This is a genomic window from Streptomyces sp. NPDC102360 (genome assembly GCF_044766085.1).
Lineage (GTDB): Bacteria > Actinomycetota > Actinomycetes > Streptomycetales > Streptomycetaceae > Streptomyces.
Window position 1 is genome coordinate 286,347 of the sequence record NZ_JBIWLG010000007.1, and the last position, 113,986, is coordinate 400,332.

A 113,986-nucleotide genomic window follows, 5' to 3' on the forward strand; every position below is an offset into this window, starting at 1 on the left:
AAGTACAGGCCGGGGTCGATGATGCTCGCGGCGACGAGCGCCATCACGGCCACGGCCGACTCCATCAGCATGGAGCCGTAGCCGATCATCCGGACCTGCGTCTCCTTCTGGATCATCTTCGGCGTCGTGCCGGAGGAGATCAGCGCGTGGAAGCCGGAGAGCGCGCCGCACGCGATGGTGATGAAGACGAAGGGGAACAGCGAGCCCGCGAAGACCGGTCCGTCGCCGCGCGAGGCGAAGTCCGTGACCGCGTCCATCTTCAACGTCGGCAGCGCGACCACGACGCCGATGGCGAGCAGTCCGATGGTGCCGAGCTTCATGAACGTCGACAGATAGTCGCGCGGCGCGAGCAGCATCCACACCGGCAGGACCGAGGCGACGAACCCGTAGATCACCATCCAGATCACGAGCGTCGAGGGCGCGAGCGTGAAGGCGCCCGCCCAGGAGGACTCGGCGACCCAGCGGCCCGCGATGAGCGCGAGCAGCAGCAGCGCGACGCCGATGAGCGAGACCTCGGAGACCCGTCCGGGCCGCAGCACCCGCAGATAGAAGCCCATGAGCAGCGCGATCGGGATGGTCATCGCGATGGAGAAGGTGCCCCACGGCGACTCGGCGAGCGCGTTCACCACGACCAGAGCGAGCACCCCGAGCAGGATGATCATGATGGCGAAGGCGGCGACCAGGGCGGCGGCCCCGCCGAACGGGCCGATCTCCTCGCGCGCCATCTGCCCGAGCGAACGCCCGTCGCGCCGCGTCGAGAAGAACAGCACGACCATGTCCTGCACGGCGCCCGCGAAGATCACGCCGACGATGATCCAGATGGTGCCCGGCAGATACCCCATCTGCGCCGCGAGCACGGGCCCGACCAGCGGGCCCGCCCCGGCGATGGCCGCGAAGTGATGGCCGAGCAGCACGCGCCGGTCGGTGGGATGGAAGTCCATCCCGTTGTTCAGCCGCTCGGCGGGCGTGGCCCGTTTCCCGTCGACCTTCAGCACCTTGTTCGCGATGAACTTCGCGTAGAAGCGGTAGGCGATGGCGTACGACCCGAGGGCGGCGGCGACCATCCACGCGGCGGAGACCTCCTCGCCGCGGGAGAGTGCGAGTACGGACCAGCCGGCCGCGCCCACGAGGGCGACGACGGTCCACAGGATCACGGTTCTTGGAGAAGTGGTACGCACCGGTGGGTCCTCCCCGTCCATGCGACGACGGGAGGACCGTAAGCCAGAGGGTGTGAGCTGCGCTACACCGCGTGCGGGAAAGCGTCTACTCCGTTACCGCGCAGGGGAGTTGGGGCGGTCAGTCGGTCGGCCGCTTCAGCCGCGCCACGAACTTGTACCGGTCGCCGCGGTAGACAGAGCGCACCCACTCCACCGGCTGTCCCGAGCCGTCGATCGAGTGGCGGGAGAGCATCAGCATCGGCAGGCCGACGTCCGTGCCGAGCAGGCCCGCCTCGCGCGGCGTGGCGAGGGAGGTCTCGATGGTCTCCTCGGCCTCGGCGAGGCGCACGTCGTAGACCTCGGCGAGCGCCGTGTAGAGGGAGGTGTACTTGGCGAGGCTGCGGCGCAGCGCCGGGAATCGCTTGGCCGACAGGTGCGTGGTCTCGATCGCCATCGGTTCGCCGCTCGCGAGGCGCAGCCGCTCGATGCGCAGGACGCGGCCGCCGGCGGAGATGTCGAGGAGGTGCGCGAGCGAGTCGTCGGCGGTGACGTAGCCGATGTCGAGCAGCTGCGAGGTCGGCTCCAGGCCCTGCGCCCGCATGTCCTCGGTGTACGAGGTGAGTTGGAGCGCCTGGGAGACCTTGGGCTTGGCGACGAAGGTGCCCTTGCCCTGGATCCGCTCGAGCCGCCCTTCGACGACGAGCTCCTGAAGCGCCTGCCGGACGGTCGTGCGGGAGGTGTCGAACTCGGAGGCGAGCGTGCGCTCGGGCGGGACCGGGGTGCCGGGCGGCAGTGTCTCCGTCATGTCGAGCAGATGCTTCTTCAGGCGGTAGTACTTGGGCACGCGTGCGGTGCGGACGGGCGCCCCGCTCTCGTTCTCCGCACTGCTGACGTCGGTGCTCATGCTCCGCCTTCCCGGCTCCGGTGCCGATGCGACTGACGTCCCCGTCGGCCGCGGCTCACATCGTGGCACGGCTCGCTCGGAGGAACTCGGGTTGAGGCTTCTCGCACGCACCGTGATCCCTTCTTATACCGCCCGGTGACCGCCTGGTCTAGTCCACCCGCCGTACTCGGTCGAGGGGGCCAACGGCCTTGCCCTGTCTGGCGGGTGTCGTTCCGATAACGGACGCGGGGACCTCTCTCGGCCACCCTTGACAGCCCTATTGGTCTGGGCCAAGCTCCCCGTACTGGTCTACACCATTAAAGATCAGGTCCCAGTCCCGCGTGCACTACTCGTCGTATGCGCCGCTGTGGGTGGGGGGTTGCTGGCATCCCTGAGGAGGGTGACGTGAAGCGCAAGCTCATAGCGGCTATCGGAGTTGCGGGCATGCTGGTCTCGATCGCGGCCTGTGGCGGCGACAGCGAGGACGACGGGAAGAAGGCGGGTCCCGAGAGCTTCAAGGGGCAGACGCTGACGGTCTGGGCCATGGACGGCTCTACGCCGGCGAAGTGGACCAAGGACCTGCAGGCGGCCTTCGAGAAGAAGACCGGCGCGAAGCTGAAGTTCGAGACCCAGAAGTGGGACGGCATCCAGCAGAAGATCACTACCGCGCTCTCCGAGTCCACCCCGCCGGATGTCATCGAGGTCGGCAACACCCAGACCCCGGCCTACGCGGCCACCGGCGGCCTCGCCGATCTGAGCGACCTCAAGAAGGAGATCGGCTCGGAGTGGACCGAGTCCGTCTCCAAGTCCTCCGTCTACGAGGGCAAGCAGTACGCCGCGCCGTGGTACTTCGCCAACCGCGTCGTCCTCTACAACAAGAAGATCTGGGCCGACGCGGGCATCAAGGGCACCCCGAAGACCCGCGACGAGTTCCTCAAGGACCTCGCCACGATCGACAAGAAGACCGACGCCGAGCCGATCTACCTGCCCGGCCAGAACTGGTACTTCTTCGACGGCCTGACCATCGGCCAGGGCGCCGACCTGGTGAAGAAGGAAGGCGACAAGTACGTCTCCAACCTCGCCGACCCCAAGGTCTCCGCCGCCATGGAGATCTACAAGAAGTACGCCGCCCACTCCAAGGCCCCCAAGGACAAGGACGAGGCCACCCCGCAGCAGGCCGAGGTCTTCGCCAAGGGCAAGACCGGCGCCTTCATCGGCATGGGCTGGGAGGCCGGTACGGCCGTCGCCGCCAACAAGAAGATCGAGAAGGACATCGGCTACTTCACGATCCCGGGCGAGACGGCGGACAAGCCCGAGGGCGTCTTCCTCGGCGGCTCCAACTTCGCGGTCGCCGCGGGCAGCAAGAAGCAGGAGCTCGCCAAGGAGTTCCTGAAGCTGGCCCTGGGCGACAAGTTCGAGGGCGCCCTCGCCAAGGAGAACGGCGTCATCCCGAACAAGAAGTCCCTGGAGACCAACCTCAAGGGCAACGAGGTCGCCGAGGCCGCCGCCCCGGCCGCCGAGTTCGGCGGCACCACGCCGCTGATCCCCGAGTGGGCCGCGGTGGAGAACACCCCGAACCCGATCAAGAACTACATGACCTCCGTGCTGAACGGGAAGTCGCCCGCCGCTGCCGCCAAGGCGGTCGAGGCCGAGATCAACAAGCGCCTCGCGCAGAAGAACTGACCCGCTCTGCGTCGGGGAACGCGCGGACGCGTCCCCGGCGCAGGCACGCTCGACCGTACGGCCACGGAGGAAATGGCGAGTCATGTCAGTGCAGACCGAAGGCGCGGACACGGTCGGGGCGACCGGTGTCCGTAAGTCCGAGGCGCCGCCCCCGCACGAGCCGGTGAAGCCGGCGAGGAAGCGCGGCACCGCCCCCTACCTCCTGCTGCTTCCGGCGCTCGCGGCCACGCTGATCCTGCTCGGCTGGCCGCTGGTGAAGAACGGCATGCTGTCGTTCCAGAACCTCAACCCGCGTCAGCTCATCCTTCACCTCACCGAGTGGAACGGCTTCGACAACTACGCCGAGGTCCTCGGCGGTTCGGAGTTCTGGCGGGTCGTCCTGCGCTCGGTGATCTTCACCGCGGCCAACGTCGTACTGATCATGCTGTTCGGCACCCTCGTCGGGCTGCTGCTCGCACGGCTCGGCAAGCGGATGCGGCTGCTGCTCCTGTTCGGCCTGGTCCTGGCGTGGGCGATGCCGCTGCTCGCGGGCACCACCGTCTTCCAGTGGCTGTTCGCCCAACGCTTCGGCGTCGTCAACGGCTTCCTGAACCAGCTCGGCTGGCACTCGATGGCCGACCACAACTGGCTCGACACCCAGTTCTCCACTTTCGTGGTGATCACCCTGCTGATCGTCTGGGGCTCGATCCCGTTCGTGGCCATCAACCTCTACGCGGCGACCACCACCATCCCGAAGGAGCTGTACGAGGCCGCCTCCCTGGACGGCGCCGGCGGCTGGACCTCCTGGACCTCGGTGACCTGGCCGTTCCTCAAGCCCTTCCTGCTGGCCACGACGTTCCTCGAAGTCATCTGGGTGTTCAAGGCGTTCCCGCAGGTCTTCGCGATGAACGAGGGCGGCCCCGACCGGCTCACCGAGACCCTGCCGATCTACGCGTTCGTCGAGGGCATGGGCAACCAGCACTTCGGCATGGGCGCGGCCATCTCGTTCCTGACCATCCTGGTGCTGCTCGTCATGACCTCGTACTACCTGCGCATGGTGCTCAAGCAAGACGACCAGGAAGGGGCCGAGCTGTGAGGCGCTCACTCTTGGGACGCCTGTGGCCCGGCGCGACGGCCACCGTCCTCTTCGTGATCTTCGCGTTCCCCGTCTACTGGATGTTCGCCACGGCCTTCAAGCCGACCAACGACATCCTCACGGACAACCCGGTCTGGTTCCCCACGGACATCACGCTCGAACACTTCGACCGGGCCGTGCACGCCGACCACTTCTGGACGCTGGTGGGCAACTCGTTCACCGTCACGCTGCTTTCGGTGTCCATGTCTCTGGTCATCGCCCTGGTCGCGTCCTTCGCGCTCGCCCGGATGCGGTTCAAGGGGCGACGCGGCTTCCTGGTGGTCTTCATGCTCGCGCAGATGGCCCCGTGGGAGGTCATGGTCATCTCGATCTACATGATCGTGCGCGATGCCGACATGCTCGACAGCCTGGTCCCGCTGACCGTCTTCTACACGATGATGGTGCTGCCCTTCACGATCCTGACGCTGCGCGGCTATGTCGCCGCGGTGCCCAAGGAGCTGGAGGAGTCCGCGATGGTCGACGGCTGCACCCGCACGCAGGCCTTCATCAAGGTGATCTTCCCGCTCCTCGCACCGGGTCTGATGGCCACCTCGCTCTTCGGCTTCATCACCGCGTGGAACGAATTCCCGCTCGTGCTGATCCTCAACAAGAGCGTCGAGAAGCAGACGCTGCCGCTGTGGATCTCGCAGTTCCGCACCGCATTCGGCGACGACTGGGGTGCGACGATGGCGGCGTCCTCGCTGTTCGCCCTCCCCATCCTCGTCCTCTTCGTCTACCTCCAGCGCAAAGCCGTCAGCGGCCTCACCGCCGGCGCCGTGAAGGGATAACGCACCCCGATGACAAACCGGTCGACATTGACACGTGGTACCGACACTCTGACGCGCGATGCCCTGACCGTCCTCCAGCCCGGATTCACCGGCACATCGGCGCCCGACTGGCTGCTGCGCCGGCTCGGCGAGGGGCTGGCGTCGGTCGGACTGTTCGGGCGCAACATCGCGACGCCGGAGCAACTGGCCGCCCTCACCGCCCAGCTACGGGCCGAGCGCGGTGACGTCCTGGTCGCCATCGACGAGGAGGGCGGTGACGTCACCCGCCTTGAGGTCCGCACCGGCTCCTCCTTCCCCGGCAACCACGCGCTCGGCGCGGTCGACGATGCGGCGCTGACCCGCTCGGTCGCCGCCGAGCTGGGCCGCCGCCTCGCTGAATGCGGGGTCAACCTCAACTGGGCGCCGTCCGCGGACGTCAACGCCAACCCGGACAACCCGGTGATCGGCGTACGTTCCTTCGGCGCCGACACCACGCTGGTGGCCCGGCACACCGCCGCGTACGTCGAGGGCCTGCAGTCCGCCGGCGTCGCCGCCTGCACGAAGCACTTCCCCGGCCACGGCGACACGGCGGTCGACTCGCACCACGACGTGCCGCGCATCGACGTCGACCTCGACGTGCTGCACGCCCGTGACCTCGCGCCGTTCCGGGCGGCGATCGCGGCGGGCTCGCGGGCCGTGATGAGCGCGCACATCCTGGTGCCCGCGCTCGACCCGGAGTACCCGGCAACGTTGTCGCGTCGCATCCTCACGGGCCTGCTGCGCGAGGAGTTCGGCTACGAGGGTCTGATCGTCACGGACGGCATGGAGATGAAGGCGATCTCCGGTACGTACGGCATCGAGCGCGGCAGCGTTCTCGCCATCGCGGCCGGCGCCGACGCCATCTGCGTGGGCGGCGGGCTCGCCGACGACGACACGGTGCTGCGGCTCCGCGACGCCCTCGTGGGGGCCGTGCGCTCCGGCGAACTTCCGGAGGAGCGGCTGGCGGACGCGGCCGAGCGGGTGCGCGCGCTGTCGAAGTGGACGGCGGCGTCGGGCCGGGGCGGCGCGGGCGCGGTCGAGCGCGACCCGGAGGTCGGCCTGGTGGCGGCGCGCCGCGCGGTCACGGTGACGCGCGGGGAGCAGGCGGCCCCGGTGACGGGCCCCGTGCACGTGGCCGCCTTCTCGCCGGTCGCCAACATCGCGGTCGGCGACGAGACGCCCTGGGGTGTGGCCGCCGAGCTCGAACGTCTGCTGCCCGGCACCACCACCGGTTCGTACACCGGCCCGGACGCGGGCCCCGCCGTACTGGCCGCCGCGGGGGAGCGGCGAGTGGTGGCGGTGGTCCGCGACGAGCACCGGCATCCGTGGATGGGCCGGGCCCTGGACGACCTGCTGGGCGCCCGGCCGGACACGGTGGTCGTGGAGATGGGGGTGCCGCGGGCCGCTCCGCGCGGGGCGCTGCACATCGCTACGTATGGGGCGGCGCGGGTGTGTGGGGTTGCTGCGGCGGAGGCGATCACGCGGGGTTGAGCCCAGCCGGGGCTTCGGGGCTCTGCCCCGGACCCCGCTGCTCAATCGCCGCAGGGGCTTAAAAGGCCTGCTCAATCGCCGCAGGGGCTTAAAAGGCCTGCTCAATCGCCGCAGGGGCTTAAAAGGCCTGCTCAATCGCCGCAGGGGCTTGATGGATGGTGCCGTGCCGCCTTGGGCAATCTGCCGCCAGGGGCGGCAGGGTGGGCAAGGCGGCACCCCGGCGCGGGGCGAGCGCTCCTCAGGGCCCAGCCCCGCCCGGCCTACAGCCCCTGCCACTCCGGCTTGTTGGCGTACGTGTGCCGGAAGTACTGCGCGAGCTTCAGCTTCGACGCGGCGCCCTCGTCGACCACGACGGTCGCGTGCGGGTGCAGTTGCAGCGCGGAGGCCGGCACCACGGAGGCGACGGGGCCCTCGACGGTCGCCGCCACGGCGTCCGCCTTGCCCTCGCCGGTGGCGAGCAGCACCAGGTGCCGCGCCTCCAGGATCGTCCCGATGCCCTGCGTGATCACGTGCCGCGGGACCTGGCTCAGATCGCCGTCGAAGAACCGCGCGTTGTCCGCGATGGTCTGCTCGGTCAGCGTCTTGATCCGGGTCCGCGAGGCGATCGAGGAGCACGGCTCGTTGAACCCGATGTGCCCGTCCGTCCCGATCCCGAGCAGCTGCAGATCCACGCCCCCGGCCTCGACCAGCGCGCTGTCGTACGCCTCGCACGCGGCCTGCACGTCCGCGGCGCTGCCGTCCGGGCCCATGAACGCCGCCTCGCCGAGGCCGAGCGGCTCGACGACCTGCCGGAGCACCGTCGCCCGGTACGACTCGGGGTGCCCGGTCGGCAGCCCCACGTACTCGTCGAGCTGGGCGATCCGCGCCTTCGACGCGTCGACCGCACCGGCGCGCACCTGGGCCGCCAGCGCCTCGTAGATGGGCAGCGGAGTCGATCCGGTGGCCACACCGAGCAGCGCGTCGGGCTTGCGCCGCAGCAACTGGGCCATGGCCTCGGCGATCAGCTCGCCGCCTGCCTTGGCGTCCGGGACGATCACAACTTCCACGCTGGGCCTGCCGTTCTGGTCAGAGGGGACGGGAAAACGTGCCGTGTGGTTTAGACCAATCTAGCAAAGCGAACCCCGGTCGGTCAGGCCCTTCAGGGCTCCTCCCTTCCATGCTCGGCGCTGCACCGGGGCTCGGCACGTCGAGGCGTCCGTCCCGGCCCGGCCAGGCCGGCCGGTGGGCGGCGCGGGCCGGGGGCGGCCACAGTGGAAGGTGCCCGGGGCCCGACCGTCCCCGGCACCGTGCCGACCCACCGGAGGTGCCCGCATGAACGCCACCGAGCCCGAGCCGGAGCGCCCCGGCCGGATCATGACGCGGGAGATGCACGAGCAGCCCGACGTACTCCGGCGTCTCCTCGCCACCGGCGCCCCGCGCATCCAGGAGGTCGCCCGCCGGGTCGCCGACCGCGCCCCACGCTTCGTCCTGCTCACCGCCCGCGGCACCTCCGACAACGCCGCGCTCTACGCCAAGTACCTGCTCGAAATCCGGCTGGGCCTGCCCTGCGGCCTCGCCTCGATGTCCACCACGACGGCCTACGGCGCCCGCCCCGATCTGCGCGACGTCCTGGTCGTCACGGTCAGCCAGTCCGGCGGCTCGCCCGACCTGGTCGCCTCGACGAAGGCGGCCCGCGAGGCCGGCGCGATCACCCTCGCCGTGACCAACAACCCGGACTCCCCGCTGGCCGCCGTCTCCGAGCACCACATCGACATCATGGCCGGACCCGAGAAGGCGCTGCCCGCGACGAAGACGTACACCGCCTCGCTGCTCGCCCTGTATCTCTTCGTGGAGGGCCTGCGGGGCGGCGACGGGGCGGCGGCCGCCGTGCTGCCCGACCACGCCGACCGGGTCCTCGCCCGCCGGGACGAGATCCGTGCCCTGGCCGCCCGCTACCGCTTCGCCGGACGCATGGTGATCACCTCTCGCGGCTACGGCTATCCGACCGCCAAGGAAGCGGCCCTCAAGCTGATGGAGACCAGCTACATCGCGGCCCTCGCGTACTCCGGCGCCGATCTGCTGCACGGCCCGCTCGCCATGGTCGACAACATCTCCCCGGTGATCGCCGTGGTCACCGACGGCCGGGGCGGGCAGGCCCTGCAACCCGTCCTCGACCGGCTCCGCGGGCGCGGGGCCGATCTGATGGTGGTCGGCCCCGAGGCCCAGGTGGCCCGCGCCTCCGCCGGCTTCGTCCTGCCGACGGCGGGGGTCGCCGAGGAGATGCAGCCGGTCCTGGAGATCCTCCCGCTCCAACTCCTCGCGTACGAGGTGACCATCGCCCGTGGCCAGGACCCCGACGCCCCGCGCGCCCTCGCGAAGGTGACGGAGACCCGGTAGCCGCGAAATGAACCGGCCCGCTCCGGCACTCGTGCAGAGGTACGTACGTTGAAGTGGACGTGGACGCAGATGCGGACGTGATCGTCGGAGGAACGGACGAGAACTAACCTCTGCAGACACATAGACATGGGAGAATGGTCTAGTCCACAATGCGTAACTGTGGCTTCCGCCCTCCCCGCACAGGAGGACGGACAGAGGAACCGACGCTCTCTGCCCTGACCGCGTCGGATCCTCGATCGGCAGCCGGGACCGCACACCTGGAAGCCGGTGCACCTGAAGGGCTGCGGTGCCAGGGAAAGGGCTGAGGGTCCCGACCCCCGGCGCCGCGGCCCGTCGGTCTTTCGGGGACCCGCGGCTCCTCGCTCCTTTCGGAGCCCCGCCGCCCGGCGGTTAAGCTCGGCTCGTGCCCTCCATGAACGATCTCGTCCGCCAGCACACCGGCCTCGGTGCCTCCGATCTCGAGTGGCTCCACCTGCTGGTCTCGGAGTGGCAGTTGCTCTCCGACCTCTCCTTCGCCGACCTCGTCCTGTGGGTCCCCACCCATGACGGCACGCGATACGTCTCCGTGGCCCAGATGCGGCCCAACACCGGACCGACGTCCTACCAGGACGACATGGTCGGCCATCTCGTCCCGCGTGGCCGCCGCCCCATGCTGGACGTCGCGCTCGACGAGGGCCGCATCGTGCGCGAGGGCGACCCCGAGTGGCGCGAGGAGGTCCCGGTGCGGGTGGAGTCCATCCCCGTACGCAGGGAGGGCCGGGTCCTCGGCGTCATCGCGCGCAACACCAACCTGCTGACCGTCCGGACGCCCTCGCGCCTGGAGCTGACCTATCTGCAGTCGGCCTCCGACCTCGCGCAGATGATCGCGGCCGGCACCTTCCCGTTCCCGGACCAGCAGGTCGACATGGACGCCTCCCCGCGCGCGGGCGACGGCCTGATCAGGCTCGACGCGGACGGCGTGGTCCAGTACGCCTCGCCCAACGCCCTGTCCGCGTACCACCGGTTGGGTTTCCAGGCCGATCTGGTCGGCCACCACCTCGGTACGACGACGGCCGAACTCGCCCCGTCCCGCGGCCCGGTGGACGAGGCGCTCGCCAAGGTGGCCAGCGGCTGGGCGCCGCGCGAGTTCGATGTCGAGGGGGAGGAGGGCTCGATCCAGCTGCGCGCGATCCCGCTCAGCCCCAAGGGCACCCGCATCGGTTCGCTGGTCCTGCTGCGCGACGTCACCGAACTGCGCCGCCGCGAACGCGAGTTGATCACCAAGGACGCGACCATCCGGGAGATCCACCACCGGGTGAAGAACAACCTCCAGACGGTCGCCGCCCTGCTCCGCCTCCAGGCCCGCCGCATCGGGTCCGACCGGGGGCGCGAGGCCCTGGAGGAGGCGGTCCGCCGGGTCGGTTCCATCGCGATCGTGCACGAGACGCTCTCCCAGAACCTGGACGAGCGCGTGGAGTTCGACGAGATCGCGGACCGGGTGCTCGCCATGGTGGCGGAGATCTCACCGGGTCAGGTGGTGGGCCGGCGCACCGGCCGCTTCGGCATCCTGGACGCCGAGGTGGCGACCCCGCTGTCCATGGTCCTCACCGAGGTGCTGCAGAACGCGCTTGAGCACGGCTTCCGGCAGGGCGACACCGGCACCGTCGAGGTCTCGGCCGTGCGCGGCGGCACCAGCAAGGAGGCCCGACTCCTGGTCACGGTCCAGGACGACGGCGTCGGTCTGCCCGAGGGCTTCGACCCGAAGCGCGCGGGGAACCTGGGCCTGCAGATCGTACGCACGTTGGTGGAGGGCGAGTTGGGCGGAACGTTCGACATGGTGCCCGCACCGGAGCGCGGTACGCAGGTCATCCTCGACATCCCCGTACGCAGCAGCAAATAGCCGTACGAGGCGCGAACGGCAGTGCCCGAACAGGAGCGCCCGGACAGCAGAGAGCCCCGGACCGTTGAACGGTCCGGGGCTCTCTGTTCGTCTCGTTGCCCGGGCTGTGTCCCGGGCTGAGCCTGGGGAGCATCGGGGGTACTGCGCGCTGCGGCTCGGGGGCGGGAGATGCGTACGTGGTGTACGCGCCGCCGGGCTCAGGCTCGAACGGGGTGGGGGATCAGGCGGAGGCCTGACGGGCCCGGTTGCGAGCGGCGCGGCGCTTCATTGCGCGGCGCTCGTCCTCGCTGAGGCCACCCCAGACGCCGGAGTCCTGGCCGGACTCGAGCGCCCACTGCAGGCACTGCTCCATGACGGGGCAGCGACGGCAGACGGCCTTGGCTTCCTCGATCTGCAGCAGCGCGGGACCAGTGTTGCCGATGGGGAAGAAGAGCTCGGGGTCTTCTTCGCGGCAAATGGCGTTGTGACGCCAGTCCATGGCTGCTACCTCTCCTTGGTGTTACATGCGGGCTGCTTGTGAATGTGAACGCTTTCACGAATCCCCCAACAAGTGAAGGGCCGAACGTCACATATGCGACGATGGTCCGTTGCTTTGAGGAGGGGATTCGGGCTCTCTGTGGGGCCGATGTTTCGGGCCGTCCCGAGCGCCATGTAGAGATTCGCAAACCTCGGCGACGGATACAACCCCTTCCGGAAAGTTTTTTTTGATTCCTCGGTGTCGGCTAGGTCACAGCCGTACTTCCATGGGGTGGATGCTGGCCCAAACGTTCGAGATGAAGGACTTTAGTCTCTTCCACTCACACAATCACACGCAGTGCACGGCGTACGCCTGTGAACGTCACGCTGGTTCGCAGTCCCAGGTGGTCACCGTCCATCTGAAGGGGCAGGGGCGCCTTCGAATGCAAGGTGAAGTCGGTCAGGTCGTGGAGCGTGACCGCGTTCTTGCCGTGCGGGCCGCGCTCGGGCGACGAGGCGAGCAGCTGGGTGCCGTAGCGGGCCACCGCGGGAGTGGAGAGTTTCTTGAGTCCCAGCACGTCAAGGCCGGTGTCGAAGGACGCCTGGGGCGTCGGATACAGCGGCCTGTTGCCCAGGAAGGACCACGGCGAGGTGTTGCTGACTATGGAGACGACGAGATCGGTGACCGGATCCTCGCCCGGCCGTTCGAGCGTGATCGTGCCGTGCCGGCGGTCGGCCTCGCCGAGGAACTGACGCACCACCTGTCGCACGTACAGGGCATGCGTCGAACGCTTGCCGCGCTCCCGCTGCTGCTCCACCCGGCCCACCACGCCCGCGTCGAAGCCGAGGCCCGAGGCGAACGTGAACCAGCGGGAGGGCACCCCCTCGTCCTCCGTGCCCGCGGTGCCCGAGGCGAGGCCGAGGCCCACCGTGCGCCGCCGGCCCTCGCGCAGGGCGTCCAGAAGCTGCCCTGTGGCCTCCACGGGGTGGTTCGGCAGGCCGAGGGCGCGGGCGAAGACGTTCGTGGAGCCGCCCGGGACGACGGCGAGGCCGGGCAGCCGGTCGAGGTCGGGGCCGTGGTGCAGCAGGCCGTTCACGACCTCGTTGACCGTGCCGTCGCCACCGAGGGCGACGACCAGCTCGATGTCCTTGCTCTCCGCGGCCTGCCGGCCGAGGTCGCGCGCGTGCCCCCGGTACTCGGTGGTGACGGCCTCGAGCTTCATCTCGCTCGCCAGGGCGTGGATCAGCACATCACGCGTGCGCGCGCTGGTGGTGGTTGCCGCCGGATTGACCACGAGAAGTGCACGCATGCAAGGCAGCGTACCCAGCGCCCTTGATCGGGCCCAGACCGAGGTAGGTTGCAAAGGTGACCTCAGAGCAGAACCCCGCCCCCGAATCCGCCGAAGAGTACGGCCCGCGTCCCGGTCGGCTGACCGCCGCCGCGGCCCTGGCCGGGCTCGAAGGGCTCGCGCTCGTCGTGGGCGGTGCCTACATGCTGGTCGCCGGCCTGGCCGGGCACCCCGACAACCCGGAGCAGGCCGCCACCGGCGGCGTCACGCTCATCGTCCTCGCGCTGCTGCCGCTGTTCGCCGCGCGCGGACTGCTCGCCCGCAAGCGCTGGAGCCGCGGCCCCGCGATCATCACGCAGATCATGGCGCTGCCGGTCGCCTACACGCTGCTGCAGGCCGACAGCATGGCCATCGGGGGCGGCATCGCGCTCGCCGCCGTGTCGATCGCCTCACTGGTGCTGCTCGTCAATCCCGAGACCACGCGCGCGTTGGGCATCCGTACGCCGGGTTCCTCCCAGTAGCTCGCACGTTCGCAGGCCCGCAATGAGAAGGCGCCCGACGCGGATCCGCGTCGGGCGCCTTCTCGTGTGCGTACGTGGGTCACTCCTCGACGAGGAGCCTGTCCCGGAGCTGGGCCAGCGTGCGGGCCAGCAGGCGGGAGACGTGCATCTGGGAGATGCCGACCTCCTGGGCGATCTGCGACTGCGTCATGTTCCCGAAGAACCGCAGCAGCAGGATGCGCTTCTCGCGCGGCGGCAGGTCCTCCAGGAGCGGCTTGAGGGATTCGCGGTACTCGACGCCCTCCAGCGCCTCGTCCTCGGAGCCCAGCGTGTCCGCGACCGCCGGGGACTCGTCGTCCGTGTCCGGGACGTCCAGGGACAGCGTGGAGTACGCGTTGGCCGACTCCAGGCCCTCCAGGACCTCCTCCTCGGAGATGGCCAGCTTCTCGGCCAGCTCGTGGACCGTGGGGGAGCGGCCGTTGAGCTGGGACAGCTCGGCGGTCGCCGTCGTCAGGGCCAGGCGCAGCTCCTGGAGGCGGCGCGGCACGCGCACGGCCCAGCCCTTGTCGCGGAAGTGCCGCTTGATCTCGCCGACGACCGTCGGCGTCGCGTACGTGGAGAACTCCACTCCCCGCTCGGGGTCGAAACGGTCGACCGACTTGATCAGGCCGATCGTCGCGACCTGGGTGAGGTCGTCCAGGGGCTCGCCGCGATTGCGGAAGCGGCGCGCCAGGTGCTCGACCAGCGGCAGATGCATGCGCACGAGCTGATTGCGCAGCTCGGCGTACTCCGGGCTGTCGGCCTTCATGGTGCGCAGCTCGATGAACATCGCCCGTGCACCGCTGCGGTCCCGCGGATCGTGTCGGTCGTGCCGCTCGCCGTGTCGCTCGTGGTCGCTCATCAATCCCGCCCGTCGCGCGTCCGATCCCCCTGAGCCCCCGCGAAGTACGGCCCCCGGGGTCGGCGCTGCCTCTTGTGCCGCGCCGGCCGTCGGGTCCGCCGTGTCCACGGCGTCCTCCGGATGCGGCAGGGCCTGCTGCTCGGGAATGGCGGTGGTCGGCCGCCGCATCCCGCCCGTGCCGTCGGCCGGGAGATCCCGTGTGCCGCGCTTGTCGTCCCGCACCGGACCGTCCCCGTTCCTCACGTCGGGCCGGGGCCCGCGCCGCGCTTCTTGTAGAGGCTGATGGAGACGGTCCTGTCCTCGGCCACTGTGGAGTCGACCTGGCCCGCGAGGGCCGACAACACCGTCCACGCGAAGGTGTCGCGCTCAGGGGCCCGGCCGTCGGTCGTCGGCGCGGAGACCGTCACCTCCAAGGAGTCGTCGACCAGCCGGAACACGCAGCTGAGTACGGAGCCGGCGACGGCCTGCTGAAGCAGGATCGCGCAGGCCTCGTCGACAGCGATGCGAAGGTCCTCGATCTCGTCGAGGGTGAAGTCCAAACGCGCTGCGAGGCCGGCCGTCGCCGTACGCAGCACCGACAGGTAGGCACCCGCAGCCGGCAGCCGGACTTCCACGAAGTCCTGATTCCCGGGCTCGCCTGCGATCTGGGACACCCTCACCTCCAAGGTGGTACAAGCACTTTCGGGCTCCGGAGGTGTCGTCCCCCGGGTGATGCGCCACATATATCTGCGGTGACGCTACCGCGCGCCCGACTTTCCTGTCCCGGGGACCCCCGGCCCAGTGCTGTCACTCATAGTAAGCCTACGGGTACGGACAGTGGCTAGAGGGTGTGCGGGCTCAATTGGAAAGAGCGGGCGCCGGTTTGACGTACCCAGGCGTCAGTGGATCGAACCCCGGAGGGGCCCGGGATCCGCCGGGTCAGACGAGAATCGAGTCGACAAAGCACCAACGCCAGCTCTCACCAGGCTCGAAGGTGCGCATCACCGGATGTCCCGTCTCGGCGTGGTGAGCCGTCGCATGCCTGTACGGGGACGAGTCGCAGCACCCGACGTGACCGCAGACCAGACACAGCCGTAGTTGCACAGGGTGACTGCCGACGGCCAGGCACTCCAAGCAGGTCTCGCTCAGAGGTGCGGGCTCGGGGTGCGGCAACGCGGCGACGTGCGAGCACTCGTTCATGATGGCCAGGTTACGACGGGTGGGGCGGAGCAGGGCGGTGGAAGGCGGGTCATGGACGTATTGCCTCTGGTGGGTCTGATCGCCGCGAGTGCGGCTGTGGCGGGGGCGGCGCGCAGGACGCCCGTGCCCGCGCCGCTTCTCCTGGTCGCCTTCGGCCTGATCGCGTCCTACGTGCCGTGGGTCCCGGAGTACGTGCTCGACCCGCACGTCGTGCTGCCGCTGATCCTGCCCCCGCTGCTGCACACGGCCGCCCTGGAGAGCTCCTACCTCGACCTGAGGGCGAACATCAGGCCCGTCGCGCTGCTCTCCGTGGGCTACGTCCTGTTCGCCACGCTCGCGGTGGGCTGGCTCGCGTACGAGCTGATCCCGGACCTGCCGCTGACGGCCGCGCTCGTCCTCGGAGCGGTGATCGCGCCGCCGGACGCGGTGGCTGCCACGGCGATCGCCCGGCGGGTGGGGCTGCCCTCCCGGATCACCACGATCCTGCAGGGCGAGTCCCTGGTGAACGACGCGACCGCGATCACCGCCTACAAGGTGGCGCTCGCCGCGGCCGTGGGTGAGGGTGCGAGCTGGGCGGGCGGGATCCAGGAGTTCCTGGTGGCGGCCGTCGGCGGGGTCGGCGTGGGGCTGCTGCTGATGGTGCCGCTGCACTGGTTGCGCACGCACCTCAAGGAAGCGCTGCTGCAGAACACGCTCTCCCTGCTGATCCCGTTCGTCGCGTACGCGGTCGCGGAGCAAGTGGGCGCCTCCGGGGTGCTCGCCGTCGTGACCGTGGCCCTCTACCTGGGGCACCGCTCCTGGCAGGTCGATTTCGAGACACGGCTTCAGGAGACCGCGGTGTGGAAGGTCGTCGCGTTCATCCTGGAGTCGGCGGTCTTCGCGCTCATCGGCCTCCAGCTGCGCTTCGTCCTCGAAGGGCTCGGCGAGTACAGCGTGTGGCAGGCCGTCTGGTACGCGGTCGGGGTGTTCGTCTTCGTGGTCGTCATCCGCTTCGTGTGGTCGTATCCGGCCACCTATCTGCCGTGGTGCATGTCGTCCCGCATCCGCGCGCGGGAGAGCGACACGGACTGGAAGCGGCCGCTGGTCGTGAGCTGGGCCGGCATGCGGGGCGTGGTGTCGCTGGCCATCGCGTTCTCCATCCCGCTGGTCACGGAGGACGGGGAGCCGTTCCCCTCGCGCAACCTGGTGCTCTTCCTGACCTTCACGACGGTCATCGGGACACTCGTCGTCCAGGGGCTCACGCTGCCGCCGCTCATCAAGCTCCTCAAGCTGCCCGGCCGGGACACGCAGGCCGAGACGCTCGCCGAGGCCCAGGCGCAGAACGCCGCCTCCGTGGCCGCGGAGGAGCGCGTGGAGGAGTTGATGCGCGACGAGCGCAATTGCCTTCCCACCCCTCTCCAGGACCGTCTGCGCACCGTTCTGGAGCGCCGCCGCAACTCGGTGTGGGAGCGGCTCGGGCAGGCCAACCCGGTGACCGGGGAGTCCGCCGACGACACGTACCGCCGGCTCGCGCGGGAGGCGATCGCGGCCGAGCGCGAGGTCTTCGTACGGATGCGGGACGAGCGGCGGATCGACGACGAGATGCTGCGGACCCTGCTGCGCAAGCTGGACCTGGAGGAGGCCGCCGCCTATCGGGAGGTCGACGACTGAGCGCCTTCGAAGGGGGTGCCCGTGATCACCGCCGCGAGCGTCGTGCCGCGCGGGAACGCGCCCTCCTGCGTGAGGGCGACAAGTGCGTACAGCGCTTTGGCGACATACAGCCGCTCGACGGGCACGCCGTGGCGGGCCTCGAAGTCCTCGGCGAACGCCACGAGTTCCTCGGGCACGCGCGCGTAGCCGCCGAAATGGAAACGGTCCTCCACCCGCCACGCGCCCCGCGGGCCGCCGAAAGCCGCCTCCTGGAGGGCGCGGACCTCTGCCTCAAGGAACCCGCCCTTGAGGACGGAGACGCCCACGGCGCGCTGGCCGGGGGTGAGTCCGGCGGCAAGCCCCGCGAGAGTGCCGCCCGTGCCGCAGGCGAGCGCGACGACATCCGCGTGGCCGCGCAGCTCCCGGCCGAGATCCGTACAGCCTTGGACCGCAAGGGAGTTGCTGCCGCCCTCGGGCACCACGTACGCGTCCCCGGCGTCGGCGGCGTCGAGGAGCCCGGCCAGTACGTCGGGATCGCTCTTGCGCCGGTACGTGGACCTGTCGACGAAGTGCAGGCGCATCCCGTCTGCCGCACAGCGGGACAGGGACGGATTGAGCGGGCGGTCGGCGAGTTCCTGGCCGCGGACGACACCGATGGTGGGCAGGCCGAGGAGCCGGCCCGCCGCGGCCGTGGCGCGCAGGTGGTTCGAGTACGCGCCTCCGAAGGTGACGATCGCGCGGCCCTTGGCCGCCGCCGCGTCGAGGTTCGGGGCGAGCTTGCGCCACTTGTTGCCGATCAGATCCGGGTGGATCAGGTCGTCCCGCTTGAGCAGCAGCCGCACGCCGTGGCGCGCGAAGCGCTCGTCCTCGGCCTCCACGAGGGGAGACGGGAGGCGCGGGTGCGGGCCGGGGCCGGTGGGACGGGACACCCGGCCATTGTCGGACACCTGGCCGGGGGCCCGCCCGCGCGGCGGCAGGCGGCTACTTGAGCCGGTCCCCGATGCGCTTGCGCATCGACGCCATCGTGAACCCCTTGGGGTCGACCTTCCCCGGCTGCCACTCCAGGTGACCGATGACCGAGCGCTCGGTCCAGTCGTGGTGGCGGCAGATCGCCGCCGCAGCCCTCTCGATGGCCTCCAACTGGGCGGCGGGCCAGGGGTCGTCCCCGTTGCCGAGGTTCTCGCACTCGAAGCCGTAGAAGCGGCTGTTGCCGTCCGTGTTCGCTTCGTTGTCGTGCGGCAGGGCCTTCTCCGCGATCACCGCGCGCAGCACGTCGTCGTCGCCCAGGCCCGCGTGGTTCGCCCGGCCGTAGCCGACCAGGTGGACGCGGCCGTCCTTCGTGATGACCCCGTGGCACAGCGGCCCCGGCAGGTTCGCATGGCCGTCGCGGCAGACGCGCACGGTGGCGGCGCTGCCGGAGGTGGCGGTGTGGTGGATCATCACCCCGTTCAACGGGCCCCAGTCGCCGATGTGATTGCGGTTGTGATGCCGCCAGTCGCCGACCTCGACCACCGTCAGACCCTCGTCCTTGAGAGCCTTGATGAAGCTGCTTGCGGACATGGGTGGGGCCACGGCCGCCTCCTTCGCGGGAGCGACGGCCGCCGACTGCGTACCGTCTCGTACGGTTCGCTTTTACCCGGAACTGCCGTTCAGCGACCTAAGGTTCGCATAACGTGCACAAGGTTCGGTGTCGGCGGCCACGGAGCTCAGCCGCGCAGGACCCCGTCGCCGTTCGCCGCGATGTGCGACTCGAGGGCCTGCAGCGCCTGCTGCGTGGCCTGCGGGCTGCCGGTGCCCTTGCGCTCCGCGTAGTACGCCGCGCCCAGTCGCTTGAGCAGATCGCCGCCCGCACGCTGCGCCTGCACGTCGTCCAGCTTCTGCTTGCCCTGCGTCAGGCCGCGCTGTGCCTGCTCCTTGGCCCGGTCCATGAATCCCGCCATGCTGATCACCCTTCTCGTCTTTACCGTTTCCTGACCAACGTGCGCCGGGATCTTCGAGTTCCGGCCGTCGGCGGAACCTGGGCCGGGAGAGTGCGAAAGTGCCCGCCCAATGCCCCGCCCGCCCGTCATCCATTCCCCCTCATTTGTGTAATGGTGGGATCGCTCTCCGTGCTGAAGGCTTGTCCGTGCAGGTCAGTTCATGATCGGGAGGGCATTGCACATGTCGGTAGGCGAAGAGGTCCGCGAGCAGACCCCCGGGCCGCAGAAGAGTCTGGGTACGTCCGCGGCGCGGAACCTGGCCACGACCACCAAATCCGCACCGCAGATGCAGGAGATCAGCTCCCGCTGGCTGCTGCGGACGCTGCCCTGGGTGGATGTGAAGGGCGGTACGTACCGGGTCAACCGACGGCTGAGCTATTCGGTCGGAGACGGACGCGTCACGTTCGTGAAGACGGGGGGCGACGTCAGGGTCATCCCCGCCGAACTGGGGGAGCTCCCCGCGCTGCGGGGCTACGACGACGAGGACGTCCTTGCCGAGCTCGCCCGGCGCTGCACCCAGCGGGAGTTCGCGGCCGGCGAGCTGCTCGCCTCGTTCGGCAGCCGGGCCGACGAAGTGTTCCTGCTCGCACACGGCCGCGTCGAGAAGGTCGGCACGGGGCCCTACGGGGACGACGCGGTGCTCGGAACGCTGGCCGACGGCGCGTACTTCGGCGACCAGGCGCTGCTCGACCCGGAGGGCATCTGGGAGTACACGGCGCGAGCGGCCACCGCCTGTACCGTCCTCACGCTGCCGCGCGGCGACTTCGAGCAGGTCGCCGAGCGCGCCGAATCGCTGCGCGACCACCTCCAGCAGCTGCGCTCCCTCCCTGAGCAGCGGGCCAACACGTACGGCGAGAAGCAGATCGACCTCGCGGCCGGCCACGTCGGGGAAGAGGTCCTGCCCGGAACCTTCGTCGACTACGAATCCGCGCCGCGCGAGTACGAGCTGAGCGTCGCCCAGACCGTGCTGCGCATCCACTCGCGCGTAGCCGATCTCTACAACCAGCCCATGAACCAGACCGAGCACCAACTCCGGCTCACCGTAGAGGCGCTGAAGGAGCGCCAGGAGCACGAACTCGTCAACAACCGGGAGTTCGGCCTGCTCAACAACTGCGAGTACGAGCAGCGCCTGCAGCCGCACGACGGCGCGCCGAGCCCCGACGACATGGACGAACTGCTCAGCAGGAGGCGCGGATCCAAGCTGTTCCTCGCCCATCCGAAGGCGATCTCCGCGTTCGGCCGCGAGCTCAACAAGCGGGGCCTGGTCCCCGAGAGCATCGACGTCGCCGGGAACCGCATCCCGACCTGGCGCGGTGTGCCGATCTATCCGTGCAACAAGATCCCGGTCTCCGACGCGCGGACCACATCCATCATCTGCATGCGTACGGGAGAGGAGGACCAGGGCGTCATCGGGCTGCGCCAGTCCGGCATCCCTGACGAGATCGAGCCGAGCCTGTCCGTGCGGTTCATGGGCATCAGCGAGCAGGCGATCATCTCGTACCTGGTGACGACGTACTACTCGGCGGCGGTCCTGGTGCCCGATGCGCTCGGAGTGCTGGAGAACGTCGAGGTCGGCAGGTGGCGGTGACGAGCCGCGCCCCGCTCGCCGTGTCCCCGCCCGACCGGGCGGGTACACCGAGGAGGTACGCGCCCACCCACAGCGGAACCGCCACCGTCCGCACCCTTTCAGGGGTGAGTCCATGACACAGCCGGCCGTGAGAGAGCAGACGCGCGTGGCAGCAGAGGCGACCGGGGCGGCCGCGGCACAGGGGTACGAGGCGCAAGAGGCGCCGGCGATCCTGGCGCAGGCCAGAGCCGCGGTCGACCCCGAGCTGCGGCGGGCGGTGGAGGCCCTGCCGGGATCGATGCGCCGCGTCGCCCGCTACCACTTCGGTTGGGAGCACGCCGACGGCACGCCCGCCACGGGGAGCGCGGGGAAGGCCGTGCGGCCCGCCCTCGTGCTCGCCGCGGCGCGGGCCCTCGGCGGGCGGCCCGAGCGGGCGGTGCGGGCGGCGGCCGCCGTGGAGCTGACCCACAACTTCACGCTGCTGCACGACGACGTGATGGACCGGGACGCCACCCGCAGGCACCGGGCCACCGCGTGGACGGTGTTCGGGGACGCCGGCGCGATCCTCACGGGCGACGCGATACAGGCCCAGGCACAGCGCATGCTCGCCGAGGAGGGCAACCCGGCGGCCTCGGCAGCGGCCGCCAGGCTCGCGGCCTGTGTGGTGGAGCTGTGCGAGGGCCAGGCCGTCGACGTCGCGTTGGAGGGGCGGGACCCGGCGGACGTGTCCCTGCCGGAGACCCTGGCCATGGCGGAGGCCAAGACCGGTGCGCTGCTCGGCTGCGCCTGCGCGGTGGGTGGGCTGTACGCGGGGGCCGGTGCGGAGGAGGTCGAGGCGCTCGACGCGTTCGGACGCTGTGCGGGCCTCGCGTTCCAGCTCATCGACGACGTGATCGGGATCTGGGGCGACCCGGCCCGCACCGGCAAGCCGGCCTGTGCGGACCTGGCCGTACGCAAGAAGTCCCTGCCGGTGGTCGCCGCGCTCGCCTCCGGCGGTGCGGCGGCGCAGGAGCTGGCGGCGCTGTACGGGCCACCGGGACCGAAGAAGGAAGAAGCGGCGGAACTGGAGGCGATCGCGTCGGCCGTGGAGCGGGCCGGTGGCAGGGACTGGGCGCAGACGCAGGCCGCGGACCACATGTCCCGCGCGGTGGACCGGCTGTCGCAGGCTGTCCCGGTGCCGGAGGCGGCGGACGGCCTGCTGTCCCTGGCGGAGTTCGTCACGCGCCGCGGGTACTGACGCCGGCCGGCCGGGGTGCCGGGATCGGTTGCGGTGCCCCGGCTTGAGGGCGGCGGGGTGTGGGCGGGGGAGGGTGCTGCCCACACCGGGGTGCCGCCTTGCCCACCCTGCCGCCCGATGGGGTCTCCCCTGCTCGAGCTTGTTCGAGAGCTTGGGGAAGGCAGATTGCCCAAGGCGGGCGGATGGGGGGGGTGGTTGATCGCTTAGAGTTCAACGGCTGTGCAGGGCAGGCTGGTTGAGCGAAGGGCGAGACGGATGGGCGTGGGCATCAGGCGCGCGGGGGAGGCGGACCGCGATCTCGTGGTGCGGCTGCTCGACGAGGCGTTCATGGACGACCCGGTCAGCGGCTGGGTGTTTCCCGGTGAGGAGCACCGACGGGAGCGGCACGCCGGGCTGATGGGGGTGTTCGCGGACGCGACGTTCGCGGACGGATATGTGGATCTGACCGAGGACGGTTCGGCCGTCGCGCTGTGGGTCGACATGCCGGCCGGGCCGGAGGACGAGGGCGGCGAGGACGCGCCCGCGCAGGTGCGGGAGACCGTCGACCCGGACAACGTACGGGTGGAGCAGATAGCCCGGTGGACGACGCGGGCGCATCCCGTGGGCCGGGCACACGCCTATCTATGGATGATCGGCGTCGTGCCCGAGCGGCAGGGCCAGGGTCTGGGGACCGCGCTGATGGCGCCGGTGCTGGAGCGCTGCGACCGCGAGGGGCTGCCCGCCTACCTGGAGGCGAGCAACCCGCGCAGCCGGGAGCTGTACGAGCGCCTCGGGTTCGTCTTCACCGGAACGGCGATCGACCTGCCGGGCGGGCCGACGATCTGGCCCATGTGGCGGGAGCCGGACGCCGGCTGACGCCGCCGCGCGGGGGACGCCGGTCAGTCGGCCTTCTCGCCCGAGGCCTCCGGGAAGCTCGCGAAGTAGGTCGCGGCCATGTCCTCGGCCCCGTGTCCCTGCTCGGACGCGCGCTGGAAGCGGTCGCGGGCGGCCGCCATCGCGTCCACGCGGATGCCCGCGCGCTCGGCCGCGGCGAGCACCAGGCCCGCGTCCTTCGCCGCGTTGTCCACGGAGAAGCTGGGGGTGAGATCGCCGCTGCGGATCGCCGCAGTCTTGTTCTGGAAGTACGCGTTGTCCAGCGGGCCGCCGGTGATGGCCTCCACCAGGTCGTTCGCGTCCACGCCGAGCCCGCGGGCCAGCGCGAGGGCCTCGCCGACGCCCGTGGTCAGCGCGAGCACCCAGGAGTTGAGGGCGAGCTTGAGGCGGCTGGCGGCGCCCGGTGTGCCGTCGCCGACCCACAGCGTGCGGGAGCCGATGGCGTCGAAGAGCGGCTGGACGCTGTCGCGCGTGGTCCCGGCGCCGGCCGCGAGCACGGTCAACGTGCCTTGCTCGGCGGGCTGCCGGGTGCCCAGGACGGGCGCGTCGACGAGAAGGAGGCCGGCGCGGACCGCGTACTCGGCGAGCTCGTCGATGCCCTCGCCCACGGTCCCGGACTGCACCCATACGGTGCCGGGCTTCGGCGTGGCCTCCCGGACGACGTCCAGGGTGCGCGGCCCGTCGGGCAGGACGGTCACGACGACATCGGCGTCCCGTACCGCGTCGGCCGCGCTGTCCGCGACCGTCACGCCGTCGGCGGCCAGCGGCTCGGCCTTCGTACGGGTCCGGTTCCAGGCCCGCACGGTGAACCCGGCGCGGGCCAGATTGCGGGCCATCGGCGCGCCGATCGTGCCGGTGCCGAGCACGGCGACGACGGGGCGGGCGGCGGACGGGTCGGTGCTGCTCATGAGCGAACTCCCTCGGTGCGGCGGTGTCCTCCGTGCGGTGCTTCCACCTCAGACGCTAGCCCGGACCGAGGCCTCCATCGCGGACACGAACGCCTCCCGCGTCGCCTCGTCCACCAGGTCGAGCGAGAGGTACGGATTGAGGTCCTCCAGCTCCACGAGGAGCAGCCCGCCGTCCGGGGCGCGGCAGGCGTCGACGCGCTGGATGCCGTACGGGAGCGTGTTCCACTCGATGAAGGAGCGGGCGAACTCCCGGTCCGCGGGGGTCGGTTCGTACGGGCGCAGCTCCCAGCGGCGCGCCGGATCGGGCGCGTACAGGGCGTACAGCAGCTGGTCGTCGACGAAGTAGAACGACACCTCGTACTGGAAGTCGACGCGCGGCTGCACCAGCAGGCCGTCCCCGTACGGCAGTTCGGCGAGCTCGGCGGCGGGGACGACTCGCAGGCCCACCGAGTCCGCGCCCAGCTTCGGCTTCGCGATGTACGCGTCGGCCTCCGGCAGTCGGCCCAGGTCCGCCGCCCGGTCGACCGTCGGGATGACCGGATGTCCGGCCGCGGACAGGTCGAGGAGGTACTGCTTGCCGGCCATGTCGGCGCGCCCGGTCAGCGGGTTGTAGACGTTCGTGCCGCGCTCCAGGGCCAGCGCGCGGAACTCGTCGTACGCCTCCTGGTAGCCGAGCACCGGGCCGCTGTTGCGGACCACGACGGCGTCGAAGCCGTCCATGAGCGCGGCCGCGTCCAGGGGGTGGCACAGGGCCAGGTCGAACGCGGAGCGCAGCCGGGAGGTGAGCCGGATGTCCTCGTCGCAGTAGCGGCGCCCCTTGGCGGGATACGCGAGATCGGTGACGTAGAGGACGCGGGGACGCGAGGAGGACAAGAAGGGACTCCCGATGGTGCCAAAGAGTGATGCGAGCGGTGACGACGAAGGGGCCCGGCCGAGCGGCAGCGCCGCTCGGCCGGGCCCCTTCAGTGGTTCACGGACCCGCGGGGGTGCACCGCCCGCCGGTCGCTGGTGTGAACAGGGCCTGGGTCAGGCCTTCTTGGTCTCCCAGAAGATCTTGTCGATCTGGGCGATGTAGTCCAGAGCCTTCTGGCCCGTGGCCGGGTCCGACGAGCCCTTGGCGGCCGAGAGGGCCTTGAGGGTGTCGTTCACCAGCTGGTGCAGCTCCGGGTACTTCTCGAAGTGCGGCGGCTTGAAGTAGTCGCTCCAGAGCACCGAGACGTGGTGCTTGGCGAGCTCGGCGCGCTGCTCCTTGATGCCGATGGCACGCGTCTGGAACTGCGCGTCGTCGTTGCCGGCCATCTTTTCCTGGACGGCCTTGACCGACTCGGCCTCGATGCGGGCCTGGGCGGGGTCGTACACGCCGCAGGGGAGGTCGCAGTGGGCGCTGGCCTTCACCTTGGGGGCGAACAGGCGGGAAAGCATGTAGCTGTTCCTTCCTCGTGATCGTCTTCTCGGGTGCGACATTACTCCGTGCGGAACGGGTTTTCTCGGGTGCCCCCGGCGGCTTAGGACAAAAGTCCGGGGTAGAACCGGGACTGGTGGAGGATGGAACCGTAAGGGCACCGGGCCGACGGGCCGACGGGAGCAGTGGTGGGAACCGGGGAGGTTTTCTGATGCCCGAGGCGATCGAGGAGATGCGCGAGGCGAAGGTGCCGTTTCAGATCATCGAGGTGGAGGGGCCGTCCATGGTCCCGACGCTGTACCCCGGTGACTGGATGCTGGTACAGCACGGGGCGCGGGTGCGGGCGGGCGATGTGATCGTGCTGCGCCATCCCTTCCAGCAGGATCTGCTGGTGGTGAAGCGGATCGCCGAGCGGCGTGAGGGCGGCTGGTGGGTGCGCGGCGACAATCTGGGCGCCGGGGGCGACAGCACGGTGTACGGGGTCGTGCCGGACGAGCTGGTGCTCGCGAAGGTGCGCGGCCGGCTGCGGCGCCGCAGGCCGTGGGCCGAGGGCGAGGGTCAGCGCTCGGTGACGGCGGTGCTGTCCTGGGTGTTCTCCGCGGTACGTCCCGTGCTCTCCGACCGGACGGCCTCCAAGCGCTTGCGGGCCCGGTAGGCGGCGACGTTCGCGCGGGTCGCGCAGCGGTCCGAGCAGTAGCGCCGGGAGCGGTTGGTGGAGGTGTCCAGGTAGGCGTTGCGGCAGGGCGTCGCCTCGCACAGGCCGAGGCGGTCGACGCCGTACTCGGTGAGGTGGAAGGCGAGGCCCATCGCGGCGATGGCGGCGTAACCGGCGGTCGCGTTCGACGGGTGGTCGGACAGGTGCAGGTGCCACAGCGGGCGGCCGTCGTCGTCGCGATGGTTGTGTCCGGAGATCTGCGGGCTCACAGGGAACTCCAGGAGCAGTGAGTTCAGCAGGTTCACCGCGAGTTCCTCGTCGCCCCCGTCGGCCGCCTCGAACACCGCGCGCAGCCGTCCTCGTACGCCCCTGAAGCGGGTCACGTCGGCGTCGGTGGCGCGGCGGGCCGCGTCCTTGCTGGCGCCGAAGAGGGCGCGCACCGTCTCCACCGACGTCAGGGAGTCCTTGCCGCGATTGGGCTCCTCGGTGTTGACGAGGCGCACGGCGTAGTCCGAGTAATAGGCCAGTTCCACTTGTAGTCCTTACCGGTGCGCTCTATCGTCGTGTCGAGCGAGGGTAATGCTCGCTTACGGGTTCAGGGTATTACAGGGGATCACGGGAGGGTTCATGTCCGAGACCGTCGCCAACACTCGTACCACCGACTGGCGGGCCTGGCAGGAGAGCTGGGACCGGCAGCAGGAGTACTTCATGCCGGACCGCGAGGAGCGGTTCCGCGTGATGCTCGACATGGTCGAGGCGTTCGTCGGGTCCGCGCCCCGGGTGCTCGACCTCGCGTGCGGTACGGGGAGCATCACGGACCGGCTGCTCACGCGGTTCCCCGAAGCCACCAGCGTGGGCGTCGACCTCGATCCCGCGCTGCTCGCCATCGCGCGCGGAACCTTCGAGGGGGACGAGCGGGTCACGTTCGTGACCGCGGATCTGAAGGACCCGCGGTGGACGGAGGGGCTGCCGCACGACTCGTACGACGCCGTGCTCACGGCCACCGCCCTGCACTGGCTGCACTCCGAACCCCTCGCGACGCTCTACGGTCAGGTCGCCGGGCTCGTCCGCGACGGCGGCGTCTTCATGAACGCGGACCACATGATCGACCAGACGACGCCGCGGATCAACGCCGCGGAGCGGGCGCTGCGGCACGCGCGGATGGACTCCGCCAAGGTCGGTGGGGCGGTGGGCTGGGCGGAGTGGTGGGCGCTTGCCGCGGCGGATCCGGTGTTGGCGGGGCCGACTGCCGAGCGGTTCGAGATCTATGGGGAGCATGCGGATGGGGATACGCCGTCGGCGGCGTGGCATGCGGAGGCGCTTCGCGGGGGTGGGTTCGGGGAGGCGAGGGTCGTGTGGGGTTCGCCGTCCGATGCGATGGTGTTGGGCGTGAAGTAAGCCCCTGCGGCGACGGCGTTGAGGTCGCGGGGCGCTGCCCCGGACCCCGCTGCTCAATCGCCGCAGGGGCTTGAAAAACCTGCTCAATCGTCGCAGGGGCTTGAAGGGCCTGCTCAATCGCCGCAGGGGCTGAAGGGCCTGCTCAGTCGCCGCAGGGGCTCTGAATGCCTACAGCACCTTCGACAGGAAGGACTGGGTGCGTTCCTGTTGGGGGTTGGTGAGGACCTCGCGGGGGTCGCCGGATTCGACGACGATGCCGTCGTCCATGAAGACGAGGCTGTCGCCGACCTCGCGGGCGAAGCCCATCTCGTGCGTGACGACGACCATCGTCATGCCGGACTCCGCGAGGTCGCGCATGACGTCGAGGACCTCGCCGACCAGCTCGGGGTCGAGCGCGGACGTCGGCTCGTCGAACAGCATCAGCTTCGGTTCCATCGCGAGCGCACGGGCGATCGCGACGCGCTGCTGCTGGCCGCCGGAGAGCTGCGAGGGGTAGCTGGCGGACTTGTCGGAGAGACCGACGCGGTCGAGCAGTTCCTGGGCGCGTGTACGGGCCTCGGACCTCGACTGCTTCTTGACCTGGACCGGCGCCTCCATGACGTTCTCGAGGGCCGTCATGTGCGGGAACAGGTTGAAGCGCTGGAACACCATGCCGATGTCGCGGCGCTGCAGTGCGACCTCCCGGTCCCGCAGCTCGTACAGCTTGTCGCCCTGCTGCCGGTAGCCGACCAGGTGGCCGTCTACGTAGAGCCGGCCGGCGTTGACCTTCTCCAGGTGGTTGATGCAGCGCAGGAACGTCGACTTGCCGGAGCCGGACGGGCCGATGAGGCAGAACACCTCACCCTGCTTGACCTCCAGGTCGATGCCCTTGAGGACATTCACGTGCCCGAAGGACTTGTGGACCTGTTCGGCCTTGACCATGGCGTGCTGCTCGGTCATGCCGTGCCTCCGTTCGGACGGCCCAGGGAGAACAGGCTCCCGCGCACCTTCTGCCAGGGCGTGGCCGACAGTTGGCGGCTGGTGCCGCGGGCGTAGTGCCGCTCGATGTAGAACTGGCCGACGCTGAGGATCGACGTCATGACCAGGTACCAGGCGGCGGCCAGGAAGTACATCTCGACCGGCGAGCCGGACTGCTGGCCGATGTCCTGCGCGGCCCGGAACAGATCGGGGAACTGCACGGCGGACACCAGGGAGGTCGTCTTCAGCATGTTGATGACCTCGTTGCCCGTGGGCGGCACGATCACGCGCATCGCCTGCGGGATGATCACCCGGCGCAGCGTCTTCGCGTGGCTCATGCCGAGCGCGTGCGAGGCCTCCGTCTGCCCCTCGTCGACCGACTGCAGGCCGGCGCGGCAGATCTCCGCCATGTACGCGGCCTCGTTGAGGCCGAAGCCGAGCAGCGCCGTCAGGAACGGCGTCATGAAGGACGACCAGTAGTCCTTGTAGATCGGCCCGAGGTTGATGTACTCGAAGACCAGGCCCAGGTTGAACCAGACGAACAGCTGGACCAGGACCGGGGTGCCGCGGAAGAACCAGATGTAGAACCAGGCGATGGAGCTGGTCACCGGGTTCTTCGACAGGCGCATGACGGCGAGCACGATGCCGCCGACGATGCCGATCACCATCGAGATGACCGTCAGGAGCAGGGTCTTCCCGGCGCCGGTGATGATCCGGTCGTCGAAGAAGTAGTCCGGGATGGCGCCCCAGTTGATCTTGCCCTGTGCGAACGCGTAGACGATCAGGGCCAGCAGGGCGATGGCGATGAACGCCGAGAGATACCGCCCGTAGTGCCGCACCGGGATCGCCTTGATGGCTGCCGGTGGGGCCGCGGGCGGCGGCGTGTCCTCGGGGCCGCCGCCCGTCTTGTCTATGTCAACAGACACGGATGTTGCCTTTCAACGACTTCAACAGTGCGCGTCGCGCGGTCACTTGCCGCCGTTGAGGGTCGCCGACTTCATGGCACCCGCCTCGACGCCCCACTTGGCGATGACCTTGTCGTACTCGCCGTTCTTGATGATCGCGTCAAGGGCGGCCTTGATCGCGTCGCGCAGCTGCTTCTGGTCCTTGGAGACCGCGATGCCGTACGGGGCGGCCTCGACCTGGTCGCCGACGAGCTGGAAGTCCTTGCCGCCGCCCGAGGTCTTCACCGCGTACGCGGCGACCGGGAAGTCGGATGAACCGGCGTCGGCCCCGCCGGAGCGCAGCCGGGTCTGGGCCTGCTGGTCGTCGTCGAAGGCCTGGATGCCGAGCTTCTTGCCGGAGGGGCACTTCTTGGCCTGCGACTTGGCGAGGTCGTGCGAGACCGTGCCGCGCTGCACGACGATCTTCTTGCCGCACAGGTCGTCCCAGGTCTTGATCCCCTGGGTCTTGCCCTTGGGCGTGTAGATCGAGACGCCCGCGTTGAAGTAGTCGACGAAGTCGACACCGTCGCCGACCTTCTTGCCGGTGTCGGAGTCGACGCCGTTCTGCCGGTCCTTGGTGTCGGTCATGGCCGACATGGCGAGGTCGTAGCGGTTCGACTTCAGGCCGGTGACCAGGGTGTCGAACGTGGCGTTCTGGAACTCGAACGTCACGCCGAGCTGCTTGCCCATGGCCTTCGCGAGGTCGGGGTCGATACCGATCGCCTTGCCGGACTTGTCCTTGAACTCGACGGGCGCGTACGCGATGTCGGAGCCGACCCGGATGACGCCCTTGTCCTGGATCTCCTTCGGCAGCTTGTCCGCGAGCGGCGCCGCCGTGCCGCCGGACTTGGTGCCGTCGTCGGACTTCGTCTGGTCACCGCAGCCGGTCAGCAGCAGAGTGCCGGCGACCGCGATCGCGCCGACCGCGGCTATCCGGGACTTCGCGGACTTCGCGGTCGTGCGCTGGGTGGTGCTTGCGGTCATGGTTGGTTCCTCCGGCTGGGTGTGGGAGTTGCCGTGCTGGTCGCCTGGCACACACCTTCGGGTGTCGCGACCTCGTGTGATGAGGCATCTTGCCATTCGGACTTGCCGATTCAGGAGGTCAGCCATGTCAAAATCGGATAACGGGTGACCTAAGAGTGCCAACGACCCCCGGTTTCAGGGTGCATGGGGGGTGCAGCATCTGCGGAACTTTCGCCCCGCGACCGGAGATCCTCCGGTGAGCCGCCCGCTGTCTCACCATTCGGGCGGACTTCCCTCGTTTTGTGCGATCGACTTGTGGACTTGTCCATATATTCGGCTATGAGTCATGTCACCGAGGCGTGATCGATCACGGGCGGGCTCGTCGCCGACACCGCCCGTCGGGTAAGAAGGTTCTTTACACCCCTCATCCGGGGCTCAGGGCGCGCGTGCGGCGCGTCCGTCGCGCAGGTGCCCACAGGGCGGCCCACGACAGGACCGTCCGGCGCGTGCGCGGTGCCCGCCCGTCCCTCAATCAGGGACGGAACCACCCTCAACCTGTGCAAAATGACTTAAGGGGTCAGAAAAGTGGCAGCGGAGATCGTCAACCCTCGCAGCGACGCGAGTACCGGCAACGAGGGCTCCGACGAGCCCTTCGATCCGGCTTTCGCGCTGCACCGTGGCGGCAAGATGGCTGTGCAGGCCACCGTGCCGGTCCGCGACAAGGACGACCTGTCCCTGGCGTACACGCCCGGCGTCGCGAAGGTGTGCAGCGCGATCGCCGAGCAGCCGGAGCTCGTCCACGACTACACGTGGAAGTCGAGCGTCGTGGCCGTCGTGACGGACGGCTCGGCCGTCCTCGGGCTCGGTGACATCGGCCCCGAGGCGTCCCTCCCGGTGATGGAGGGCAAGGCCATTCTCTTCAAGCAGTTCGGCGGCGTGGACGCGGTGCCGCTCGCGCTCTCGACGAACGACGTGGACGAGATCATCGACACCGTCGTGCGCCTCGCCCCGTCCTTCGGCGGCGTGAACCTCGAGGACATCTCCGCCCCGCGCTGCTTCGAGATCGAGAAGAAGCTCCAGGAGCGCCTCGACATCCCGGTCTTCCACGACGACCAGCACGGCACCGCCGTCGTGACGCTGGCCGCCCTGAAGAACGCGGCCCGGCTCAGCGGCCGCACGCTCGGCGAGCTGCGCGCCGTGATCTCCGGCGCCGGTGCGGCGGGCGTCGCGATCGCGAAGTTCCTCCTCGAGGCGGGCCTCGGCGACGTCGCGGTCACGGACCGCAAGGGCATCGTCAGCCGGGACCGCGAGGACCTCACGGAGGTCAAGCGCGAGCTGGCCGAGATCACCAACAAGGCGGGCCTGTCCGGCTCCCTCGAGGACGCCCTGGCGGGCGCCGACGTCTACATCGGTGTCTCGGGCGGTACGGTCCCCGAGCCCGCGGTCGCCTCCATGGCGAAGGGCGCCTTCGTGTTCGCGATGGCCAACCCGAACCCCGAGGTGCACCCCGACATCGCCCACAAGTACGCGGCTGTCGTGGCGACCGGGCGTTCGGACTTCCCGAACCAGATCAACAACGTGCTCGCGTTCCCCGGCATCTTCGCCGGCGCGCTCCAGGTCCGGGCCTCCCGGATCACCGAGACGATGAAGATCGCGGCGGCCGAGGCGCTGGCCGCGGTGGTCGGCGACGAGCTGTCCGCCGAGTACGTGATCCCGTCGCCGTTCGACGAGCGGGTGGCGCCGGCCGTCACCGCGGCGGTTGCCGCTGCCGCTCGGGCGGAGGGTGTGGCGCGCCGGTAGTCATCGGCTCGCTTCGTTTGGCTCGGCTTGTTCGGGAAAGGCCCCGCCCTCTGGCGGGGCCTTTCCCGTATCCGTGGCTACGGGACGTGTGTCACAGGTGGCGGAGGTTCCCCGGCCAGGGAGCGGCGCCTATCGTCAAGGTCATGTTCGCCGCCTACGCAGCCCGAATCGACCGTGATCAGCCGCTGAACGGCCTGGAGTTGGGGGAGCGGCCCGCCCCCGAGAACCGGCCCGGCTGGACCACCGTGAACGTCAAGGCCGCCTCCCTCAACCACCACGACCTGTGGTCGCTGCGCGGTGTCGGCCTCGGGGAGGAGTCCCTGCCGATGATCCTCGGCTGCGACGCCGCCGGGATCGACAGCGAGGGCAACGAGGTCGTCCTGCACTCCGTCATCGGCCAGACCGGATACGGGGTCGGGCCGCGCGAGAAGCGCTCCATCCTCACCGAGAAGTACCAGGGCACCTTCGCCGAGCAGGTGACCGTGCCCGAGTGGAACGTGCTGCGCAAGCCGAAGGAGCTCTCCTTCGAGGAGGCCGCCTGCCTGCCGACCGCGTGGCTCACCGCGTACCGCATGCTCTTCACCAACGCGGGCGTACGTCCCGGTGACTCGGTCCTCGTGCAGGGCGCGGGCGGCGGGGTCGCGACGGCAGCGATCGTGCTCGGCAAGGCGGCGGGGCTGCGGGTCTTCGCGACCAGCCGCGACGAGGCGAAGCGCAAGCGGGCCCTGGAGCTCGGCGCCGTGGAGGCCGTGGAGACGGGTGCGCGGCTTTCGCAGCGGGTGGACGCCGTGATCGAGACGGTGGGTGCCGCGACCTGGTCGCACTCGGTCAAGTCGCTGAAGCCGGGCGGGACGGTGGTCATCTCGGGCGCGACGAGCGGGCCGAACCCGCCGGCGGCCGAGCTGAACCGGATCTTCTTCCTGGAGCTCAAGGTCGTCGGCTCGACCATGGGGTCCAAGGACGAGCTGGAGGACCTGCTCTCCTTCTGTGCCGCCACGGGTGTCCGGCCGGTGATCGACGAGGTGCTGCCACTGGACCGGGCCCGTGAGGGCTTCCAGAAGATGGCCGGTGGCGAGCTCTTCGGGAAGGTCGTGCTGAGCGTCTGACGCGGCGCGGGGAGGGGCGTACCGGCGGCCTGCCGGGCGCCCCTTTTTCGTGCCCGCATTGTCAACTGTGGTTGACGTCGATCGTGCGTCAACCTACATTGACACCATGACTGATGCGACGGATCTCGCCGAGCAGGCGGGAGCCCGCGATCCGCGGGTCGGGCTGCGGGCGGTCGCCGCGCTGCGGCGGCTGCTTGAGCAGCTGGAAGCGGTACAGGTGCGCAGTGCGCGCAATCAGGGCTGGTCGTGGCAGGAGATCGCGGCCGAACTCGGAGTCAGCCGGCAGGCCGTGCACAAGAAGTACGGGAGGCGATGAGTGATGTTCGAAAGGTTCACCCAGGGCGCCCGGGACGTGGTGCAGGGGGCTCTCGCCCATGCCGAGCGGGAGCGGGCGGAGCGCGTCGACGAGGGGCACATGCTGCTCGCGCTCCTCGACGGCAGCGGAACGCGCGGCGCGTTCGCGCTCGGCGCGCTCGGTGCGGACACGCAGGAGCGGCGGGCGTCGATCGGGCGGGCGCTTGCGGGGGTGCGGCGCAGGGCGGGGCTCACGAGGGCCGACACGGAGGCGCTCGCCGGGATCGGTATCGACGTGGAGGAGGTCGTCGCGCGGGTCGAACGGGCCCATGGCGAGGGTGTGTTGACCGGGGGACGCCGAGTCGGCGGGCGGCGGCCGCTCACCCGTGAGGCCAAGGGCGTGCTCGAATCCTCGCTGCGCATCGCCCTCGCCCACCACGACCGGGCGATCGGCGACGAGCACCTCCTCCTCGCCCTCACCTCCCGCCCGGGCATCGCCTCCGAGGTCTTGGCAGAACACGGAGTGAGTGTGGCGGGGGTGGAGCGGGTGCTGTACGGGGGCGGGGAGGCGGCGGCGGGGTGAGCCGTGCCGGGGTCGGCGCCTGTGGTGATGGGCGCGCGGCGCCGGGGTGCCGCCTTGCCCACCCTGCCGCCCAAGGCGGCAGATTGCCCAGGGCGGCGCGGCACCATCAAGCCCAGGCCGGCAAAATCAAGCCCCTGCGGCGATTGAGCAGCGGGGTCCGGGGTGGAGCCCCGATCTTTTCAGCCCCGCCGGCGATTGAGGCGCGGTGCGGCCGAGGTCACTCGCCCGGTGAACGGAGACTCGCTCCGATGTGGGCCGCCGCCTGCGCCAAGTGACGCCTCGCGTCGCCGAGTTGGTCCTCCGTGACCCCCCGATCGCGGGCGACATCGCGGATGTCGTCCCGGAAGCGGTCCAGGAGGCGGTCCAGGTCGCGCGCCGGGTCACCGCTGGAGCCCTCCGAGGCCCAGGAAGGAACGTACTCGGCGGGAACCTCGTCGCTCGGCGGACGGTACTGGGGCTCGGTCGACGCGCCGGGCCCGGCGTCCTTGCTCCAGGACTTGCCGAACTCGCCGAACTCCTTGGCCAGTTCGGTCAGCCCCTCGCGCACCCCCGTCGGCCAGTCGCCGCGCGTGAAGTGGTCCTGCACCTGCTCCTGGACACGCTTGGCCATGCGCTGGAAGTCCTCCGCCGCCTGTGCGCGCACCTGCTCCTGCGACTCCTTGGCCTGACGGCGCGCCCGCTGGGCCTCCTCGCGGGCCCGGCGGCTCTCGTCCTTCGCGCGCCGCGCCTGCTCCTTCCACTCGTGCTTGGCGCGCCGCACCTCTTCCTTGGTGGCGCGCCAGGCGTCCTTGTCCGTGAAGTCACCGGGACCGGTTCCCGCACGGGTCTGGGACGCGGCGGCACGTACCTCGCGGCGCAGATCGCCCGCCGCACCCCGCACGTCGTCCCTGATCTCCGCCGCCAGCTCGGCCACGGACTCCCGGATCTCCAGCTCGAGGTCGGCCAGCTCACCGCTGCGGTCGGCCAGTTCGGCCCGGCCGGCCTCGGTGATCGCGTAGACCTTCCGGCCGCCCTCCGTGGTGTGGGTGACCAGGCCCTCGGACTCCAGCTTGGAGAGGCGCGGGTAGACCGTGCCGGCGGAGGGCGCGTACAGGCCCTGGAAGCGCTCTTCGAGGAGGCGGATCACCTCGTACCCGTGTCGCGGCGCCTCGTCGAGCAGCTTGAGCAGGTAGAGGCGCAGGCGGCCATGGGCGAAGACGGGGGGCATGTCAGAGCACCTTCTTGTCGGCGGGGTCGGTGTCCTGCGGTTCCGGGGAGCCTTGCGGCTCGGCGGCGCCCTGCGATTCTGGAGCGTCCCGGGGTTCCGAAGCGTCCTGGGGATCCGCGGCATCCGTGGCATCCGCGGCATCCGCGGCGTCCTGCGGTTCCGGAGTGCTCTGGGGGGCCGGAATGTCTCGTGGCTCCGGTGGCCGTGTCGCGTCCTCCGACGGGGGCCTGCGCAGGAGGGCGATCGATCCGGAGACCGTCGTCGCCTTCAGTTTGCCGGTGCCCGCGCCCAGGCGGCCGGTGATCTTGTGCGCGCCCCAGGCGCCCGACACCCGCAGATCCTCGAAGGCGTTCGACACCGCTCCGCTCGCCGTGTTCGCCTCGACCTCCGTGTCCGCCGGGTGCGGGATGCGGATGGCGATCTCGCCGGAGACGCTCGTCAGGCTCACGTCCGTCGGCCCCGCGGGGTCCAGGTCCACGATCATCGACCCGCTCACCGTGTCCGCCTTCACGAAGGAGCCCGAGCCGTCGACGACCGTCAGGTCCCCGGACACCGAGTTGAACCGGAGGTCGCCCGTGACCGCCTGCGCCTCGACGCCACCGGACACCGTGCTGGTGCGCACCGGGCCCGTGACGCCGACGAGCGTCGTGTCGCCGGTGACGCCCTTCACCTCCGTGGGCCCTTCGGTGCCCGAGACCACGGCGCCTGCGCCGACCACGCCGACCTCGACCCGCGTGTCCGCCGGCACCGCGAGCGAGACGACCGCGCTGCGGTTCCAGCCCTTGCGGTCGAGCCACTTGAGGAAGCCCTTCCAGGGCAGGTCGTCGTAGGCGACGGTGAGGGTGCCGTCCGACTGCGTCACGCGCAGGGGCGGTCCGTCGATCTCCGAGACCTCCAGGCGGGCCCGGCCCTCGGCCGTCCCCACCACATTCACCGCACCACTCACGATGCGTACGTGCAGGGCCGACACCGGCTCGTCGAAGACGAGCTTCTGCGGCTCCGTGACGGACCACTCGGGCATGGTGCGACCTCCTCGACGGCCGGGAGTGAACGCGCCATATCGCGTTCTCTGTCAAACACGATATATCGCGGATGGGGAAAGTCAAGACTGTCGCGGAAGTCCGTGCCCCGACGCCCGATGGGCCGTCCAATTGCTGCGGAAATCCACCGACTTGCCCTAGCGTGGTGCCATGTCGTCCCTCGAACCCGCCGGTGCGCTGCTGCTCTGCCGCGCCGAACCGTCCGTCGTCGGGCCCGCCGCCCAGCTGCTGCGCGAGCGGATGCTGCTCACCCGCGCCGGACGTGAGTGGAGCGTCCTCGTACCCGAGGCGAAGCCGTGGCTGTCCATGGAGGACGGCGGCGGCGAACCCGTCGACCGCGTGCTCGGCGGCTGGGCGGGCGCGCTCGCCGTCGGCGCGACCTGGCCGGTGCTCGCGCTGTGGTGGGACGCCGACCGCAGCGGGTTCACACTGGCCTCCGGGTTCCGCCGCCCTGTCGGCTACGAATGGCTGGCGAACGGCACCCCGGTCGGCGAGGCCGAGGCGCTGCGCACCTTCGCGGCGCGCCTGGGCCTGGATCCCGTACTCGACCTGCAGGCCCTCGAAGCGCTCGCGAAACCCGACACGGGCGACAGTGCGGCCGACGCGCGCGCCCGCATGCTGGGCCTGCTCGCGGTCCTCACCCGCACCGGACTCACCCTCCCCGCGGGACTGACCCCCGGCGAACCCGCCGACCGGCTGCGCGAGGTCGCGCGGGTCCAGCCGGACGCGCAGCAGGTCAGCTGGTCGGGCTGGCGGGACGCCGTGCACGCCGAGCTCGACGTCGTGGAAGCCACGAGCGTCGGACCCTGGCTGCGTGGCCCCAGGGCGAGGCTGATCGCTGCCGCCCAGCTCGCGGCCGGGCTGCCGCTCACCGTGCACGGCCTGCGGCGGCGCAGCGGCGGCTGGACCGCCGCCGGGGCGCTGCTCCTGCTGCACGGGGCGCTGGGGTTCGCCTACGCGAGGTTGCGCGCGGGCCGTGACTGATTGCGCGGGGCCGGATGGTGCACGCCGTCGGCCCCACGCCTCGGGGCTCCGCCCCGGACCCCGCTGCTCAATCGCCGCAGGGGCTTGAAGGGCTGCTCCAACGCCGCAGGCGCTTGTAGGCGCGCCTACTCCTCCTCGTCCTCCTCGTCGTCGAGCCGCGCCAGCCACGTGGCGAGCCGCTCCACCGGGACCTCGAAGTCCGGATTGAGGTCGACGAACGTCCGCAGCTGCTCGGCGAGCCACTCGAAGGTGACCTCCTCCTCGCCGCGCCGCTTCTCCAGCTCTTCGATGCCGCGGTCCGTGAAGTACATGGGGCTGTTTCTCCTGCGTGCGGGGCCCGCGCGGGCGCGCGGGCGTGGTGTCGACTGCCCACCAAGCCTATGGGGACGGGTGACCATGAAGCCTGCCCGAGGGGTAGCTCCCGCTCATCCTGGGAAGGACCCTTGTCCCGCAAGGGAGGTCGCGGGGAACGGGAAACGGGGGAGCGGTATGGGGCAGGAAGCGACAAGGGTCGCGCGGATCGCGCTGCCGGACGGGACACCGGTGTGGGCCCGGATATCCGGAGAGGTCGATGAACTGGGTGCGGCCGAAGGGGAGTTGTCGTACTCCGACACCGGGTTCACGGACCGGGTGGAGGCGAGCGTCGAGAGTCTGAACGCTCTCGTGACGGGGGTCGCGCGCTCCCTCGCGCGGCCGCTGCGCGCCGTGCGCCCCGACGAGGTGAGCGTCGAGTTCGGCGTCGAGCTGATGGCAAAGGCGGGCAAGGTCGTAGGACTGCTCGCGGACGGTGAGGCGAAGGCGGGCATCAAGGTCACGCTGACCTGGCACGAAGGGCCACCCGACCTGGAGAACCCGCAGGATCCGGCCGCCCGCGCGGCTGCCGCCACGCCACCCGCACCCCGCGCGGCCACGGGCGCATCACCCGGCGCCCCGGCGCACGGGGGAGCCGACCCGACGGTCGCCGGGGCCGGGGCATGACACTCGGGCGCGACGGGGGCGCACCGGGCAACAGGGATGCCGCCCTGCTTGCGCTGCGTGAACTCGTCATGGCGTCCACCGTGCGCATTCATCGCATGCGGGCCGGGTATGCAGCGGACGGGCCCGAAAGCTTCGTCGGAAGCGGCTTCTTTGTCGCCCCGAACTGGGTTCTGACCTGCGCGCACGTGGCTCTCGGCGGGGAAGGGGGCGAGCTGACGGTGGCCTACGAGACCGGTCCGGGACGCGGCGCGTCCCGCGTACCCGCGGAAGTCGTCGCCACGCTCCCCGAGCGCGTCGAGCAGGCGGTGCCCGGCAAGTGGCCCGCCCCCGACCTCGCCCTCGTGCGGCTGCGCGAACCCGTGGACCACGAGTGCGCCTACGTAGCCGAGCGACCTGCCGCGTACTACAACGAAGGGGAGGTCTTCTACGCGGGCTGGACCGTGCTGGACGGACAGGTGTGCCGCCTCGACGGGCCGATCGCCGTCAAGGGCACCATCGGCGACTGGTCGTCCGGCGTGCAGCTGCGCCTCGGGGAGAACGACCTGCCGTACGGGATCTCGGGCGGCCCCGTCGTCGACCCGGTGCGCGGCGAGGTCATCGGCGTACTGAAGTCGCGGGCCGACCACGGGCGGGGCGGTACGTCCATCGGGATCGAGCAGCTGCGCACGCTGCCGGTGCCGGGGCAGGCGGTGCGGGCCGAGTACGACGACCTCTACCAGGCGGTGTTCCACGCGCACGACCGCTACCACCGGGACCGCCAGCGGCAGTCGGACGGTGGCAGGAAGACCTGGGCCGACGTGCAGAGCAGGCTCGGCGCGCGGCCCGGACGGACCCTCACACCGGGCGAGCGTGCCCAGTTGCTCGGCCGGCTCGCGGATCTGCCGCCGCCGGTGAGCACGCGCGGTCTGCTCGACATCCTGGTGTCGCTCCCGGAGTACGAACCGGGTACGTCGCTGCCCGCGCCGCGCGGTTGGCGTGACGGTCTCGGAGCCCTCTACGAAGGCGCGCACGACGACGGTGTGCGCGGGCTCGTGCTCGACTACGCGATGCGGGCCCTGTCGGCCGAGCGCCCCTTCGTCACGCCGGGCACCCAGGACGCCGAGGCGGCCCTGTGGGAGTGGGTGCGGCAGGCCGGCGAGGGGTGTCTGGACGTCGGGCGCAGGCGCCGCATCGAGGTCCAGCGGATCGAGCGCTTGCAGCGGCGCGGCTCGTCGGATGTCACGGCGGCGGACCCGATCGCCGACCGTGCGCCCCGGCCGTCCGCGCTGCTCGAACTCGTGGAGCGGGGCTGGGAGAGGGAGTACTGGGACTGGCAGGTGTACGTAGCCCGCCCGGACGGCTCGCGCGACTGCGTGCGGCAGGACGAGCGCACCCCTACGGAGGCGCTGCCCGACCTGCTCGCCGCGCCGCTGGCCGAGGCGTTCCGGCAGTGCGACGAGCCGGGGTGGCCCGCGGTCCTCCAGGTGGCGCTTCCGCACAACCGCCTGGACCTGCCGGTGGACGCCTGGCGGCTGGGGCCCGGAGGGCCGCCGCTCGGCGCGCGCGGCCCCGTCGTGCTGCGCTGCGGCGACCGGGACCGGCTCCCCGGGGACAGCGGCTTCGCGGAGTCCGACCGGGCGTTCCCCGAATCGGGCGCGGACCGGGTGGACCGCTGGCGATGGCTGCACGCGCACGCCGCGAGGGCCGAGATCCTCGACTGCGACGGCGGGGTGCCCAGGCCGGTCCCGGAGAGCGGCGAGTTGCGCAATCTGTCGCCCGCGTCCGTACCGGTGATGTGTCGCTATGGAGAGCATCGCTACGAGGACGACACCGAGGCGCTCGCGCGGGTACTGCTCGGCGGTTTCGGAGTGGCCCTGTGGCGCCGCGGCCGGGCGCGGACCGCGGCGGTGTGCGGTGAGTTCCACCGCGGCGCCGCCGTCATGGTCGCCGACGCGCGCGGTGCGAGACAACTCCCGGAGCGCGTACACGAGTTGCGCAGAAAACTCCTGGCGAGCCGCACAGAGGCGTACTGGGCCGACGGCATCGCCCTCTATTACGACGACCCGCACCAAGATCCGCCAGGCGCCGATGATCTTCTGGAGGCCCCGTGACATCAGTGCCCCGGCGACCACCCCTCTTACGCGGCCCACGATCCATCGATACCGTGAGACACGTCCCTTCGACTGCCCCGCTGGACGAGCGACGACGAGGACCGGATCATGACCGAATCCAGTGAGTGGCTCATCTACCGTGGCGCCGGCGAACCCCACGACGGGCTCGAGCGGTTGCCCGCGCCGCCACCCTGGCGCGACTTCTCGGGCCGGGACGCCGAGGGCACGTCGGGCGGCTCCGAGGACCGAAGGCTCGGCGCGCACCGGCACCTCGCGGAGTTGCACAGGCCCGGGGCCGAAGAGCTCGAAATGATCAATGCCGCGCTCTATCTGCGCCGCCCGCTGCTCGTCACGGGGAGTCCGGGCGCGGGCAAGAGCACGCTCGCGCACTCGGTGGCGTACGAGCTGGGTCTGGGCAACGTACTGCGGTGGTCCATCGTCAGCCGCTCCACGCTCCAGGACGGGCTCTACCACTACGACGCGATCGCCCGCCTCCAGGACGTGCAGATCGCGGCGCAGGGCGGGTACGGGTCCGCGGCCGGATCGCCGGGAGCCGTCGAGGGCATCGGGAGCTATATCCGGCTCGGCCCGCTGGGCACCGCCCTGCTGCCGTCGCCGACGCCGCGCGTGCTGCTGATCGACGAGCTCGACAAGAGCGATATCGACTTGCCGAACGACCTGCTGAACGTGCTGGAGGAGGGCGAGTTCGCGATCCCCGAACTGGAGCGGGTCGCCGACCGGTTGCCGGACGGCGAGGCGGAGGTGCTCACCGACGACGGCGTGAAGGTGCGCGTCCGCGACGGCCGGGTGCGGTGCAACGCGTTCCCGTTCGTGGTGCTCACCAGCAACGGGGAGCGCGACTTCCCCGCCCCGCTGATGCGCCGCTGCATCCACCTCGAACTCGGCAGGCCCGACCACAACCGGCTCGCCACGTTCGTACGGGCCCACCTCGGTGACGCGCTGGCACGCGAGGGCGACGACCTGATCAACCGCTTCCTGGAGCGCTCCCGCAGTGAACTGCTCGCGACGGACCAGCTGTTGAACGCGATCCACCTCACCGCCGCCACCGGCACCCTCAGCCGCGAACGCCTCGCCGACCAGCTCATCCAGCGACTCGACCGCCCGAGGTGAAGCGGTGAAACCCGACGCGACGGCGCGTCAGGGTGTCGGCGAGCCCGCGGAGCCCGGACGCCCCGCGGGCGACCCCTTCGCCGATCTCATCGCCAGGCTGCGCCGGATCGGGCTCGACCCGGCCGCGGAGGACCTGTGCGACGCGCTCTGGCTGGCCCGCCACGCCCGCCCCGCGCGCGCCGCGGCCCCGGCGGACACCGGGCCCGGCGAACGGCCCGACCGCGAAGGCGCCCGGCCGGCCCCGCTCCCGGCGACCCCGAACCCCGCGCCCGCGGAGCGTGCGCCGGAGCCGCAGGCGCCCCAGGTGTACGACGAGAGCGGCGACCGGCGCGTCGCCCTCTACCCCGTGCCCCGCTCCACGGCGGGACCGGGGCGCGGCGGCCGCGCCGCGCCGCTGCCGGTCGGCGTCCCGGCGGCGCCCGCGTTCCCCGCGCCGCTCGAACTCCAGCGCGCCCTCAGGCCGTTGCAGGGTTATCGCAGCGCCGCGCCGCCGCGGCGCGCGGTGCTCGACGAGACCGCGACCGCCGAGCGGACCGCGCGGGCCGGCGGCCTGGTGCTCCCCGTGTACCGCGCGGTCACCCGCGCCGACGCGCGCCTGCGGCTCGTGATGGACGCCTCCTCGTCGATGCGCGTGTGGGACCGGATGTTCATCGAACTGGAGCAGGTCTTCGGCCGGTTGGGTGCCTTCTGGGACATCCAGGTCAGCTATCTGCACGAGGGCCCCGACGCCCAGGCCGCCGTCAGCCACAGCCCGGAGCCGTACGCGGCGCCCCTGCACTCCACCGACCGGCTCAGCGACCCCTCGGGCCGCCAGATCACCGTCCTCGTCAGCGACTGCGCGGGCCCGCTGTGGCGCAGCGGCCGGGCCCACCGTCTCCTGCATCAACTGGCCAGGCAGGCCCCCGTCGCCGTACTGCAGCCCCTGCCGCAGCGGATGTGGAACCGGACCCGACTGCCCGTCTCGTACGGGGAGTTGAGCCGCGGCGAGGCCCTGGGCGGCGCCGCCGCGCTGCGTGTGCGGACGGCGACGGGGCCTTCGGCGCGGGACCGTGCGGGGGCGCTCCCTGTGCCCGTGCTGCCGCCCGAACCGGCGGCGCTCGGAGCCTGGGCGCGGCTGCTCTCCGGGGCGGGCGCGGGGCCGGTCGCGGGGGCCGTCGGCTGGGTCAGGGCGGACCAGCGGCCGTCCACGGCGGGGCGGCAGGCGCCGCGTCCTTCGGTACTCGAACTCGTCAGCCGGTTCCGTTCCACCGCGTCCCCGGACGCGGGCCGGCTCGCCGGATTCCTGGCGGCGGCCCCGCTGTGCCTGCCCGTGATGCAGCTCGTGCAGCGGACGATGCTGCCCGGCTCAGGCCCCTCCGAGCTGGCCGAGGTGCTGCTCAGCGGGTTGCTCACGCGGGCCAAGGGGGAGCACGGCACGGACGACGTCCAGTGGTACGAGTTCGCGCCCGGCGTGCAGGAGGCGCTGCTCGGGCCGCTCGGCAGGGACGAGGCGATGCTGGTCCTCAAGCACTGCTCGGAGTACATCGAGGCCCGCTTCGGCAAGGGCGGGCCCAACTTCCCGGCCCTCGCCCTGGCCCAGCTCGGCGACGGCCGCGACGGCTCCGAACGCCCCACCAATACCGGATACGGTCCGCCGCGCGCCGTCGACGGTGACAACGGCGACGGCGGGGCGAGCGGCGCCGACCTCGTCCCGCAGCCCTTCGCCGAGGTCGCCGCGCGGGTCCTGGAGCGCTTCATGCCGCTGCCGGACCAGTTCGCGCTGTACGGGACCGGGAGTCCCGGCGGCCGGCCGGAGGTGTCGCACAGCCACCCCGCCGTCACCCGCGCCCACGCGCTCGCCGAGCGTTTCGCCGACGAGGGCATGGTGCAGGACCTCATCGACGCCGTGCAGTTGCTGCGGGGCGCCACCGAGCACGCGGCGGCCACCGACCGGGACTTCGAGCTGTGGTCCGAGTACGCCCACTGTGTGCTGCGCCTGTGGGAGGTGCAGGGCGGCACGGACCTGTTGCGCGAGGCGGAGCGGGCGGCCGAGCGCGCGGCGGCCCACCCGCACGCGCTGCGCGAACGCGCCGTCCTCGCGCGCGTGCTCTGCACAGCGGCCACCGACCGCAGGCGCAGGGGCGACCGCCACGGCGCCCTCGAACTGCTGAGGAGGGCCGACCGGGAGTACGCGATGGCGTGCTCGGCTCCCGGGCTGCCGGAGCCGGAGGCGCTCGCCCTCACACTGGAGCGGGTGGGCGCACTGGAGGCGCAGTGGCGGCTCGGCGGCGACAGCGCGCTGCTCCAGGGCGCGGTCGGCATGCTGGAGGCCTTCGTCGACGCCTGGTCGGGCCGCCGCCCGCCGCCCGAACTTCCGCTCACGCACGGCCGGATCCTGCTCCGGCTCGCCGGCGTGACCACCGACCGCGAACAGGCGCGCCGGTACGCGGAGCAGAGCGCGCAGTCCCTGCGCGACGGGCTCGCGAGCGACCCCGAAGGAGCCCTCGGTGTCCCGCGCGCCCGCGTGGTCCTCGATCTGGTGGACGCGCTGCTCGCGGCGGGCGGCGCCCTGGACGAGGCACAGGCCCGGATCGACGAGGCGCTGCGGCTCGGCCCCGAACAGAGCCTGCACGTCGCTCTGTTGCGGCGCGCGGGACGTGTCCAGGTGGCGCGCCACGACGATTCGGGCGACCCGCGGCCACTCCAGGAAGCGGCACGGTGTTTCGAACAGGCGTCCCGGCGCATGTCTCGGGAGTCCTCGGCCCACGCCGACGTACTGGCGGAGTGGGGAGAGGTCCTGCTGCGCCGGGCGGCGCTGGAGACCGGGCCACGCGCGCAGAGCGCCCTCTCGCACGCCATCCTCGTCCTGCGGGACTGCCGCTCGGAGACGCCCACGGGCAGCTCCCGGCTGGCCGACCGCCTCCTGCTCCTCGGTCGCGCGCTGATGCTCCGCTATCGCGCGCGTGCCGACCGCGTCGACCTGCGGGAGGCCGAACACCTCCTCGGCCTCGCCGCGGCGGAGTCCGGCGACCCCCTGCTCGCGGCGCGGTGCCGCCTGGAGCTGGGCGAGGTGCAGTACGAGGCGTACCGGAGCCTCGGCCGTCCCGCCCGCCTCGACGAGGCCGTGGAGGCGTTCCGCCTGGCGGCGGAGTGCGCCCGGGAGGCGGAGGAGGCCGCGGAGACCGGCCGGCGCCGCCAGGAAGCCGTCGTACTGGGCGCGCAGGCGCAGCACTTGCGGGGTATGTCCTATGAGGCGGCGGCCCGCCCGAGGGCCGCCCGGGAGTCCTACCGGGCGGCGCGCGCGGCATGGTCGAAGCTGCGGCAGGGCAGCTTCAACACGGGCACGCCTACGGCCCGGGACACGGCCGAGCGACTGGCGGCGCTGGAGTGACGGGACGACGACGCGGACGCGAGGGGGACGGTGTGAACGGGGACGAGGAATCACAGGACGCCGCTGGATTACCGGGGCCGCGGGAACCGCTGCCCGACCTGACGCGGCTCGCTCTCAAGGACTTGGCGGACATTCAGCACCCGGTGCTCCAAGAGGTGTTGGCGGAGCTCCGTGGGCGCGCGGAGCAGCCCGGCGAGACGCTCTGGGGGTTCAACAATTCCTTCACCTGACCCACCGGGACGGCGGTGGCGGGCCGGGCCGCACATTTCGGTCGCGGTGTTCAACTAATCGGACAGTTCGAAAGGGCCGCGTTTGCGGATTCCGCCGCGACGGTAGGCGGTTTTCTGCGAGCGCGGTCGTCGACGGGCGTGCGACATGGGGGTGCGGGTGTGTCCGGACAGGCCGCTCCCCAGTCGGTGCCCGAACCGCCGTATCCCTTCCGGCAGTTCATCGTCAAAGTGCACGGCCGCTGCAACCTCGCCTGCCGGTACTGCTATCTGTACGAGGGGCAGGACCACGGCTGGCGCACCCGGCCGGCCGTCGCGTCCGACGAGGTCCTCGACCGCACCGCCACCCGCATCGCCGAGCACGCCCGCACCCATCGGCCGGCGGCGCTCTCCCTGGTGCTGCACGGCGGCGAACCACTCCTGGCGGGCGTCGACACCCTCGCCCGGTTCACCGACCTGGTGCGCGCCCGGACACCGGCCGACTGCGCGGTCCGCGCCACCGTCCAGACCAATGCCACCCTGCTGACGGCGCCCGGTGCCGCCACCCTGGCCCGGCACGACATCAGCGTCGGTGTCAGCCTCGACGGCGGCACCGCCGCCGACAACGCCCGGCGCGTCGATCATGCGGGGCGCCCGTCCTGGCCCGCCGCCACCCGCGGGGCGCGCCTGCTCGCCGAGCGCTTCCCCCGCTCGTACGCCGGGATCCTCGCGGTCGTCGACCCCGCACGGGACCCCACGGCCACGTACGAGTCCCTGCTGACGCTCCGCCCGCCGGCCGTCGACCTGCTGCTGCCGCACGGCAACTGGACCAGCCCGCCGCCCCACTGGGATCCGGCAGGGAAGGCCTACGGGGACTGGCTGTGTGCCGTCTTCGACCGCTGGTGGGACGCGGGCCGCCGGGAGACGCGGGTCCGGCTCTTCGAGGAGTGCCTCGCCCTGCTCCTCGGCCTGCCCGCGGCCACCGAGTCGCTGGGGCTCGCCCCGTTCGACGCCGTGGTCGTCGAGACGGACGGCTCGATCGAGCAGGTGGACTCCCTGAAGTCGGCCTACGAGGGGGCGGCCGCCACCGGACTCGACGTCTTCCGGCACGCCTTCGACGTGGCCCTGCGGCACCCGGGGGTGGCCGCCCGGCAGTCGGCCGCGACGGCGCCCGCCGCGCACTGCCGGGCCTGTCCCCTGCTGAAGGTCTGCGGAGGCGGCCACTACGCCCACCGCTACCGGGCGGGGAGCGGGTTCCGCAACGCTTCCGTGTACTGCGCCGACCTGGAGCGGTTCATCCGCCACGCGGCCGTACGGCTCGCGGGTGAGCCCGCTGCCGCCGCCCCGGCGGCCGGCGAAAGGAGCACTCCGTGACGCTCACGGTGGTCCCGGACCGGGCCCTCGACGAACTCGGCCGGACCGAAGGCGGCCCGGACACGCTCGCGCTCCTGGTACGTGACCAGGACACGCGGCGCCTGCTGTTGCTGCGCGCCCTCCTCGACGCGGCGGACGCGGCCGACCCGCGGGTGTGCACCGCGGGGCAGAAGGCGCGCCTGCGGGACGACTGGGCGCTGCTGACCGAGGCCGAGAACGGGGAGCCCGACGGCCGGGACCACGCGCGGGACCGGATCCGCTACCCCCTCACCGGACCGTGGGCGCTGCGCTGTCTGCGCGGCCTCGACCGGCCGCCCGGTCCCGCCCGCGAACCGGACGAGGCCCGCGCGCTGCGGCTCGACCTGGACCACTTCAGCGCGCTCGCCGCGGCGGTCGCCGCAGGCGCGGGGGTTCCCTTCACGGCGCGGCTCACCGCCCACCACGGCACGCTGACCCTGCCGTCCCTCGGGCGGCTGCGCACGACCGTGCACCGCGACGTCGCGGTCGAAGTCGCCTTCAAGGACGGGAAGATGACGCTGTGTCAGGACGACGGCCCCCAAGTCGTCGTCTTCCCGGAGCGCGGATTCGGGGCATGGTCCGGCACGCGCGCGTGGACGCCCGCACACGCGCTGCCCGGGCTGATCCCGGGGGCGCCGCCCCTGCCGCTGGACGACCTCGACCCGTACCGGACGGACCCCGGGCCCCGGCATCGCAGGCAGAGCGGGCCGACGACCCTGGACGACGCGGAGCGCAAACGCTGGCTGGCCGCCTGGTCGGGCACCGCCGCGGCGCTGCGCGCGGGCGGCGAGCACCGGCTGACGGAGGCCCTGACACTGTTGCGCTGCCTCGTGCCCCTCGAAACACCGCCGGGCGCCGAGGGGCGCGGCGGCTGCAGCGCGACCCGGCGAGAGGCCTTCGGCGCCCTGCTCAGCAGCACACCACCCTCCTCGGCCGCCTTCGCGGCGACCGTCGTCCACGAGCTGCAGCACGCCAAACTCGCCGCGCTCGGCGACGCGCTGACACTCCACCAGGACGACGGACAGCCACGCCACTTCGCGCCCTGGCGCCCCGACCCGCGACCGTACGACGGCCTGCTCCAGGGCGCCTACGCCCACCTCGCCCTCGCCGACTTCTTCCAGCGCCGCGCGCTCACCGGGGCCGCCCGCAAGGAGTCGGCGTGGACCCAGCACAGCCGCTACCGGGCCCAGGTGGGGGCGGTGCTGCCGGTGCTCGTCGGCTCGCCGCGGCTGACCGCGCGGGGTCGCCGCTTCGTCGACCAGATGGTCGTCGCCTACGAACGGATGTCCGCCCACCCGGCGCCGCGCGGCCACACGGCCCGCGCCGAGGCGTATGTGAATGCCGTGCGCACCCTGTGGCGGCAACGGCTGTCATCGGCCACCCGGCCGAACGAGTGAAGCCGGCCGGTGGCCGGTGTGCCGCTGCGCGAAGATCCTTGAACCGAGGCGTAGTTCACGTGTGGCACTGTCCAGGGTCGCGCCGAGGTTCTAGGATTTTTTTACTAACGCGCAGGAGGCCGCTGCATGTCTGCAACTCGTACGTCGGTCGGGGCGACCGCGGGGGAAACGGCGAAACAGACCGTCACGATCAGCTTCGCCGGGTTCAACCGCGCCTGGGCTGCCTGGATCGGCGACCGGTTGGAGCGGCGCGGCCTGCGGGTGGTGTATCAGCGCTGGGAGGGTCCGGCCGAGACCCCGCTCGTGGATCTGCTGCGGGACCTGAGCCTCGCGGAGGGCCGGATCCTCGTCATCGTCAGTGAGTGGTATTTCCAGCTCGGCCCGCGCACCCACGAGGAGTGGAACGCGGCGCTGCGCGAGGTCGTGGCACCCGACCCGGCCCGCTTCGCGGCCGTCTCCCTGACCACGTCCTCGGTGCCCCAGGCGACGGCCGTGCTGGGCGCCGTGGGCCTGATCAACCTGGGTGCGGAGGAGGCCGAGCGGCGGCTGCTCGAACGGCTCGACCTGCCCACGGACCCGCTGCCCGAGCCCGCGGGCAGCGCCCGGCGCGGCCCCCGCTTCCCGGCCACGATGCCCGAGGTGTGGGGCGGAGTACCGCGCCGCAACACCCGGTTCACGGGCCGCGAGACGATCCTCAACGAGGCGTACCACCGGCTCACGTCGGCCGAGCCGGGCGCGAGTGTCCTGACGTTCCACGGCATGTCCGGCGTGGGCAAGACCCAGCTCGCGGCGGAGTACGTCTACCGCTTCGGCTCCGAGTACGACGTCGTGTGGTGGGTGAACGCCGAGAAGCGTGTCACCTACCGGCGCGGCCTCGCCGAACTCGCCCCGAAACTCGGCCTCCAGACCGGACAGGAGTACGGCGAACGGCTGAGGACGGTCCGCGACTCGCTGCGTCGCGGCGATCCGTACGGGCGCTGGCTGCTCATCCTCGACGGCGCGGACGAGCCCGACCAGATCTGGGACCTGGTGCCGACCGGGCCGGGACAGGTGATCATCACCTCCCGCAACCCGGAGTGGAGCGAGCACAACAGCATGCTGCTCGAGGTCCCCGTCTACCGGCGCGACGAGTCGGTGGCCTTCCTCAGGCGCCGGGCCCCGCGCCTTACGGAGACGGACGCCGACCTGCTGGCGGATGCCCTGGAGGACCTGCCCCTGCTGCTCGACCAGACGGCGGGCTGGCTGAACGACTCGGACCTGTCGGTCGAGGAGTACATCGGCCTCCTGGACGGCGGCATCGACCAGGACGTGGTCAAGGTGTCGGCGGACTTCCCCGTGGCCTTCCAGACCGCCTGGTCGATACTGCTGAACAAGCTCCGCGACACCGTCCCGGAATCCGTCGACCTGCTGCGCCTGTGCACGTTCTTCGCGCCCGGCTTCATCCCCGTACGCCTGCTGAAGGAAATGCCCAGCGACGACCTGCCCGAACAGGTCGCGGGGCTGCTGAACGATCCGCTGCTGTGGAACAAGGCGGTCAACCAGCTGCGCCAGTACTCCGTGGTGCGCCTGGAGTCCCACGAGGCGGGGACGGACGATGTGACCGCCTCGGGGGAGGCCCTCTACCTGCACCGCATGGTCCACCAGATCGTGCACGTCGACATGCCGGAGACGGACCGGCGCGAGTTCGTCGGCGTCGTGCAGGCGGCACTGGCCGCCGCCGACCCGCGCAGGCCCACCGACACCCGGCTGTGGCCCGGCTACGCCGAGATCGTGCCGCACCTGAAGTACGCGGACGTGTTGCAGAGCACGGACCCGAACGTCCAGGGGCTCGTGCTCAACTGCCTGCGCTACATGTACCTCTCCGGAGAGTTCACGGCAGGCATCAAGCTGGGCGAGCGCGCCATGAAGGCGTGGCGGGAACTCCTCGGCGAGAACCATCCGCGGATCTGGGAGCTGTCCTTCCACTACGTCAACGTGCTGCGCGCCGCCGGTGAGTACGCCCGCACCGAAACCCTCAACCGAGCCGCGGTGGCGCACCTGCGCGAGACGCGGGGGCCGGACGACCTGGAGCATCTGCGGGCCTCCAGCGGACTCGCCGCCGACCTGCGCGGCCTCGGCCGGTACGAGGAGGCGCTCGAACTGTGCCGCTGGACCCTGACGGCCTATCAGGACCTCCTGGGCGAGCAGGACTCGCGCACGATGAACGCGCAGAACAACGTGGCCGTGACGCTCCGGCTGCTCGGGCGCTACGCCGAGGCCCTCGACATCGACCGGCAGGTCATGGAGTCCCGGAGGTCCCTGCTGAAGGGGCGGCACCCCTGGACCCTCGACTCCCAGATCTCGTACGCCATCGACCTGCGGCTGAACGGCCGCTACGACGACGCCGAGTCGAACCAGGCGCTGAGCCTGCGGGAGAACCGGCTCGTCATGGGTGAGAGCAACCCGCAGACCCTCAAGGCCGAGTACAACCTCGCGCTCTGCCACTACCGCAGAGGCGAACGCGTGAAAGCCGGCAAGGCACTCGCCCGCGTGCTGGAGCGCGGTGAGCGGGTCATGGGCGAGACGCACCCCTGGACCCTCATGTTCGCCTGCGCCCAGAGCTGCTTCGCCCGCGAGGACGGGGACATCGACGAGTCGCGCGAGCTCAGTGAGGCCATCGTCGCCCGGTACGAGGTCCAGCTCGCCGACACCCACCCCTTCGTCGCGGGCGCCCGCGCGAACCAGGCGCTCATCCTGCGCAACGTGGGGGAGCGGGAGCACGCGCACGACCTCATCGAGCGGGCCCTCGCCGACATGACCGCCGCGGTGGGCGAGAACCACCCCTGGACGCTGGGCTGCGCCGTCAACGCCTCGGCGCTGCGCAACCTCGTCGGTGACACCGAATCCGCGGCGGAGCTCAGCAGCGCGACGGTCACCCGCGCCATCGAGGCGCTGGGCCGCACCCACCCCCTCAGCCTGTCCGCGCGCATCGCGTACGCGGCGGACCTCCGCGGGCTGCGGGAGCGCCGTCAGGCGGAGAAGACCGAGCAGGAGGCGCTCTCGGACCTCGAGACGACGCTCGGCAAGCAGCACGTGCACACCATCTCCGCCCGCGCCCGCAACCGCCCCCACTGGGACTTCGAACCCCAGACGACCTGAGCGGCGCGTCCCCGTGACAGGCCGAAGGCCCGGCCCCTCGAAAGGGGCCGGGCCTTCGGCCTTGTCCGGTGTGCTGTGTCGAGACCTACGCCTCGAACACCTCACGCACCAGCTGCTCCTGCTCGGCCTGGTGGCGCTTGGCCGAGCCGACCGCCGGGGACGAGCCGTGCGGCCGCGAGATGCGGCGCAGGCGCTCGGCACCCGGGATGTCGGCGCCGACGGCCAGGTCCAGGTGGTCGATCAGGTTGAGCGCGATGAACGGCCAGGCACCCTGGTTCGCCGGCTCCTCCTGCGCCCAGAGGTACTTCTCGGCGTTCGGGAACTTGGCGATCTCGGCCTGGAGCTCGGCACCCGGCAGCGGGAACAGGCGCTCCACGCGGATGATCGCGGTGTCGGTGACGCCGCTCTTCTTCCGCTCGGCCTCGAGGTCGTAGTACAGCTTGCCCGCCACGAAGACGACCTTCTTGATGGCCTTCGGGTCCGTCGCACCCGAGTCGACCTCGGTGTCGCCGATGACCGGACGGAAGCCGCCCGTCGTGAACTCGTCCACCTTCGACGCGGCGGCCTTGAGGCGCAGCATCGACTTCGGGGTGAAGACCACCAGCGGCTTGTGGTGCGGGTTGTGCACCTGCCACCGCAGGAGGTGGAAGTAGTTCGACGGGAGCGTGGGCATCGCGACCGTCATGTTGTTCTGGGCGCAGAGCTGGAGGAAGCGCTCCACACGCGCGGACGAGTGGTCCGGGCCCTGGCCCTCGTAGCCGTGGGGGAGGAGCAGCGTGACACCGCTCGTCTGGCCCCACTTCTGCTCGGCGGCCGAGATGTACTCGTCGACGATGGTCTGCGCGCCGTTGACGAAGTCACCGAACTGGGCTTCCCACAGGACGAGGGACTCCGGGCGGGCAAGGGAGTAGCCGTACTCGAAGCCCATGACCGCGTACTCGGAGAGCAGCGAGTCGTAGACGTTGTAGCGGGCCTGGTCGGGCGACAGGTAGAGGAGCGGGGTGAAGTCCTCGCCCGTCTTGTTGTCGATGAGGACCGCGTGGCGCTGGCCGAAGGTGCCGCGGCGCGAGTCCTGTCCGGACAGCCGGACCGGCGTGCCCTCCAGGAGCAGCGAGCCGAGGGCGAGGGTCTCGCCCATGCCCCAGTCGATCGTCCCGTCCTCGATCATCGCCGCGCGGCGCTGCAGCTGCGGCAGCAGACGCGGGTGCACCGTGACGTGGTCCGGGATGTTCACCTGGGACTCGGCGATGCGCTTGACGACCTCCTGGGAGATCGCCGTCTGCACGGCCACCGGGAACTCGGCCTGCGGGTCGGGCACCTCGGCCGCGGCCGGGTGCGAGACGGCCTCGCGGACCTCCGTGAAGACCTTCTCCAGCTGGCCCTGGAAGTCCTGGAGCGCCTGCTCGGCCTCTTCCAGGGTGATGTCGCCGCGACCGATGAGGGACTCGGTGTAGAGCTTGCGCACCGAGCGCTTCTTGTCGATCAGGTCGTACATCAGCGGCTGCGTGAACGCCGGGTTGTCCGACTCGTTGTGACCGCGGCGGCGGTAGCAGATGAGGTCGATGACGACGTCCTTGTTGAACGCCTGGCGGAACTCGAAGGCCAGACGGGCAACGCGGACGACGGCCTCGGGGTCGTCGCCGTTCACGTGGAAGATCGGCGCCTCGATCATGCGGGCCACGTCCGTGGCGTACATGGAGGAGCGAGACGACTCGGGAGCTGCCGTGAAGCCGACCTGGTTGTTGATGACGATGTGGACCGTGCCGCCCGTGCGGTAGCCGCGCAGCTGCGACATGTTGAGCGTCTCGGCGACCACACCCTGGCCCGCGAAGGCCGCGTCACCGTGCAGGGCGACGGGCAGGACCGTGAAGTCCGTGCCGCCCTTGTTGATGATGTCCTGCTTGGCGCGGACGATGCCCTCGATGACCGGGTCGACCGTCTCCAGGTGGGACGGGTTGGCGGCCAGCGAGACGTTGATCTGCTCGCCGTCCAGGCCGGTGAAGGTGCCCTGGGCGCCCAGGTGGTACTTCACGTCGCCGGAGCCGTGCATCGACTTCGGGTCGAGGTTGCCCTCGAACTCCCGGAAGATCTGCGCGTACGACTTGCCGACGATGTTCGCCAGGACGTTCAGCCGGCCGCGGTGGGCCATGCCGATGACGACCTCGTCGAGACGGTTCTCGGCGGCGGAGTCGATGACCGCGTCGAGCAGCGGGATGACGGACTCGCCGCCCTCCAGGGAGAACCGCTTCTGACCGACGTACTTGGTCTGGAGGAAGGTCTCGAAGGCCTCCGCCGAGTTCAGCCTGCGCAGGATGCGCAGCTGCTCCTCGCGCTCCGGCTTGGCGTGCGGCCGCTCGATGCGGTCCTGCAGCCAGCGGCGCTGCTTCGGGTCCTGGATGTGCATGAACTCGACGCCGGTGGTGCGGCAGTACGAGTCGCGCAGCACGCCGAGGACGTCGCGCAGCTTCATCATCGACTTGCCGGCGAAGCCGCCGACGGCGAACTCGCGCTCCAGGTCCCACAGCGTGAGCCCGTGCTCGGTGATGTCCAGGTCGGGGTGCTTGCGCTGCTGGTACTCCAGCGGGTCCGTGTCGGCCATGACGTGGCCGCGGACCCGGTAGGAGTGGATCAGCTCGAAGACGCGGGCGGCCTTGGTGACGTCGTCGTCGTGCGAGGCGTCGATGTCCTTGAGCCAGCGGACCGGCTCGTAGGGGATCCGCAGGGCCTTGAAGATCTCGTCGTAGAACTCGGACTCGCCGAGCAGCAGGTTCGCGACGATGCGCAGGAACTCGCCGGAGGCGGCGCCCTGGATGACCCGGTGGTCGTAGGTCGACGTGAGCGTCATGACCTTCGAGATGCCGAGCTTGTTCAGCGTGTCCTGGGACGTGCCCTGGAACTCCGCCGGGTAGTCCATGGAGCCGACGCCCATGATGACCGACTGTCCGGGCATCAGACGCGGCACCGAGTGGACGGTGCCGAGGCCGCCGGGGTTGGTCAGGGAGACCGTGACACCGGCGAAGTCGTCCATGCCGAGCTTGCCGTCACGGGCGCGCCGGACGATGTCCTCGTAGGCCTGCCAGAACTCGAAGAAGTTCAGCGTCTCGGCCTTCTTGATGCCCGCGACGACCAGCTGGCGGTCGCCGTTCGGCTTCACGAGGTCGATGGCCAGACCGAAGTTGATGTGCTCCGGCTTGACCAGCGTCGGCTTGCCGTCCTTCTCCTGGAAGGAGTAGTTCATCGACGGCATGGCCTTGATGGCCTGCACCATCGCGTACCCGATGAGGTGCGTGAAGGAGATCTTCCCGCCGCGGGCGCGCTTCAGGTGGTTGTTGATGACGATGCGGTTGTCGAACAGCAGCTTCACCGGGACCGCGCGCACGGACGTCGCCGTGGGGACCTCGATGGACTTGTTCATGTTCTTCGCGACGGCGGCGGCGGGGCCGCGCAGCGTCACGAGCTCGGGGCCGGCAGGGGCCTCGGTCGTCACTTCTTCAGCCTTCTTCGGTACGGGGGTGGCGGCAGCGGCCGGCTTCGGCGCGGTGGGCGCGGCCGGAGCGGCGGGCTTCGCGGGGGCCGGAGCAGCAGACTGTGCGGGAGCTGCTGCTGCGGGCTTCGCGGGCGCGGCAGGGGCCTGCGCTGCGGGCGCGGCCGGGGCCGCGGGCTTCTCGGCCGGCTTCGGGGTCGACGCGGCCCCCGCGGCCGCGGCACCTGGCTTGTAGTCGGCGAAGAAGTCCCACCAGGCTCGGTCAACCGAATTCGGGTCCTGGAGGTACTGCTGATAGATCTCGTCGACGAGCCACTCGTTGGGTCCGAACGCGGCCGCAGGGTTTTTACCCTGCCCGGCTTGGTCGGTCTCGGTGGAGATGCTCGAGTTACTGGGGGACTGTGGCGACACGGCGTGAACCGCCCTCTTCCGCTTCTCACAAGGTGATGGACAGCGGGAATAAAGGCTACGCCTCCATCGGCGGGACTTGCAGACCGGGCCGGTCATCCGTCACGTAAGTCACACCGGAAGTTGCGTTTCGGGCCGGGAAATGGCGGGAAACAAGCGGGGTTTCGGAACGTTCGGATGCGCGCCCGGCGTGTTCGTGTCTGCCCGGCGCGCTCTTGACCCTTGCCTGACCGAAACCCTACGTCAACTTTGCGTTCCGGGCTCTCCCGGAAGAGTGACCTTGATCCGGCAGCCCCGAGCGGATTCGGCCACTCGGATCTGCCCGCCGTGCAGTTCCACGGCCCAGCGGGCGATGGCGAGGCCGAGGCCCGTGCCGCCGTCGCCCTTGTCGCCCGTGGCGGCGCCCTGGTTGAAGCGCTCGAAGACCTTGTGCCACTCGGACTGCGGGATGCCGGGGCCCTCGTCGAGCACCTCGAGGACGAGGGACTCGGGGTAGGGGCCGCGGCGGGCGCTCACGGTGACGCGGCCGTGCTGCGGCGAGTGCTTCACCGCGTTGTCGATGAGGTTCGCGACGACCTGGTGGATGCGCTCCGGGTCGGCGCTCGCCGTCAGCTCGGGCGGCGAGACGTCGAGGTGCAGATGGACGTCCGTGCGCGTATGGGTGCCGGAGCCCGAGGCGAGTCCCGCGCGCTGGGAGACCGCCATGTTGGCCTCCTTCAGGACGCCCGACAGATACGGCCAGACCTCGAAGCGGCGCGTCTTCAGCGGCACGACGCCGTTGTCCAGGCGGGACAGGTCGAGCAGCGTGTCGACGAGGCGGCCGAGCCGCTCCGTCTGTTTGAGCGCCGTGCGCATCGTCTCGGGGTCGGCGGCCATGACGCCGTCGACGACGTTCTCCAGGACCGCGCGCAGGCCCGCGATGGGCGTGCGCAGCTCGTGCGAGACATTGGCCACGAGCTCTTTGCGCTGCTGGTCCTGGGCCGCCAGCTCGTCGGCCATGCGGTTGATGGTGACCGCGAGGTCACCGATCTCGTCCCGCCGGCCCGCGCCGCGGACCCGGCGCGAGTAGTCGCCGTTGGAGATGAACCGGGCGACCGTGTTCATCTCGTCGAGCGGGGCCGTCAGCGAGTGCGCCACGAACTGCGTGATCAGCAGCGTGGCGATGATCGAGAACACCGTGATGAAGCGCAGCTCCGTCGCCGTGTACATCGCCACCATGAGCAGGCCCGTGGTGATGAAGACGGAGACGACGACGAGCGTGCCGAGCTTCGCCTTCACGGAGAAGGGGCGCAGACCGCCGGACGCCCACTGGGGGTTGAACGGCGGTCGGTGCGGCCGCCCGCCCGTTACCCGGTTCCGGTCCCCGCCGCTCACGGGTTCGGCGTCTCCAGCGCGTAGCCCACGCCGTGCACGGTGCGGATGCGCTCCGCGCCGATCTTCCGGCGCAGGGCCTTGATGTGGCTGTCGACCGTGCGGGTGCCCGAGGCGTCCGCCCAGTCCCACACCTCGGCGAGCAGCTGCTCACGGGAGAGGACCGCGCGCGGCGTGTTCGCCAGGCACACGAGGAGGTCGAACTCGGTGGGAGTGAGGTGTACGTCCTCGCTCCTGACCCGCACGCGCCGCTGCGCGTGGTCGACTTCCAGCTCGCCGAGCCGCAGGATGCCGCTGCGCGGCGTCGTGGCCGCGAGCGCCGCCCGCTCGACGCGGCGCAGCAGCACGTGCACGCGCGCCGCCAGCTCCCGCATGGAGAACGGTTTGGTCATGTAGTCGTCGGCACCGACGCCGAGCCCCACCAACATGTCCGTCTCGTCGTCGCGCGCGGTGAGCATCATGACCGGCACAGGCCGCTGGGCCTGTACGCGCCGGCAGACTTCGAGCCCGTCGAATCCGGGCAGCATGATGTCGAGGATCAGCAGGTCGGGCTGCCAGGCCTCGGCCGTGTCCACCGCCGCCGGACCGTCCTGCGCGGTTTGCACGAGGAATCCCTCGGCGCGCAGCCGGGCGGCGATGGCGTCGACGATCGTCGGATCATCCTCGACGACCAGGACCCGTCGTTGGGCTCCCTGGGTCGTCGTGGTGGTGTTGTGGGAGGTGTGTGTCTGCTCCATCGCCCCGCCCCTGAGTGCGCGTCGTCGTGACGCGCTTGACGCTTGAATGATCGGGTTTCGGACGTCAGCGTACGGGGAGTTACCGCCGGTCGGCTACGTGGGCCTCAGAGCGAGGTGCACCACGTCAGGGACGCCCCGGACAACCGGGATCTCTTCGGTGCGCACCGCCTGGAATCCGGCATTCCGCAAGGTTTCTTCGAAATTTGCTGACGGCTGTGCGGACCATACGGCGAGAACACCGCCCGGGTCGAGTCGGTCCTTGCAGGCGGCGAGGCCGGACGGTCCGTAAAGGGTGTCGTTGTCCTCGGTGACCGTCCAGTCCGGACCGTTGTCGATGTCGAGGCAGAGCGCGTCGTAGGTGTCCGTGGCCGTGTGCAGATGCCGTACGAGGTCGGCCTCGACGATTTCCGTACGGGGGTCGGCGAGGGCCTCTGCGGAGAGCGCGCGCAGCGGGCCGTTCCGATGCCAGTCGATGATCGCGGGTTCGCGCTCGACGACCGTGATGCCGCCCCAGCGCGGGTCGGCGGCCGCGTGCGCGAGGGAGAAGCCGACGCCGAGGCCGCCGATGAGGACGCGCGGCCTCGCGCGGCCGTCAAGCGAGGCGAGCGCGGCGTCCATCAGCAGGCGCTCGGAGCGGCCGTCGGAAGTGTCCATCAGGAACGTGCCGTTGGCGATGATCTGGAGCAGCTCGCCGTGCCGGCGCAGGACCACCTCGCCGAACGGGCCTTCGCGGCGATCGAGGACGACGGGTGGACCGGGATGGTGCAGGGTCGTCATGGCGGCCATTGTGGCCGACGGGGTCGGCGGCCCGCCGGTATTTTCTGTGGCCCACGTCTCACATGGCGCTCGTCACAGAGGGTGACCCGCACCGGGGTCGACGCCACGGGGCTCCGCCCCGGACCCCGCTGCTCAATCGCCGCAGGGGCTTGAAAGATCGCCTCAATCGCCGGCGGGGCTTGAAATATCAAGCCCCGCCGGCGATTGAGGCGATCCAGCCCCGCCGGCGTTTGAGGCGCGGGGTCCGGGGCGGAGCCCCGTGGCGTGGGGTCAGTCGACCGGTCCCACGTACTTCGCGTTCGTCAGCGGCGCCTCGATCCGCCACCCCACCGACTCGTAGAGGAACCGCCCCTCCGGGGTACACGCGAGGACCGCACGGGTCGCGCCCTGCGCATGCGCCGCTGCCTGGAGCGTGCCCATGACCACACGGCCGAGCCCCTTGCGGCGATGGTGTGCCGAGGTCTCGATCTGGTCGACGACCGCGCTCGCCCCGGTCGGGGCGATCTGACCGCGCGCCGCGAACGCCCCCGCCGCGTCGGTGACCAGGACCCGCGTGACCCCGGCGCGATTCCAGATGTGCCGGATGTAGCCCCCGGGGGCCGGAGGCACGGCGGCCCGGGTCAGTTCCGACGACATCAGGAAGTCGTCCGCCCCGTACGCCTCCCACTCCGGGCCGAGCCACGGCAGCACCCGCTCCGGGTCCGCGAAGACCTTCAGGTGGGTGCCGCGGCCGCGCGTCGCCCCGGCCGCCTTGCGTACGGCCTCCTCGGACACCGCGTCGTTGGTGGCGCCGATGACGTGCCGGCTCACGTGCTCCTGAAGGCCCACATGAATCGTGTAACCCCAGGGCTCGACGAGCGGGGGAGCGGCGCCGCGAGAGACGACCCAGCCGTCGATCCAGTTCCGTACCAGCTCCTCGCCCGTCATGCCCGCACTCCCAGATGTAAGGGTCCGTTTCGCATTCGAGTTATTACATACGGCGCCCCGCCGGGTGCGATAGTCGTGATCGCTGACAGCGAACGGCCGTGCTGGAACATCTTGAGGCCGTCGAGCATTGAGTCCTTGTAACTCAACTTGACTGCCAAAGGGGAGATCATGGCTTCGACGTCCACACCGCTCACCCTGCCCGTGCTGCCGCTCGACGACGAAGTCGTGCTGCCCGGAATGGTGGTGCCCCTGGACCTCAGCGACACCGACGTACGAGCCGCGGTGGAGGCCGCACAGGCAGCCGCGCGTACCGGATCCAGCAAGCCGAAGGTGCTGCTTGTTCCACGCGTCGACGGGACGTACGCGAACACCGGCGTGCTCGGCACCGTCGAGCAGGTCGGCCGCCTCGCCGACGGCGACCCCGGCGCCCTGATCCGCGGCGTCGGCCGCGTGCGCATCGGCGCCGGCACGACCGGGCCCGGCGCCGCCCTGTGGGTGGAGGGCCTGAACATCGAGGAAGAGGTGCCGGACCCGTTGCCCGGCGCCGTGACCGAACTGGTCAAGGAATACAAGGCGCTCGCCACGAACTGGCTGAAGAAGCGCGGCGCCTGGCAGGTCGTGGACCGCGTCCAGGCCATCGACGACGTGTCCGCGCTCGCCGACAACTCCGGCTACTCGCCGTTCCTCACCACCGCCCAGAAGATCGAGCTGCTCGAAGCCGCCGACCCGGTGGAGCGCCTGAAGCTCGCCACCGGGCACCTGCGCGACCACCTCGCCGAGCAGGACGTCGCCGAGTCCATCGCCAAGGACGTCCAGGAAGGCGTCGACAAGCAGCAGCGCGAGTTCCTGCTGCGGCGCCAGCTCGACGCCGTGCGCAAGGAGCTGCGCGAGCTGAACGGTGAGAAGGACGACGGCGAGGAGTCGGACGACTACCGCACCCGCGTCGAGGCCGCCGACCTGCCCGAGAAGGTGCGTGAGGCCGCGCTCAAGGAGGTCGAGAAGCTGGAGCGGGCGAGCGATCAGTCGCCCGAGGGCTCCTGGATCCGCACCTGGCTCGACACCGTCCTCGAACTGCCGTGGAACGAGCGGACCGAGGACGAGTACGACATCCAGGGCGCCCGCGCCGTCCTCGACGCCGAGCACGCGGGCCTGGACGACGTGAAGGAGCGGATCACCGAGTACCTGGCCGTGCGCAAGCGCCGCGCGGACCGCGGCCTCGGCGTGGTCGGCGGCCGTCGCGGAGGCGCCGTGCTCGCGCTCGTCGGCCCGCCCGGCGTCGGCAAGACCTCGCTCGGCGAGTCCGTGGCGCACTCCATGGGCCGCAAGTTCGTCCGCGTCGCCCTCGGCGGCGTACGGGACGAGGCGGAGATCCGCGGCCACCGGCGTACGTACGTCGGTGCGCTGCCGGGCCGCATCGTGCGCGCCATCAAGGAGGCCGGGTCGATGAACCCGGTGGTCCTCCTGGACGAGGTCGACAAGGTGGGCTCCGACTTCCGTGGCGACCCTGCCGCGGCGCTCCTCGAAGTCCTCGACCCGGCGCAGAACCACACCTTCAGGGACCACTACCTGGAGGTCGAACTGGATCTGAGCGATGTCGTGTTCCTCGCGACGGCGAACGTCCTGGAAGCCATTCCCGAGGCGCTCCTCGACCGTATGGAGCTCGTCCGGCTCGACGGCTACACCGAGGACGAGAAGGTCGTCATCGCCCGTGACCACCTGGTGCCGCGCCAGCTGGACCGCGCGGGGCTCGCGGCCGACGAGGTCACCATCGGCGACGACGCGCTGCGCAGGCTCGCCGGCGAGTACACGCGCGAGGCCGGCGTACGCAACCTGGAGCGGTCCGTGACGCGCGTGCTGCGCAAGGTGGCCGCGCAGCACGAACTGGGGGAGCGGGAGCTGCCGTTCACGGTCGGCGAGGGCGATCTGCGCTCGCTCATCGGACGGCCGCACCACGTGCCCGAGTCGGCGCAGGACCCGGCCGAGCGGCGCACGGCCGTGCCGGGCGTGGCGACCGGGCTCGCGGTCACCGGGGCGGGCGGAGACGTGCTCTTCGTGGAGGCGTCACTCGCCGACCCGGAGACGGGTGCGTCGGGGCTGACCCTGACCGGCCAGCTGGGTGATGTGATGAAGGAAAGCGCGCAGATCGCGCTGTCCTTCCTGCGCTCGCACGGCGCCGAACTGGAGCTGCCCGTCGCCGACCTGAAGGAGCGCGGCGCGCACATCCACTTCCCGGCGGGCGCCGTCCCCAAGGACGGGCCGAGCGCCGGCGTCACGATGACGACGGCGCTCGCGTCCCTGCTGAGCGGGCGGCTCGTCCGTACGGATGTGGCGATGACCGGTGAGGTGTCGCTGACCGGGCGGGTGCTGCCGATCGGCGGCGTCAAGCAGAAGCTGCTGGCCGCGCATCGGGCCGGGATCTCGACCGTCATCATTCCGAAGCGGAACGAGGCGGATCTGGACGATGTTCCTGCGGAGGTGCTGGAGAAGCTGGACGTGCACCCGGTGAACGATGTGCGGCAGGTTCTTGAGCTGGCGCTTGCGCCTGCCTCGGCGAAGGTTGCGGTCTCCGTCGCCGCTTGAGCCGCACCGGTGTTGAGGACGCGGGGCTCCGCCCCGGACCCCGCGCCTCAAACGCCGGCGGGGCTGGAAAGATCGGGGCTCTGCCCCGGACCCCGCTGCTCAATCGCCGCAGGGGCTTGAAAGATCGCCTCAAACGCCGGCGGGGCTTGAGATGGTCAGCCGTTGGCGAGGGCCACTACGCGGTCGAGGGCGCCGTTGAATTTGTTGTGGTCGCCCACCGTCGGGCCCGTAGAGGTGTACTGCCACATCGTGTAGAAGCCCCAGCCGGCCGGGAGCGTCCCCGGGGCGGCGGCGTACCGGGCGATCCACAGCGGGTTGTTGGCGGCGAAGGCGCTGGAGTTGCCCGTGCACTGCGTCCACCAGCTGGTCGCCGTATAGATGACGGCGTCACGTCCCGTGCGGGCCTTGTACTGGTTCAGGAAGTCCCGGATCCACGTCACCATCGCGGACTGCGACTTGCCGTAGCAGGCCGCCCCGTACGGGTTCCACTCGATGTCGAGCGCGCCCGGCAGGGTCTTGCCGTCCTTGGACCAGCCGCCTCCGTGGTCCACGAAGTAGTTGGCCTGCGTGGCGCCGCCCGTGGTGTCCGGCGTGGCGAAGTGGTACGCGCCGCGGACCATGCCCACGTTGTAGGAGCCGTTGTACTGCTGCGCGAAGTACGGGTTCGTGTAGTACGTGCCTTCGGTGGCCTTGGTGTAGGCCCAGCGCACGCCGCTGTTCCAGAGCGTCGACCAGGCCACATTGCCCTGGTGGCTGGAGACGTCGACGCCTTCTGTCTGTACGGCGGTGGCGCCGCCGCCGGGCGGCAGGGAGCCGACGCCGTCGTGTGCGGCGACCCCCATGCCCATGTGGGCCTCGCCGCGGGCGGGCGGATCGGCGGCCTGCGCCGCGCCGGGCAGGGCGAGGAGGAGGGAGAGCGCCGCGAGCAGGGTGCCGGTGATTCCGAGGCGGGTGCTGCGGCGTCTGCGACGGGTGGGGACAGGTCTGTGCACGGGCATGAGCGGCCTCCGGGAACGACGTGGGTGACGTGCGGTGGCGCCAGTGCGCTTGATGGTGTGTGCATGCCACGAATGGGCAGTGAAAAAACTCTACGCATGTAGACCCGTGGGTGGGAAGAGGGGCCGGTGTGTGCCGTTGGTCTACTCCTGCGAAATACTGGCGGAACTGCGGTGATGCCCGTGATGGGCGATAACTTTCAGACCCGGGAACCCCCGGGAAGTAGGGGAAAATCTGGTCATGGGTGCTGACGTGGGCGAAGACGGAAACGGCGGGCGGCGGAGCGCGGAAACCGAACCGCGACCCGCCGCCGCGCCGGCGGCTGTGGACGGCGAGTTCCTCGCTCTGGAACGCGAGTTGACCGTCTTCCTGCGCCGGGCCCGGGCCAACTCCGGCGAGATGGCCCGCGAGGTCCACCCCGACCTGGAGCCGGCCGCGTACGGACTCCTGGTGCGCCTGGAGGAGTGCGGGGCGCAGCGGGCCACCGAGCTGGCCGGTTACATCGGCGTCGGCAAGGCGACGATGAGCCGCCAGCTGCGGGCGCTGGAGGAGCTCGGCTTCGTCGACCGCGAGCCGGATCCCGCGGACGGGCGGGCGTGGCTGGTCTCGCTCACCGAGTACGGGCGTGAGCACTTCGGGCGGGTGCGGGATGCGCGGCGGATGCGGTATGTGCGGCAGCTGGACGGGTGGGATCGGCGCGAGGTCGCGGAGCTGGCGAGGTTGTTGCACCAGTTGAACCTGGGCGCCGAATAGGGGTTGCGCCGCACCGGCGTTGCGGTCGCGGGGCGCTGCCCCGGACCCCGCGCCTCAATCGCCGGCGGGGCTTTAAGTGAGCTCCACGTACGCCAGCGTCGCGTCGTCGTGGGTTTTGCTGCGGCGCAGGTACGTGCGGGTCTCCGCGTCCGCGTCCTCCAAGGCGCGGACCCGGGAGACCACCGCCTCTGCGCCCTCCTTGCGTACGAGGGTGAACAGGTCCGTCCAGTCGCCCTCGTGGAACTTCTCCACCCAGCGCGTCACGCCGTCCGTCATCGCGGCGAGCGCCCGCACCTCGGCCCGGGGGAGCGTGCCGGTCACCGCGCGCCGTGCCACCGACGGATCCGCGGCGGCCGTGAAGAAGCCGCCCTCCTTGTTGCGCACCGTGGCGTCGGCCACCTCGTTCGAGACGAGGTTGGCGCGCGGGACCCGGTCGAGGCGGTCGTCGAGCAGCGGCGTGACCGTGCCGTCGGGGGCCTCGACGAGCAACGCGGAGTCGGAGAGCACCAGATGCTCCACCCGCTCCGCGTCCCAGCGGGCGAGCACGACGGTCGCCTGCGGAGTACGCGGGTGAGAAAGGTCACACGTGTCGCGATGGGCGTCGGCGGTCCGGGCGATCGCCGCGCCGAGGGCGTCGGCCAGGCTCATATCCCGCCGCGAAACGGACAGTTCGGCCAGCGCGCCACCGAGGCGGGCGGTGAACCACGGCACGGAGTGCAGGCAGCCGGCGTCGGTGGCCGGAGGGGTGACCCCGTCGAGGACGACGAGCGAACCGCCGTGCCCGGCGGCCGGTGCGGCCACCGATACGTAGTCCTCGTTCGGTCGCTCGGTGGCGCCCGGCTCGGTGGTCAGTTCGATGCGCATGCCGTCAGTCTGCATGAGGAGCCCTCACGGAGTGGTGGTGCGCCGTGAGTTGGGCCGAGTCGCCCCATAGGGGTGCTGTGCGGAACGCGTGGCGGCCCGAAGGTGCCCGCTGAGCGCCTGGTTTGCACGGAATGATCACTTCCGTCGGCGGTGTGGCGGGGCATCCTGCCAAAGGCCGCCGAAGACGTCCAACCCGCGCGCGGTTGACGGAGGGTGATCGCCGCGTGGGAACTTGCTCCCCAACTCCCGCTCGATGTTCACTCCTTCGGGTGGCGGGCTCGGTGATGGGCGCTCCCTGCTCACCGGCACTGGGAGGGTCAGGGGCCAGGCCAGGAGGGTCACGAGTGTTGACGCAGCGTCACCCGGACCCATGGGGTAGGACGAGTCAGGAATGCGAGCATCAGTGGGGAACACCTCCGGCGGTAATGGGGCCATTGGGTCAGGTGTGTCGGGTGGTGTCGGCCCGGGTGATCTGGACGCTGCGGGTCCCACGGAAGCTGCGGCCGCACCGGGGCCGACGACTCGGGGCTCTGCCCCGGACCCCGCGGGCTCTCGTCCAAAGGCGGGGCTTGATGGTTCGCCGGCGGGGTCGAAGGTGAAGGGCAAGCGGGTCCGTGTGCGGAGTCGGTTGATCGTGGCGGTGGCCGTGGTCGCCGCGGCGATCGTCGGCGCTGGGGCACCGGTGATCGTCGGCGCCTCCGACCGCGTGGGCGAATCGCAGACCCTCGTCGACGACGCCGAGCAGACACAGCGCTCGCTCGCCCTGTCGCACGCACTCGCGGACGAGCGGGACGAGGTCACCCGGTTCATCGCGGCCGGCCGCTCCAAGGGGCAGGGACTGAGCGAGGAGCGCGGGGCCCGTGTCGACCGGCAGGTCGACGAGCTGCGCGTGGACGCGCCCGCCGCGCTGCGCCGCACCCTCGACGACGTCGCCGCCGTGCGCCGCTCCGCCCTCACCGGCAAGGGATCCGCCCTGGAGGCGCACACCGCGTACTCGCGCTCCATCGGCGAACTGCACGCGCGCGCCGAGGATCTGGCCGAGCGCATACCCGTGCGCGCCGGCTCCGGGGCGTACGCCCTCGCGGACCTGGACCGCGCCGTCGAGCAGGCGTCCGCCGCGCGCGGCCTGCTGCTCGCCGCGCTCGCCGTGCCGCGCACCACGACGACGCAGGTCGACCCCGCCACCGGACTGCGCGAGCCGGTCGTCGGCGAGTCCTCCACCGCCCGCGGCCAGCGCGACGCGCTCAGCGCCGCCGGCCAGCGGGCCAGGGTGCGCGAGCAGGCCGCCCTGGAGGACTTCCACGACTCGGGGACGACCGCGGCCGTCAACGCGTACGACTCCACGGTCACGGGCCCGGACGCCACGCGCGCGGAGACGTACCTGAAGCACCTCGCCGACGCCCCGACGCTGAGCGCGGCCGAGCTCCGCTACGACCCCAAGAGCGTCGAGGACGCCCTCACCGCCCGGATCGACCTCATGCGGGGCGCCGAGGCCGCGCTCGGGGACCAGCGGGTCAAGCGCCTGGAGCAGTTGCGCGACGACGACGTCACGGCCCTGGAGATCCGGATCGCGCTGGTCGGTTTCTGCCTGCTCGCCGCCGTCGGCGTGGCCATGGCGACGGCCCGCTCGCTGACCCACCCGCTCGCCGCGCTGCGGATCGGCTCCGCGCGTGTCGCGGGCGATCCGGCTGCCGAGGAGCCGGTCAAGTACAAGGGCCGCAACGACGAGTTCGCCCAGGTCGTCGACTCGATCAACGCCCTGCACGCGCACACGGTCGGGCTGCACGGACGCCTCGGCACCCTGGAGTCCGACCGCAAGCACCTCGTCGGCGAGCGTCAGCGGATGGCCGACGACCGGGACCAGCTGCGCGGCGAACTCGCCGACACCGCCCGCAAGCTGGACCGGGTCAAGCACTCGATCCACGGGACGTTCGTCAATCTGGCGCTGCGCACCCTTGGGCTCGTCGAGCGGCAACTGGGCATCATCGAGGGCCTTGAGGAGCGCGAGCAGGACCCGGAGCGGCTCGCCACGCTCTACAAGCTCGACCACTCCGCCACGGTCATGCGGCGGCACAGCGAGAACCTCCTCGTCCTCGCGGGCACCGAGCGCGGGCCGCAGCACGGCGGCTCGGTGGCGCTCGTCGACATGGTGCGCGCCGCCGTCTCCGAGATCGAGCGCTACGAGCGGGTGCGCATCGCCGCGCTGCCGCCGCACGCGCACCTCGCCGGTTTCGCCGCCGACGACCTCAGCCACCTCATCGCCGAACTCCTGGAGAACGCGACGTCGTTCTCGCCGCCGGACGCCTCCGTCGAGGTCTCCGGCTGGCTCCTGGAGAGCGGCTCGGTCATGCTCTCCGTCCAGGACGAGGGCATAGGGATGACCGACGAGCGGATGCGCGAGCTGAACACGCGGCTCTCCTCCTTCGCCGTCGAGGAGGCGCACGACCCCGAGGACGTCGACGGGTTCGGGCTCGGCCTGTACGTCGTCGCGCGGCTCGCGGTGCGGCACGGCGTGCGCGTACGGCTGCGCGAGCAGAAGCAGGGCGGGGTGGCGGCGGTCGCCGTGCTGCCCGCCTCGCTCTTCGCCGCCGCGCCCGCGGCCTCGGTGCCGCCCGCCGTCCTGGTGCCCGGCGCAGCGCCCGCGGTCCGCCTCGCGGGCTCCGAGGCGGAGGCCAACTCCAATGAGCTGTACGGGCGTACGGAGCCGGAGCACCAGCTTCCGGAGTACGGCGACCCGCTGATCGAGGCGGCCGAGCAGGCCGTGCGCGAGTCGACCGAGGTGGCCGAGCCGCAGGTCGAGCCGCAGGCGGAGTTCCCCGCGGAGTTCCCTGCGGAGACCCCCGCGGAAACGACCATGGAGCTGAGCACACCGGTCCCGCCGGAGCCGGAGCCCGCCCCGGAGCCCGCCCCCGAACCCGTCGCTCCGGAGCCCGAGCCCGCCCCCGAACCCGTCGCCGAGGTGCCGCACCCGCGCACGCCGCGCGACGGGCGCGACGAACACGACGGACCCGCCGGACACCCCGAGCAGTTCGACCAGCTGCCCGAACGGGAGCCCGCCCCGGAGCCCGAACCGGCCGAGCGCGTCACCGCCAAGGGTCTGCCCAAGCGCACCCCGAAGGTGGCCGCCCCCGCCTCCGCCCCGAAGCCGCGCGCCAGCTCGGTGGACGCGGAGGCGCTGCGCCGCAAGCTTGGCGGATTCCACCGCGGCGCCACGGCGGGCCGCCGTGACGTGACGGCGGAGTTCGCCGAGAACCCTGGACGTAGAAGTGAAGCCGAGGGGGACACAGCCGAGGAGGCAAGCAGTTGACTGCGCCCACCCCTGCACTCAACGGACTAAAGGGAATGAACGGTCTCAGTAGCGAGGCACGCAATCTGCACTGGCTGCTCACCGATCTGGTCGGGGAGGTGCCAGGCCTGCAATCCGTCGCGGTCGTCTCGTCCGACGGACTGCTCCTGCTCTCCTCCGATCCGGGTCGGCACGACGCGGCCCCGGCGAGCGACCCGAGCACGGGTCCCAAAGGGTCGAGCGCCGACCTGGCGGCCATCGTCGCCGGGCTCGGTTCGCTGACCATCGGCGCCGCCAAGCTGATGGACGGCGGCGGCATCAAGCAGACGATGGTCGCGATGGACGAGGGGAGCCTCTTCGTGATGTCGATCAGCGACGGCTCCCTGCTCGGCGTGCACGCGTCCGCGGACTGCGACATGGGCGTCATCGCGTACCACATGGCGCTCTTCGTCGGCCGTGCCGGGCACGTCCTGACGCCCGAACTCCGCAGCGAACTGCGTCAGTCGATGGAGGGCACCCGATGACCCCCGGCACTTCAGGCAGTGCACACAGTACGAACGGCACGAGCCGGACGTACGGCGCGAGCAGGCTTCCCGTGCGCGGTTCGGACCGCAGGCCCGCCCGCGTGCGCCCCTACTCGCTGACCGGCGGCCGTACCCGCTTCGGCCATGTGCTGCTCGTGGAGACGTTCATCTCCAGTACGGCGGCGATCGAGGGGCCCGAGGATCGTCCCGAGCTGGGCAAGGGCGGGCTCGCCGGCATCATGCCGGAGATGCGCGCCATCGTCGCGCTGTGCCGTCGCATGCGCACGGTCGCGGAGATCGCCGCGCTGCTCAAGATGCCGCTCGGCGTGGTGCGGGTGCTGCTCAGCGACCTCGCCGACCAGGGAAAGATCCGTGTATACGGAACAGGCCACGGCCCCGGACAGCCGGACCGGGCACTCCTCGAAAGGGTGTTGAGTGGACTCCGCCGCCTCTGAACTGCTCGACGAACTGCCCATGGAAGAGGAGCAGTTGCAGGCCTGGCAGACCGACAGTACCCGGGCCCCCGTCGCCACGAAGATCATCGTGGCGGGCGGCTTCGGCGTCGGCAAGACGACCCTGGTCTCCGCCGTTTCCGAGATCCAGCCCCTCGAGACCGAGGCGCTGATGACCCAGGCGAGCGAGGAGACCGACGACCTCACCGCGACGCCGGGCAAGAACACGACCACGGTCGCCATGGACTTCGGTCGTATCACGCTCGACGACGACCTGGTCCTGTACCTGTTCGGCACGCCCGGACAGCAGCGGTTCTGGTTCATGTGGGACGACCTGGTGCGCGGCGCGATCGGCGCGGTCGTGCTCGCCGACACCCGCCGCCTGAAGGACTGCTTCCCGGCGCTCGACTACTTCGAGAGCTGCGGACTTCCCTACGTCGTGGCCGTCAACCACTTCGACGGTACGGCGGAGTTCGCGCCCGACGACGTACGGGAGGCGCTCACCGTGCCGCCGCACGTACCCGTACTGATCATGGACGCGCGGCGCCGCATCGCGGCGATCGAGACGCTCCTGGCGCTGGTCGGCCACGCCCTGGACGCGACCCCCGAGTAGCCGCGCGCCGCCGTGCCCGCACAGGGCACCGTGCCCGCACAGTGGTCAAGACCCGCCCCCCACACATTGATTACGGCAGTTAAGGCAGTCTCATATGTCGCGGAAGATACTCGTCGTGGGAGCCGGCCAGTCCGGCCTCCAGCTCGCCCTCGGCCTGCAGACGCAGGGGTACGAGGTCACCCTGATGTCCAACCGCACCGCCGACGAGATCCGTTCCGGACGGGTCATGTCGACGCAGTGCATGTTCCATACGGCGCTCCAGCACGAGCGCGACCTCCAGCTCAACTTCTGGGAGTCGCAGGCCCCGCGGATCGAGGGCCTCGGCGTCTCGGTGGCCGCGCCGGGCTCGCACGACCCGGGTCCGACGCAGCGCGCCATCGACTGGGTGGGCCGGCTCGACGGCTTCGCGCAATCCGTCGACCAGCGCGTGAAGATGGCCGGCTGGATGGAGACGTTCGCGCAGCGCGGCGGGCAGCTCGTCATCCACGGCGCGGCAGTCTCCGACCTCGACTACTTCTCGCGTACGTACGACCTGGTGCTGGTCTCGGCGGGCAAGGGCGAGCTGGTCTCGATGTTCGGCCGGGACGCCTCGCGGTCCCCGTACACCGAGCCGCAGCGGGCCCTCGCCGTCGCCTACGTGCACGGGATGGGCGTCCGCCCCGAGCACCCGGACTTCGACGCGGTGCGCTGCAACCTGGTGCCCGGCGTCGGCGAACTCTTCGTGATGCCCACGCTCACCACCTCCGGCCGCGCGGACATCCTCTTCTGGGAGGGCATCCCCGGCGGTCCGCTCGACGCCTTCAAGGGCGTGAAGGATCCCTCCGAGCACCTGGCGCTGACGCTGGAGCTGATGGAGAAGTTCACGCCGTGGGAGTACGCGCGCGCCACGAAGGTCGAGCTGACGGACGCGAACGGCACGCTGGCCGGGCGTTACGCCCCGACCGTGCGCAACCCCGTCGGCCGGCTGCCCTCCGGCGGGTCGGTGCTCGGTGTGGCGGACGTGGTCGTGGCGAACGACCCGATCACGGGCCAGGGCTCCAACTCCGCCTCCAAGTGCGCCGCGTCGTACCTCGCCTCCATCGTCGAGCACGGTGACAAGCCGTTCGACGAGGAGTGGATGCAGTCGGCGTTCGACCGGTACTGGGAGGCGTCCGCCCAGCACACCACGAAGTGGACGAACACGATGCTGCAGGCTCCGCCGGAGCACGTCCTCAACCTGATCGGCGCGGCCGGCCAGCTCCAGCCGGCCGCCGACCGGTTCGCGAACGGGTTCAACGACCCGTCCGACTTCGAGAACTTCTTCTATGAGCCGGAGAAGACGGCGGCGTACTTGGGGTCGCTGACCTAGAGCCCCTGCGGGGTTGCGGTTGCGGGGCTCTGCCCCGGACCCCGCGGGCTCACGTCGGAAAGGCGGGGCTTGAAAAGGTCAGTAGGCGTACCCCGTGTCGTCCCCGGACCGTGCCCCCTCGGGCAGGTCCGGGGCTCGGTAGTCCGACATCGCCCGCGCCCCCGGGTCCGGCCGCACAGCCCCCAGCAGGGGATTCGCCGCGATCGGTGACACCTTCACCCGCGCCCCCGGCCGCGGCGCCTGCACCACCATGCCGTCGCCCAGGTACATCGCCACGTGCGTGGCCTTGGGGAAGTAGATGACCAGGTCGCCGGGGCGCAGTTCCGACATGGGGACGCGCGGCAGCGAGGCCCACTGCTCCTGCGACGTCCGCGGAATCACCCGCCCGGCATGGGCCCAGGCCTGCGACGTGAGGCCCGAGCAGTCGAAGGAGTCAGGGCCCTCCGCGCCCCAGACGTACGGCTTGCCGATCTGGCGGACGGCGTAGGAGAGCGCCTCGTCGCCCGCCTTCGATGGCGCCCTGCCCGTCGAACTCAGCGCCCCGGACGCCATGAACGTCTGCTGCGCCCGCGACGCCCCCTGCGCCTCCAGGCGTGCCACATCGGCGAGTTGGTCGGCGGTGAGGGAGGAGAGCAGCTCCTCGACCTCCTTCAACCGGCCCCGCACCGCGTCCCGCTCCTTCTTCTGGCGCTCCGCGAGACGCAGCTGCTCGTCCAGCGCGCCCCGCGCCTTCGTCGCCAGCGTGTCGGCCTTCTTCTCCCGGCCCGTGAGCCGCTCGACGGTGGCCTGCCGCTCCCGCGCGGCCCGCCGCATCACATGGCCCTCTTCGAGCGCCCGCTGGGGATCGCGTGCGAGGAGCAGTCGCAGGTACGGGGAGAACTCGCTGCGCCCCTGGTACTGCTCGCGTGCGAGCCGCCCGGCGTCGGTCCGGCTGTTGTGCAGCGACGCCCGCGCGGCGGCCAACTTCTTCGCGAGGCCGTCCGCCGTTCTGCGGCGCTCCTTGAGCGCCTCCTCCGTCGCGTTGTACGTCTCCGTGGCCGCCTCGGCGTCCTGGTACAGGCGCTGGAGGTCCGTGAGGAGATCGGCGACGGAGCGCGTCCCGCCGGGTCCCGGACGCGGCTCCGGACCAGGGGCCGCGCTCGCGGGCAGCGGCGTGAGCAGCGCTCCCGTGACGGCCACCGTGCACACCCACCGCACCAGCCTGCCTGACACCTCATCACCTCCGGTGCGGGGCAGCCTCTGTGCCCCACACCGTGAACATGAACAGAAAGGCACGCCGCCCACGCGCCGGGCTGCTCGCTTCGGCGCAACCCGGCCACCCGTCCGGTGCCCGCCCGGCGCGCCGCCTTTACGTCCGCGGCGACCGGTTCCCCGACCACGGCCACCTGATGGTCCGCTCGGGCTTCCCGTCCGGCGCGAACACGTAGCGCCACTTCGCCAGGAGCCGCATCCGCTTTCCGCCGGGCACGGCCTCCCGCACGTACACGAGCACGGTGTCCGGGCCCCCGCCTGCGTCCGGCACCGGCACCTTGTACACCTTGGGCGGATTCCCGGTGGCGGTCACGAACACGGGCAGCACCCGGCCGTCGAGGGGCCCGCCGGCAAAGGGGATGTCTTCGCTCTTCACGCCACCAGTGTCACGCAGACCTGCTCACGACCGCCGCGCGGAGCCCTCACAGCAGATGTGCCGCATCGCTCACCACGGGCAGCACCCGCCGCGCCAGTTCCCCCACGGGGCCTTCCCGCGACTCCATCGCGAGCGCGTACCGCACCACCTCCGCGGTCTGCGGGTCCCGGCCGGCGGTCGCCGTCAGGACCGCCATGAACTGGTCGACCAGGCCGTCGCGCAGCTCGTCCAGCGGTGGCTGCTTGTCCTCGTCGAGCCAGATCAGCGAGGCCGCTTCCACCGCCGTGATCCACATACGGACGGTCATCCGCAGGCGCGGTCCGGGCACTGCCTGGCCGAGGTGGCTCAGGATGTGCTCGGCCGCGGCCCGCCGCACCCCGTCCACGATCGCCGTCGTACGGGAGGTCTCCGCCACGCTGCCGCCCTGGAGCAGCGCCGCGAAGCCCATGTCGTGCTGGTCGACGAAGCCCAGGTAGCGGTCGAGCGCGCGGGTGAGGCGCGCGGTGAGCGGGCCCTCGGGAGGCTCGGCGAAGCACTGCTCCAGGGCGTCGGCCGCGGAGCGCAGCGCGGCCTCGTACAACTGCTGCTTGCCGCCCGGGAAGTAGCGGTACACGAGGGGCCGGGACACCCCGGCGGCCTCGGCCACATCGTCGAGCGAGACCTCTTCCGGCGCCCGGTGCGCGAACAGCGACAGCGCCGCTTCGAGCAACTGCGCACGCCGCTCCTCGACGCTGAGCCGTTTGTAGGCGGGCGTACCGGTGGCCGAGGTCATACTCCTGAGCGTAACCGGCACGTCGAGTGCGCCAACTAGGCCAGAAGTCCCGAGGAGCGCCACATCTGGCGGCCGACACCGCGCAGTACGCCGATGTCGTCGAGGAAGTCGGTAAGACGCTTGGCGCCGGTCTGCATGACCTCGCGGCGGTGGCCGCTGGCCTTGACCTGGGCCATGGCCTCCCGCTTGTCCAGGCCCACGTTCTCGTACACCTGGGGGTTGATGAACGCCACGGAGAAGACGCGGGCGAACTCGCCCGAGGTGATCCGCGTGAACTCCTGCGACCAGCGCGGCGCCGTCACCATCTGGCGCCTCAACTCCTCGCGGGCGTACCGGACATGGCGTGCCTCCTCCACGACGTGGATGCGCGTCACGCCGCGGACCAGCGTCTGTACGCGTTCGTCGGGGAACGTCAGGCGCTGCATCCAGTCGAGGACCTCCTCGCCGAGCAGCGTCGCGGTGAACGAACCGGGTGTGGTGGAGACGGTCTTGAAGAGCCGGCCCAGGTTGTGGTGGACCGGCGCCACCGGGTACCAGGGCGTCTCGCCGCGCGAGATCAGCCGCGCGAACATCTTCGAGTGCCGGCACTCGTCCTCGATCTCGGTCAGCGCGTAGCGCACATGCGCGCTCGTCGCCGCCTTGTCGTAGACGTGCCGCACCAGCAGCTGCATCAGGATCAGCTCGAACCAGATGCCGAGCGAGGCCAGCGCCGCCGCCTCGTGCTGGGACAGCCGGATCCGCTGCTCCTCGCCCATCCGCTTCCACAGCGGTGTGCCGTACAGGGACACCAGCTCGGGCGGCCAGAACCACTTGCCCTCCTCGAAGGGGGCGTTCCAGTCCAGCTCCTTGTCCGGGTCGAAGGAGTGCTTGGCGGAGGAGGCGAGCAGCCGCTCGGCCACCTGCTCCCGGTCCTTGAGCAGACCGAGCGCGTCGCGCAGTCCCGCGACCGCGTCGGCTTCCGTCATGGTCGTCATGGCTGTCCCCACCTCGTCGTACGGGTGTTCATCGGGCACCGCGAGTTACCGGCGGTCACGCCCGCCTCCGTTCTTATGAGACTGCGCGTCAGCAAGCCCGTCAATCCTTTGTGCACGACTCCGCACGACTTGTTGACCCCGCGTCTACCACCGTGTGAGCCTGCCAGCATGGCGACGCATGAGCTGTACACCAAGGCCCCGAACGGGTCCAACTGGCAAGTACCGTCGGCCGGTTCGGCTCGCCTCAGCTGGGAATACGACGACGGGCGCGACCGCCTCCTCTCCCTCTACCAAAAGGGCAAGGACAAGCAGTGGGACGGCGCCAAGCGCATCGACTGGGCGCTGGAGGTCGACCCGCACGACCCCCTCGGCACCCCCGACGACGCGCTCGCCCTCTACAACACGCCCTACTGGGCGAAGATGACGGACAAGGACAAGGCGGAGCTGCGCAAGCACTCCGCCTCCTGGCAGTTCAGCCAGTTCCTGCACGGCGAGCAGGGTGCGATGGTGTGCGCCGCGCGGATCGTGGAGTCCGTGCCCGACCTCGACGCCAAGTTCTACTCGGCGACGCAGACCATGGACGAGGCGCGGCACGCGGAGATCTACGGCCGCTTCCTGCACGAGAAGCTCGGCATGCTCTACCCGATCAACGACAACCTCCAGTCCCTGCTCGGCGACACGCTGCGCGACTCCCGCTGGGACATGCCGTACCTGGGCATGCAGGTCCTCATCGAGGGCCTCGCGCTCGCCGCCTTCGGCCTGCTCCGCGACACCACGGACAAGCCGCTGCCCAAGCAGATCCTCGCGTACGTGATGCAGGACGAGGCCCGGCACGTGGCCTTCGGGCGGATGGCGCTGCGCGACTACTACAAGCAGCTCAGCGACGCCGAACTGCGCGAGCGCGAGGAGTTCGTCATCGAGGGCTGCTACCTGATGCGCGACCGGCTGCGCGGCATCGAGGTCCTGGAGAACTTCGGGATCCCCAAGGCCGACGCGGAGAAGTACACGGAGCAGTCCGAATTCCTGGCGATGTTCCGGCAGTTGCTGTTCTCGCGGATCGTCCCGTGCGTCAAGGACATCGGCCTGTGGGGCAAGCGCCTGCAACAGGCCTACGTCGACATGGGCGTCTTCGACATGGGCAACTCCAACCTCGACCAACTCATGTCCCAGGACGAGGAAATCGCCGAACAACTCGACGCACAGCGCTTCGCAGCGGAGGAACAGGAGCGGGTGTCGGAGGTGGAGGAGGCCGTGGAAGCGGGCCGATCCAGCTGACCCATTCAAACCCCGCCGGCGGTCTTTCAAGCCCCGCCGGCGATTGAGGCGCGGGGCCCGGGGCAGAGCCCCGCGACGTGTGCCACTTCGACCTCACCCGCCCGACGACCCCAGAACCGCCTCCATCACCGCGCGAGCGATCGGCGCCGCACTCCCGCCACCACTGATGTCGTCACGATTCGCCGACGCGTCCTCCACGACCACCGCCACCGCGACCCCCGGCGCAGACGCGTCCTTCTCCTTCGCGTAGGAGATGAACCACGCATACGGCGTGCCCTCGTTGTTCTCGCCGTGCTGCGCCGTACCCGTCTTGCCCCCGACCGTGGCACCGGAAATCTTCGCCCCCGTACCCGTCCCCTCGGAGACGACGTCCTCCATCATGGTCTGCAACTGCGTCGCCGTGTACGGAGACATGACCTGCTTGTACGTGTCGGAGCCGGTCTCCGAGACCGTGTCGCCGTCGCTCGACGTGGTCTTGTCGACGAGGTGCGGCTGCATCAGCGCACCACCGTTGGCGACGGCCGACGACACCATCGCCATCTGCAGCGGCGTCGCGGCGGTGTCGTACTGGCCGATCGAGGAGAGCGCCAGCTGCGCGTCGTTCATGTCGGTGTCGAAGTTCGACTTGGCGGCCGCCATCGGGACCTTGATCCCGCTGTCGTTGAAGCCGAAGTTCTCCGACATCTTCGCCATGTCCGAGAGCCCGGTCTTCACCCCGAGGTTGGCGAACACAGTGTTGCAGGAGACCCGCAGCGCGTATTCGAGCGTCGCGTCCGTGCAGGCGTCGGACGAGGACTCGTTCGTCAGCTGCGTCGTCGTGCCCGGCAGGGTGTACGGGGACGGCGTGTCGGTCGACGTGTTGATGCCGTCGACCACGCTGTTCTCCAGGATCGCGGCCGCCGTGACCACCTTGAACGTGGAGCCCGGCGGATAGGTCTGGCGCAGCGCCCGGTTGAGCATCGGCTGCTCCTCGGACTTGTTCAGCTCGGCCCACGCCTCGGTCGAGGAGGAGTCCGTGCCCGCGATCCGCCCGGGGTCGTACGACGGTGTGGAGACCAGCGCCAGGATCTTCCCGGTCGACGGGTCGATCGCCGCGACCGCGCCCTTCTTGCCGCCGAGCCCGGAGTACGCGGCCTGCTGTGCGCGGGCGTTGATGGTGGTCTTCACATTGCCGCCGGGCTCCTGGACGCGCGAGATCTCGTTCCAGAACGGGACGGGGGACAGCATCGGGTCGGTGCCGGAGAGGATGTCGTCCTCGGCGCTCTCCACGAACGTCGTGCCGTACGTCTGCGAGGCGTAGCCGGTGACGGGGGCGTAGAGCGGCCCGTTCTTGTACGTCCGTTCGTAGCGCAGGGACTCCCCGGTGTCCTTGGAGCCGGTGACCGACTTGCCCTGGACGAGGATGTCGCCGCGCGGCTGGTCGTAACGCGCGATCGTGGAGCGGCGGTTGGCCGAGTTGTCGTCGAACGTGTCGGCCTGGAAGAACTGGATACGGGCCGCGTTGATGAGCAGCGCGACCAGCAGGATCAGGCAGAAGACCGAGGCCCGGCGGATGTACTTGGTCACTTGGCGCCCTCCACGGGGTCCTGGGCGTTCCCGGGGGACTCGGGCAGCAGCTGGCTCCGGGCCCGGTCGCTGACCCGGATGATGATCGCGACGATGATCCAGTTGGTGACGAGGGACGAACCGCCCTGCGCGAGGAACGGCATCGCCATGCCGGTGAGCGGGATGAGCCCCATCACGCCGCCCGCGATGACGAAGACCTGGAGCGCGACGATCGAGGCGAGTCCGATGGAGAGCAGCCGGCCGAACGGATCGCGCAGCGCGAGCCCCGCCCGGTAGCCGCGCTCCACGAGCAGCGCGTACAGCAGGAAGATTGCGGTGAGCCCGGCGAGTCCCAGCTCCTCGCCGGCCGTGGCCAGGATGAAGTCCGACTTGGCGGCGAAGCCGATCAGGTACGAGTGGCCGAGGCCGAGCCCGGTGCCGAGCATGCCGCCCGCCGCGAACGCGAACAGCGACTGTGCGAGCTGGCTGGCGCCCTGACCGGCGTCGATGGAGGCGAAGGGGTGCAGCCAGTCCTCGACACGACTGTGTACATGCGGTTCGAAGGAGGCCACGAGGAACGCGCCGGCGGCGGCGAGCACGAGCCCGATGGCGATCCAGCTGCCGCGCCCAGTCGCCACGTAGAGCATGATCACGAACAGGCCGAAGAACAGCAGCGAGGTGCCGAGGTCGGTCTCCAGGACCAGGACGCCCACCGTCATCAGCCAGATCACCAGGATCGGCGCGAACACCCGCATCGTCGGCAGCTGGAACCGCCAGATCCGTTTGCCGGTGTACGCCAGGGCGTGCCGGTTGGCCGCGAGATAGCTGGCGAAGAAGATCGCGAGCAGGATCTTGGCGAACTCGCCCGGCTGGATGGAGAAGCTGCCGATCCGGATCCAGATCCGGGCGCCGTTCACGGCGGGGAAGAAGATCGGCAGGATCATCAGGACCAGGGCCGTGACCACGCAGATGTACGCGTATCTCTGCAGCGCCCGGTGGTCGCGCAGGAACAGCACGGTGAGGATGAACAGGGCCACACCGAGCGTCGACCAGATCAGCTGGGTGGGCGCCGCCTGGTCGCCCGGGGTCTCCTGGTCGAGCCGCCAGATCAGCACGAGCCCGAGGCCGTTGAGCAGTACGGCGATCGGCAGCACCAGCGGATCGGCGTACGGCGCGCGGAAGCGGACCACGAGGTGTGCGACGAGCGCGAGCGCGCCGAGCCCGGCGCCGTAGCCGAGCGCCCCGCCCGGAACCCTGTCGTCCTTGGCGAGCCCGACGTCGATGTATCCGTAGACGCTGAGCAGCACGGCGACGACGAGCAGGGCCAGTTCGGTGCCCCGGCGCCGGGGGACGCGGACAGCGGGCACCGAGGGGGCGGTGCTGGTTCCCGATGTACCCGATGATCCGGTCATACCGGGAACGTAGCAAGCAAGTACCCGATATCAGGTCATGTCAGCACCAGCGCGGCACGGCGCCGATGTTCGCGATGTACTTCGCCGAACCCCACGCCCATGTGCCGTCGGTGAGGAGGTACCAGTACGAGTTCCCGCCGACGCTGTCGCCCGAGGTCTTGCAGAAGATCGGGACGATCGCGTGGTACGGCTCGGAGCGGACGACCTTGGCGCCACGGGCCGGGGCGTCGCGCAGCAGCAGCCCGGACTTCGCGATGACGCGGCCCTTGTAGACCGGCGGCTTGTCGCCACCGGGTGTGCTGCTCTGGGCGACGGCGGGGAGGGCGCTGGCGGCGACGAGGGCCGCGGCGGCGGCGACGCCTGTGCCGAGGCGGATGGTGAGGGACATACGGGACTCCTGGGGTGGGGGAGCGGAGCGAGAAGGAGTGGGGGAGCGAGAAGGAGTGGAGGGAGCGAGAAGGGGCGAGAGGGGCGCCTTGAATGCCCGGTTTCACACTAAAAGCGGCACGCAGGGCGCGCAAAAGGTCACTCTCCGCTACGGAGTCCCGGACTCGGTCCCCTCGTACGGCAGCGTCAGTGTCGCCACCGCGCCGCCGTCCGGCGCGTTCCCGAACTCCAGGCGTGCGCCCAGGACTTCGGCCTGCCCGAGCGCGATGGTCAGGCCGAGTCCGTGCCCGCGGGCGCCGCCCTCGGTGCGGAAGCGCTGCGGTCCGTGCTCCACGAGATAGCCGGGATAGCCCGCGCCGTGGTCGCGCACCGTGATCACCGGCCCTTCGACGGTCAGGGTGACCGGCGCGGCGCCGTGCAGGTGCGCGTTCGCCACGAGATTGCCGAGGACCCGCTCCAGTCGCCGACGGTCCGTCAGCACGCAGACGTCCCGCACGAGGTGGACCTCGGTCGCGGTGCCGGACGCCCGCACCACCCGCTCGGCCACCGGGCCGAGCCGGTTCTCGTCCAGGTCGAGGCGCTCGCTGCGGGCATCGAGCCGCGAGATCTCGAGGAGGTCCTCGGTGAGCGTGCGCAGCGCGGCGACCCGGTCCCGCACCAGCTCCGTGGGCCGCCCCGGCGGCAGCAGCTCGGCGGCGGCGTGCAGCCCGGTCAGCGGCGTGCGCAGTTCGTGCGCGACGTCGGCGGTGAACCGCTGCTCGGTCAGGATCCGGGCTTGCAGCGAAGCGGCCATGCTGTCGAGCGCGCCCGCGACATCCGCCACCTCGTCGTGGCGCCGCCCCGGATCCTTCGTCCGGCGGTCGTCGACGCGCGCGTCCATGTCGCCCGCGCTGATCCTGCGCGCCACCCGCGCCGTCGCGTGCAGGCGCCGCGTCACGCGGGTCACCGCGAACGCGCCGACCAGCAGCGTCGCCCCGATCGCGAGCGCGGACGAGGTGAGGATCGCTCCGTCGAGCCCGTCGATGGTCCGCCGGCCCTGTGTGAAGTCGACCCGCACCGCGAGGGCCCGCCCGCCGCCCCGGCCGGTGGCAGCCGGGCCGGCCGCCCACATCGTCGGCCGCTCCGGGTGCGCCGCGATCATCGTGCCGCGCTCCCCGCGCGCGGCGAGGGCGCGCAACTCGGCCGGCAGGCCCGGCGGATCGAGGCCCGCGCCCGGCGCGAGCCTGCCCCCGGCCTCGTACCGCTTGGTGGTGGACTTCAGGAGGGTGAGCGCGCGATCGCGGGCCTGACCGGTCGTCTGATCGGTGACCGAGACGTGCACGAGGACGCCGAGCAGAGCGGCGAGCGCACAGCACATCACCGTGATGAAGACCATCGCCTTCCACGTCAGGGACGCGGTCCAGGCGGGCAGCCGCAGCGTGCGCGGGCTCATGAGCGGCTCGGTGACGGTACGTCAGGAGTGTGCGAAGAGCCGGTGCGCAGGATTTCGTCGCGGGTCGGCAGCATCGCCTTCTGGTGACCGTCGTACGACCAGGACGTGCGGTACTCGTACCCGGACAGGTCGGCGGCGGCGCGCACCACGATGTTCCGGCCCGCCAGATGCACGTTGATGACGGCGTCCCTGTCGTCCATGATCTGGGTCAGCTTCCCGCCGCTGTACGTGTACGCCTGAAGGTACGCCTCGCGGTGCGGGGCGCGGACGGCGACCAGCAGATCGTCCCGGCCGTCGCCGGTCAGATCCCGGTAGTAGCCGCGCAGGACGGGACAGCCTTTTGACGCCGGGCAGCCGGCGACGTCCGCCGCGATGTCCTTGTAGTCGTCGCGCGAGGCGGCGACGCGGGCCCGCACGATCGTCACCGGATCGACCTCGCGCAGCTTCCCGCCGGGCACCTCGACCCCCTTGACCACGAAGGTGTCCCCGGCGCCGTAGTCGTCGGTGGCGCGGGTCGCGGGCGGCAGCGTGGGCCACAGGCGCTCCGGGCCGACGGCGGTCGGCGTCGGGCCCGCGCTCTCCAGGCCGCCCTGGTCCCCGCAGCCGGCGCACGCGCAGAGGAGCGCGGCGGCGGGCACGGCGAGAACCGAACGGCGCAGGCGCGCGGGCGCTGTCTTCACTGCACTCCTGCCTGCCGGGTTGAACGGGTCGCGATGGTCATCATGCCGGGCCTGCGGGCTTCTTGCCCTGCGGCATGGCTTGCTGCTCCCATGGTCGTGGGGTGATGGGGCATGAGCGGACTGCGCGTCATACCGACCTGGCGGAACGGTCAGGAGTGGCTCTACGTGTGCGGGGACGACGGCACGAACGTCGCCTGGTACGACCGGGACGCGGCCCGGGTCAACTTGCTCAGCGAGACGCGCCGGGCGGACGTCCTCGACGTGCTCCGCCCGTTCATCGCCGGCCAGGTCGCCATCGGCCCGCCCCCGGTGCCGACCCCCGCCGAACTGGCGGGGCTCACCCTCCACCCGGACGACGACCTCGCGCCGAACCGGCCGGGCGAGGACCTCGTCATCTCCCTGGACCGCGACCCGGGCCCGCAGCGCCGGCTGCGCACCGACCCGCGGCGCAAGGCGCTCGCCGCGCTGGCGCGGGTGGGCGAGGTCCTCGACGGGTTCGAGGCGGCGGGCTGGCGGGTGCTGCACTCGGTGCCGCTGCCCGGCGGGTCCCACATCCACCATCTGCTGATCGGCCCCGGCGGCCTGTTCGCGCTGCACGTGCTGCCCGCGCGCAGGCTACGGGTGCGGGTCGGCGACCCCTGGGTGACGGCGGGCCGCGGGGAGCCGCAGCCCCTGCTGCGCCGGGCCCGCGCCGACGCCTCCCGCGCCTCCTTCGCCCTCACCGCGGAGGTCCGCGCGGCCCTGGTCCTGGTGGACCCGTCGTCCGTGGAGGTGACACCCCCACCCCGCGACGCCCACGTCTTCACCGACACGACCCTCCCACCCCTCGCCCACACCGCCGGCCTCCTCAAACCGGCAGACGTGGAGGCGCTCCACATGATGGCGCGGGCCAGGGGCACGTGGACCCGAGTGTGACCCGCTCAAGCCCCGGCGCTTTCTTCTAAGCCCCTGCGGCGATTGAGCAGATCAAGCTCCGCCGGCGTTTGAGGCGCGGGGCCCGGGGCGGAGCCCCAAATCAAGCCCCGCCGACGATTGAGGCGCGGGGTCCGGGGCAGCGCCCCGCGACCGCAACGACATCCGCCCCCTCACGGCAACACCCCCGCCCGTCCAACGTCGAACAACCCCCCGAGCAAATCCCCATACCGCTCCAGCCGCGCCCCAACATCCCCCGCGACAAAAACCAGATCCCCCGCAGAACCGCACCCCTCAACCTCCCCCCACGTCACCGGCACCGACACGGCCGGCAAGGCCCTCGCCCGCACCGTATAGGGCGCCGCCGTCGTCTTCGCCGCGGAATTCTGACTGTGGTCGACGAACACCTTCCCGCCCCGCAAGCTCCGCGTCATCCGATGCACCACGAGCCCCGGCAGCGCCGCCTCCGCCTCCTGAGCGAGCCCCTTCGCATACGCGCTGACCCGCTCGGACGCCGTGGGCACCAGCGACACGAGCAGATGCAGCCCCTTCGACCCAGAGGTCTTCGCGTACGCATCGAGCCCGTCCCGCGCCAACCGCTCCCGCAGCCACCCGGCCACCTCGCAGCACTGCACGACGTCGGCCGGGGCGCCCGGGTCGAGGTCGAGAACGAGCCGGTCGGCGAGCCCCGGCGCGTCCACCCGCCACTGCGGCGTATGGAACTCGGTGACCAGGTTCGCCGCCCACATCAACGTCGGCAGGTCCTGGACGAGGACCTGCCGCGCGACCCCGTCCGAGCGCCGCACCTCGGCCGTCTTCACCCAGGAGGGTGACCCCGGTGGCACGTTCTTGGCGAAGAACCGCTGGCCCTCGGGCCCGTCGGGAAAGCGCAGGAAGGAGACCGGCCGGCCCCGCAGATGCGGGAGCAGGGCCTCCGCGGCCGTCGCGTAGTAGTGCAGCAGCTCGCCCTTGGTGAACCCGGAATCCGGATACAGCACCTTCTCCAGATTGCTGAGCGTGAGCCGCCGCCCCTCCACTTCTGTGATGGGCGCCATACGGTAATACTCTGGCAATCCAGCCCGTTATGTCTGCTATGTCGTTCATCGGCGACGCGAACCGGGAGGCCCACCGTGCGCTCCATATGGAACGGCGCCATCTCCTTCGGCCTGGTCAGCATCCCGATCAAGCTGGTCAACGCCACCGAGAACCACTCGATCTCCTTCCGCCAGATCCACCTGGAGGACGGCGGCCGCATCCGCTATCACAAGGTGTGCGAGCTGGAGGACAAGGAAGTCGCGAACGACGAGATCGGCAAGGGGTACGAGGACGCCGACGGCTCGATCATCCCGATCACCGAGGACGATCTCGCCCAGCTCCCGATCCCCACGGCCAGGACCATCGAGATCGTCTCCTTCGTGCCGGCCGAGCGGATCGACCCGCTCCAGATGGGCACGGCGTACTACCTCCAGGCCAACGGCGTACCGGCCGCCAAGCCGTACACGCTCCTGCGCGAGGCGCTCAAGCGCAGCAACAAGGTGGCCATCGCCAAGTTCGCGCTGCGCGGCAGGGAGCGGCTCGGGATGCTGCGGGTCGTCGACGACGTGATCGCGATGCACGGACTGCTCTGGCCGGACGAGATCCGGGCCCCGGAGGACGCCGCCCCCGACTCGCACGTCACGGTCCGCGACGCCGAACTCGATCTGGCGGACGCCCTGATGGACACGCTCGGCGAGGTCGACATGGACTCCCTGCACGACGACTACCGGGACGCCGTGGAGGAGATGATCGAGTCGAAGGCCTCCGGCACCGAACCGGCCGAGACCCCCAAGAAGCCGGGCGGCGGAGGCGGCAAGGTCATCGACCTCATGTCGGCACTGGAGAGCAGCGTCCGGGCAGCCAAGAAGGCACGGAACGAGGACGAGGACGTCGCCGAGGTGACGGAACTGTCGTCCCGCTCCCGCAAGAAGAAGTCCCCCGCCAAGAAGGCCCCCGCGAAGAAGACGACGGCCGCGAAGAAGACCACCGCGGCCAAGAAGTCGACCTCGGCAAAGAAGAAACCGACGCCCAAGAAGAAGACGTCGGCCTGACCTATTGAGCCCCTGCGGCGCTTGAGCAGATCAAGCCCCGCCGGCGATTGAGGCGCGGGGTCCGGGGCAGAGCCCCGCAACCCCGACCACGTCGCCAGGGCACCAAGCGGGCTACCGCCCCCTGGCAACCTTCGCGGCGTCCCGCTTGAACGCCCACTCCATCTTCGGCTCCATCACGAACCGGAACATCCGCTGCACCGGTGGCGTGCACAGCACCGTGATCAGGCTTCCCGCGAGCAGCGTCACCACGACCTGCCCCCACGGCGTGTGCATCCAGGCGTTGTCGTACCAGTCCCAGAAGCGGGACCCCTTGGCGACGAAGCCGTGCAGCAGGTAGCCGTACAGCGTGCCCGCGCCGAGCGCCGTGAACCACATCTTGCGGCCCGGCACCCACGCGAAGAAGCACGCCGTGAGGATCACCGAACAGCCGAACATGGCCAGGGTCATGACGATTCCGGTCCAGCCGGGCGCGCCCAACTCCTGGGCGCTGTCCCGGTGGTACGTCCAGGCCGCGGTCATCCGCGGCGCCGCCCAGTACGCGAACAGCAGCGCGGCCCCGAAGACCGGCACCGCGATGATCCGCGCCTCCTTGCGGCGCACCAGCTGGAAGTGCTCCGGCTTCAGGCACAGGCCGAGGACGAAGAAGGGCAGGAACTGCAGCAGGCGCTGCATGTCCAGGTCGTCGCCGATGCTGGGGGAGACGGAGGCGAGCGCCGCGATGGCGAGCGCCACCGGCAGCGGCCAGCGGATCGTCTTCCAGATCGGCGTGGACAGCCGCCACACGAACAACGAGACCAGGAACCAGGTCAGGTACCAGGGGTCGAGGAGGCTGAAGTCGTATCCGGGATCGTCACCGGCGTACCGCTTGAAGAGCGTGTAGACGACCTCGAACACCACATAGGGCACCGCCACACCCGTGATCAGCCGCTTCAGCCGAGCAGGGCTCGCGTCGAACGACCGCGAGAAGTAGCCGGAGATCACGATGAACGCCGGCATGTGGAACGTGTACACGATGATGTAGAGGGCTGAGGCCGCCCGGCTCCCGTCGCGCAGCGGCTCCCAGGAGTGGCCCATCGCGACCAGGACGATCGCCAGGTACTTGGCGTTGTCGTAGAACGCGTCCCGGGCCTTGCCGGTCTTCGGTGTCGCTGTGGTGGCCGGTGTGGCCGCCTGTCTCCTGGAAGGAGTGCTCGCGGACGGTGCGACGGTGTCCTGCTGATCGGGCAGCGGGGCCCGATGAGCCGCGAGCTGTACCGGTTCGCTCACGATCCCTCCCGTTGGGAACCCCGGCTACCGGATACGCATCTTCCTGGATTCGTGAGGTTCAAGTGGCTGCGAGACATCGACCGAACCGTAGTCATGCGGTGGGGCACGAGTAAACCTGGATCGTGCACGCGTGGCGGCTCTCACAGTCCTGATCAGGAATGACAAACACTCAAACGGGTTTCGTGCCCGTCGCCGTAGCGAGAAGTCGACAACGGCCGAAAGTGCGCGTCACCCGAGCCCGGCCTCCGCGACCCGCCGCAACAGCCCGTGCAGCGTCTCGCACTCGTCCGCGTCCAGCGGCGCGAGCAGCTCGCTCGTCACGCGCAGCCCCGCCTCGTTGCTGCCGCGCAGGAAGTCCCGCCCGTCGTCCGTGAGCACCACGATCCGGCTGCGCCGGTCGCCGGGGGACGGTCGCCGCTCGACGAACGAGGCCTTCTCCAGATCGTCGACGAGACCCACGATCGCGCTCGGGTCGTAGCCGAGCTGCGCACTCAACTCCCTTTGCGGCGCGCCCTCGCCCGTGGCCAGGAAGCGCAGCACCGCGTAGTGGCGCAGGCGAAGGCCCGACTCCTGGAGCGAGGCGTTGAACAGCTGCCCCGAACGCAGGCCGAGCCGGTACAGCAGATAGCCCGTGTCGGCGTGCAGCCCGCGCATCCATGGCTCGTGCGCGTCGATCGGGGCGGGGGTCATGGGGTCTCCCTGGGGTGGTCCTGTCGGGTGTCGCGACAGTCTCTCGCAACGTACGGGTCGGCGACAACTATTGACGTCACCAATTATTGCTCTTAGCTTCCTTCTTGCCCCACGTATCGCCGGCAGGAAGGGATCCCCACGTGTCCATCGACCTCACCCGAAAGGTGGCCGTCGTCACCGGCGGCGGCCGCGGCCTCGGCCTCTCCTACGCCCACGCCCTCGCCGCCCACGGCGCCTCGGTCGTCGTCAACGACGTCGACGAGGCCGTCGCCGAAGCGGCCGTGAAGTCCATCCGGGAGGCGGGCGGCACGGCCGTCGCCGAGGTCGTCCCGGTCGGTACCGCCGAGGCCGCGGACCGTCTGGTGGCGCGGGCGGTGAGTGAGTTCGGACGCCTCGACGTCCTGGTCACCAACGCCGGCATCCTGCGTGACAAGGTCCTGTGGAAGATGACCGACGACGACTTCGACGCGGTGCTCACCACCCACCTGAAGGGCACCTTCACCTGCGCCCGCGCCGCCGCCGTCCGGATGCGCGAACAGGGCGAAGGGGGCTCGCTCGTCCTCGTCGGCTCGCCCGCCGGGCAACGGGGCAATTTCGGCCAGACGAACTACGCCGCCGCGAAGGCCGGCATCGTCGCCATGGCCCGTACGTGGTCGATGGAGCTGTCCCGGGCGAACATCACGGTCAACGCGATCGTGCCGGTCGCCGCGACGGCCATGACGGAGACGATCCCGGCCTTCGCCCCGTACATCGAGGCGATGCGCGACGGCGAACCGCTCCCGTCCTTCCTGCGCAAGGGCGAGGGCTTCGGCACACCGGAGGACTGCGCGGCCCTCGTCCCCTTCCTCGCCTCCGAAGCGGCCCGCTCCGTCACCGGCCAGGCGATCGGCATCGGCGGCGACCGGCTCACGCTCTGGTCGCACCCGCAGGAGATCAAGTCGGCCTACGCGGACGGGGGCTGGACCCCGGACGCGATAGCCGAGGCGTGGCCCACGTCGGTCGGCGCCGAGCCGGAGACGGTCGGCATCCCGGCCCCGAAGCTCCCGGAGACCGCGGAGGGGGTCACCCGATGAACATCGATGACCTCGCCGCCATCGACGTACACACCCACGCGGAGGTCTCTTCGCGCGGCCACGGCTCCCTCTCCGACGACCTCCACGAGGCGTCGTCCGCGTACTTCAAGACCGAGGGAAACCGGAAGCCGACCCTGGAGGAGACCGCCGCGTACTACCGCGAGCGGAACATGGCCGCCGTGATCTTCACGGTCGACGCCGAGTCGGCGACGGGCACGGAGCCGGTTCCGAACGAGGAGGTCGCGGAGGCGGCCGCCGCCCACCCGGACACGCTCATCCCCTTCGCCTCGATCGACCCGTTCCGGGGCAGGGCAGGCGTGAAGCAGGCCCGCCGCCTGGTGGAGGAGTACGGGGTCAAGGGCTTCAAGTTCCACCCCTCCATCCAGGCCTTCTTCCCGAACGACCGCTCCGTGGCCTACGAGCTCTACGAGCTGATCGAGGAGACGGGCACGATCGCCCTCTTCCACACCGGCCAGACGGGCATCGGCGCGGGCGTGCCGGGCGGCGGCGGGATCCGCCTGAAGTACTCGAACCCGCTGTACGTGGACGACGTCGCGGCCGACTTCCCGCACCTGAAGATCATCCTGGCGCACCCGTCCTTCCCCTGGCAGGACGAGGCCCTGGCGGTGGCGACGCACAAGCCGGGCGTGCACATCGACCTCTCGGGCTGGTCCCCGAAGTACTTCCCGCCCCAGCTGATCCAGTACGCGAACACGCTCCTCAAGGACAAGGTCCTCTTCGGCTCGGACTACCCGGTCCTGACCCCGGACCGCTGGCTCGCGGACTTCGCGAAGCTGGACATCAAGGAAGCGGTCCGCCCCAAGATCCTCAAGGAGAACGCGGCCCGTCTGCTGGGACTCACCAAGCCCTGAACCGGACTCACCAAGCCCTGAAGGGGATCGGTATGCGCAACGAGGGACTGGGGTCATGGCCCGCACGCCGGGCCCGCAAGACCCCGCACCGCACCGCCCTGATCCACAACGGCACGGCGTACACGTACGCGGACCTGCACGACCGCACCACGCGCCTGGCGCACACCCTGCGCGCACAGGGCGTCCGCCGCGGCGACCGTGTCGCGTACCTCGGCCCGAACCACCCCTCGTACCTGGAGACGCTGTTCGCGGCAGGCACCCTGGGGGCGGTCTTCGTCCCGCTCAACACGCGCCTGTCGACGACTGAACTCGCTTACCAGGTAGGGGACTCGGGGGCGAAGGTCCTCCTGTACGCGGGGGACAGGGCGCCCGCGGAGGCCCTGTCGGTCCCCCTGACGATCGAGGCCACCGGAAGCGGATACGAGGCACTGCTCGCCGCCGCCCCGTCGGACGCGATCGACGAGGCGGTCGGCGGCGACGACCTCTGCCTCATCATGTACACCTCGGGCACGACGGGCCGCCCCAAGGGCGCCATGCTCACCCACGCCAACCTGACCTGGAACGCGGTCAACGTCCTGGTCGACCACGACCTGATCGCGGACGAGGTCGCCCTCGTCTCGGCGCCGCTGTTCCACACGGCGGGCCTGAACATGCTGACGCTGCCAGTGCTGCTGAAGGGCGGCACGTGCGTCCTGGTGGGTTCCTTCGATCCGGCGGCGACATTCGACCTGGTGCGGCGGCACGGCGTGACGTTCATGTTCGGCGTCCCGACGATGTTCGACCTGCTGACCCGCCAGCCGGCCTGGCCGACGGCGGACCTCTCCACCCTCCGCATCCTGACCTGCGGCGGCGCCCCGGTCCCGCCCCCGCTGATCGCGGCCTACCAGGAACGCGGCCTCACCTTCCTCCAGGGCTACGGCATGACGGAGGCGGCCCCCGGCACCCTCTTCCTCGACGCCGAACACGCGGTGACGAAGGCGGGCTCGGCGGGCGTGCCGCACTTCTTCAGCGACGTACAGGTGGTGGGCCCGGACCTGACCCCGGTGGGCGCGGACGAAACGGGCGAGGTGGTGGTCCGCGGACCGCATGTGATGCCGGGCTACTGGGGCCTGCCGGCGGAGACCGAAGCCGCCTTCTCCGACGGCTGGTTCCGCACCGGGGACGCGGCACGCGTGGACGCGGACGGCTACGTCACCATCGTCGACCGCTTCAAGGACATGATCATCTCCGGCGGCGAGAACATCTATCCTGCGGAGATCGAGGCCGCGCTCCTGGCCCACCCCGACGTGGCGGAGTGCGCGGTGATCGGCGTCCCGGACGAGAAGTGGGGCGAGGTCCCCCGCGCCATCGTCGTCCCGCGCCAGGGCGCCGCCCCGCCCCCCGAGTCCCTCCTGGCCTCCCTCTCCGGCCAGTTGGCGAAGTACAAGATCCCCAAATCCCTGATCCTGGCCCGCGAACTCCCGCGCACGGCCTCGGGAAAGCTCATCAAGTCCCGCCTGCGGGACACCTACGCACAGAACGGCTGACGAGAATGACCCTCACGGTGAACGGCCTGGCCGAACTCACGAAGCTCGCCGGAACCGACCTCGGCACCAGCGACTGGCTGGAGATCACCCAGGACCGCATCAACACGTTCGCGGACGCGACGGGTGATCACCAGTGGATCCACGTGGACCCCGAACGCGCCGCCGCCGGCCCCTTCGGCGCCCCGATCGCCCACGGCTATCTGACCCTCTCGCTCTTCATCCCCCTCTTCACCGACCTCCTGGACGTCCAGGGCGTCACCACGAAGGTCAACTACGGCCTCAACAAGGTCCGCTTCCCCTCCCCGGTCAAGGTGGGCTCCCGCATCCGCCTGGCGGCGCGGGTGGCTTCGGTGGAGGAAGTGCCGGGCGGCGGAGTGCAGATCACCATCGACGGCGCCATGGAAATAGAGGGCGGCGCCAAGCCGGCCGCGGTCCTCCAGAGCATCTCGCGCTTCTACGCCTGAGCGCACAAAACCTGAGCGCACAAAAAAGACCCCGCACTCAGCAATGCGCTGATGGCGGGGTCTTTAGGCACCTCGTACAAGGTGCCCCCGGCAGGATTCGAACCTGCGCACCCGGCTCCGGAGGCCGATGCTCTATCCCCTGAGCTACGGGGGCGTGCGCCGCACTGTGTGTGGCGACGGGTAGAACCCTACCAGCTCCTTTGTGGTCCTCAGGAACGGGTTATCGCGCGGGGGACGGCGGGGCTCGGGTCGCCTGTACGGGGCGGAAGTGGGGAAAACCCGGACGCGGTGGCCGGTGTCGACCTACTCTCGAGTTGTGCCAGGCGCGTCCGGCCGAGTCCTTGTCGTGGACGACAACAAGGTGATTCGGCAGCTGATCAGGGTCAATCTCGAGCTGGAGGGCTTCGAGGTCGTGACCGCGGCCGATGGTGCCGAATGTCTGGAAGTGATCGAGCAGGTGCGGCCCGACGTCGTCACGCTGGACGTCGTGATGCCCCGGCTCGACGGGCTGCGCACCGCCGCCCGGCTGCGGGCGGACGCCCGTACGCGGGCACTGCCCATCGTCGTCGTCAGCGCCTGCACCCAGTACGAGGTGGAGAGCGGGCTCGACGTCGGCGTCGACGCGTTCCTCGCGAAGCCCTTCGAGCCCAGCGAACTGGTGCGTGTCGTAGGGCAGTTGAGCGAGCATGGGCGCCAGGGTGCCGGTCCCGCCGGTGCCTCCCGGGCGGGCGCCGCGCGTGCCGTGAGCGCCGCCGATGACGCCGAGCAGGCCACCCGCACCGCCGACGCCTGAGCGACCCGGAGGCTCCCGCCGCCGCGGCTCCCCGTCCGCATCCCGAGACCTTCCGGGAAACCGGGTCGCCGACCCACCCCCCTCCTCCCATACGCTTGTCCCGTGACCCCCGCCGAGCTCTCCCGCACCGTCCTGCGCGCCGTCCGTCGCGCGGTCGACGACGGTGAGCTCGACGCTGCCGTGTGCGCGGCGGAGCAGCGGGTCGTCGTCGAGCGGCCGCGGCCCGGCGGGCAGGGCGACTACGCCACCAACGTCGCGCTGCAGCTCGCCCGCCCCGCGGGCCGGCCCCCGCGCCAGGTCGCCGAGATCCTGTCCCGGCGGCTGGAGGGAAGCCCTGGTATCGGAGGCGTCGTCGTCACCGGTCCCGGTTTTCTGAACGTCACGCTGCTCGACCCCGCGACCGCCTCCGGCGCGCTCGTCACGGAGATCCTGCGCGCCGGTTACCGTTACGGGTTCACGGAAGGCCCCACCGGCCAGGTCGTTCAGCTGCATGCCCCCCGCGAGGTGCGCGCCCTCGTCGTCATGGACTCCGTCGCCCGCCTCCTGCGCTCCCAGGGCGCCCTCGTACGGACCAGCTGCGCCGGCCAACCCCCGCCCGAGTGGGTCGACGTCCTCGGCGTCCAGGTCGACGCGAGCGGGGGCACCCCCCTCGATGCCGACGTCAACGTCCGGCCCGTGCCCGCCCCCGCCGACCCCGTACCGCTCGGCCGTGACGCCGCCCGCTGGGCCCTGCTCCACTCCGCGGGCCACGACCGGCCCCGGATCGCTGACGAAGGCGACGCGCACCTCGCCCAGCGCGAGACCAACCCGCTCTTCCGCGTCCGGTACGCCCACGCCCGCACCCGCGCCCTGACCCGCGGCGCCGCGGACCTCGGCTTCACCGCCGCCCCCGGTGACGTACCTGGACAGGAAGACCTCCTCGCCGCGCTCGCCGACCACCCGCGCATCCTCCGCGCCGCTGCCGAGCGGCACGCGCCCGACCGGCTCGCCCGGCACCTCGTCGGCCTCGCCGACACCTTCATGGCCTCGCTGCACCCGGCCGTACTGCCCCAAGGCGAGGAGAAACCCTCGGCCGCCCACCGTGCCCGGCTCGCGCTCGCCGAAGCTGTCGGGACGGTGCTCGCAGGCGGCCTGACCCTGCTCGGCATCGACGCCCCCGAAAATCTGTGACACAGACAGAAGTAGACGAAGAGAGCGCACCGCAGCCATGAGCCGTTCCGCACACCCCGCCGGTCCCCGTCACGCCGACGTGCTCCCCGAAGGGCACTGGAGTGCCCCACCCGCCGACCTCAACGTCCTCGACCCGAAGGTGTGGGCGCAGACCGTCGCCCGTACCGCCGACGGCGCCGTCTCCGTCGGCGGCGTCGAAGTCGCCCGCCTCGCCGAGGAGTTCGGCACCCCGGCGTACTTTCTCGACGAGACCGACTTCCGCGCCCGCTGCGCCGCCTGGCGCGACGCCTTCGGTCCCGACGCCGATGTCTTCTACGCCGGCAAGGCCTTCCTGTCGCGTGCCGTCGTGCGGTGGCTGGACGAGGAGGGGCTGAACCTGGACGTGTGCTCCGGGGGTGAGCTGGCCACCGCGCTCTCCGCAGGCATGCCCGCCGAGCGCATCGCCTTCCACGGCAACAACAAGACAGAGGAAGAGATCAGCCGCGCGGTCCAGGTGGGCGTCGGGCGCATCGTGCTCGACTCCTTCCAGGAGATCGCGCGCGTCGCCCACATCGCCGACGGCCTCGGCAAGCGGCAGCGCGTGCAGATCCGCGTCACGGTGGGCGTCGAGGCCCACACCCACGAGTTCATCGCCACCGCGCACGAGGACCAGAAGTTCGGCATCGCCCTCGCCGACGGGCAGGCGGCGGAGGCCGTGCGGCGCGCCCTCAAGCTGGACGGCATCGAGCTCATCGGCATCCACTCGCACATCGGGTCGCAGATCTTCGACATGGCCGGCTTCGAGGTCGCCGCGCGCCGGGTCGTCGGACTGCTCGCCGACATCCGCGACGAGCACGGGGTCGAGCTCCCCGAGATCGACCTCGGCGGCGGCCTCGGCATCGCGTACACCAGCGAGGACGACCCCCGCGAGCCGCACGAGATCGCCAAGGCGCTGAACGAGATCGTGACGCGCGAGTGCGAGGCCGCGAAGCTCCGCACCCCCCGTATCTCCGTCGAGCCGGGGCGCGCCATCGTCGGCCCGACCGCCTTCACGCTCTACACCGTCGGCACCGTCAAGCCGCTTGAAGGACTGCGGACCTACGTCTCCGTCGACGGCGGCATGTCCGACAACATTCGCACCGCGCTCTACGACGCCGAGTACACCGTCGCCCTCGTCTCCCGCCGCTCCGACGCCGCGCCGATGCTCGTCCGCGTCGTCGGCAAGCACTGTGAGAGTGGCGACATCGTCGTGAAGGACGCGTTCCTGCCCGCGGATGTCGCGGCCGGTGATCTGATCGCGGTGCCGGCCACCGGCGCGTACTGCCGCTCCATGGCCAGCAACTACAACCACGCGCTTCGCCCGCCCGTCGTCGCCGTGCGCGACGGCGAGGCCCGGGTGATCGTCCGGCGCGAGACGGAGGAAGATCTCCTGCGTCTCGACGTCGGATAAATGAAATCTACGTCTCACGATCCGGACCTGGGGCTGAAACCCCGGTCCGGTGGGCGAGACTGGACCCACCGTAGAAGTACCTGAGCAAGTACGTAGAAGGAAACGAGGTCGCATGATGCGTACGCGTCCGCTGAAGGTGGCGCTGCTGGGCTGTGGGGTTGTCGGCTCAGAGGTGGCGCGCATCATGACGACGCACGCCGATGACCTCGCCGCCCGGATCGGTGCCCCCGTCGAACTCGCGGGTGTGGCCGTGCGGCGGCCCTCCCGGGTGCGCGAGGGAATCGATCCCGCGCTGGTCACCACCGACGCCACGGCGCTCGTGAAACGCGGTGACATCGACGTGGTCGTCGAGGTCATCGGCGGCATCGAGCCCGCCCGCACGCTGATCACGACCGCCTTCGAGCACGGTGCCTCCGTCGTCTCCGCCAACAAGGCGCTCGTCGCCCAGGACGGCGAGGCCCTGCACGCCGCGGCCGTGGACCACGGTGAGGACCTCTACTACGAGGCCGCCGTGGCAGGCGCGATTCCGCTGGTCAGGCCGCTCAGGGAGTCCCTCGCGGGCGACAAGGTCAACCGCGTCCTCGGCATCGTGAACGGCACGACGAACTTCATCCTCGACGCGATGGACACGACCGGCGCCGGCTACCAGGAAGCGCTCGACGAGGCCACCGCCCTCGGGTACGCCGAAGCCGACCCGACCGCCGACGTCGAGGGCTTCGACGCCGCCGCCAAGGCCGCCATCCTCGCCGGGATCGCCTTCCACACCCGCGTCCGCCTCGACGACGTGTACCGCGAGGGCATGACCGAGGTGACCGCCGCCGACTTCGCTTCCGCGAAGGAGATGGGCTGCACCATCAAGCTGCTCGCCATCTGTGAGCGGGCCGCCGACGGGCAGTCCGTCACCGCCCGCGTGCACCCGGCGATGATCCCGCTGTCCCACCCGCTGGCCTCCGTGCGCGGCGCGTACAACGCCGTCTTCGTCGAGGCGGAGGCGGCCGGGCAGCTCATGTTCTACGGGCCCGGCGCGGGCGGTTCGCCGACCGCGTCCGCCGTACTCGGCGACCTCGTCGCCGTCTGCCGCAACCGCCTGGGCGGCGCGACGGGACCCGGCCAGTCCGCGTACACACAGCTGCCCGTCTCACCGATGGGCGATGTCGTGACGCGGTACCACATCAGCCTCGACGTGGCCGACAAGCCCGGCGTTCTCGCGCAGGTGGCGACGGTCTTCGCCGAGCACGGTGTCTCCATCGACACCGTGCGCCAGTCGGGGAAGGACGGCGAGGCCTCCCTCGTCGTCGTCACCCACCGCGCGGCCGACGCGGCCCTCACAGGGACCGTGGACGCGCTGCGTCAGCTCGACACCGTGCGCGGTGTCGCCAGCATCATGCGTGTTGAAGGGGAGTAGCAGGGATGACCGGAATGACCCACCAGTGGCGCGGCATCATCGAGGAGTACCGGGACCGGCTCCCGGTGACCGACACCACGCCGGTCGTGACACTGCGCGAGGGCGGTACGCCGCTCGTGCCGGCGCGGCTGCTCTCCGAGCGCACCGGCTGTGAGGTGCACCTGAAGGTCGAGGGCGCCAACCCGACCGGTTCGTTCAAGGACCGCGGCATGACCATGGCCATCACGAAGGCCAAGGAGGAGGGCGCGCAGGCCGTCATCTGCGCCTCCACCGGCAACACCTCGGCCTCCGCCGCCGCGTACGCCGTGCGGGCCGGGATGGTCTGCGCCGTCCTCGTGCCGCAGGGCAAGATCGCGCTCGGCAAGATGGGCCAGGCGCTCGTCTACGGCTCGAAGATCCTCCAGGTCGACGGCAACTTCGACGACTGCCTGAATCTCGCCCGCAGCCTCTCCGAGAACTACCCGGTGGCGCTGGTGAACTCGGTGAACCCGTACCGCATCGAGGGCCAGAAGACCGGCTCGTTCGAGATCGTGGACGCCCTGGGCGACGCGCCCGACATCCACGTCCTCCCGGTCGGCAACGCCGGCAACATCACGGCGTACTGGAAGGGCTACAAGGAGTACGCCGCCGACGGCGTCTCCTCGCGTACGCCCCGCATGTGGGGCTTCCAGGCCTCGGGCTCCGCGCCGATCGTGCGCGGCGAGGTCGTCAAGGACCCCTCGACGATCGCCACCGCGATTCGCATCGGCAACCCCGCCTCGTGGCAGCACGCGCTCGCCGCGCGCGAGGAGTCCGGCGGCTTCATCGACGAGGTGACGGACCGTGAGATCCTGCGCGCCTACAAGCTGTTGGCGTCCCAGGAGGGTGTCTTCGTCGAGCCCGCGTCGGCCGCGTCCGTCGCCGGTCTGCTGAAGGCCGCCGAGGAGGGCAAGGTCGACCCCGGCCAGAAGATCGTCTGCACCGTCACGGGCAACGGTCTGAAGGACCCGGACTGGGCCGTCGCCGGCGCCCCGCAGCCCGTCACCGTCCCGGTCGACGCCGCGGCGGCCGCCGAGCGCCTCGGCCTCGCGTGACTTTTATGCGACGCTGACACCTCGTCAACTGGGCTTTTCCGTACAGGGGGGTGCACAGGGGGGCTTGCGACACGCATCGTGCGCCTCCTGTGCGCCCTATGTCGCCACGGAACCTTCCTTCGATAGGCTGTAGCGAACCCGCCCACCGCATATGCCGTGGTGCCGCCGCTGTTGTGTCGATCGCGGCCCGGGTGTCGACCTACGCACCACAAAACATCGGAAGTCTCGGAAGTTCTCGAAAACCTCGACTGTCGTACATCTCGTCGGTCAAAGCATTCCTTCGGAAGTTCTCGAAACATCCCGCAGCTCAAGGAGAGTCATCGAGCGATGGCCGGTCCCGCGTTCCGCGCCGCCGCCGTCAGGGTGCGCGTCCCCGCCACCAGCGCCAATCTCGGCCCGGGCTTCGACAGCCTCGGTCTGTCGCTGGGGCTCTACGACGACGTGGTCGTCAGGGTCGCCGACTCCGGGCTGAACATCGACATCGCCGGTGAGGGCTCCGAGACCCTGCCCCGCGACGAGTCGCACCTTCTCGTACGGTCCCTGCGCACGGCCTTCGACGCCCTCGGCGGACAGCCGCGCGGTCTCGAGATCGTCTGCGCCAACCGGATCCCGCACGGCCGCGGCCTGGGCTCCTCGTCCGCCGCGATCGTGTCGGCCGTGGTCGCCGCGCGCGCCGTGACGATAGGCGGCGCCGCCGTGCTCGACGACGCCGCACTGCTCGAACTCGCCACCGAGATCGAGGGCCACCCCGACAACGTGGCCCCCTGCCTGCTCGGTGGCTTCACCATCGCGTGGACCGAGACCGGCGCGGGCCGGGCGGTCCGTCTCGACGCGGCCGGTTCCATCGTTCCGGTGGTCTTCGTCCCCGGAAAGCCCGTCCTCACCGAAATGGCCCGAGGACTCCTGCCGCGCACCGTCCCGCACGTGGACGCCGCGGCCAACGCGGGCCGGGCGGCCCTGCTCGTAGAGGCCCTGACCAGGCGCCCCGAGCTGCTGCTCCCGGCCACGGAAGACCGCCTTCACCAGGAGTACCGGGCGCCGGCGATGCCGGAGAGCGCCGCCCTGGTGGAGCGGCTGCGGGCCGACGGGGTGCCCGCGATGATCTCCGGAGCGGGGCCGACTGTGCTCGCTCTGGTGGAGGAAGAAACGGCCGACAAGGTCGCCCGGCTGGCCGGGGAGGGCTGGGCGGCGAACCGCCTTGACCTCGATGTCGACGGAGCGAGCGTGCTGCCGCTTGGCTCCTACAGCGTCTGATCGAATGCGTCCGGTTGCCGGATTACGAGAGGGGGAATGTTTGTTGGATCCGGTAGTGTTAACCTCAAGTCTGCACCCGGCCCTACCATGGCGAGGTGCTGTGTGTCCCCGTCAGGGACAACCATTCTTCCGGGAGCCTCCCCAGCGATTCTGTGCAGCGTCCTCGCATGTCGAGATGTGGCACTGAAGAGTGGCGAGCACGCTCCGGAACCGGCGTGACCGAGCCGCGTGACACAGAAATCCAGTGCACCCGCGGAATCGGGCTACGCCGTCACCACCGAATCTTCCGCCTCTTCGGCGGACAACCGCCCCGGCACACGGTCCGTACAGGCTGGACCACCGCCGGACAGCACAACACGGTCGCCGAGCCAGACAGGCCGACGTCCGCTCCAGGGAAGGACCCTTCGTGAGCGACACCACCGATCTGATGGGCGTGACTGCCGACAGCTCTGCTGCCGCGCCCGCCGCGTCCTCTGCGGACGCCTCCGCCGCGCCCGCCCGGCGGCGCCGCGGTACCGGCCTTGACGGCATGGTGCTGGCCGAGCTGCAGCAGGTCGCATCGGGCCTCGGTATCAAGGGCACTGCGCGGATGCGCAAGAGCCAGCTGATCGAGGTCATCAAGGAGGCGCAGTCCGGGGGAGGCAACTCCCAGAGCGCCCCGGCGAAGAGCGCCGACGCCGCCGAGACGAAGCCGAAGCGGCGGGCCACCTCGAAGGCCCGTACCGGCGACGAGCCCGCGGCCGACGCCGCGCCGGCGAAGTCGGCTGCCAAGGCGGACAAGGCCGAGACGGCCGACGCCAAGGCGAAGAAGGCCACCGCCCAGCAGCAGATCGAGATCCCCGGCCAGGGCGCCAGCGACGAGCAGCCGGCCGGCGAGCGTCGTCGCCGCCGTGCCACGTCCGAGGCGGGCAGCCCCGAGACGGTCACCGCCGAGGCCAAGGCCGACACGCGGCAGGACAAGCAGGACCGCCAGCAGGACCGCCAGGACAAGCAGGAGCGTCAGGACGGCGGCGACGGCAACAAGGGCGACGGCGGCCAGGACGGCAACGAGGGTCGTCGCGACCGCCGTGACCGTCAGGGCGACCGCCAGGGCGGCGACCGTCAGGGCGGCCGTGGTGGACGCGACCGCGACCGCGATCGTGGTGACCGCGACCGCCGCGGCGGCAAGGGCGACGACCAGGGCGGGAACAGCCAGGGCGGCAACCGCGGCAACCAGCAGGGCGGCGGCCGGAACAACCAGCAGGACGACGGCTACGACGACGACGGCGGCGGTCGCCGCGGGCGCAGGGGCCGTTACCGCGACCGCCGTGGGCGTCGTGGGCGCGACGAGCAGGGCTTCGGCAACGAGCCGCAGATCTCCGAGGACGACGTCCTGATCCCCGTCGCGGGCATCCTCGACATCCTCGACAACTACGCCTTCATCCGTACGTCGGGCTACCTGCCGGGTCCCAATGACGTCTACGTCTCCCTGGCCCAGGTCCGCAAGAACGGCCTGCGCAAGGGTGACCACGTCACCGGTGCCGTGCGTCAGCCCAAGGACGGCGAGCGCCGCGAGAAGTTCAACGCGCTCGTCCGCCTCGACTCGGCGAACGGCATGGCGGCCGAATCCGGCCGCGGGCGCCCGGAGTTCAACAAGCTGACGCCCCTCTACCCGCAGGACCGCCTCCGCCTGGAGACGGACCCGGGTGTGCTGACGACGCGCATCATCGACCTCGTCGCGCCGATCGGCAAGGGCCAGCGCGGTCTGATCGTGGCCCCGCCGAAGACCGGCAAGACCATGATCCTGCAGTCGATCGCGAACGCGATCACCGTGAACAACCCCGAGTGCCACCTGATGGTCGTCCTCGTCGACGAGCGTCCGGAAGAGGTCACGGACATGCAGCGGTCGGTGAAGGGCGAGGTCATCTCCTCGACCTTCGACCGTCCGGCCGAGGACCACACCACGGTCGCCGAGCTCGCCATCGAGCGCGCCAAGCGCCTCGTGGAGCTGGGTCACGACGTCGTCGTGCTGCTCGACTCGATCACCCGTCTGGGCCGCGCGTACAACCTCGCGGCGCCGGCCTCCGGCCGCATCCTGTCCGGTGGTGTCGACTCGACCGCCCTGTACCCGCCGAAGCGCTTCTTCGGTGCGGCCCGCAACATCGAGGACGGCGGCTCGCTGACCATCCTCGCCACCGCACTGGTGGACACCGGGTCCCGCATGGACGAGGTCATCTTCGAGGAGTTCAAGGGCACCGGCAACGCCGAGCTCAAGCTCGACCGCAAGCTCGCGGACAAGCGCATCTTCCCGGCGGTGGACGTGGACGCGTCCGGTACCCGTAAGGAAGAGATCCTGCTCGGCAGCGACGAGCTGGCGATCACCTGGAAGCTGCGTCGCGTGCTGCACGCGCTCGACCAGCAGCAGGCGATCGAGCTGCTGCTCGACAAGATGAAGCAGACGAAGTCCAACGCGGAGTTCCTGCTGCAGATCCAGAAGACGACGCCGACGCCGGGCAACGGCAACGACTGACGCTTCACCCGGATCCAAGGGCTGGGCCCCGCCGCTTCACGCGGCGGGGCCCAGCCCTTTTCCGTGCCTGGTCCAAACGTTTCGGGGCACTCGTCGGCCAGAGACCTTCACCACACGTATAAGGATCTGTGCCCTCTGTGAAGCATGCGGCACATGGGCGTGAAAGTGCAGGTGAGAAGGTTGCAGGTCGTTGATCCCGCTACGTACGGTCGCTCTTCCGTCCCAGAATGCGCACACGTGTTTGTGCAACCCTTCATGGCGGTCCGCCGTCACACCGAGTGAACGAAGAAGCGGACCGAAGGACCATGAAGCAGACGAACCTGCGAGGAGTTATGCCGGACCGTGACAGCAAGCCCGGGCGCCACCGCGGCGTCAAGGGCAGCCGCCGCAAGCCGCGCAGCGGGCGCAGCAAGGCGCTGCGCATCGCGGCGTGGAGTGCCGCGGGCGTCGTCGTCCTCGGTGGAACCGGCCTGGGGTACGTCTACTTCCAGCTCAACGGCAACATCAAGAGCGTCGACATCGACTCGCAGCTGGGTACCGACCGTCCGCAGGACGTGGACAACGGCTCGGAGGACATCCTCGTCCTCGGCTCCGACACCCGGGCAGGGGACAACGAGAAGGTCGGCGGCGGCGCCGACGAGGGCTCGGCGCGCTCGGACACCGCGATGGTCGTCCACGTCTACAAGGGCCACAAGCGGGCCAGCATCGTCTCCATCCCCAGGGACACGCTCATCGACCGGCCCTCGTGCACCGACAAGAACGGCAACGAGTACCCGGCGCAGAGCGAGGCCATGTTCAACTCCGCGTACTCGACGGGCGGCGCGGCCTGCGCGGTGAAGACCGTCGAGTCCATGAGCGGAATCCGCATGGACCACTACGTGGAGGTCGACTTCAGCGGCTTCCAGAAGCTGATCGACGACCTCGGGGGCGTCAAGGTCACCACCACGAAGGCGATCAACGACCCCGACAGCCATCTGAACCTCGAGGCGGGCACGCACACGCTCAGTGGCGAGCAGTCGCTCGGCCTCGTCCGCACCCGGCACGGCGTCGGGGACGGCAGCGACCTGGGACGCATCCAGCTCCAGCAGGCGTTCATGAAGGCCCTGATGGACCAGATCAAGAACGTCGGCGTCTTCACCAGCCCGAGCAAGCTGTACGCACTCGCGAACACCGCCACGAAGACGGTGACCACGGACTCGCAGCTGGCCTCGGTCAAGGACCTGACCTCGTTCGCGAGCGGGCTCAAGGGCATCGGCTCCGGCGACATGAACATGGTGACGCTGCCGGTGCGCTACGACCCGAACGACGCCAACCGCGTGCTCCTGGACAAGACCAACGCGAACAAGGTCTGGAAGGCGCTCGACGCCGACAAGGCCGTCCCGAAGTCGGCGACCAAGGACTCCGCCAAGGGCTCCGCCGACAGCGTCGTGAAGTAGCCAGGACCCCCTCGGGGAGGGCCGGGAATACTTCCGGGCCCTCCTCGGTTTTGGGGGATACGGCCAGTCCTGGCAGACTGGTACGTCGGCCCCGGTTCACGCTCCCGCATCCCGCGTCAGCGACCCGGCGCCCTCCATGAACCTAGGAGACACCTTGAAGCGCGACATTCACCCCGAGTACGTCGAGACGCAGGTCTCTTGCACCTGTGGCGCGTCGTTCACCACCCGTAGCACCATCTCGTCCGGCACCGTCCGTGCCGAGGTCTGCTCCGAGTGCCACCCGTTCTACACGGGCAAGCAGAAGATCCTCGACACCGGTGGCCGTGTGGCCCGCTTCGAGGCCCGCTTCGGCAAGGCTGCGGCTGCCAACAAGTAGCGAAGCTCCAGCGCCGGTCCACGGTGCCCCTGTTCATCGCGGGGGCACCGGGACCGGCGCTTTGCAGTGCAGCCCCCGGTGTCCGGGGGCATCCCGGAATGACACAGCACCCCCGTAACTGCAGGAGCCGGAGATGTTCGAGGCCGTCGAGGAACTGATCGGTGAGCACGCCGATCTGGAGAAGAAGCTCGCGGACCCGTCGGTCCACGCCGACCAGGCGAACGCGCGCAAGCTCAACAAGCGCTACGCCGAGCTGACCCCGATCGTCACCACGTACCGCTCCTGGAAGCAGACCGGGGACGACGTCGAGACGGCCAGGGAATTCGCCGCCGACGACCCGGACTTCGCGGCCGAGGTCAAGGACCTCGAGCAGCAGCGCGAGGAGATCACAGAGAAGCTGCGGCTCCTCCTGGTCCCGCGCGACCCGTCCGACGACAAGGACGTGATCCTCGAGGTCAAGGCCGGCGCCGGCGGCGACGAGTCCGCGCTGTTCGCGGGCGACCTGCTGCGCATGTACCTGCGCTACGCGGAGCGCGTCGGCTGGAAGACCGAGATCATCGACGCCACCGAGTCCGAGCTCGGCGGCTACAAGGACGTCCAGGTCGCCGTGAAGACCAAGGGCGGGAACGGTGCGACCGAGCCCGGCCAGGGTGTCTGGGCCCGCCTGAAGTACGAGGGCGGCGTGCACCGCGTGCAGCGTGTGCCGTCGACCGAGTCGCAGGGCCGCATCCACACCTCCGCCGCAGGCGTGCTTGTCACGCCCGAGGCCGAGGAGGTCGACGTCGAGATCCACGCGAACGATCTGCGCATCGACGTGTACCGCTCCTCGGGCCCCGGCGGGCAGTCCGTCAACACGACCGACTCCGCCGTCCGGATCACGCACATCCCCACCGGCGTCGTGGCTTCCTGCCAGAACGAGAAGTCCCAGCTGCAGAACAAGGAGCAGGCGATGCGTATCCTGCGCTCCAGGCTCCTCGCAGCGGCGCAGGAGGAAGCGGAGAAGAACGCCGCCGACGCCCGCCGCAGCCAGGTCCGCACCGTCGACCGCTCCGAGAAGATCCGTACGTACAACTTCCCGGAGAACCGCATCTCGGACCACCGCGTCGGCTTCAAGGCCTACAACTTGGACCAGGTGCTCGACGGCGACCTCGACGCCGTGATCCAGGCGTGCGTCGACGCGGACTCGGCCGCCAAGCTCGCCGCCGCGTAGAACCGCACCGCCCGCCCCGTACGACAGCTCAGCCCGGAGGAACAGCGTGCAGCAACATTTTGGGGGGCGACCCCCGAACCCCCGCAGCGTGCTGCTCGCGGAAGTGGCCCAGGCCACCCAGCGCCTCGCCGACGCCGGCGTGCCCTCGCCGCGCAATGACGCGGAGGAGCTCGCGGCCTACGTGCACGGGGTCAAGCGGGGCGAGCTGCACACCGTCAAGGACGTGGACTTCGACGCCCGGTTCTGGGAGGCCACCGCGCGCCGCGAGGCCCGCGAGCCGCTCCAGCACATCACCGGGCACGCCTACTTCCGCTATCTGGAGCTCCAGGTCGGTCCCGGGGTGTTCGTGCCGCGCCCGGAGACCGAGTCGGTCGTCGGCTGGGCCATAGACGCCGTGCGCGCGATGGACGTCGTCGAACCGCTGATCGTCGACCTCTGTTCCGGCTCCGGCGCCATCGCGCTGGCGCTCGCCCAGGAGGTGCCGCGCTCGCGCGTGCACGCCGTGGAGCTGTCCGAGGACGCGCTCAAATGGACGCGCAAGAACGTCGAGGGGTCCAGGGTCGACCTGCGCCAGGGCGACGCCCTGACGGCCTTCCCCGACCTCGACGGCCAGGTCGATCTGGTGATCTCGAATCCGCCGTACATCCCGCTCACCGAGTGGGAGTACGTCGCCCCCGAGGCCCGCGATTACGACCCGGACCTCGCCCTGTTCTCCGGTGAGGACGGGCTCGACCTGATCCGTGGCATCGAGCGCACCGCCCACCGTCTGCTCCGCCCCGGCGGCATCGTCGTCATCGAGCACGCGGACACGCAGGGCGGCCAGGTGCCGTGGATCTTCACCGAGGAGCGGGGCTGGGCGGACGCCGCCGACCACCCCGACCTCAACAACCGCCCGAGGTTCGCGACCGCACGCAAGGCGCTGCCGTGACCGACGCGCTGTCCTTTGAGTTTGACGAATTCGAGCGATCCGCAGAGCAGTACGCAGAGCAGGAGGCCCGCTAGATGGCACGGCGCTACGACACCAATGACGCAGTGGACCGCGCTACCGGCCTGCGTGAAGCCGCCTCCGCAGTCCGCCGCGGCGAGCTGGTCGTGCTGCCCACCGACACCGTGTACGGCATCGGTGCCGACGCCTTCACGCCCGAGGCGGTCGGCGACCTCCTGGAGGCCAAGGGCCGTGGCCGCAACATGCCGACGCCGGTCGTCATCCCGTCGCCGAACACGCTGCACGGGCTCGTCACGGACTTCTCCGAGATGGCCTGGGAACTGGTCGACGCGTTCTGGCCGGGCGGCCTGACCCTCGTCGCCAAGCAGCAGCCGTCGCTGCAGTGGGACCTCGGCAGCACCCGTGGCACCGTCGCGGTCCGGATGCCGCTGCACCCCGTCGCCATCGAACTGCTCACCGAGGTCGGCCCGATGGCGCTGTCCTCCGCGAACCTGACCGGCCACCCGGCCCCCGAGGACTGCGACGCCGCGCAGGAGATGCTCGGCGACTCCGTCTCCGTCTACCTCGACGGGGGGCCGACGCCCGGCAACATCCCGTCATCCATCGTCGACGTCACCGGCAAGATCCCGGTCCTGCTGCGCGAGGGCGCGCTGACCGCGGACGAGCTGCGCAAGGTCGTACCCGACCTCGAGGTGGCGAATTGACAGCCCCTGAGACGGGGCGTGGCATAGGCAACGGGTACGTACGCACGCCGGCTCTCCCCGGTGACACCTTCCGCATCCTCCACGTCAGCACAGGCAACGTGTGCCGCTCGCCGATCACCGAGCGGCTGACGCGGCACGCCCTCGCGGACCGGCTCGGCGCGCCGCTCGCCGGCGGGCTCGTCGTGGAGAGCGCGGGCACCTGGGGCCATGAGGGCGCGCCCATGGAGGCCAATGCGGAAACGGTCCTGGCGGACTTCGGGGCGGATGCCTCCGGCTTCGTCGGCCGTGAGCTTCTCGACGACCACGTCATAAGGGCCGACCTGGTCCTGACCGCGACCCGCGACCACCGGGCGCAGGTCATCTCCATGGGTCACAGCGCGGGTCTGCGGACCTTCACGCTGAAGGAGTTCACGCGGCTCGTGCAGGCCATAGATCCGGCCACGCTGCCGGATCCGATCGAGTCCGGTGTGGTCGAGCGGGCCCGTTCGCTGGTGCGGGCTGCCGCGGCTCTACGCGGGTGGCTTCTTGCCCCGAGTGTCGAGGCGGACGAGGTCTACGACCCGTACGGCGCGCCCCTCCCGTTCTTCCAGTCGGTCGGCGGCGAGATCAACGAGGCGTTGGCCCCGGTCGTCACGGCCCTGACAGGCATCACGAAGTAGCCGCCACGGGGCTCCGCCCCGGACCCCGCTGCTCAATCGCCGCAGGGGCTTAAAAGATGCGATTGAGGCGATCCAGCCCCGCCGGCGTTTGAGGCGCGGGGTCCGGGGCGGAGCCCCGTGGCGTGAGCGCGGGCGGCCGGAACGACGCGGATCTACATTGGAAGGCACCTACCCGCCCCACGCGAGGCCCGGAGCCGACCATGCCGGTGATGACAGAACCCGCAGCCCTGGCGGAGCTACAACGGCAGGACCCCGAACTGGCCGAAATCCTCCTCGCGGAGACCACCCGCCAGGCGGACTCCCTCCAGCTCATCGCCGCCGAGAACTTCGCGTCGCCCGCGGTCCTCGCCGCCCTCGGCTCCCCGCTCGCCAACAAGTACGCGGAGGGCTACCCCGGCGCCCGCCACCACGGCGGCTGCGAACTCGTCGACGTGGCGGAACGTCTCGCCATCGACCGCGCCCGCGCACTCTTCGGCGCCGAACACGTCAACGTACAGGCGCACAGCGGCTCTTCGGCCGTGCTCGCCGCGTACGCCGTACTGCTGAAACCCGGCGACACCGTCCTCGCGATGGGCCTGCCGTCCGGTGGCCACCTCACGCACGGCTCACCGGCCAACTTCTCCGGCCGCTGGTTCGACTTCGTCCCGTACGGCGTCGACGCGGAGAGCGGGCTCATCGACTACGAGCAGGTCCGCGCGCTGGCCCGCGCCCACCGCCCCAAGGCCGTCGTGTGCGGCTCGATCTCGTACCCCCGGCACATCGACTACGCCGCCTTCCGGGAGATCGCCGACGACGTGGGCGCCCACCTCATCGCCGACGCCGCGCACCCCATCGGCCTGGTCGCAGGGGGAGCGGCCCCGAACCCGGTCCCGTACGCCGACATCGTCTGCGCCACCACGCACAAGGTGCTGCGCGGACCCCGCGGCGGCATGCTGCTGTGCTCGGCCGAGCTGTCCGACCGCGTCGACCGGGCCGTCTTCCCCTTCACCCAGGGCGGCGCCCAGATGCACACGATCGCCGCGAAGGCCGTCGCGTTCGGCGAGGCGGCGCGGCCGGCCTTCACCGCGTACGCCCACCAGGTCGTGGCCAACGCGCGGCTGCTCGCGGGCGCGCTCGCGGCGGAGGGCTTCGGCGTCACCACCGGCGGCACCGACACCCACCTGCTGACCGTGGACCCGGCCCCGCTCGGCGTCGCGGCCGCGGTGGCGCGTGGCCGGCTCGCCTCGGCGGGCATGATCCTCGACACATGCGCCCTGCCGCGCTGCGGAGCGGCCGATGTCACCGCGGACGGCGGCCGCGGCCTGCGCCTCGGCACCGCCGCCGTCACCACACAGGGCATGGGCGAAGGAGAGATGGCCCGCATCGCGGTGCTCCTGTCGGGTGTCGTACGGGGAGTTCTCGACACCCGCACGGTCCGCGAAGAGGTCCGCGAACTGGCCGGAAGATTCCCCCCGTACCCCACCGAGAACGGGGTAGGCGCCCTCTGAGACACCCCTTGCGCCGCACCAGTGCACCTCTGGAACCGTCAGCCGTGCAACCATCGTCGCTACCCGGAAGTCCCCAACCCTAAGCACGCGAGACTAGGGTGTGGGGCTGAGATGGCCAGCGATACCTGTGGGGAAGCCCGTGCGTGAATACCTGCTGACGCTCTGCATCACGGCCGCGGTGACCTATCTGCTCACAGGCCCGGTGCGGAAGTTCGCGATCGTGGCCGGCGCCATGCCGGAGATCCGTGCACGTGACGTGCACCGGGAACCCACGCCGCGGCTCGGCGGTATCGCCATGTTCTTCGGCCTGTGCGCGGGCCTGCTCGTCGCCGACCACCTCACCAACCTGGACAAGGTCTTCGAGTCCTCGAACGAACCGCGCGCGCTGCTCTCCGGCGCCGCGCTGATCTGGCTGATCGGCGTCCTGGACGACAAGTTCGAGATCGACGCCCTCATCAAGCTCGGCGGCCAGATGATCGCCGCGGGCGTGATGGTCATGCAGGGCCTGACGATCCTGTGGCTCCCGATCCCCGGCGTGGGGACGGTGTCCCTCACGCAGTGGCAGGGGACCCTGCTCACCGTCGCGCTCGTCGTCATCACCATCAACGCGGTGAACTTCGTCGACGGCCTGGACGGCCTCGCGGCGGGCATGGTGTGCATCGCCGCGTGCGCGTTCTTCCTGTACGCGTACCGGATCTGGTACGGCTACGGCATCGAGTCCGCGGCCCCGGCCACGCTGTTCGCGGCGATCCTGATGGGCATGTGTCTGGGCTTCCTGCCGCACAACATCCATCCGGCCAGAATCTTCATGGGCGACTCGGGCTCCATGCTCATCGGCCTCGTCCTCGCGGCCGGCGCCATCTCCATCACGGGTCAGGTCGACCCGGACGCCCTCAAGTTGAACCTCGGTGGCTCCACGCGAGACACCACGCACGCGATGCTCCCCGTCTTCCTGCCGCTGCTGATGCCGCTGACGATCATCGCGATCCCGTTCGCCGACCTCGTCCTCGCGATCGTGCGCCGTACCTGGAACGGGCAGTCGCCGTTCGCCGCGGACCGCGGGCATCTGCACCACCGGCTCCTGGAGATCGGCCACTCGCACTCCCGCGCGGTGCTGATCATGTACTTCTGGTCGGGCCTCATCGCCTTCGGCGCGGTCGCCTACTCCGTGCACTCCGCGTCCGGGATGTGGGTCATGCTCACCATCGTCGCGCTGAGCTTCGTCGGGCTCGTCATGCTGCTGCTGCCGCGCTTCACGCCGCACGCGCCGCGCTGGGCCCAGCACTTGGTGCCGCCGCGCTACCGGCGACCGGCCGAGGCAGTGGAAGGGGACGGGGCGGCCGAGCCGTCCGAGGGCTCCGAGGGCGGACCGGATCGGGACCGGATCCCCGCGGGCGTCAACGGAGCGACGGCGATCGGCGGCCGTTCGCGCTTCACGGATCGGCGTAAGGCGGGAACGTCGCGTTGACCGGGCGAGCGCGGAGTCCGAAATGATCCCAATACCAGACATGTTGGTCTCGCGCCCGCACAGACGCGCAGGATCCCCCTCACGTGTGACGGTTGGCACACCTTCTAGGTAAAGACCGCATCAAATAGTTTGTGATACCGTTCACGAAGCCGGGGACAGGGCCGAAAGGCCATAGGGCGAAGGTCATTTGGCCCGAATCGACCCATCGGATCCCGGACTACGCTCGTCCATGACGACACCCTGCCCCCTTCAGTAAGCGGAGTTGCCGCCATGCCGTCCAATGACGCACGGACCCTTCTTCAAGCCGTCGTACCCACCGCCGCCGCGGGCGTGATTGCCGCGGTGATCAGTGGTGTGGTTGCGGGTGGCAAGGGGGCCATTGGTGCGCTGGTCGGTGCTCTTGTGGTGATCGTGTTCATGGGCCTCGGGCAGGTCGTGCTGATCCGCACGGCAAAATCGCTTCCGCAGCTGTTCCAGGCGATGGGGCTGATGCTCTACGTCGCCCAGCTGTTGCTGCTCCTGATCTTCGTGGCCATTTTCAAGGACACGACTCTCTTCAATCCCAAGACCTTCGCCATCGTGCTGATCGTTTCGACGGTCGTATGGATGGCCGCACAGGCTCGTGCGCACATGAAGGCCAAGATTTTCTATATCGATCCCGAAGCGGCGCCCGGCTCCAAGGGGACCGGGACCAGCGAGAAGGCCGAAAAGACCGGGTCGTCGTCGTGAGAGGTAGGGCCGGGATAAGCGCCCGTTCGGCGGGCTGCTATCGTCCGGTGCCAACTGCGGCATCGCCGGCGCGGGCACGAGAGCTGACGCCTGCACGATCGCGAGGCTCACTGCCTGCCCGCCGCCCCCACGCCCGAATCACCAGACCGGTGCCGATCCGCGGCTGCGCGCCGCACCGACACAACGAGGTTGCCGTACTTATGCGTCACGCCGAAGGAGCCCGCGGTGAGTGCTGACACGACCCAGCTCGCCTTTGACTGGAGCTGTCGGATCATGTCCGACAACGGATGCGGCTTCCCGGCGCCGGGCCTGCACTCCTTCCTGTTCGAACCGATTGCCGACTTCGGCTGGTTCTACTTCAACAAGGTGATGCTGCTCGCCCTCATCACCACGGTCGTCATCTGCTGGTTCTTCTACGCCGCGTTCGGCCGCTCGAAGGTCGTGCCCGGGAAGATCCAGATGATCGGTGAGGCCGGCTACGACTTCGTCCGCCGCACCATCGTCTACGAGACGCTGGGCAAGAAGGAGGGCGAGAAGTACGTACCGATCATGGTCTCGCTGTTCTTCTTCATCTGGATCATGAACGTCTGGTCGGTCATCCCGCTCGCCCAGTTCCCGGTCGGTTCGGTCATCGCCTACCCGATCATCCTCGCGGCGATCGTGTACCTGATCTGGGTGCCGCTCACCTTCAAGCGCCATGGTTTCGTGGGCGGTTGGAAGAACGTCACCGGCTACGACGACTCGCTCGGCCCGGTCAAGTGGCTGGTCTCGTTCATCGAGTTCTTCTCGAACCTGCTGGTCCGCCCGTTCACGCACGCGGTGCGACTCTTCGCCAACATGTTCGCCGGTCACCTGATGCTGGTGATGTTCACCGTCGCCTCCTGGTACCTGCTGAACAGCTGGATGATCCCGGCCGCGGGCGTCTCCTTCGTGATGACGATCGCGATGATCCTCTTCGAACTTTTCGTGCAGGCCGTCCAGGCATACGTCTTCGTGCTCCTGGCCTGCTCGTACATTCAGGGCGCTCTCGCCGAGCACCACTGAGTACCACCGCCCAACCACCCCAGCTCGTCCGGTGGACAACCCCCACCGGTTCGTAAAGAAAAGGAAGTAACGGCATGTCCGCGTCCATCGAACTCGCCGCTGGCGTCTCCGGCTCCCTCGGTTCCATCGGTTACGGTCTCGCCGCGATCGGCCCCGGCATCGGTGTCGGCATCGTCTTCGGTAACGGCACCCAGGCGCTGGCCCGTCAGCCCGAGGCCGCCGGCCTCATCCGCGCCAACCAGATCCTCGGCTTCGCCTTCTGTGAGGCGCTCGCCCTGATCGGCATCGTCATGCCGTTCGTGTTCGGTATCTGATTTCCATACCTGACACGATTCGACGAAAGGCACTGTTGTGATCGCCAACCTGGTACAGCTGGCGGCCGAGGAAGAGCAGAACCCGCTCATTCCGCCCGGCCCCGAGCTGCTCATTGGCACCCTTGCCTTCGCCATCGTCTTCTTCTTCTTCGCCAAGAAGCTCCTTCCGCGTATCAACAAGACGCTGGAAGAGCGCCACGCGCAGATCGAAGGCGGTATCGAGAAGGCCGAGGCGCTCCAGACCGAGGCCCAGAGCGTGCTCGAGCAGTACAAGGCTCAGCTCGCCGAGGCCCGGCACGAGGCCGCGCGGCTGCGCCAGGAGGCGCAGGAGCAGGGTGCCGCGCTCATCGCCGAGATGCGTGCGGAAGGCCAGCGGCAGCGTGAGGAGATCATCGCCGCCGGTCACTCGCAGATCGAGGCCGACCGCAAGGCCGCCGCGCAGGCGCTGCGCCAGGACGTGGGCCTGCTGGCCACCGACCTGGCCGGCAAGCTCGTCGGCGAGTCCCTCGAGGACACCGCCCGGCAGTCGCGCACGATCGACCGCTTCCTCGACGAGCTCGAGGAGAAGGCAGAGGCCACGCGATGACCGCCCACGGAGCGAGCCGCGAGGCGCTGGCCGCCGCGCGTGAGCGTCTGGACGCACTGACCGACAACACCTCGGTCGACGTCAAGGCGCTCGCCGGTGACCTGGCCTCGGTGACCGCGCTGCTGCACCGCGAGGTCAGCCTGCGACGGGTCCTGACCGACCCGGCGCAGGCCGGTGAGGCCAAGGCCGAGCTCGCGAGCCGCCTGCTCGGCGGCCAGATCGGCGGCGAGTCCGTCGACCTGGTGTCCGGCCTGGTCCGCTCCCGTTGGTCGGCCTCCCGCGACCTGGTCGACTCCCTGGAGGAGCTGGCCAACACCGCGGACCTGACCGCGGCGCAGAAGAACGGTGAACTCGACGACGTCGAGGACGAGCTGTTCCGGTTCGGCCGGATCGTCTCCTCCAACACCGAGCTGCGCGCCGCACTGACCGACAAGACGGCCTCGGCCTCGGCCAAGGGCGAGCTCGTCAAGCAGCTGCTCGACGGTCGGGCCAAGCCCACCACCGAGCGGATCGTCGGGCGTCTTGTGACCGCGCCGCGTGGACGTAGCCTGGAAGCGGGACTCGAGTCCCTCTCCAAGCTCGCCGCCGAGCGTCGCGAGCGCATGGTGGCGGTCGTCACCACGGCGGTGCCGCTGAGCGACGCGCAGAAGCAGCGCCTGGGTGCGTCCCTGGCGAAGCTCTACGGGCGTCAGATGCACCTGAACCTGGACGTGGACCCCGAGGTCCTCGGCGGGATCAAGGTGCAGGTGGGCGACGAGGTCATCAACGGCTCCATCGCGGACCGCATCGAGGAGGCCGGCCGCCGCATGGCCGGCTGACCGCAACAAACCTGAACACGTACGACTACGGCCCTAGTTGGGCCGTGCAGAGGATTCCTGGGGGCCCGCGGCGCAGCCGCAATGGGACACAGCCCCAGACCCCCCAAGAACACTTCGGGCCCAACAAGGAGAGCAGGGAACCCAGATGGCGGAGCTCACGATCCGGCCGGAGGAGATCCGGGACGCGCTGGAGAACTTTGTCCAGGCGTACAAGCCGGACGCGGCCTCGCGCGAGGAGGTCGGTACGGTCACCCTTGCCGGCGACGGCATCGCGAAGGTCGAGGGTCTTCCCTCGGCCATGGCCAACGAACTGCTGAAGTTCGAGGACGGCACCCTCGGCCTCGCACTCAACCTGGAAGAGCGCGAGATCGGCGCCATCGTCCTGGGCGAGTTCAGCGGCGTCGAGGAGGGGCAGCCGGTCACGCGTACCGGTGAGGTCCTGTCCGTCGGCGTCGGCGAGGGCTACCTGGGTCGCGTCGTCGACCCGCTCGGCAACCCGATCGACGGCCTCGGCGACATCGAGACCAGCGGTCGCCGCGCCCTCGAGCTGCAGGCCCCGGGCGTCATGGCCCGTAAGTCGGTGCACGAGCCGATGGAGACCGGCTACAAGGCCGTCGACGCGATGACCCCCGTCGGCCGTGGCCAGCGTCAGCTGGTCATCGGTGACCGCCAGACCGGCAAGACCGCCCTGGCTGTCGACACGATCATCAACCAGCGTGACAACTGGCGCACCGGCGACCCGAAGAAGCAGGTCCGCTGCGTCTACGTCGCCGTCGGTCAGAAGGGCTCCACCATCGCCTCCGTGCGCGGTGCCCTCGAAGAGGCCGGCGCGCTGGAGTACACGACCATCGTCGCCGCCCCGGCGTCCGACCCGGCCGGCTTCAAGTACCTGGCGCCGTACACCGGCTCGGCCATCGGCCAGCAGTGGATGTACGAGGGCAAGCACGTCCTCATCATCTTCGACGACCTCTCGAAGCAGGCCGACGCCTACCGCGCCGTGTCCCTGCTGCTCCGCCGCCCGCCGGGGCGCGAGGCCTACCCGGGTGACGTCTTCTACCTGCACTCGCGTCTGCTCGAGCGCTGCGCGAAGCTCTCGGACGAGCTCGGTGCCGGTTCGATGACGGGTCTGCCGATCGTCGAGACGAAGGCGAATGACGTCTCGGCGTTCATTCCGACCAACGTCATCTCCATCACCGACGGTCAGTGCTTCCTGGAGTCCGACCTCTTCAACGCCGGTCAGCGCCCCGCGCTGAACGTCGGTATCTCGGTCTCCCGTGTGGGTGGTTCCGCCCAGCACAAGGCCATGAAGCAGGTCTCCGGCCGGCTCCGTCTCGACCTGGCCCAGTACCGCGAGCTGGAGGCGTTCGCAGCCTTCGGTTCCGACCTGGACGCCGCGTCGAAGGCGCAGCTCGAGCGTGGCCAGCGCCTCGTCGAGCTGCTGAAGCAGGCTCAGTACGAGCCGATGGCCACCGAGGACCAGGTCGTCTCCGTCTGGGCCGGTACCAACGGCAAGATGGACGAGGTGCCGGTCGCCGACATCCGCCGCTTCGAGAAGGAGCTCCTTGAGCACCTGCACCGCAAGGAGCAGGGCCTCATGACCTCCATCAAGGAGGGCGGGAAGATGTCGAACGACACCATCCAGGCCATCGACGAGGCTGTCGCCGACTTCAAGAAGCAGTTCGAGACCTCGGACGGGAAGCTTCTCGGCGAGGACGCTCCGGCCGCCGCCGGCAAGTGACGACGGAAGGGACCTGACTCATGGGAGCCCAGCTCCGGGTCTACAAGCGTCGCATCCGATCCGTCACCGCGACCAAGAAGATCACCAAGGCGATGGAGATGATCGCCGCCTCGCGTGTCGTCAAGGCACAGCGCAAGGTGGCGGCCTCCACGCCGTACGCGTCCGAGCTGACGCGTGCGGTCACGGCGGTGGGGACCGGGTCGAACACCAAGCACCCGCTGACGACCGAGTCGGAGTCGGCGACCCGTTCCGCGGTTCTGCTGCTCACCAGCGACCGCGGTCTGGCCGGCGCCTTCAACTCGAACGCCATCAAGGCCGCCGAGCTGCTCACGGAGCGGCTCGAGGGCGAGGGCAAGGAGGTCGACACGTACATCGTCGGCCGCCGCGGTCTGGCCCACTACAACTTCCGCGAGCGCAAGGTCGTGGAGTCGTGGGCGGGCTTCACCGATGAGCCGACGTACGCGGACGCCAAGAAGGTCGCGGCGCCGCTGATCGAGGCGATCGAGAAGGAGACGGCGGAGGGCGGCGTGGACGAACTCCACATCGTCTACACCGAGTTCGTCTCGATGATGACGCAGACGGCCATCGACGGCCGGCTGCTGCCGCTCAGCCTCGAAGAGGTGGCGGAGGAATCCAAGGCGTCCGGCAAGGGCGACGAGATCCTTCCGCTGTACGACTTCGAGCCGTCGGCGGAGGACGTCCTCGACGCCCTGCTGCCGCGCTACGTCGAGAGCCGGATCTACAACGCGCTGCTCCAGTCGGCTGCTTCCAAGCACGCCGCCACGCGCCGCGCGATGAAGTCGGCGACCGACAACGCGGGAGAGCTGATCAATAACCTCTCCCGACTTGCCAACGCGGCCCGCCAGGCCGAAATCACCCAGGAAATCAGCGAGATCGTCGGTGGCTCAAGCGCCCTCGCCGACGCGAACGCGGGGAGTGACAAGTAATGACGACCACTGTTGAGACCGCGACGGCCACGGGCCGCGTCGCCCGGGTCATCGGCCCGGTCGTCGACGTGGAGTTCCCCGTCGACGCGATGCCGGACATCTACAACGCCCTGCACGTCGAGGTCAACGACCCGGCGCAGGACGGCGCGAAGAAGACCCTGACGCTCGAGGTCGCCCAGCACCTCGGTGACGGCCTGGTCCGCGCGATCTCCATGCAGCCCACCGACGGCCTGGTCCGCCAGGCCCCGGTCGTGGACACCGGCGCCTCCATCACGGTGCCCGTCGGCGACTTCACCAAGGGCAAGGTGTTCAACACCCTCGGCGAGGTCCTGAACGTCGACGAGGAGTACACCGGCGAGCGCTGGGGCATCCACCGCAAGGCGCCGAACTTCGACGAGCTCGAGTCGAAGACCGAGATGTTCGAGACCGGCATCAAGGTCGTCGACCTTCTCACCCCGTACGTCAAGGGTGGAAAGATCGGCCTCTTCGGCGGTGCCGGCGTCGGCAAGACGGTGCTCATCCAGGAGATGATCTACCGCGTCGCCAACAACCACGACGGTGTCTCCGTGTTCGCCGGTGTCGGCGAGCGCACCCGTGAGGGCAACGACCTCATCGAGGAGATGGCCGAGTCCGGCGTCATCGACAAGACCGCGCTTGTCTTCGGTCAGATGGACGAGCCGCCGGGCACCCGTCTGCGCGTGGCCCTCGCGGGTCTGACGATGGCGGAGTACTTCCGCGACGTGCAGAAGCAGGATGTTCTCTTCTTCATCGACAACATCTTCCGCTTCACGCAGGCCGGTTCCGAGGTCTCGACCCTGCTCGGCCGTATGCCCTC

Annotated in this window: 103 protein-coding genes and 1 tRNA gene (2 of these 104 only partly in view); 63 read left to right on the plus strand and 41 right to left on the minus strand. The window is 70.5% G+C overall.

Features of this window, described 5'->3' with window-relative positions; all coding sequences use genetic code 11:
- On the minus strand, positions 1-1,199 hold the 5' portion of the coding sequence (locus tag ACIRHA_RS26825; RefSeq protein ID WP_403850753.1) for a carbon starvation CstA family protein. Its footprint begins 964 nt before the window's first position; only the first 1,199 of its 2,163 coding nucleotides appear in the window; the start codon lies at positions 1,197-1,199; its stop codon lies off the left edge, out of view.
- Positions 1,200-1,296: 97 nt separating this feature from the next.
- Positions 1,297-2,061: a GntR family transcriptional regulator gene (locus ACIRHA_RS26830; RefSeq protein ID WP_351338953.1), complete on the minus strand. Its 765-nt coding sequence runs from the start codon at positions 2,059-2,061 to the stop codon at positions 1,297-1,299.
- Positions 2,062-2,445: 384 nt separating this feature from the next.
- Here ACIRHA_RS26830 and ACIRHA_RS26835 point away from each other — a divergent pair, with 384 nt between their 5' ends.
- The 4 genes from ACIRHA_RS26835 to ACIRHA_RS26850 all read left to right on the plus strand — a co-directional run bounded on the left by ACIRHA_RS26835 (position 2,446) and on the right by ACIRHA_RS26850 (position 7,134).
- Positions 2,446-3,723, plus strand: coding sequence for an extracellular solute-binding protein (locus tag ACIRHA_RS26835; protein WP_403850757.1), 1,278 nt, complete (start codon positions 2,446-2,448; stop codon positions 3,721-3,723).
- An 82-nt stretch (positions 3,724-3,805) separates the two neighbouring features.
- On the plus strand, positions 3,806-4,798 hold the full coding sequence (locus tag ACIRHA_RS26840) for a carbohydrate ABC transporter permease (protein ID WP_403850760.1): 993 nt from the start codon (positions 3,806-3,808) through the stop codon (positions 4,796-4,798).
- Complete coding sequence (locus ACIRHA_RS26845) at positions 4,795-5,625, plus strand: carbohydrate ABC transporter permease (protein ID WP_403850763.1); 831 nt, start codon at positions 4,795-4,797, stop codon at positions 5,623-5,625. The genes ACIRHA_RS26840 and ACIRHA_RS26845 overlap by 4 nt, the downstream gene beginning before the upstream one ends.
- A gap of 9 nt (positions 5,626-5,634) precedes the next feature.
- Positions 5,635-7,134 carry a glycoside hydrolase family 3 protein gene (locus ACIRHA_RS26850; protein WP_403850766.1) on the plus strand — a complete coding sequence of 500 codons (1,500 nt, stop codon included), beginning with the start codon at positions 5,635-5,637 and terminating at the stop codon, positions 7,132-7,134.
- A gap of 260 nt (positions 7,135-7,394) precedes the next feature.
- Here ACIRHA_RS26850 and nagB read toward each other — a convergent pair whose 3' ends face one another.
- Positions 7,395-8,180 carry a glucosamine-6-phosphate deaminase gene (gene nagB, locus ACIRHA_RS26855; protein ID WP_403850769.1) on the minus strand — a complete coding sequence of 262 codons (786 nt, stop codon included), beginning with the start codon at positions 8,178-8,180 and terminating at the stop codon, positions 7,395-7,397.
- Between the two features lie 265 nt (positions 8,181-8,445).
- On the opposite strand from nagB, the gene ACIRHA_RS26860 reads away from it, so the two are divergent.
- Positions 8,446-9,510 (plus strand): SIS domain-containing protein, encoded by a 1,065-nt coding sequence (locus ACIRHA_RS26860; protein WP_403850771.1) that lies wholly within the window; start codon positions 8,446-8,448, stop codon positions 9,508-9,510.
- A gap of 412 nt (positions 9,511-9,922) precedes the next feature.
- Positions 9,923-11,389, plus strand: a complete 1,467-nt coding sequence (locus ACIRHA_RS26865) for a sensor histidine kinase (protein ID WP_403851153.1) — start codon at positions 9,923-9,925, stop codon at positions 11,387-11,389.
- Positions 11,390-11,609: 220 nt separating this feature from the next.
- On the opposite strand, the gene ACIRHA_RS26870 is transcribed toward ACIRHA_RS26865, so the two are convergent.
- Positions 11,610-11,867 (minus strand): WhiB family transcriptional regulator, encoded by a 258-nt coding sequence (locus ACIRHA_RS26870; RefSeq protein WP_403850774.1) that lies wholly within the window; start codon positions 11,865-11,867, stop codon positions 11,610-11,612.
- Between the two features lie 319 nt (positions 11,868-12,186).
- On the minus strand, positions 12,187-13,155 hold the full coding sequence (locus ACIRHA_RS26875; RefSeq protein ID WP_403850776.1) for a diacylglycerol/lipid kinase family protein: 969 nt from the start codon (positions 13,153-13,155) through the stop codon (positions 12,187-12,189).
- Between the two features lie 56 nt (positions 13,156-13,211).
- Here ACIRHA_RS26875 and ACIRHA_RS26880 point away from each other — a divergent pair, with 56 nt between their 5' ends.
- Complete coding sequence (locus ACIRHA_RS26880; RefSeq protein ID WP_403850779.1) at positions 13,212-13,655, plus strand: hypothetical protein; 444 nt, start codon at positions 13,212-13,214, stop codon at positions 13,653-13,655.
- A gap of 79 nt (positions 13,656-13,734) precedes the next feature.
- Here the strand turns inward: ACIRHA_RS26880 and ACIRHA_RS26885 are convergent, their stop codons facing one another.
- From ACIRHA_RS26885 to ACIRHA_RS26895, 3 genes are all read right to left on the minus strand, one after another.
- Positions 13,735-14,778: an RNA polymerase sigma factor SigF gene (locus ACIRHA_RS26885; protein WP_403850782.1), complete on the minus strand. Its 1,044-nt coding sequence runs from the start codon at positions 14,776-14,778 to the stop codon at positions 13,735-13,737.
- Entirely contained in the window at positions 14,775-15,188 is a 414-nt protein-coding gene (locus tag ACIRHA_RS26890; protein ID WP_403850785.1) for an anti-sigma regulatory factor, read from the minus strand. Before ACIRHA_RS26890 ends, ACIRHA_RS26885 begins: the two co-directional genes overlap by 4 nt.
- Before the next feature lie 265 nt (positions 15,189-15,453).
- The gene (locus ACIRHA_RS26895) at positions 15,454-15,714 is read right to left on the minus strand and encodes a UBP-type zinc finger domain-containing protein (RefSeq protein WP_403850787.1); all 261 of its coding nucleotides are present in this window, start codon (positions 15,712-15,714) and stop codon (positions 15,454-15,456) included.
- A 51-nt stretch (positions 15,715-15,765) separates the two neighbouring features.
- Between ACIRHA_RS26895 and ACIRHA_RS26900 the strand changes: the two genes are divergently transcribed.
- Entirely contained in the window at positions 15,766-17,364 is a 1,599-nt protein-coding gene (locus ACIRHA_RS26900) for a Na+/H+ antiporter (RefSeq protein WP_403850790.1), read from the plus strand.
- Here the strand turns inward: ACIRHA_RS26900 and ACIRHA_RS26905 are convergent.
- The 3 genes from ACIRHA_RS26905 to ACIRHA_RS26915 all read right to left on the minus strand — a co-directional run bounded on the left by ACIRHA_RS26905 (position 17,343) and on the right by ACIRHA_RS26915 (position 19,283).
- On the minus strand, positions 17,343-18,272 hold the full coding sequence (locus ACIRHA_RS26905; RefSeq protein WP_403850793.1) for a 1-aminocyclopropane-1-carboxylate deaminase/D-cysteine desulfhydrase: 930 nt from the start codon (positions 18,270-18,272) through the stop codon (positions 17,343-17,345). The two genes, ACIRHA_RS26900 and ACIRHA_RS26905, sit on opposite strands and share 22 nt — an antisense overlap.
- Positions 18,273-18,324: 52 nt before the next feature.
- Positions 18,325-18,915, minus strand: coding sequence for an N-acetylmuramoyl-L-alanine amidase (locus ACIRHA_RS26910; protein WP_403850796.1), 591 nt, complete (start codon positions 18,913-18,915; stop codon positions 18,325-18,327).
- A gap of 134 nt (positions 18,916-19,049) precedes the next feature.
- Entirely contained in the window at positions 19,050-19,283 is a 234-nt protein-coding gene (locus ACIRHA_RS26915) for a hypothetical protein (RefSeq protein ID WP_403850799.1), read from the minus strand.
- A gap of 220 nt (positions 19,284-19,503) precedes the next feature.
- Here ACIRHA_RS26915 and ACIRHA_RS26920 point away from each other — a divergent pair, with 220 nt between their 5' ends.
- The 3 genes from ACIRHA_RS26920 (at position 19,504) to ACIRHA_RS26930 (ending at position 22,981) form a co-directional block, all read left to right on the plus strand.
- A complete protein-coding gene (locus tag ACIRHA_RS26920) occupies positions 19,504-20,910 on the plus strand; it encodes a family 2B encapsulin nanocompartment shell protein (RefSeq protein WP_403850802.1) in 1,407 nt (468 codons plus the stop codon).
- Between the two features lie 112 nt (positions 20,911-21,022).
- Entirely contained in the window at positions 21,023-22,126 is a 1,104-nt protein-coding gene (locus tag ACIRHA_RS26925; RefSeq protein WP_403850804.1) for a family 2 encapsulin nanocompartment cargo protein polyprenyl transferase, read from the plus strand.
- Between the two features lie 255 nt (positions 22,127-22,381).
- The gene (locus ACIRHA_RS26930; protein WP_403850807.1) at positions 22,382-22,981 is read left to right on the plus strand and encodes a GNAT family N-acetyltransferase; all 600 of its coding nucleotides are present in this window, start codon (positions 22,382-22,384) and stop codon (positions 22,979-22,981) included.
- Between the two features lie 23 nt (positions 22,982-23,004).
- On the opposite strand, the gene ACIRHA_RS26935 is transcribed toward ACIRHA_RS26930, so the two are convergent.
- From ACIRHA_RS26935 to sodN, 3 genes are all read right to left on the minus strand, one after another.
- A complete protein-coding gene (locus ACIRHA_RS26935; protein WP_403850810.1) occupies positions 23,005-23,907 on the minus strand; it encodes an NAD(P)-dependent oxidoreductase in 903 nt (300 codons plus the stop codon).
- A gap of 48 nt (positions 23,908-23,955) precedes the next feature.
- Positions 23,956-24,780, minus strand: coding sequence for a hypothetical protein (locus ACIRHA_RS26940; RefSeq protein ID WP_403850813.1), 825 nt, complete (start codon positions 24,778-24,780; stop codon positions 23,956-23,958).
- A gap of 153 nt (positions 24,781-24,933) precedes the next feature.
- Positions 24,934-25,329: a superoxide dismutase, Ni gene (gene sodN / locus ACIRHA_RS26945; RefSeq protein WP_351342156.1), complete on the minus strand. Its 396-nt coding sequence runs from the start codon at positions 25,327-25,329 to the stop codon at positions 24,934-24,936.
- 191 nt (positions 25,330-25,520) lie between these two features.
- On the opposite strand from sodN, the gene sodX reads away from it, so the two are divergent.
- A complete protein-coding gene (sodX, locus tag ACIRHA_RS26950; RefSeq protein WP_403850816.1) occupies positions 25,521-25,964 on the plus strand; it encodes a nickel-type superoxide dismutase maturation protease in 444 nt (147 codons plus the stop codon).
- Here sodX and ACIRHA_RS26955 read toward each other — a convergent pair.
- A complete protein-coding gene (locus tag ACIRHA_RS26955; protein ID WP_403850819.1) occupies positions 25,868-26,497 on the minus strand; it encodes a CGNR zinc finger domain-containing protein in 630 nt (209 codons plus the stop codon). The two genes, sodX and ACIRHA_RS26955, sit on opposite strands and share 97 nt — an antisense overlap.
- 94 nt (positions 26,498-26,591) lie before the next feature.
- Here ACIRHA_RS26955 and ACIRHA_RS26960 point away from each other — a divergent pair, with 94 nt between their 5' ends.
- Positions 26,592-27,362, plus strand: coding sequence for a class I SAM-dependent methyltransferase (locus tag ACIRHA_RS26960; protein WP_403850822.1), 771 nt, complete (start codon positions 26,592-26,594; stop codon positions 27,360-27,362).
- Positions 27,363-27,530: 168 nt separating this feature from the next.
- On the opposite strand, the gene ACIRHA_RS26965 is transcribed toward ACIRHA_RS26960, so the two are convergent.
- The 3 genes from ACIRHA_RS26965 to ACIRHA_RS26975 are packed head-to-tail and all read right to left on the minus strand — an operon-like array spanning position 27,531 to position 30,247.
- Positions 27,531-28,283 (minus strand): amino acid ABC transporter ATP-binding protein, encoded by a 753-nt coding sequence (locus ACIRHA_RS26965; protein WP_403851156.1) that lies wholly within the window; start codon positions 28,281-28,283, stop codon positions 27,531-27,533.
- A 14-nt stretch (positions 28,284-28,297) separates the two neighbouring features.
- Positions 28,298-29,245, minus strand: coding sequence for an amino acid ABC transporter permease (locus tag ACIRHA_RS26970; protein WP_403850825.1), 948 nt, complete (start codon positions 29,243-29,245; stop codon positions 28,298-28,300).
- Positions 29,246-29,287: 42 nt separating this feature from the next.
- Positions 29,288-30,247, minus strand: coding sequence for an ABC transporter substrate-binding protein (locus ACIRHA_RS26975; RefSeq protein WP_403850828.1), 960 nt, complete (start codon positions 30,245-30,247; stop codon positions 29,288-29,290).
- A 564-nt stretch (positions 30,248-30,811) separates the two neighbouring features.
- On the opposite strand from ACIRHA_RS26975, the gene ACIRHA_RS26980 reads away from it, so the two are divergent.
- The 4 genes from ACIRHA_RS26980 to ACIRHA_RS26995 all read left to right on the plus strand — a co-directional run bounded on the left by ACIRHA_RS26980 (position 30,812) and on the right by ACIRHA_RS26995 (position 34,009).
- Positions 30,812-32,026: an NADP-dependent malic enzyme gene (locus tag ACIRHA_RS26980; protein ID WP_403850831.1), complete on the plus strand. Its 1,215-nt coding sequence runs from the start codon at positions 30,812-30,814 to the stop codon at positions 32,024-32,026.
- Positions 32,027-32,169: 143 nt separating this feature from the next.
- Complete coding sequence (locus ACIRHA_RS26985; protein WP_403850833.1) at positions 32,170-33,132, plus strand: zinc-binding dehydrogenase; 963 nt, start codon at positions 32,170-32,172, stop codon at positions 33,130-33,132.
- 106 nt (positions 33,133-33,238) lie between these two features.
- Positions 33,239-33,448, plus strand: coding sequence for a helix-turn-helix domain-containing protein (locus ACIRHA_RS26990; RefSeq protein ID WP_267069270.1), 210 nt, complete (start codon positions 33,239-33,241; stop codon positions 33,446-33,448).
- A gap of 3 nt (positions 33,449-33,451) precedes the next feature.
- On the plus strand, positions 33,452-34,009 hold the full coding sequence (locus ACIRHA_RS26995; RefSeq protein ID WP_403850836.1) for a Clp protease N-terminal domain-containing protein: 558 nt from the start codon (positions 33,452-33,454) through the stop codon (positions 34,007-34,009).
- 217 nt (positions 34,010-34,226) lie between these two features.
- Here ACIRHA_RS26995 and ACIRHA_RS27000 read toward each other — a convergent pair whose 3' ends face one another.
- Positions 34,227-35,216, minus strand: coding sequence for a helix-turn-helix transcriptional regulator (locus ACIRHA_RS27000; RefSeq protein ID WP_403850838.1), 990 nt, complete (start codon positions 35,214-35,216; stop codon positions 34,227-34,229).
- Between the two features lies 1 nt (position 35,217).
- The gene (locus ACIRHA_RS27005) at positions 35,218-36,237 is read right to left on the minus strand and encodes a DUF4097 family beta strand repeat-containing protein (protein ID WP_403850841.1); all 1,020 of its coding nucleotides are present in this window, start codon (positions 36,235-36,237) and stop codon (positions 35,218-35,220) included.
- 169 nt (positions 36,238-36,406) lie between these two features.
- On the opposite strand from ACIRHA_RS27005, the gene ACIRHA_RS27010 reads away from it, so the two are divergent.
- Positions 36,407-37,240: a hypothetical protein gene (locus ACIRHA_RS27010; protein WP_403850844.1), complete on the plus strand. Its 834-nt coding sequence runs from the start codon at positions 36,407-36,409 to the stop codon at positions 37,238-37,240.
- Between the two features lie 125 nt (positions 37,241-37,365).
- On the opposite strand, the gene ACIRHA_RS27015 is transcribed toward ACIRHA_RS27010, so the two are convergent.
- Complete coding sequence (locus ACIRHA_RS27015; protein ID WP_403850847.1) at positions 37,366-37,551, minus strand: DUF6104 family protein; 186 nt, start codon at positions 37,549-37,551, stop codon at positions 37,366-37,368.
- 178 nt (positions 37,552-37,729) lie between these two features.
- On the opposite strand from ACIRHA_RS27015, the gene ACIRHA_RS27020 reads away from it, so the two are divergent.
- The 8 genes from ACIRHA_RS27020 to fxsT all read left to right on the plus strand — a co-directional run bounded on the left by ACIRHA_RS27020 (position 37,730) and on the right by fxsT (position 50,942).
- A complete protein-coding gene (locus ACIRHA_RS27020; protein ID WP_403850850.1) occupies positions 37,730-38,218 on the plus strand; it encodes a CU044_2847 family protein in 489 nt (162 codons plus the stop codon).
- A complete protein-coding gene (locus ACIRHA_RS27025; protein WP_403850852.1) occupies positions 38,215-40,308 on the plus strand; it encodes a trypsin-like peptidase domain-containing protein in 2,094 nt (697 codons plus the stop codon). Before ACIRHA_RS27020 ends, ACIRHA_RS27025 begins: the two co-directional genes overlap by 4 nt.
- A 108-nt stretch (positions 40,309-40,416) precedes the next feature.
- Complete coding sequence (locus ACIRHA_RS27030) at positions 40,417-41,439, plus strand: AAA family ATPase (protein WP_403850856.1); 1,023 nt, start codon at positions 40,417-40,419, stop codon at positions 41,437-41,439.
- Between the two features lie 4 nt (positions 41,440-41,443).
- Entirely contained in the window at positions 41,444-44,809 is a 3,366-nt protein-coding gene (locus ACIRHA_RS27035; RefSeq protein ID WP_403850858.1) for an SAV_2336 N-terminal domain-related protein, read from the plus strand.
- Positions 44,725-45,039, plus strand: a complete 315-nt coding sequence (fxsA, locus tag ACIRHA_RS27040; protein ID WP_403850861.1) for an FxSxx-COOH cyclophane-containing RiPP peptide — start codon at positions 44,725-44,727, stop codon at positions 45,037-45,039. The genes ACIRHA_RS27035 and fxsA overlap by 85 nt, the downstream gene beginning before the upstream one ends.
- Positions 45,040-45,198: 159 nt before the next feature.
- Positions 45,199-46,389 carry an FxsB family cyclophane-forming radical SAM/SPASM peptide maturase gene (locus ACIRHA_RS27045; RefSeq protein ID WP_403850864.1) on the plus strand — a complete coding sequence of 397 codons (1,191 nt, stop codon included), beginning with the start codon at positions 45,199-45,201 and terminating at the stop codon, positions 46,387-46,389.
- Entirely contained in the window at positions 46,386-47,804 is a 1,419-nt protein-coding gene (locus ACIRHA_RS27050) for an aKG-HExxH-type peptide beta-hydroxylase (RefSeq protein WP_403850867.1), read from the plus strand. Before ACIRHA_RS27045 ends, ACIRHA_RS27050 begins: the two co-directional genes overlap by 4 nt.
- Positions 47,805-47,930: 126 nt before the next feature.
- Positions 47,931-50,942 carry an FxSxx-COOH system tetratricopeptide repeat protein gene (gene fxsT, locus ACIRHA_RS27055; RefSeq protein ID WP_403850870.1) on the plus strand — a complete coding sequence of 1,004 codons (3,012 nt, stop codon included), beginning with the start codon at positions 47,931-47,933 and terminating at the stop codon, positions 50,940-50,942.
- Between the two features lie 85 nt (positions 50,943-51,027).
- On the opposite strand, the gene ACIRHA_RS27060 is transcribed toward fxsT, so the two are convergent.
- The 5 genes from ACIRHA_RS27060 to ACIRHA_RS27080 all read right to left on the minus strand — a co-directional run bounded on the left by ACIRHA_RS27060 (position 51,028) and on the right by ACIRHA_RS27080 (position 58,646).
- Positions 51,028-54,837, minus strand: a complete 3,810-nt coding sequence (locus ACIRHA_RS27060; protein ID WP_403850873.1) for a multifunctional oxoglutarate decarboxylase/oxoglutarate dehydrogenase thiamine pyrophosphate-binding subunit/dihydrolipoyllysine-residue succinyltransferase subunit — start codon at positions 54,835-54,837, stop codon at positions 51,028-51,030.
- Positions 54,838-55,077: 240 nt separating this feature from the next.
- Positions 55,078-56,208: an ATP-binding protein gene (locus ACIRHA_RS27065; RefSeq protein ID WP_403850875.1), complete on the minus strand. Its 1,131-nt coding sequence runs from the start codon at positions 56,206-56,208 to the stop codon at positions 55,078-55,080.
- Positions 56,205-56,942 carry a response regulator transcription factor gene (locus ACIRHA_RS27070; protein WP_351336590.1) on the minus strand — a complete coding sequence of 246 codons (738 nt, stop codon included), beginning with the start codon at positions 56,940-56,942 and terminating at the stop codon, positions 56,205-56,207. Before ACIRHA_RS27070 ends, ACIRHA_RS27065 begins: the two co-directional genes overlap by 4 nt.
- 93 nt (positions 56,943-57,035) lie before the next feature.
- On the minus strand, positions 57,036-57,728 hold the full coding sequence (locus tag ACIRHA_RS27075) for a spermidine synthase (protein ID WP_403850878.1): 693 nt from the start codon (positions 57,726-57,728) through the stop codon (positions 57,036-57,038).
- A 261-nt stretch (positions 57,729-57,989) separates the two neighbouring features.
- Positions 57,990-58,646, minus strand: coding sequence for a GNAT family N-acetyltransferase (locus ACIRHA_RS27080; protein WP_403850880.1), 657 nt, complete (start codon positions 58,644-58,646; stop codon positions 57,990-57,992).
- A gap of 168 nt (positions 58,647-58,814) precedes the next feature.
- Between ACIRHA_RS27080 and lon the strand changes: the two genes are divergently transcribed.
- A complete protein-coding gene (lon, locus tag ACIRHA_RS27085; protein ID WP_403850882.1) occupies positions 58,815-61,226 on the plus strand; it encodes an endopeptidase La in 2,412 nt (803 codons plus the stop codon).
- A 155-nt stretch (positions 61,227-61,381) separates the two neighbouring features.
- On the opposite strand, the gene ACIRHA_RS27090 is transcribed toward lon, so the two are convergent.
- Positions 61,382-62,224 (minus strand): lysozyme, encoded by an 843-nt coding sequence (locus tag ACIRHA_RS27090; protein WP_403850883.1) that lies wholly within the window; start codon positions 62,222-62,224, stop codon positions 61,382-61,384.
- Between the two features lie 250 nt (positions 62,225-62,474).
- Here ACIRHA_RS27090 and ACIRHA_RS27095 point away from each other — a divergent pair, with 250 nt between their 5' ends.
- Positions 62,475-62,975 carry a MarR family winged helix-turn-helix transcriptional regulator gene (locus ACIRHA_RS27095; protein ID WP_403851159.1) on the plus strand — a complete coding sequence of 167 codons (501 nt, stop codon included), beginning with the start codon at positions 62,475-62,477 and terminating at the stop codon, positions 62,973-62,975.
- A gap of 72 nt (positions 62,976-63,047) precedes the next feature.
- Here the strand turns inward: ACIRHA_RS27095 and ACIRHA_RS27100 are convergent, their stop codons facing one another.
- Positions 63,048-63,839, minus strand: coding sequence for a protein phosphatase 2C domain-containing protein (locus tag ACIRHA_RS27100; protein WP_403850886.1), 792 nt, complete (start codon positions 63,837-63,839; stop codon positions 63,048-63,050).
- Between the two features lie 634 nt (positions 63,840-64,473).
- On the opposite strand from ACIRHA_RS27100, the gene ACIRHA_RS27105 reads away from it, so the two are divergent.
- From ACIRHA_RS27105 to ACIRHA_RS27125, 5 genes are all read left to right on the plus strand, one after another.
- Positions 64,474-67,146 carry a nitrate- and nitrite sensing domain-containing protein gene (locus tag ACIRHA_RS27105; RefSeq protein ID WP_403850889.1) on the plus strand — a complete coding sequence of 891 codons (2,673 nt, stop codon included), beginning with the start codon at positions 64,474-64,476 and terminating at the stop codon, positions 67,144-67,146.
- Positions 67,147-67,181: 35 nt separating this feature from the next.
- On the plus strand, positions 67,182-67,649 hold the full coding sequence (locus ACIRHA_RS27110; protein WP_403850891.1) for a roadblock/LC7 domain-containing protein: 468 nt from the start codon (positions 67,182-67,184) through the stop codon (positions 67,647-67,649).
- Positions 67,646-68,104 (plus strand): DUF742 domain-containing protein, encoded by a 459-nt coding sequence (locus tag ACIRHA_RS27115; protein ID WP_403850893.1) that lies wholly within the window; start codon positions 67,646-67,648, stop codon positions 68,102-68,104. Before ACIRHA_RS27110 ends, ACIRHA_RS27115 begins: the two co-directional genes overlap by 4 nt.
- A 19-nt stretch (positions 68,105-68,123) precedes the next feature.
- Entirely contained in the window at positions 68,124-68,714 is a 591-nt protein-coding gene (locus ACIRHA_RS27120; protein ID WP_403851161.1) for a GTP-binding protein, read from the plus strand.
- A gap of 94 nt (positions 68,715-68,808) precedes the next feature.
- Positions 68,809-70,062 (plus strand): styrene monooxygenase/indole monooxygenase family protein, encoded by a 1,254-nt coding sequence (locus ACIRHA_RS27125; RefSeq protein ID WP_403850895.1) that lies wholly within the window; start codon positions 68,809-68,811, stop codon positions 70,060-70,062.
- A gap of 78 nt (positions 70,063-70,140) precedes the next feature.
- On the opposite strand, the gene ACIRHA_RS27130 is transcribed toward ACIRHA_RS27125, so the two are convergent.
- The 4 genes from ACIRHA_RS27130 to ACIRHA_RS27145 all read right to left on the minus strand — a co-directional run bounded on the left by ACIRHA_RS27130 (position 70,141) and on the right by ACIRHA_RS27145 (position 73,435).
- Positions 70,141-71,274: an NlpC/P60 family protein gene (locus ACIRHA_RS27130; RefSeq protein ID WP_403850898.1), complete on the minus strand. Its 1,134-nt coding sequence runs from the start codon at positions 71,272-71,274 to the stop codon at positions 70,141-70,143.
- 136 nt (positions 71,275-71,410) lie between these two features.
- Positions 71,411-71,689: a hypothetical protein gene (locus tag ACIRHA_RS27135; RefSeq protein ID WP_403850901.1), complete on the minus strand. Its 279-nt coding sequence runs from the start codon at positions 71,687-71,689 to the stop codon at positions 71,411-71,413.
- Between the two features lie 46 nt (positions 71,690-71,735).
- Positions 71,736-72,461, minus strand: a complete 726-nt coding sequence (locus tag ACIRHA_RS27140) for a TetR/AcrR family transcriptional regulator (protein ID WP_403850905.1) — start codon at positions 72,459-72,461, stop codon at positions 71,736-71,738.
- Positions 72,462-72,496: 35 nt separating this feature from the next.
- Entirely contained in the window at positions 72,497-73,435 is a 939-nt protein-coding gene (locus ACIRHA_RS27145; protein ID WP_403850908.1) for a diiron oxygenase, read from the minus strand.
- A 168-nt stretch (positions 73,436-73,603) separates the two neighbouring features.
- Between ACIRHA_RS27145 and ACIRHA_RS27150 the strand changes: the two genes are divergently transcribed.
- Positions 73,604-74,710 carry a ferritin-like domain-containing protein gene (locus tag ACIRHA_RS27150; protein ID WP_403850911.1) on the plus strand — a complete coding sequence of 369 codons (1,107 nt, stop codon included), beginning with the start codon at positions 73,604-73,606 and terminating at the stop codon, positions 74,708-74,710.
- A 93-nt stretch (positions 74,711-74,803) separates the two neighbouring features.
- Here ACIRHA_RS27150 and ACIRHA_RS27155 read toward each other — a convergent pair whose 3' ends face one another.
- From ACIRHA_RS27155 to ACIRHA_RS27175, 5 genes are all read right to left on the minus strand, one after another.
- A complete protein-coding gene (locus ACIRHA_RS27155; protein ID WP_403850914.1) occupies positions 74,804-76,276 on the minus strand; it encodes a peptidoglycan D,D-transpeptidase FtsI family protein in 1,473 nt (490 codons plus the stop codon).
- Positions 76,273-77,667, minus strand: a complete 1,395-nt coding sequence (locus tag ACIRHA_RS27160; RefSeq protein ID WP_403850916.1) for an FtsW/RodA/SpoVE family cell cycle protein — start codon at positions 77,665-77,667, stop codon at positions 76,273-76,275. The genes ACIRHA_RS27155 and ACIRHA_RS27160 overlap by 4 nt, the downstream gene beginning before the upstream one ends.
- Before the next feature lie 40 nt (positions 77,668-77,707).
- The gene (locus ACIRHA_RS27165; protein ID WP_403850918.1) at positions 77,708-78,055 is read right to left on the minus strand and encodes an SH3 domain-containing protein; all 348 of its coding nucleotides are present in this window, start codon (positions 78,053-78,055) and stop codon (positions 77,708-77,710) included.
- Between the two features lie 147 nt (positions 78,056-78,202).
- Positions 78,203-79,486 carry an ATP-binding protein gene (locus tag ACIRHA_RS27170; RefSeq protein ID WP_403850921.1) on the minus strand — a complete coding sequence of 428 codons (1,284 nt, stop codon included), beginning with the start codon at positions 79,484-79,486 and terminating at the stop codon, positions 78,203-78,205.
- Positions 79,483-80,166 carry a hypothetical protein gene (locus ACIRHA_RS27175; protein ID WP_403850923.1) on the minus strand — a complete coding sequence of 228 codons (684 nt, stop codon included), beginning with the start codon at positions 80,164-80,166 and terminating at the stop codon, positions 79,483-79,485. Before ACIRHA_RS27175 ends, ACIRHA_RS27170 begins: the two co-directional genes overlap by 4 nt.
- Positions 80,167-80,277: 111 nt before the next feature.
- Between ACIRHA_RS27175 and ACIRHA_RS27180 the strand changes: the two genes are divergently transcribed.
- Positions 80,278-81,081 carry a nuclease-related domain-containing protein gene (locus ACIRHA_RS27180; RefSeq protein WP_403850926.1) on the plus strand — a complete coding sequence of 268 codons (804 nt, stop codon included), beginning with the start codon at positions 80,278-80,280 and terminating at the stop codon, positions 81,079-81,081.
- A 170-nt stretch (positions 81,082-81,251) separates the two neighbouring features.
- Here the strand turns inward: ACIRHA_RS27180 and ligD are convergent, their stop codons facing one another.
- Positions 81,252-82,133: a non-homologous end-joining DNA ligase gene (ligD, locus tag ACIRHA_RS27185; RefSeq protein WP_403850928.1), complete on the minus strand. Its 882-nt coding sequence runs from the start codon at positions 82,131-82,133 to the stop codon at positions 81,252-81,254.
- Positions 82,134-82,208: 75 nt separating this feature from the next.
- On the opposite strand from ligD, the gene ACIRHA_RS27190 reads away from it, so the two are divergent.
- Positions 82,209-83,165 carry a Ku protein gene (locus ACIRHA_RS27190; protein ID WP_403850930.1) on the plus strand — a complete coding sequence of 319 codons (957 nt, stop codon included), beginning with the start codon at positions 82,209-82,211 and terminating at the stop codon, positions 83,163-83,165.
- Positions 83,166-83,276: 111 nt separating this feature from the next.
- On the opposite strand, the gene ACIRHA_RS27195 is transcribed toward ACIRHA_RS27190, so the two are convergent.
- Together ACIRHA_RS27195 and ACIRHA_RS27200 are read right to left on the minus strand one after the other, a co-directional pair.
- Positions 83,277-84,431: an acyltransferase family protein gene (locus ACIRHA_RS27195; RefSeq protein ID WP_403850933.1), complete on the minus strand. Its 1,155-nt coding sequence runs from the start codon at positions 84,429-84,431 to the stop codon at positions 83,277-83,279.
- A gap of 228 nt (positions 84,432-84,659) precedes the next feature.
- Positions 84,660-85,121, minus strand: coding sequence for a MarR family winged helix-turn-helix transcriptional regulator (locus ACIRHA_RS27200; RefSeq protein WP_403850936.1), 462 nt, complete (start codon positions 85,119-85,121; stop codon positions 84,660-84,662).
- A 140-nt stretch (positions 85,122-85,261) separates the two neighbouring features.
- On the opposite strand from ACIRHA_RS27200, the gene ACIRHA_RS27205 reads away from it, so the two are divergent.
- Genes ACIRHA_RS27205 through ACIRHA_RS27220 form a run of 4 tightly spaced genes read left to right on the plus strand, consistent with a single transcriptional unit; the run spans position 85,262 to position 89,056 of the window.
- Positions 85,262-86,194, plus strand: a complete 933-nt coding sequence (locus ACIRHA_RS27205; RefSeq protein WP_403850939.1) for an SDR family NAD(P)-dependent oxidoreductase — start codon at positions 85,262-85,264, stop codon at positions 86,192-86,194.
- A complete protein-coding gene (locus ACIRHA_RS27210; protein WP_403850941.1) occupies positions 86,191-87,066 on the plus strand; it encodes an amidohydrolase family protein in 876 nt (291 codons plus the stop codon). Before ACIRHA_RS27205 ends, ACIRHA_RS27210 begins: the two co-directional genes overlap by 4 nt.
- Positions 87,067-87,098: 32 nt before the next feature.
- Entirely contained in the window at positions 87,099-88,592 is a 1,494-nt protein-coding gene (locus tag ACIRHA_RS27215) for a long-chain fatty acid--CoA ligase (protein WP_403850943.1), read from the plus strand.
- Positions 88,593-88,597: 5 nt separating this feature from the next.
- Positions 88,598-89,056, plus strand: coding sequence for a MaoC family dehydratase (locus tag ACIRHA_RS27220; protein ID WP_403850946.1), 459 nt, complete (start codon positions 88,598-88,600; stop codon positions 89,054-89,056).
- 82 nt (positions 89,057-89,138) lie between these two features.
- Here ACIRHA_RS27220 and ACIRHA_RS27225 read toward each other — a convergent pair.
- Positions 89,139-89,210, minus strand: a tRNA-Arg gene (locus ACIRHA_RS27225).
- 114 nt (positions 89,211-89,324) lie between these two features.
- Here ACIRHA_RS27225 and ACIRHA_RS27230 point away from each other — a divergent pair.
- From ACIRHA_RS27230 to atpD, 23 genes are all read left to right on the plus strand, one after another.
- Positions 89,325-89,849, plus strand: a complete 525-nt coding sequence (locus tag ACIRHA_RS27230; RefSeq protein WP_403850948.1) for a response regulator — start codon at positions 89,325-89,327, stop codon at positions 89,847-89,849.
- Between the two features lie 102 nt (positions 89,850-89,951).
- Positions 89,952-91,019: an ArgS-related anticodon-binding protein NrtL gene (gene nrtL / locus ACIRHA_RS27235; RefSeq protein WP_403850951.1), complete on the plus strand. Its 1,068-nt coding sequence runs from the start codon at positions 89,952-89,954 to the stop codon at positions 91,017-91,019.
- A gap of 37 nt (positions 91,020-91,056) precedes the next feature.
- On the plus strand, positions 91,057-92,448 hold the full coding sequence (lysA, locus tag ACIRHA_RS27240; RefSeq protein WP_403850954.1) for a diaminopimelate decarboxylase: 1,392 nt from the start codon (positions 91,057-91,059) through the stop codon (positions 92,446-92,448).
- Between the two features lie 112 nt (positions 92,449-92,560).
- Entirely contained in the window at positions 92,561-93,853 is a 1,293-nt protein-coding gene (locus ACIRHA_RS27245; protein WP_403850956.1) for a homoserine dehydrogenase, read from the plus strand.
- Positions 93,854-93,867: 14 nt separating this feature from the next.
- Positions 93,868-94,926: a threonine synthase gene (gene thrC / locus ACIRHA_RS27250; protein ID WP_403851164.1), complete on the plus strand. Its 1,059-nt coding sequence runs from the start codon at positions 93,868-93,870 to the stop codon at positions 94,924-94,926.
- A 327-nt stretch (positions 94,927-95,253) separates the two neighbouring features.
- A complete protein-coding gene (gene thrB / locus ACIRHA_RS27255) occupies positions 95,254-96,180 on the plus strand; it encodes a homoserine kinase (RefSeq protein ID WP_403850958.1) in 927 nt (308 codons plus the stop codon).
- 406 nt (positions 96,181-96,586) lie between these two features.
- Positions 96,587-98,689, plus strand: a complete 2,103-nt coding sequence (rho, locus tag ACIRHA_RS27260; protein ID WP_403850960.1) for a transcription termination factor Rho — start codon at positions 96,587-96,589, stop codon at positions 98,687-98,689.
- 305 nt (positions 98,690-98,994) lie between these two features.
- Positions 98,995-100,125: an LCP family protein gene (locus ACIRHA_RS27265; RefSeq protein WP_403850963.1), complete on the plus strand. Its 1,131-nt coding sequence runs from the start codon at positions 98,995-98,997 to the stop codon at positions 100,123-100,125.
- 154 nt (positions 100,126-100,279) lie between these two features.
- Positions 100,280-100,501, plus strand: coding sequence for a 50S ribosomal protein L31 (gene rpmE / locus ACIRHA_RS27270; RefSeq protein WP_100595864.1), 222 nt, complete (start codon positions 100,280-100,282; stop codon positions 100,499-100,501).
- Between the two features lie 133 nt (positions 100,502-100,634).
- Positions 100,635-101,711 carry a peptide chain release factor 1 gene (gene prfA, locus ACIRHA_RS27275; protein WP_403850966.1) on the plus strand — a complete coding sequence of 359 codons (1,077 nt, stop codon included), beginning with the start codon at positions 100,635-100,637 and terminating at the stop codon, positions 101,709-101,711.
- An 88-nt stretch (positions 101,712-101,799) separates the two neighbouring features.
- Positions 101,800-102,639: a peptide chain release factor N(5)-glutamine methyltransferase gene (gene prmC / locus ACIRHA_RS27280; RefSeq protein WP_403850969.1), complete on the plus strand. Its 840-nt coding sequence runs from the start codon at positions 101,800-101,802 to the stop codon at positions 102,637-102,639.
- Between the two features lie 74 nt (positions 102,640-102,713).
- A complete protein-coding gene (locus ACIRHA_RS27285; protein WP_351343946.1) occupies positions 102,714-103,361 on the plus strand; it encodes an L-threonylcarbamoyladenylate synthase in 648 nt (215 codons plus the stop codon).
- Complete coding sequence (locus ACIRHA_RS27290; RefSeq protein ID WP_351343943.1) at positions 103,358-104,020, plus strand: protein-tyrosine-phosphatase; 663 nt, start codon at positions 103,358-103,360, stop codon at positions 104,018-104,020. Before ACIRHA_RS27285 ends, ACIRHA_RS27290 begins: the two co-directional genes overlap by 4 nt.
- A 200-nt stretch (positions 104,021-104,220) precedes the next feature.
- Positions 104,221-105,507, plus strand: coding sequence for a serine hydroxymethyltransferase (glyA, locus tag ACIRHA_RS27295; protein WP_403850972.1), 1,287 nt, complete (start codon positions 104,221-104,223; stop codon positions 105,505-105,507).
- Between the two features lie 139 nt (positions 105,508-105,646).
- On the plus strand, positions 105,647-106,975 hold the full coding sequence (locus ACIRHA_RS27300; RefSeq protein WP_403850974.1) for an MraY family glycosyltransferase: 1,329 nt from the start codon (positions 105,647-105,649) through the stop codon (positions 106,973-106,975).
- 270 nt (positions 106,976-107,245) lie between these two features.
- Complete coding sequence (locus tag ACIRHA_RS27305) at positions 107,246-107,704, plus strand: hypothetical protein (RefSeq protein ID WP_351343934.1); 459 nt, start codon at positions 107,246-107,248, stop codon at positions 107,702-107,704.
- A 273-nt stretch (positions 107,705-107,977) separates the two neighbouring features.
- Complete coding sequence (atpB, locus tag ACIRHA_RS27310) at positions 107,978-108,748, plus strand: F0F1 ATP synthase subunit A (RefSeq protein WP_403851167.1); 771 nt, start codon at positions 107,978-107,980, stop codon at positions 108,746-108,748.
- A gap of 74 nt (positions 108,749-108,822) precedes the next feature.
- Complete coding sequence (atpE, locus tag ACIRHA_RS27315) at positions 108,823-109,062, plus strand: ATP synthase F0 subunit C (RefSeq protein WP_266714117.1); 240 nt, start codon at positions 108,823-108,825, stop codon at positions 109,060-109,062.
- A gap of 37 nt (positions 109,063-109,099) precedes the next feature.
- Positions 109,100-109,648, plus strand: coding sequence for a F0F1 ATP synthase subunit B (locus ACIRHA_RS27320; RefSeq protein ID WP_403850977.1), 549 nt, complete (start codon positions 109,100-109,102; stop codon positions 109,646-109,648).
- Entirely contained in the window at positions 109,645-110,466 is an 822-nt protein-coding gene (locus ACIRHA_RS27325; RefSeq protein ID WP_403850980.1) for a F0F1 ATP synthase subunit delta, read from the plus strand. Before ACIRHA_RS27320 ends, ACIRHA_RS27325 begins: the two co-directional genes overlap by 4 nt.
- 145 nt (positions 110,467-110,611) lie before the next feature.
- Positions 110,612-112,204 (plus strand): F0F1 ATP synthase subunit alpha, encoded by a 1,593-nt coding sequence (gene atpA / locus ACIRHA_RS27330; RefSeq protein ID WP_403850982.1) that lies wholly within the window; start codon positions 110,612-110,614, stop codon positions 112,202-112,204.
- A gap of 20 nt (positions 112,205-112,224) precedes the next feature.
- The gene (locus tag ACIRHA_RS27335; protein ID WP_403850985.1) at positions 112,225-113,151 is read left to right on the plus strand and encodes a F0F1 ATP synthase subunit gamma; all 927 of its coding nucleotides are present in this window, start codon (positions 112,225-112,227) and stop codon (positions 113,149-113,151) included.
- On the plus strand, positions 113,151-113,986 hold the 5' portion of the coding sequence (gene atpD / locus ACIRHA_RS27340) for a F0F1 ATP synthase subunit beta (protein WP_403850988.1). Its footprint extends 601 nt past the window's final position; the window shows 836 of its 1,437 coding nt (coding positions 1-836); its start codon is at positions 113,151-113,153; the stop codon falls past the right edge of the window. The genes ACIRHA_RS27335 and atpD overlap by 1 nt, the downstream gene beginning before the upstream one ends.

Bases quoted from the DNA above. Each gene is read 5' to 3' on its own strand.
- ACIRHA_RS26830 (WP_351338953.1), bottom strand. From the start codon at position 2,061: ATGAGCACCGACGTCAGCAGTGCGGAGAACGAGAGCGGGGCGCCCGTC.
- ACIRHA_RS26840 (WP_403850760.1), top strand. From the start codon at position 3,806: ATGTCAGTGCAGACCGAAGGCGCGGACACGGTCGGGGCGACCGGTGTC.
- ACIRHA_RS26850 (WP_403850766.1), top strand. From the start codon at position 5,635: ATGACAAACCGGTCGACATTGACACGTGGTACCGACACTCTGACGCGC.
- ACIRHA_RS26860 (WP_403850771.1), top strand. From the start codon at position 8,446: ATGAACGCCACCGAGCCCGAGCCGGAGCGCCCCGGCCGGATCATGACG.
- ACIRHA_RS26865 (WP_403851153.1), top strand. From the start codon at position 9,923: ATGAACGATCTCGTCCGCCAGCACACCGGCCTCGGTGCCTCCGATCTC.
- ACIRHA_RS26870 (WP_403850774.1), bottom strand. From the start codon at position 11,867: ATGGACTGGCGTCACAACGCCATTTGCCGCGAAGAAGACCCCGAGCTC.
- ACIRHA_RS26875 (WP_403850776.1), bottom strand. From the start codon at position 13,155: ATGCGTGCACTTCTCGTGGTCAATCCGGCGGCAACCACCACCAGCGCG.
- ACIRHA_RS26895 (WP_403850787.1), bottom strand. From the start codon at position 15,714: ATGAACGAGTGCTCGCACGTCGCCGCGTTGCCGCACCCCGAGCCCGCA.
- ACIRHA_RS26900 (WP_403850790.1), top strand. From the start codon at position 15,766: ATGGACGTATTGCCTCTGGTGGGTCTGATCGCCGCGAGTGCGGCTGTG.
- ACIRHA_RS26915 (WP_403850799.1), bottom strand. From the start codon at position 19,283: ATGGCGGGATTCATGGACCGGGCCAAGGAGCAGGCACAGCGCGGCCTG.
- ACIRHA_RS26920 (WP_403850802.1), top strand. From the start codon at position 19,504: ATGTCGGTAGGCGAAGAGGTCCGCGAGCAGACCCCCGGGCCGCAGAAG.
- ACIRHA_RS26925 (WP_403850804.1), top strand. From the start codon at position 21,023: ATGACACAGCCGGCCGTGAGAGAGCAGACGCGCGTGGCAGCAGAGGCG.
- ACIRHA_RS26930 (WP_403850807.1), top strand. From the start codon at position 22,382: ATGGGCGTGGGCATCAGGCGCGCGGGGGAGGCGGACCGCGATCTCGTG.
- ACIRHA_RS26935 (WP_403850810.1), bottom strand. From the start codon at position 23,907: ATGAGCAGCACCGACCCGTCCGCCGCCCGCCCCGTCGTCGCCGTGCTC.
- sodN (WP_351342156.1), bottom strand. From the start codon at position 25,329: ATGCTTTCCCGCCTGTTCGCCCCCAAGGTGAAGGCCAGCGCCCACTGC.
- sodX (WP_403850816.1), top strand. From the start codon at position 25,521: ATGCCCGAGGCGATCGAGGAGATGCGCGAGGCGAAGGTGCCGTTTCAG.
- ACIRHA_RS26960 (WP_403850822.1), top strand. From the start codon at position 26,592: ATGTCCGAGACCGTCGCCAACACTCGTACCACCGACTGGCGGGCCTGG.
- ACIRHA_RS26965 (WP_403851156.1), bottom strand. From the start codon at position 28,283: ATGGTCAAGGCCGAACAGGTCCACAAGTCCTTCGGGCACGTGAATGTC.
- ACIRHA_RS26975 (WP_403850828.1), bottom strand. From the start codon at position 30,247: ATGACCGCAAGCACCACCCAGCGCACGACCGCGAAGTCCGCGAAGTCC.
- ACIRHA_RS26985 (WP_403850833.1), top strand. From the start codon at position 32,170: ATGTTCGCCGCCTACGCAGCCCGAATCGACCGTGATCAGCCGCTGAAC.
- ACIRHA_RS26990 (WP_267069270.1), top strand. From the start codon at position 33,239: ATGACTGATGCGACGGATCTCGCCGAGCAGGCGGGAGCCCGCGATCCG.
- ACIRHA_RS26995 (WP_403850836.1), top strand. From the start codon at position 33,452: ATGTTCGAAAGGTTCACCCAGGGCGCCCGGGACGTGGTGCAGGGGGCT.
- ACIRHA_RS27000 (WP_403850838.1), bottom strand. From the start codon at position 35,216: ATGCCCCCCGTCTTCGCCCATGGCCGCCTGCGCCTCTACCTGCTCAAG.
- ACIRHA_RS27005 (WP_403850841.1), bottom strand. From the start codon at position 36,237: ATGCCCGAGTGGTCCGTCACGGAGCCGCAGAAGCTCGTCTTCGACGAG.
- ACIRHA_RS27010 (WP_403850844.1), top strand. From the start codon at position 36,407: ATGTCGTCCCTCGAACCCGCCGGTGCGCTGCTGCTCTGCCGCGCCGAA.
- ACIRHA_RS27015 (WP_403850847.1), bottom strand. From the start codon at position 37,551: ATGTACTTCACGGACCGCGGCATCGAAGAGCTGGAGAAGCGGCGCGGC.
- ACIRHA_RS27020 (WP_403850850.1), top strand. From the start codon at position 37,730: ATGGGGCAGGAAGCGACAAGGGTCGCGCGGATCGCGCTGCCGGACGGG.
- ACIRHA_RS27025 (WP_403850852.1), top strand. From the start codon at position 38,215: ATGACACTCGGGCGCGACGGGGGCGCACCGGGCAACAGGGATGCCGCC.
- ACIRHA_RS27030 (WP_403850856.1), top strand. From the start codon at position 40,417: ATGACCGAATCCAGTGAGTGGCTCATCTACCGTGGCGCCGGCGAACCC.
- fxsA (WP_403850861.1), top strand. From the start codon at position 44,725: ATGGTCGAAGCTGCGGCAGGGCAGCTTCAACACGGGCACGCCTACGGC.
- fxsT (WP_403850870.1), top strand. From the start codon at position 47,931: ATGTCTGCAACTCGTACGTCGGTCGGGGCGACCGCGGGGGAAACGGCG.
- ACIRHA_RS27070 (WP_351336590.1), bottom strand. From the start codon at position 56,942: ATGGAGCAGACACACACCTCCCACAACACCACCACGACGACCCAGGGA.
- ACIRHA_RS27075 (WP_403850878.1), bottom strand. From the start codon at position 57,728: ATGGCCGCCATGACGACCCTGCACCATCCCGGTCCACCCGTCGTCCTC.
- ACIRHA_RS27080 (WP_403850880.1), bottom strand. From the start codon at position 58,646: ATGACGGGCGAGGAGCTGGTACGGAACTGGATCGACGGCTGGGTCGTC.
- lon (WP_403850882.1), top strand. From the start codon at position 58,815: ATGGCTTCGACGTCCACACCGCTCACCCTGCCCGTGCTGCCGCTCGAC.
- ACIRHA_RS27090 (WP_403850883.1), bottom strand. From the start codon at position 62,224: ATGCCCGTGCACAGACCTGTCCCCACCCGTCGCAGACGCCGCAGCACC.
- ACIRHA_RS27100 (WP_403850886.1), bottom strand. From the start codon at position 63,839: ATGCGCATCGAACTGACCACCGAGCCGGGCGCCACCGAGCGACCGAAC.
- ACIRHA_RS27110 (WP_403850891.1), top strand. From the start codon at position 67,182: ATGAACGGTCTCAGTAGCGAGGCACGCAATCTGCACTGGCTGCTCACC.
- ACIRHA_RS27115 (WP_403850893.1), top strand. From the start codon at position 67,646: ATGACCCCCGGCACTTCAGGCAGTGCACACAGTACGAACGGCACGAGC.
- ACIRHA_RS27120 (WP_403851161.1), top strand. From the start codon at position 68,124: ATGGAAGAGGAGCAGTTGCAGGCCTGGCAGACCGACAGTACCCGGGCC.
- ACIRHA_RS27125 (WP_403850895.1), top strand. From the start codon at position 68,809: ATGTCGCGGAAGATACTCGTCGTGGGAGCCGGCCAGTCCGGCCTCCAG.
- ACIRHA_RS27140 (WP_403850905.1), bottom strand. From the start codon at position 72,461: ATGACCTCGGCCACCGGTACGCCCGCCTACAAACGGCTCAGCGTCGAG.
- ACIRHA_RS27145 (WP_403850908.1), bottom strand. From the start codon at position 73,435: ATGACGACCATGACGGAAGCCGACGCGGTCGCGGGACTGCGCGACGCG.
- ACIRHA_RS27150 (WP_403850911.1), top strand. From the start codon at position 73,604: ATGGCGACGCATGAGCTGTACACCAAGGCCCCGAACGGGTCCAACTGG.
- ACIRHA_RS27160 (WP_403850916.1), bottom strand. From the start codon at position 77,667: ATGACCGGATCATCGGGTACATCGGGAACCAGCACCGCCCCCTCGGTG.
- ACIRHA_RS27165 (WP_403850918.1), bottom strand. From the start codon at position 78,055: ATGTCCCTCACCATCCGCCTCGGCACAGGCGTCGCCGCCGCCGCGGCC.
- ACIRHA_RS27170 (WP_403850921.1), bottom strand. From the start codon at position 79,486: ATGAGCCCGCGCACGCTGCGGCTGCCCGCCTGGACCGCGTCCCTGACG.
- ACIRHA_RS27180 (WP_403850926.1), top strand. From the start codon at position 80,278: ATGAGCGGACTGCGCGTCATACCGACCTGGCGGAACGGTCAGGAGTGG.
- ligD (WP_403850928.1), bottom strand. From the start codon at position 82,133: ATGGCGCCCATCACAGAAGTGGAGGGGCGGCGGCTCACGCTCAGCAAT.
- ACIRHA_RS27200 (WP_403850936.1), bottom strand. From the start codon at position 85,121: ATGACCCCCGCCCCGATCGACGCGCACGAGCCATGGATGCGCGGGCTG.
- ACIRHA_RS27210 (WP_403850941.1), top strand. From the start codon at position 86,191: ATGAACATCGATGACCTCGCCGCCATCGACGTACACACCCACGCGGAG.
- ACIRHA_RS27215 (WP_403850943.1), top strand. From the start codon at position 87,099: ATGCGCAACGAGGGACTGGGGTCATGGCCCGCACGCCGGGCCCGCAAG.
- ACIRHA_RS27220 (WP_403850946.1), top strand. From the start codon at position 88,598: ATGACCCTCACGGTGAACGGCCTGGCCGAACTCACGAAGCTCGCCGGA.
- lysA (WP_403850954.1), top strand. From the start codon at position 91,057: ATGAGCCGTTCCGCACACCCCGCCGGTCCCCGTCACGCCGACGTGCTC.
- ACIRHA_RS27245 (WP_403850956.1), top strand. From the start codon at position 92,561: ATGATGCGTACGCGTCCGCTGAAGGTGGCGCTGCTGGGCTGTGGGGTT.
- thrC (WP_403851164.1), top strand. From the start codon at position 93,868: ATGACCCACCAGTGGCGCGGCATCATCGAGGAGTACCGGGACCGGCTC.
- thrB (WP_403850958.1), top strand. From the start codon at position 95,254: ATGGCCGGTCCCGCGTTCCGCGCCGCCGCCGTCAGGGTGCGCGTCCCC.
- ACIRHA_RS27265 (WP_403850963.1), top strand. From the start codon at position 98,995: ATGAAGCAGACGAACCTGCGAGGAGTTATGCCGGACCGTGACAGCAAG.
- prfA (WP_403850966.1), top strand. From the start codon at position 100,635: ATGTTCGAGGCCGTCGAGGAACTGATCGGTGAGCACGCCGATCTGGAG.
- ACIRHA_RS27285 (WP_351343946.1), top strand. From the start codon at position 102,714: ATGGCACGGCGCTACGACACCAATGACGCAGTGGACCGCGCTACCGGC.
- glyA (WP_403850972.1), top strand. From the start codon at position 104,221: ATGCCGGTGATGACAGAACCCGCAGCCCTGGCGGAGCTACAACGGCAG.
- ACIRHA_RS27305 (WP_351343934.1), top strand. From the start codon at position 107,246: ATGCCGTCCAATGACGCACGGACCCTTCTTCAAGCCGTCGTACCCACC.
- atpB (WP_403851167.1), top strand. From the start codon at position 107,978: ATGTCCGACAACGGATGCGGCTTCCCGGCGCCGGGCCTGCACTCCTTC.
- atpE (WP_266714117.1), top strand. From the start codon at position 108,823: ATGTCCGCGTCCATCGAACTCGCCGCTGGCGTCTCCGGCTCCCTCGGT.
- ACIRHA_RS27325 (WP_403850980.1), top strand. From the start codon at position 109,645: ATGACCGCCCACGGAGCGAGCCGCGAGGCGCTGGCCGCCGCGCGTGAG.
- atpA (WP_403850982.1), top strand. From the start codon at position 110,612: ATGGCGGAGCTCACGATCCGGCCGGAGGAGATCCGGGACGCGCTGGAG.
- ACIRHA_RS27335 (WP_403850985.1), top strand. From the start codon at position 112,225: ATGGGAGCCCAGCTCCGGGTCTACAAGCGTCGCATCCGATCCGTCACC.